The 110520-nt window shown below is 70.4% G+C and carries 114 protein-coding genes and 2 pseudogenes (1 of these 116 only partly in view); 53 read left to right on the top strand and 63 right to left on the bottom strand.

Features of this window, described 5'->3' with window-relative positions:
* A protein-coding gene (hemC, locus tag ACH4TV_RS39080) for a hydroxymethylbilane synthase (RefSeq protein WP_398406087.1) crosses the window boundary here: on the top strand, positions 1-709 show its 3' portion. 233 nt of this gene lie to the left of the window's left edge; the window shows 709 of its 942 coding nt (coding positions 234-942); its start codon lies off the left edge, out of view; it ends in the stop codon at positions 707-709.
* Here hemC and ACH4TV_RS39075 read toward each other — a convergent pair.
* Positions 699-1673 carry a hypothetical protein gene (locus ACH4TV_RS39075; protein ID WP_398406086.1) on the bottom strand — a complete coding sequence of 325 codons (975 nt, stop codon included), beginning with the start codon at positions 1671-1673 and terminating at the stop codon, positions 699-701. The two genes, hemC and ACH4TV_RS39075, sit on opposite strands and share 11 nt — an antisense overlap.
* A gap of 100 nt (positions 1674-1773) precedes the next feature.
* Positions 1774-2496: an ATP-binding protein gene (locus ACH4TV_RS39070; RefSeq protein ID WP_398406085.1), complete on the bottom strand. Its 723-nt coding sequence runs from the start codon at positions 2494-2496 to the stop codon at positions 1774-1776.
* Positions 2497-2858: 362 nt separating this feature from the next.
* Here ACH4TV_RS39070 and ACH4TV_RS39065 point away from each other — a divergent pair, with 362 nt between their 5' ends.
* Genes ACH4TV_RS39065 through ACH4TV_RS39050 form a run of 4 tightly spaced genes read left to right on the top strand, consistent with a single transcriptional unit; the run spans position 2859 to position 4828 of the window.
* On the top strand, positions 2859-3278 hold the full coding sequence (locus tag ACH4TV_RS39065) for a hypothetical protein (RefSeq protein WP_398406084.1): 420 nt from the start codon (positions 2859-2861) through the stop codon (positions 3276-3278).
* Positions 3238-3762: a DUF6879 family protein gene (locus ACH4TV_RS39060; RefSeq protein WP_398406083.1), complete on the top strand. Its 525-nt coding sequence runs from the start codon at positions 3238-3240 to the stop codon at positions 3760-3762. The genes ACH4TV_RS39065 and ACH4TV_RS39060 overlap by 41 nt, the downstream gene beginning before the upstream one ends.
* A gap of 7 nt (positions 3763-3769) precedes the next feature.
* Positions 3770-4624: a Scr1 family TA system antitoxin-like transcriptional regulator gene (locus ACH4TV_RS39055; protein WP_398406082.1), complete on the top strand. Its 855-nt coding sequence runs from the start codon at positions 3770-3772 to the stop codon at positions 4622-4624.
* Positions 4625-4633: 9 nt separating this feature from the next.
* Positions 4634-4828, top strand: a complete 195-nt coding sequence (locus ACH4TV_RS39050) for a DUF397 domain-containing protein (RefSeq protein ID WP_398406081.1) — start codon at positions 4634-4636, stop codon at positions 4826-4828.
* A 75-nt stretch (positions 4829-4903) separates the two neighbouring features.
* Here the strand turns inward: ACH4TV_RS39050 and ACH4TV_RS39045 are convergent, their stop codons facing one another.
* Both ACH4TV_RS39045 and ACH4TV_RS39040 read right to left on the bottom strand, forming a co-directional pair.
* Positions 4904-5041, bottom strand: a complete 138-nt coding sequence (locus ACH4TV_RS39045; protein ID WP_398406080.1) for a hypothetical protein — start codon at positions 5039-5041, stop codon at positions 4904-4906.
* A gap of 36 nt (positions 5042-5077) precedes the next feature.
* Positions 5078-5332 carry a winged helix-turn-helix domain-containing protein gene (locus ACH4TV_RS39040; protein WP_398406079.1) on the bottom strand — a complete coding sequence of 85 codons (255 nt, stop codon included), beginning with the start codon at positions 5330-5332 and terminating at the stop codon, positions 5078-5080.
* A 174-nt stretch (positions 5333-5506) separates the two neighbouring features.
* On the opposite strand from ACH4TV_RS39040, the gene ACH4TV_RS39035 reads away from it, so the two are divergent.
* The 4 genes and pseudogenes from ACH4TV_RS39035 to ACH4TV_RS39020 form a co-directional block, all read left to right on the top strand.
* The gene (locus tag ACH4TV_RS39035; protein WP_398406078.1) at positions 5507-5941 is read left to right on the top strand and encodes a hypothetical protein; all 435 of its coding nucleotides are present in this window, start codon (positions 5507-5509) and stop codon (positions 5939-5941) included.
* A gap of 23 nt (positions 5942-5964) precedes the next feature.
* A complete protein-coding gene (locus ACH4TV_RS39030) occupies positions 5965-6132 on the top strand; it encodes a hypothetical protein (protein ID WP_398406077.1) in 168 nt (55 codons plus the stop codon).
* A complete protein-coding gene (locus tag ACH4TV_RS39025; RefSeq protein ID WP_398406076.1) occupies positions 6129-6326 on the top strand; it encodes a hypothetical protein in 198 nt (65 codons plus the stop codon). Before ACH4TV_RS39030 ends, ACH4TV_RS39025 begins: the two co-directional genes overlap by 4 nt.
* 616 nt (positions 6327-6942) lie before the next feature.
* A pseudogene (locus tag ACH4TV_RS39020) lies at positions 6943-7167 on the top strand (ATP-binding protein); the annotation flags it as partial.
* A gap of 169 nt (positions 7168-7336) precedes the next feature.
* Here the strand turns inward: ACH4TV_RS39020 and ACH4TV_RS39015 are convergent.
* The 4 genes from ACH4TV_RS39015 to ACH4TV_RS39000 all read right to left on the bottom strand — a co-directional run bounded on the left by ACH4TV_RS39015 (position 7337) and on the right by ACH4TV_RS39000 (position 12708).
* On the bottom strand, positions 7337-7633 hold the full coding sequence (locus tag ACH4TV_RS39015) for a DUF1330 domain-containing protein (RefSeq protein ID WP_086602292.1): 297 nt from the start codon (positions 7631-7633) through the stop codon (positions 7337-7339).
* 145 nt (positions 7634-7778) lie between these two features.
* On the bottom strand, positions 7779-8738 hold the full coding sequence (locus ACH4TV_RS39010; RefSeq protein ID WP_398406075.1) for an SDR family NAD(P)-dependent oxidoreductase: 960 nt from the start codon (positions 8736-8738) through the stop codon (positions 7779-7781).
* A gap of 659 nt (positions 8739-9397) precedes the next feature.
* Positions 9398-11779: a PQQ-binding-like beta-propeller repeat protein gene (locus ACH4TV_RS39005; RefSeq protein ID WP_398406074.1), complete on the bottom strand. Its 2382-nt coding sequence runs from the start codon at positions 11777-11779 to the stop codon at positions 9398-9400.
* A gap of 200 nt (positions 11780-11979) precedes the next feature.
* Positions 11980-12708 carry a VOC family protein gene (locus ACH4TV_RS39000; protein ID WP_398406073.1) on the bottom strand — a complete coding sequence of 243 codons (729 nt, stop codon included), beginning with the start codon at positions 12706-12708 and terminating at the stop codon, positions 11980-11982.
* 168 nt (positions 12709-12876) lie between these two features.
* On the opposite strand from ACH4TV_RS39000, the gene ACH4TV_RS38995 reads away from it, so the two are divergent.
* Positions 12877-13524, top strand: coding sequence for a TetR family transcriptional regulator (locus ACH4TV_RS38995; RefSeq protein ID WP_398406072.1), 648 nt, complete (start codon positions 12877-12879; stop codon positions 13522-13524).
* A 133-nt stretch (positions 13525-13657) separates the two neighbouring features.
* Here ACH4TV_RS38995 and ACH4TV_RS38990 read toward each other — a convergent pair whose 3' ends face one another.
* On the bottom strand, positions 13658-14140 hold the full coding sequence (locus ACH4TV_RS38990; RefSeq protein ID WP_398406071.1) for a nitroreductase family deazaflavin-dependent oxidoreductase: 483 nt from the start codon (positions 14138-14140) through the stop codon (positions 13658-13660).
* Positions 14140-15330 carry an acyl-CoA dehydrogenase family protein gene (locus tag ACH4TV_RS38985; protein WP_398406070.1) on the bottom strand — a complete coding sequence of 397 codons (1191 nt, stop codon included), beginning with the start codon at positions 15328-15330 and terminating at the stop codon, positions 14140-14142. The genes ACH4TV_RS38990 and ACH4TV_RS38985 overlap by 1 nt, the downstream gene beginning before the upstream one ends.
* Positions 15331-15428: 98 nt before the next feature.
* Here ACH4TV_RS38985 and ACH4TV_RS38980 point away from each other — a divergent pair, with 98 nt between their 5' ends.
* Positions 15429-16607 carry a thiolase C-terminal domain-containing protein gene (locus ACH4TV_RS38980; protein WP_398406069.1) on the top strand — a complete coding sequence of 393 codons (1179 nt, stop codon included), beginning with the start codon at positions 15429-15431 and terminating at the stop codon, positions 16605-16607.
* Between the two features lie 23 nt (positions 16608-16630).
* Here the strand turns inward: ACH4TV_RS38980 and ACH4TV_RS38975 are convergent, their stop codons facing one another.
* Positions 16631-17158 carry an isochorismatase family protein gene (locus ACH4TV_RS38975; RefSeq protein ID WP_398406068.1) on the bottom strand — a complete coding sequence of 176 codons (528 nt, stop codon included), beginning with the start codon at positions 17156-17158 and terminating at the stop codon, positions 16631-16633.
* 156 nt (positions 17159-17314) lie between these two features.
* Here ACH4TV_RS38975 and ACH4TV_RS38970 point away from each other — a divergent pair, with 156 nt between their 5' ends.
* Positions 17315-17887: a TetR/AcrR family transcriptional regulator gene (locus ACH4TV_RS38970; protein ID WP_398406067.1), complete on the top strand. Its 573-nt coding sequence runs from the start codon at positions 17315-17317 to the stop codon at positions 17885-17887.
* A gap of 62 nt (positions 17888-17949) precedes the next feature.
* On the opposite strand, the gene ACH4TV_RS38965 is transcribed toward ACH4TV_RS38970, so the two are convergent.
* Entirely contained in the window at positions 17950-18360 is a 411-nt protein-coding gene (locus tag ACH4TV_RS38965; protein ID WP_398406066.1) for a Fur family transcriptional regulator, read from the bottom strand.
* A 335-nt stretch (positions 18361-18695) separates the two neighbouring features.
* Between ACH4TV_RS38965 and katG the strand changes: the two genes are divergently transcribed.
* The 5 genes from katG to ACH4TV_RS38940 all read left to right on the top strand — a co-directional run bounded on the left by katG (position 18696) and on the right by ACH4TV_RS38940 (position 26683).
* A complete protein-coding gene (gene katG / locus ACH4TV_RS38960; protein WP_398406065.1) occupies positions 18696-20927 on the top strand; it encodes a catalase/peroxidase HPI in 2232 nt (743 codons plus the stop codon).
* Positions 20928-21126: 199 nt separating this feature from the next.
* Positions 21127-24273 (top strand): AfsR/SARP family transcriptional regulator, encoded by a 3147-nt coding sequence (locus tag ACH4TV_RS38955; protein ID WP_398406064.1) that lies wholly within the window; start codon positions 21127-21129, stop codon positions 24271-24273.
* A gap of 149 nt (positions 24274-24422) precedes the next feature.
* The gene (locus ACH4TV_RS38950) at positions 24423-25145 is read left to right on the top strand and encodes a CHAP domain-containing protein (protein WP_398406063.1); all 723 of its coding nucleotides are present in this window, start codon (positions 24423-24425) and stop codon (positions 25143-25145) included.
* 135 nt (positions 25146-25280) lie between these two features.
* Positions 25281-25940 carry a M15 family metallopeptidase gene (locus ACH4TV_RS38945; RefSeq protein WP_398406062.1) on the top strand — a complete coding sequence of 220 codons (660 nt, stop codon included), beginning with the start codon at positions 25281-25283 and terminating at the stop codon, positions 25938-25940.
* A gap of 59 nt (positions 25941-25999) precedes the next feature.
* Positions 26000-26683 carry a pyridoxal 5'-phosphate synthase gene (locus ACH4TV_RS38940; RefSeq protein ID WP_398406061.1) on the top strand — a complete coding sequence of 228 codons (684 nt, stop codon included), beginning with the start codon at positions 26000-26002 and terminating at the stop codon, positions 26681-26683.
* On the opposite strand, the gene ACH4TV_RS38935 is transcribed toward ACH4TV_RS38940, so the two are convergent.
* The 4 genes from ACH4TV_RS38935 to ACH4TV_RS38920 form a co-directional block, all read right to left on the bottom strand.
* Positions 26661-27569, bottom strand: a complete 909-nt coding sequence (locus tag ACH4TV_RS38935) for a GNAT family N-acetyltransferase (protein ID WP_398406060.1) — start codon at positions 27567-27569, stop codon at positions 26661-26663. The genes ACH4TV_RS38940 and ACH4TV_RS38935 overlap by 23 nt on opposite strands.
* Positions 27570-27573: 4 nt before the next feature.
* Positions 27574-28200: a GNAT family N-acetyltransferase gene (locus ACH4TV_RS38930; RefSeq protein WP_398406059.1), complete on the bottom strand. Its 627-nt coding sequence runs from the start codon at positions 28198-28200 to the stop codon at positions 27574-27576.
* A complete protein-coding gene (locus ACH4TV_RS38925) occupies positions 28200-28658 on the bottom strand; it encodes a Zn-ribbon domain-containing OB-fold protein (RefSeq protein WP_398406058.1) in 459 nt (152 codons plus the stop codon). Before ACH4TV_RS38925 ends, ACH4TV_RS38930 begins: the two co-directional genes overlap by 1 nt.
* Positions 28659-28752: 94 nt before the next feature.
* A complete protein-coding gene (locus tag ACH4TV_RS38920; RefSeq protein WP_398406057.1) occupies positions 28753-30300 on the bottom strand; it encodes an ATP-binding protein in 1548 nt (515 codons plus the stop codon).
* A 210-nt stretch (positions 30301-30510) separates the two neighbouring features.
* Here ACH4TV_RS38920 and ACH4TV_RS38915 point away from each other — a divergent pair, with 210 nt between their 5' ends.
* The 5 genes from ACH4TV_RS38915 to ACH4TV_RS38895 all read left to right on the top strand — a co-directional run bounded on the left by ACH4TV_RS38915 (position 30511) and on the right by ACH4TV_RS38895 (position 36866).
* Positions 30511-31686 carry a flavin-containing monooxygenase gene (locus ACH4TV_RS38915; RefSeq protein WP_398406056.1) on the top strand — a complete coding sequence of 392 codons (1176 nt, stop codon included), beginning with the start codon at positions 30511-30513 and terminating at the stop codon, positions 31684-31686.
* A 189-nt stretch (positions 31687-31875) separates the two neighbouring features.
* Positions 31876-34137: an acetate--CoA ligase family protein gene (locus ACH4TV_RS38910; RefSeq protein ID WP_398406055.1), complete on the top strand. Its 2262-nt coding sequence runs from the start codon at positions 31876-31878 to the stop codon at positions 34135-34137.
* Between the two features lie 31 nt (positions 34138-34168).
* Complete coding sequence (locus ACH4TV_RS38905) at positions 34169-35026, top strand: enoyl-CoA hydratase/isomerase family protein (protein ID WP_398406054.1); 858 nt, start codon at positions 34169-34171, stop codon at positions 35024-35026.
* 87 nt (positions 35027-35113) lie between these two features.
* The gene (locus ACH4TV_RS38900) at positions 35114-36151 is read left to right on the top strand and encodes a hypothetical protein (RefSeq protein WP_398406053.1); all 1038 of its coding nucleotides are present in this window, start codon (positions 35114-35116) and stop codon (positions 36149-36151) included.
* 94 nt (positions 36152-36245) lie between these two features.
* On the top strand, positions 36246-36866 hold the full coding sequence (locus tag ACH4TV_RS38895; RefSeq protein ID WP_398406052.1) for a flavin reductase family protein: 621 nt from the start codon (positions 36246-36248) through the stop codon (positions 36864-36866).
* A gap of 188 nt (positions 36867-37054) precedes the next feature.
* On the opposite strand, the gene ACH4TV_RS38890 is transcribed toward ACH4TV_RS38895, so the two are convergent.
* On the bottom strand, positions 37055-37417 hold the full coding sequence (locus ACH4TV_RS38890; protein WP_398406051.1) for a hypothetical protein: 363 nt from the start codon (positions 37415-37417) through the stop codon (positions 37055-37057).
* A gap of 216 nt (positions 37418-37633) precedes the next feature.
* On the opposite strand from ACH4TV_RS38890, the gene ACH4TV_RS38885 reads away from it, so the two are divergent.
* Together ACH4TV_RS38885 and ACH4TV_RS38880 are read left to right on the top strand one after the other, a co-directional pair.
* On the top strand, positions 37634-38407 hold the full coding sequence (locus ACH4TV_RS38885; protein WP_398406050.1) for a GntR family transcriptional regulator: 774 nt from the start codon (positions 37634-37636) through the stop codon (positions 38405-38407).
* A 25-nt stretch (positions 38408-38432) separates the two neighbouring features.
* Positions 38433-38981 (top strand): GNAT family N-acetyltransferase, encoded by a 549-nt coding sequence (locus ACH4TV_RS38880; protein ID WP_398406049.1) that lies wholly within the window; start codon positions 38433-38435, stop codon positions 38979-38981.
* Between the two features lie 21 nt (positions 38982-39002).
* On the opposite strand, the gene ACH4TV_RS38875 is transcribed toward ACH4TV_RS38880, so the two are convergent.
* On the bottom strand, positions 39003-39359 hold the full coding sequence (locus ACH4TV_RS38875; protein ID WP_398406048.1) for a hypothetical protein: 357 nt from the start codon (positions 39357-39359) through the stop codon (positions 39003-39005).
* Between the two features lie 207 nt (positions 39360-39566).
* On the opposite strand from ACH4TV_RS38875, the pseudogene ACH4TV_RS38870 reads away from it, so the two are divergent.
* Positions 39567-40545: pseudogene (locus tag ACH4TV_RS38870) on the top strand (tyrosine-type recombinase/integrase).
* Positions 40546-40686: 141 nt separating this feature from the next.
* Here ACH4TV_RS38870 and ACH4TV_RS38865 read toward each other — a convergent pair.
* Entirely contained in the window at positions 40687-41610 is a 924-nt protein-coding gene (locus tag ACH4TV_RS38865) for an SDR family NAD(P)-dependent oxidoreductase (protein ID WP_398406047.1), read from the bottom strand.
* 84 nt (positions 41611-41694) lie between these two features.
* Between ACH4TV_RS38865 and ACH4TV_RS38860 the strand changes: the two genes are divergently transcribed.
* A complete protein-coding gene (locus ACH4TV_RS38860; RefSeq protein ID WP_327691411.1) occupies positions 41695-42264 on the top strand; it encodes a helix-turn-helix domain-containing protein in 570 nt (189 codons plus the stop codon).
* A gap of 325 nt (positions 42265-42589) precedes the next feature.
* Here the strand turns inward: ACH4TV_RS38860 and ACH4TV_RS38855 are convergent, their stop codons facing one another.
* Entirely contained in the window at positions 42590-43909 is a 1320-nt protein-coding gene (locus tag ACH4TV_RS38855; protein WP_398406046.1) for an MFS transporter, read from the bottom strand.
* A 71-nt stretch (positions 43910-43980) separates the two neighbouring features.
* On the opposite strand from ACH4TV_RS38855, the gene ACH4TV_RS38850 reads away from it, so the two are divergent.
* Positions 43981-45069 (top strand): GlxA family transcriptional regulator, encoded by a 1089-nt coding sequence (locus ACH4TV_RS38850; protein ID WP_398406045.1) that lies wholly within the window; start codon positions 43981-43983, stop codon positions 45067-45069.
* A gap of 18 nt (positions 45070-45087) precedes the next feature.
* On the opposite strand, the gene ACH4TV_RS38845 is transcribed toward ACH4TV_RS38850, so the two are convergent.
* The 3 genes from ACH4TV_RS38845 to ACH4TV_RS38835 all read right to left on the bottom strand — a co-directional run bounded on the left by ACH4TV_RS38845 (position 45088) and on the right by ACH4TV_RS38835 (position 48321).
* On the bottom strand, positions 45088-46137 hold the full coding sequence (locus tag ACH4TV_RS38845) for an alcohol dehydrogenase catalytic domain-containing protein (RefSeq protein WP_398406044.1): 1050 nt from the start codon (positions 46135-46137) through the stop codon (positions 45088-45090).
* Positions 46137-47330, bottom strand: coding sequence for an acyl-CoA dehydrogenase family protein (locus ACH4TV_RS38840; RefSeq protein WP_398406043.1), 1194 nt, complete (start codon positions 47328-47330; stop codon positions 46137-46139). Before ACH4TV_RS38840 ends, ACH4TV_RS38845 begins: the two co-directional genes overlap by 1 nt.
* A 106-nt stretch (positions 47331-47436) precedes the next feature.
* Entirely contained in the window at positions 47437-48321 is an 885-nt protein-coding gene (locus tag ACH4TV_RS38835) for an SDR family NAD(P)-dependent oxidoreductase (protein WP_398406042.1), read from the bottom strand.
* Positions 48322-48409: 88 nt separating this feature from the next.
* Between ACH4TV_RS38835 and ACH4TV_RS38830 the strand changes: the two genes are divergently transcribed.
* Complete coding sequence (locus ACH4TV_RS38830) at positions 48410-49345, top strand: cyclase family protein (RefSeq protein ID WP_398406041.1); 936 nt, start codon at positions 48410-48412, stop codon at positions 49343-49345.
* A gap of 423 nt (positions 49346-49768) precedes the next feature.
* On the opposite strand, the gene ACH4TV_RS38825 is transcribed toward ACH4TV_RS38830, so the two are convergent.
* From ACH4TV_RS38825 to ACH4TV_RS38810, 4 genes are all read right to left on the bottom strand, one after another.
* Entirely contained in the window at positions 49769-50323 is a 555-nt protein-coding gene (locus tag ACH4TV_RS38825; RefSeq protein ID WP_398406040.1) for an ATP-binding protein, read from the bottom strand.
* Positions 50324-50848: 525 nt separating this feature from the next.
* Positions 50849-51805: an acyl-CoA dehydrogenase family protein gene (locus ACH4TV_RS38820; RefSeq protein ID WP_398406156.1), complete on the bottom strand. Its 957-nt coding sequence runs from the start codon at positions 51803-51805 to the stop codon at positions 50849-50851.
* An 8-nt stretch (positions 51806-51813) separates the two neighbouring features.
* A complete protein-coding gene (locus tag ACH4TV_RS38815; RefSeq protein ID WP_398406039.1) occupies positions 51814-52938 on the bottom strand; it encodes an acyl-CoA dehydrogenase family protein in 1125 nt (374 codons plus the stop codon).
* On the bottom strand, positions 52938-54131 hold the full coding sequence (locus ACH4TV_RS38810; protein WP_398406038.1) for an amidohydrolase family protein: 1194 nt from the start codon (positions 54129-54131) through the stop codon (positions 52938-52940). Before ACH4TV_RS38810 ends, ACH4TV_RS38815 begins: the two co-directional genes overlap by 1 nt.
* Positions 54132-54327: 196 nt before the next feature.
* Here ACH4TV_RS38810 and ACH4TV_RS38805 point away from each other — a divergent pair, with 196 nt between their 5' ends.
* A complete protein-coding gene (locus tag ACH4TV_RS38805) occupies positions 54328-55902 on the top strand; it encodes a class I adenylate-forming enzyme family protein (protein ID WP_398406037.1) in 1575 nt (524 codons plus the stop codon).
* Here the strand turns inward: ACH4TV_RS38805 and ACH4TV_RS38800 are convergent.
* Both ACH4TV_RS38800 and ACH4TV_RS38795 read right to left on the bottom strand, forming a co-directional pair.
* Positions 55845-56393, bottom strand: a complete 549-nt coding sequence (locus ACH4TV_RS38800; RefSeq protein ID WP_398406036.1) for an EF-hand domain-containing protein — start codon at positions 56391-56393, stop codon at positions 55845-55847. The two genes, ACH4TV_RS38805 and ACH4TV_RS38800, sit on opposite strands and share 58 nt — an antisense overlap.
* Before the next feature lie 172 nt (positions 56394-56565).
* Positions 56566-56967, bottom strand: a complete 402-nt coding sequence (locus ACH4TV_RS38795; RefSeq protein ID WP_398406035.1) for an STAS domain-containing protein — start codon at positions 56965-56967, stop codon at positions 56566-56568.
* A 357-nt stretch (positions 56968-57324) separates the two neighbouring features.
* On the opposite strand from ACH4TV_RS38795, the gene ACH4TV_RS38790 reads away from it, so the two are divergent.
* Entirely contained in the window at positions 57325-57957 is a 633-nt protein-coding gene (locus ACH4TV_RS38790; protein WP_398406034.1) for a sigma-70 family RNA polymerase sigma factor, read from the top strand.
* On the top strand, positions 57954-59354 hold the full coding sequence (locus ACH4TV_RS38785) for an MDMPI N domain containing protein (protein ID WP_398406033.1): 1401 nt from the start codon (positions 57954-57956) through the stop codon (positions 59352-59354). The genes ACH4TV_RS38790 and ACH4TV_RS38785 overlap by 4 nt, the downstream gene beginning before the upstream one ends.
* Positions 59355-59384: 30 nt before the next feature.
* Here the strand turns inward: ACH4TV_RS38785 and ACH4TV_RS38780 are convergent, their stop codons facing one another.
* The 4 genes from ACH4TV_RS38780 to ACH4TV_RS38765 all read right to left on the bottom strand — a co-directional run bounded on the left by ACH4TV_RS38780 (position 59385) and on the right by ACH4TV_RS38765 (position 61357).
* A complete protein-coding gene (locus ACH4TV_RS38780) occupies positions 59385-59525 on the bottom strand; it encodes a hypothetical protein (RefSeq protein ID WP_398406032.1) in 141 nt (46 codons plus the stop codon).
* Between the two features lie 53 nt (positions 59526-59578).
* On the bottom strand, positions 59579-60316 hold the full coding sequence (locus tag ACH4TV_RS38775; protein ID WP_398406031.1) for a VOC family protein: 738 nt from the start codon (positions 60314-60316) through the stop codon (positions 59579-59581).
* 370 nt (positions 60317-60686) lie between these two features.
* Positions 60687-60884: a hypothetical protein gene (locus ACH4TV_RS38770; protein ID WP_398406030.1), complete on the bottom strand. Its 198-nt coding sequence runs from the start codon at positions 60882-60884 to the stop codon at positions 60687-60689.
* Positions 60881-61357 (bottom strand): hypothetical protein, encoded by a 477-nt coding sequence (locus tag ACH4TV_RS38765; protein ID WP_398406029.1) that lies wholly within the window; start codon positions 61355-61357, stop codon positions 60881-60883. Before ACH4TV_RS38765 ends, ACH4TV_RS38770 begins: the two co-directional genes overlap by 4 nt.
* A gap of 135 nt (positions 61358-61492) precedes the next feature.
* Here ACH4TV_RS38765 and ACH4TV_RS38760 point away from each other — a divergent pair, with 135 nt between their 5' ends.
* The gene (locus tag ACH4TV_RS38760) at positions 61493-61771 is read left to right on the top strand and encodes a GntR family transcriptional regulator (protein ID WP_398406028.1); all 279 of its coding nucleotides are present in this window, start codon (positions 61493-61495) and stop codon (positions 61769-61771) included.
* Between the two features lie 282 nt (positions 61772-62053).
* On the opposite strand, the gene ACH4TV_RS38755 is transcribed toward ACH4TV_RS38760, so the two are convergent.
* The gene (locus ACH4TV_RS38755; protein ID WP_398406027.1) at positions 62054-62632 is read right to left on the bottom strand and encodes a TetR/AcrR family transcriptional regulator; all 579 of its coding nucleotides are present in this window, start codon (positions 62630-62632) and stop codon (positions 62054-62056) included.
* Positions 62633-62722: 90 nt separating this feature from the next.
* On the opposite strand from ACH4TV_RS38755, the gene ACH4TV_RS38750 reads away from it, so the two are divergent.
* The 5 genes from ACH4TV_RS38750 (at position 62723) to ACH4TV_RS38730 (ending at position 66392) form a co-directional block, all read left to right on the top strand.
* On the top strand, positions 62723-63169 hold the full coding sequence (locus tag ACH4TV_RS38750) for an anthrone oxygenase family protein (protein ID WP_398406026.1): 447 nt from the start codon (positions 62723-62725) through the stop codon (positions 63167-63169).
* 117 nt (positions 63170-63286) lie between these two features.
* Positions 63287-63793, top strand: coding sequence for a DUF2617 family protein (locus tag ACH4TV_RS38745; protein ID WP_398406025.1), 507 nt, complete (start codon positions 63287-63289; stop codon positions 63791-63793).
* Positions 63790-64194, top strand: coding sequence for a DUF4247 domain-containing protein (locus ACH4TV_RS38740; RefSeq protein ID WP_398406024.1), 405 nt, complete (start codon positions 63790-63792; stop codon positions 64192-64194). Before ACH4TV_RS38745 ends, ACH4TV_RS38740 begins: the two co-directional genes overlap by 4 nt.
* Before the next feature lie 143 nt (positions 64195-64337).
* Positions 64338-64775, top strand: a complete 438-nt coding sequence (locus ACH4TV_RS38735; RefSeq protein ID WP_398406023.1) for a DUF350 domain-containing protein — start codon at positions 64338-64340, stop codon at positions 64773-64775.
* Between the two features lie 12 nt (positions 64776-64787).
* Positions 64788-66392: a polyamine aminopropyltransferase gene (locus ACH4TV_RS38730; RefSeq protein WP_398406022.1), complete on the top strand. Its 1605-nt coding sequence runs from the start codon at positions 64788-64790 to the stop codon at positions 66390-66392.
* A gap of 52 nt (positions 66393-66444) precedes the next feature.
* Here the strand turns inward: ACH4TV_RS38730 and purU are convergent, their stop codons facing one another.
* Both purU and ACH4TV_RS38720 read right to left on the bottom strand, forming a co-directional pair.
* Positions 66445-67338 (bottom strand): formyltetrahydrofolate deformylase, encoded by an 894-nt coding sequence (purU, locus tag ACH4TV_RS38725; protein WP_398406021.1) that lies wholly within the window; start codon positions 67336-67338, stop codon positions 66445-66447.
* 80 nt (positions 67339-67418) lie between these two features.
* On the bottom strand, positions 67419-67919 hold the full coding sequence (locus ACH4TV_RS38720; protein ID WP_398406020.1) for a hypothetical protein: 501 nt from the start codon (positions 67917-67919) through the stop codon (positions 67419-67421).
* Between the two features lie 117 nt (positions 67920-68036).
* Between ACH4TV_RS38720 and ACH4TV_RS38715 the strand changes: the two genes are divergently transcribed.
* Positions 68037-69422 (top strand): ABC transporter substrate-binding protein, encoded by a 1386-nt coding sequence (locus tag ACH4TV_RS38715; RefSeq protein ID WP_398406019.1) that lies wholly within the window; start codon positions 68037-68039, stop codon positions 69420-69422.
* 30 nt (positions 69423-69452) lie between these two features.
* On the opposite strand, the gene ACH4TV_RS38710 is transcribed toward ACH4TV_RS38715, so the two are convergent.
* A complete protein-coding gene (locus ACH4TV_RS38710) occupies positions 69453-71426 on the bottom strand; it encodes a hypothetical protein (RefSeq protein ID WP_398406018.1) in 1974 nt (657 codons plus the stop codon).
* 168 nt (positions 71427-71594) lie between these two features.
* Positions 71595-72980: a transcriptional regulator gene (locus tag ACH4TV_RS38705; protein WP_398406017.1), complete on the bottom strand. Its 1386-nt coding sequence runs from the start codon at positions 72978-72980 to the stop codon at positions 71595-71597.
* Between the two features lie 349 nt (positions 72981-73329).
* On the opposite strand from ACH4TV_RS38705, the gene ACH4TV_RS38700 reads away from it, so the two are divergent.
* The 4 genes from ACH4TV_RS38700 to ACH4TV_RS38685 all read left to right on the top strand — a co-directional run bounded on the left by ACH4TV_RS38700 (position 73330) and on the right by ACH4TV_RS38685 (position 77377).
* Positions 73330-73983: a bifunctional DNA primase/polymerase gene (locus ACH4TV_RS38700; RefSeq protein WP_398406016.1), complete on the top strand. Its 654-nt coding sequence runs from the start codon at positions 73330-73332 to the stop codon at positions 73981-73983.
* Positions 73984-74084: 101 nt separating this feature from the next.
* The gene (locus ACH4TV_RS38695) at positions 74085-74861 is read left to right on the top strand and encodes an ABC transporter ATP-binding protein (protein WP_398406015.1); all 777 of its coding nucleotides are present in this window, start codon (positions 74085-74087) and stop codon (positions 74859-74861) included.
* Positions 74858-76465 carry a transporter gene (locus ACH4TV_RS38690; protein ID WP_398406014.1) on the top strand — a complete coding sequence of 536 codons (1608 nt, stop codon included), beginning with the start codon at positions 74858-74860 and terminating at the stop codon, positions 76463-76465. The genes ACH4TV_RS38695 and ACH4TV_RS38690 overlap by 4 nt, the downstream gene beginning before the upstream one ends.
* A 99-nt stretch (positions 76466-76564) precedes the next feature.
* Positions 76565-77377, top strand: coding sequence for a hypothetical protein (locus ACH4TV_RS38685; RefSeq protein ID WP_398406013.1), 813 nt, complete (start codon positions 76565-76567; stop codon positions 77375-77377).
* A gap of 77 nt (positions 77378-77454) precedes the next feature.
* Here the strand turns inward: ACH4TV_RS38685 and ACH4TV_RS38680 are convergent, their stop codons facing one another.
* Entirely contained in the window at positions 77455-78315 is an 861-nt protein-coding gene (locus tag ACH4TV_RS38680) for an alpha/beta fold hydrolase (protein ID WP_398406012.1), read from the bottom strand.
* Positions 78316-78941: 626 nt separating this feature from the next.
* On the bottom strand, positions 78942-79634 hold the full coding sequence (locus ACH4TV_RS38675) for a metal-dependent transcriptional regulator (protein ID WP_327696697.1): 693 nt from the start codon (positions 79632-79634) through the stop codon (positions 78942-78944).
* Between the two features lie 281 nt (positions 79635-79915).
* Between ACH4TV_RS38675 and ACH4TV_RS38670 the strand changes: the two genes are divergently transcribed.
* Positions 79916-80674 carry an SIS domain-containing protein gene (locus ACH4TV_RS38670; RefSeq protein WP_398406011.1) on the top strand — a complete coding sequence of 253 codons (759 nt, stop codon included), beginning with the start codon at positions 79916-79918 and terminating at the stop codon, positions 80672-80674.
* Between the two features lie 24 nt (positions 80675-80698).
* Here the strand turns inward: ACH4TV_RS38670 and ACH4TV_RS38665 are convergent, their stop codons facing one another.
* From ACH4TV_RS38665 to ACH4TV_RS38655, 3 genes are all read right to left on the bottom strand, one after another.
* The gene (locus tag ACH4TV_RS38665) at positions 80699-82120 is read right to left on the bottom strand and encodes a PAS domain-containing protein (RefSeq protein WP_398406010.1); all 1422 of its coding nucleotides are present in this window, start codon (positions 82118-82120) and stop codon (positions 80699-80701) included.
* Between the two features lie 232 nt (positions 82121-82352).
* Positions 82353-82811 (bottom strand): GNAT family N-acetyltransferase, encoded by a 459-nt coding sequence (locus tag ACH4TV_RS38660; RefSeq protein ID WP_398406009.1) that lies wholly within the window; start codon positions 82809-82811, stop codon positions 82353-82355.
* Between the two features lie 59 nt (positions 82812-82870).
* A complete protein-coding gene (locus tag ACH4TV_RS38655) occupies positions 82871-83260 on the bottom strand; it encodes a RidA family protein (protein WP_398406008.1) in 390 nt (129 codons plus the stop codon).
* A gap of 58 nt (positions 83261-83318) precedes the next feature.
* On the opposite strand from ACH4TV_RS38655, the gene ACH4TV_RS38650 reads away from it, so the two are divergent.
* Entirely contained in the window at positions 83319-83762 is a 444-nt protein-coding gene (locus tag ACH4TV_RS38650; protein ID WP_398406007.1) for a GNAT family N-acetyltransferase, read from the top strand.
* Positions 83759-84352: a YrhB domain-containing protein gene (locus ACH4TV_RS38645; RefSeq protein WP_398406006.1), complete on the top strand. Its 594-nt coding sequence runs from the start codon at positions 83759-83761 to the stop codon at positions 84350-84352. Before ACH4TV_RS38650 ends, ACH4TV_RS38645 begins: the two co-directional genes overlap by 4 nt.
* Here ACH4TV_RS38645 and ACH4TV_RS38640 read toward each other — a convergent pair.
* Positions 84342-84749 carry a RidA family protein gene (locus tag ACH4TV_RS38640; RefSeq protein WP_398406005.1) on the bottom strand — a complete coding sequence of 136 codons (408 nt, stop codon included), beginning with the start codon at positions 84747-84749 and terminating at the stop codon, positions 84342-84344. The two genes, ACH4TV_RS38645 and ACH4TV_RS38640, sit on opposite strands and share 11 nt — an antisense overlap.
* Positions 84750-84859: 110 nt before the next feature.
* Here ACH4TV_RS38640 and ACH4TV_RS38635 point away from each other — a divergent pair, with 110 nt between their 5' ends.
* Both ACH4TV_RS38635 and iscB read left to right on the top strand, forming a co-directional pair.
* The gene (locus tag ACH4TV_RS38635; protein WP_398406004.1) at positions 84860-85240 is read left to right on the top strand and encodes a winged helix-turn-helix transcriptional regulator; all 381 of its coding nucleotides are present in this window, start codon (positions 84860-84862) and stop codon (positions 85238-85240) included.
* On the top strand, positions 85177-86049 hold the full coding sequence (gene iscB / locus ACH4TV_RS38630) for an RNA-guided endonuclease IscB (protein WP_398406003.1): 873 nt from the start codon (positions 85177-85179) through the stop codon (positions 86047-86049). The genes ACH4TV_RS38635 and iscB overlap by 64 nt, the downstream gene beginning before the upstream one ends.
* Before the next feature lie 213 nt (positions 86050-86262).
* Here iscB and ACH4TV_RS38625 read toward each other — a convergent pair whose 3' ends face one another.
* On the bottom strand, positions 86263-86952 hold the full coding sequence (locus ACH4TV_RS38625) for a lipoprotein (protein WP_398406002.1): 690 nt from the start codon (positions 86950-86952) through the stop codon (positions 86263-86265).
* 120 nt (positions 86953-87072) lie between these two features.
* Entirely contained in the window at positions 87073-88173 is a 1101-nt protein-coding gene (locus tag ACH4TV_RS38620) for a citrate synthase 2 (RefSeq protein WP_398406001.1), read from the bottom strand.
* 347 nt (positions 88174-88520) lie between these two features.
* Between ACH4TV_RS38620 and pdxH the strand changes: the two genes are divergently transcribed.
* A complete protein-coding gene (gene pdxH / locus ACH4TV_RS38615) occupies positions 88521-89201 on the top strand; it encodes a pyridoxamine 5'-phosphate oxidase (protein WP_398406000.1) in 681 nt (226 codons plus the stop codon).
* Positions 89202-89255: 54 nt separating this feature from the next.
* On the opposite strand, the gene ACH4TV_RS38610 is transcribed toward pdxH, so the two are convergent.
* From ACH4TV_RS38610 to ACH4TV_RS38575, 8 genes are all read right to left on the bottom strand, one after another.
* Positions 89256-89879, bottom strand: coding sequence for a TetR/AcrR family transcriptional regulator (locus ACH4TV_RS38610; RefSeq protein WP_398405999.1), 624 nt, complete (start codon positions 89877-89879; stop codon positions 89256-89258).
* Positions 89867-90610, bottom strand: coding sequence for an enoyl-CoA hydratase family protein (locus tag ACH4TV_RS38605; protein WP_398405998.1), 744 nt, complete (start codon positions 90608-90610; stop codon positions 89867-89869). The genes ACH4TV_RS38610 and ACH4TV_RS38605 overlap by 13 nt, the downstream gene beginning before the upstream one ends.
* Positions 90607-92178, bottom strand: coding sequence for a 4-coumarate--CoA ligase family protein (locus ACH4TV_RS38600; protein WP_398405997.1), 1572 nt, complete (start codon positions 92176-92178; stop codon positions 90607-90609). Before ACH4TV_RS38600 ends, ACH4TV_RS38605 begins: the two co-directional genes overlap by 4 nt.
* A 44-nt stretch (positions 92179-92222) precedes the next feature.
* A complete protein-coding gene (locus ACH4TV_RS38595) occupies positions 92223-93389 on the bottom strand; it encodes an acyl-CoA dehydrogenase family protein (RefSeq protein ID WP_398405996.1) in 1167 nt (388 codons plus the stop codon).
* Between the two features lie 111 nt (positions 93390-93500).
* Positions 93501-95354, bottom strand: coding sequence for an acetyl/propionyl/methylcrotonyl-CoA carboxylase subunit alpha (locus ACH4TV_RS38590; RefSeq protein ID WP_398406155.1), 1854 nt, complete (start codon positions 95352-95354; stop codon positions 93501-93503).
* 42 nt (positions 95355-95396) lie between these two features.
* Entirely contained in the window at positions 95397-97001 is a 1605-nt protein-coding gene (locus tag ACH4TV_RS38585) for an acyl-CoA carboxylase subunit beta (protein WP_398405995.1), read from the bottom strand.
* Entirely contained in the window at positions 96998-98722 is a 1725-nt protein-coding gene (locus ACH4TV_RS38580; protein WP_398405994.1) for an acyclic terpene utilization AtuA family protein, read from the bottom strand. Before ACH4TV_RS38580 ends, ACH4TV_RS38585 begins: the two co-directional genes overlap by 4 nt.
* The gene (locus tag ACH4TV_RS38575) at positions 98719-99525 is read right to left on the bottom strand and encodes a TIGR03084 family metal-binding protein (RefSeq protein WP_398405993.1); all 807 of its coding nucleotides are present in this window, start codon (positions 99523-99525) and stop codon (positions 98719-98721) included. Before ACH4TV_RS38575 ends, ACH4TV_RS38580 begins: the two co-directional genes overlap by 4 nt.
* Positions 99526-100000: 475 nt before the next feature.
* On the opposite strand from ACH4TV_RS38575, the gene ACH4TV_RS38570 reads away from it, so the two are divergent.
* The 3 genes from ACH4TV_RS38570 (at position 100001) to ACH4TV_RS38560 (ending at position 102311) form a co-directional block, all read left to right on the top strand.
* Positions 100001-100189, top strand: coding sequence for a hypothetical protein (locus tag ACH4TV_RS38570; RefSeq protein WP_398405992.1), 189 nt, complete (start codon positions 100001-100003; stop codon positions 100187-100189).
* A 118-nt stretch (positions 100190-100307) separates the two neighbouring features.
* Positions 100308-101360: a radical SAM protein gene (locus ACH4TV_RS38565; protein WP_398405991.1), complete on the top strand. Its 1053-nt coding sequence runs from the start codon at positions 100308-100310 to the stop codon at positions 101358-101360.
* 264 nt (positions 101361-101624) lie between these two features.
* Complete coding sequence (locus ACH4TV_RS38560; protein ID WP_398406154.1) at positions 101625-102311, top strand: class I SAM-dependent methyltransferase; 687 nt, start codon at positions 101625-101627, stop codon at positions 102309-102311.
* A gap of 40 nt (positions 102312-102351) precedes the next feature.
* On the opposite strand, the gene ACH4TV_RS38555 is transcribed toward ACH4TV_RS38560, so the two are convergent.
* The 6 genes from ACH4TV_RS38555 to ACH4TV_RS38530 form a co-directional block, all read right to left on the bottom strand.
* Positions 102352-102828 carry a hypothetical protein gene (locus ACH4TV_RS38555; RefSeq protein WP_398405990.1) on the bottom strand — a complete coding sequence of 159 codons (477 nt, stop codon included), beginning with the start codon at positions 102826-102828 and terminating at the stop codon, positions 102352-102354.
* 122 nt (positions 102829-102950) lie between these two features.
* Complete coding sequence (locus ACH4TV_RS38550; protein ID WP_398405989.1) at positions 102951-103502, bottom strand: hypothetical protein; 552 nt, start codon at positions 103500-103502, stop codon at positions 102951-102953.
* Positions 103499-104029, bottom strand: a complete 531-nt coding sequence (locus ACH4TV_RS38545; RefSeq protein WP_398405988.1) for an anthrone oxygenase family protein — start codon at positions 104027-104029, stop codon at positions 103499-103501. Before ACH4TV_RS38545 ends, ACH4TV_RS38550 begins: the two co-directional genes overlap by 4 nt.
* A 42-nt stretch (positions 104030-104071) precedes the next feature.
* A complete protein-coding gene (locus tag ACH4TV_RS38540; protein WP_398405987.1) occupies positions 104072-104740 on the bottom strand; it encodes an NAD(P)-dependent oxidoreductase in 669 nt (222 codons plus the stop codon).
* 95 nt (positions 104741-104835) lie between these two features.
* A complete protein-coding gene (locus ACH4TV_RS38535) occupies positions 104836-106050 on the bottom strand; it encodes an NAD(P)/FAD-dependent oxidoreductase (RefSeq protein ID WP_398405986.1) in 1215 nt (404 codons plus the stop codon).
* A 97-nt stretch (positions 106051-106147) separates the two neighbouring features.
* Positions 106148-106600 (bottom strand): nuclear transport factor 2 family protein, encoded by a 453-nt coding sequence (locus ACH4TV_RS38530; RefSeq protein ID WP_398405985.1) that lies wholly within the window; start codon positions 106598-106600, stop codon positions 106148-106150.
* Positions 106601-106748: 148 nt separating this feature from the next.
* Between ACH4TV_RS38530 and ACH4TV_RS38525 the strand changes: the two genes are divergently transcribed.
* Positions 106749-107639, top strand: a complete 891-nt coding sequence (locus ACH4TV_RS38525; protein WP_398405984.1) for a LysR family transcriptional regulator — start codon at positions 106749-106751, stop codon at positions 107637-107639.
* 63 nt (positions 107640-107702) lie between these two features.
* Here ACH4TV_RS38525 and ACH4TV_RS38520 read toward each other — a convergent pair whose 3' ends face one another.
* From ACH4TV_RS38520 to ACH4TV_RS38510, 3 genes are all read right to left on the bottom strand, one after another.
* A complete protein-coding gene (locus ACH4TV_RS38520) occupies positions 107703-108713 on the bottom strand; it encodes an EamA family transporter (RefSeq protein WP_398405983.1) in 1011 nt (336 codons plus the stop codon).
* A gap of 279 nt (positions 108714-108992) precedes the next feature.
* On the bottom strand, positions 108993-109610 hold the full coding sequence (locus tag ACH4TV_RS38515; protein ID WP_398405982.1) for a nucleotidyltransferase family protein: 618 nt from the start codon (positions 109608-109610) through the stop codon (positions 108993-108995).
* A 27-nt stretch (positions 109611-109637) separates the two neighbouring features.
* Positions 109638-109874: a winged helix-turn-helix domain-containing protein gene (locus ACH4TV_RS38510; protein WP_330289005.1), complete on the bottom strand. Its 237-nt coding sequence runs from the start codon at positions 109872-109874 to the stop codon at positions 109638-109640.
* A gap of 155 nt (positions 109875-110029) precedes the next feature.
* Between ACH4TV_RS38510 and ACH4TV_RS38505 the strand changes: the two genes are divergently transcribed.
* Complete coding sequence (locus tag ACH4TV_RS38505) at positions 110030-110347, top strand: hypothetical protein (RefSeq protein ID WP_398405981.1); 318 nt, start codon at positions 110030-110032, stop codon at positions 110345-110347.
* Positions 110348-110520 lie beyond the last annotated feature (173 nt).

Genomic DNA, 110520 nt, shown 5'->3' with positions numbered 1-110520 from the left:
TGTCATTCACTCCCTGAAGGACCTGCCCACGTCGAACCCGCCTGGGCTCATGCTCTTGGCGCCTCCCGGCCGGGAGGACGTACGGGATGCCCTGTGCGGCTCTACGTTGTCCGGTCTGCGGACTGGGGCGCGGGTCGGAACCGGCGCCCCGCGGCGGGTTGCTCAACTCCTGGCAGTCCGCCCTGACCTTGAGATAATTCCGATTCGGGGGAATGTGCCACCGCGGCTCAAGAAGATCGAGACCATGGGCCTCGATGCCGTGGTCCTCGCTGCCGCAGGTCTTCGCCGTCTCGGCCTGGACGGCGCAATTGGCGAACTACTCCCGCTGGAACTGTTCCCGCCGTCCCCTGGGCAGGGGGCTTTGGGAATTCAAGTGCGCGAGGACAATGCGGAGATCAAAGAGATTCTTTCCAGCGTAGGAGACGCCTCCGTAGACGCACAGGTGCGAGCGGAACGCGCCCTTCTCGCCGAGTTGCACGGCGGGTGCAGCGTGCCCGTGGGTGCGTTCGCGGAGACCAAGCCGGACGGCTCCCTGTCGCTCTTCGCTCAGGTCACGTCGCTCGACGGGACCCGGAGGGTAACGGGTGCTCTCTCGGGATCGGTGGATGAGCCGGAGAAGCTCGGCGCGACCCTGGCCGAGGAGCTGATCGACCAAGGCGCGCACTCCATCCTCGACGAGATTCGAGCGCGAACTGCGGTCAGTCGCTGAGGTACCGGGCGATGTCCAGCGCCGCGTACGTGATGCTGGCTTCCGCCCCGGCCCGCTTCAGCATGGTGAAGAGTTCCACCAGCCGCCGCACGTCACGCTTGCCCGTCTTGGAGTCCACGGTGGAGAGGGTGGTGTATTCGCCCGAGACCGAGAACGGGAAGAGGGGCGCCAAGGTCCGCTTCTTCAACTCGGCGAGCACGTCGGCGCTGAACATCGCGGGCTCCAGAAGGAGCATGTCGGCGCCGTCCCCGACGAGTTGAAGCGACGTGTCGATGAACTGCTCAGGCTTGCCGGGGCTGATCTGGAACTCGCGGTCGACGCCTGCCTTGGGGGTGGCGCCCATGGTGAGCCTGAAGCCGTCGTAGAGGCAACTCCAGAAGATGACGTGCGGCATGATCGAGACGCTCTCGTGTCCCGCGTCGTTGAGAGCCTTGCGGGTGCCCTTCGTCGTGCCGAGCACCATGGAGGCGGGGCCCACGATGTCGGCTCCGGACGCAGCGTGCGTCACGGCCTGCCGGGAGGTCACGTCGATCGTGGCGTCGATGTCCGGGCGCCCGTTCCGGTCCGTCACGTAGCAGTGCCCGGTGTCGGTGTACGAGCACAGGCAGGTCTCCGTCATGACGGCGATCCCTGGTTCCGCGTCCTTCGCCGCCCGCACGGCGCGCGCCATGAGCGCATCCGGAGTGACCGAGAACTCGCCCGACGCATCGCGCTCGGTTGACTCGGCGAAGACCTTGACGGATCGGATGCCGAGGGCGCGGGCCTCGCGCATCACGGCAGGGAGTTCTCTGACTGTGACGGTCGGCATGGGCCGGTCCGCCTGCTCCTCGGTGACGAGTAACACCATGGACAGGTCGGCCGGGGTGAGCGCCTGGCCTTCAAGGAAGTTGCGAACGGCTTGACGGCTGCGGAGCGGGCTTGTGGCCCCATGGCTCCGGGCCGGCCGGGCGGTGGTGACGCTCATCTGTCCCTCGTTTCGTCGGGTCGGGTGGCGCACTGGGCCCGCAGGCAGGCACGGGGAGATCTGCGGATTGGTGCCTGCCTACGGGGGTCTGTGTGGGGCCTCAGTCCCATTCCGGCTCCACCTCCGCGAGGTGAGGCAGAGGGATTCCCCCGACCACGGGCACGAAGCGCACCGGACGGGCGTGCCAGATGAACGTGTACGGCCCGGCTGTCAGGGGGAGCGTGAACTCCTCGCCGTTCTTCAGTGCCTCGGTGGGCTCGCGCCATCCGTCAGAGAGCCAGTCCCAGACGTAGCCAACCAACGATGCTTCGATGGCCGAGGCGATGACGCGCATCTGGATGCGGGCCCAGCGGATCGCGCGGTCCGGCGTAGGCATGGCGGCAACCCCAAGTCTCGTGCCGTCTGCCTCCCGCCATTCGCACCAGAATCCCGACTCGGGGACCACCGGCTCCGGTACGGCGATCGTGCACCACGTGCGGGTGCCGTCCGGGCTCGTACCCCAATCCTCGGAGAGGGCCTCGACGATCAGCATGCCCCGGCCGCTTTCCTCGTCGACCTCTGGTCTTTTCACCTCGGGGCGGTCGGGGCTCCCGTCGCTGACCTCGATACGAACCTCGCCCTTCCAGTACGAGACGGAGATGCTGATGTTCTCCGTGCCGTATCGGACGGCGTTGGTGACCAGCTCACTGATCAACAAGTTGGCCGTGTCCACACAGCAGTTGAGGCCCCAGAGCCGGAGATGGGCGGCACCGATCCGGCGAAGTTGCCTCACTCGCTGAGGGGTGCGAGTGCAGGACACGACGAAGCGAAGAGGTCGTTCCATGTCTCTCCCCAGGCCGCGTGCTTGCGGCGCTCTCCCCTGCGATGGCTCCGCCCTCGCTGTGCAGCCGGGGACGCTCTGTACCGTCTCGCGCTGCGCTTCGCTGGCGGTCGCACTCTGCAAAGCAAGAGTCATCGCGCTGTCCTCCGCAGTTCGGGGCTGGGAAGAGGGTTTCCGGTGCCGCACCGCAGCGCGTTGCTCCGAGGCCCCTTGGCCACTCGGGGTGACACGACCGTAGGGCAGGTGTCACCCAACTCCCAAGGAGATTGCGCGAGTTTGCAGCAAGTCGATTGACGGGCCCGAACAGGCCCTCGACCATCGAGGTGTCGCGCAAACAAGCGCAAGGCAGCAGACAGGAGAGCGCCATGAAGCTACGGTTCCTTGGTAAGAACTCCACCGTGGGCGACTGCCCAACGCTCTACGCCACGGATCGGGAGACGTACCTCGTCCAGGGCTGGAAGATCTTCGCGAACGACCTGCTGATGCAGCTCGACGTTCCCGAGGGGCAGACGGCTGTAGAAGTACCGACGGAGCTGTTCGAGTTCCTGAAGGAGGACGGACTTGCGGCCGGCGAGATCAGGCGGATCGAGGACCCGATCATGGTCCTGACACCTGGCGGCACGTACGTTGTTCAGGGCTTGGAGGTCACCGACCCCGAGGCCCTGTCCCAGATGGAGATTCCGGACTACGAGACCGTGGTCGAGGTCCCCAAGGCCGCGATCACCGCCCTACTGGAGGAACCGCGTGGAGTTGATCTCCAGCGCCAAGCGCAACCGGCTCTTTGAGACCTTCACGGAGGACGCCTTCCATCTGGAGCTGAGGGACGACTACTCCGTTCCCGATGAGGACGGCCCGTTCGAGAGCTGGCTCCGCGGAGAGGCCGTCGACTACTCCTACATGGAGCCGTGGACCCAGCTGATCCAGCGCGTCACTGGCGAGGGCAAGACTGTTCGTCGCGTGCGTGTCGTCACCGAACCACACTCGCCCTACATTCAGTGGGAGCACGCCGCCACCCCGCACAACGAGGAGGCGGGCGAGGAGATCAGGTGGGTGCCTCGGCAACTCGTTCCGGCCGAGCTGGCTTTCCCCGCAGGCGGCAACGACTGGTGGTTGTTCGACGGTCGGCTCCTGGCCGTGGGGCACTTCGACGGCGACGGCCGAGTGCTCGGCTCGGAGTTGGTTGAGACTCCGGACGTCGTCGCCGAGTGTGTCCGCGTCCGGGACCTGCTGTGGACCCTGGCGACTCCGCACCGCGAATACAAGCCCTGAACCATCCGTGGGCAACCAAGCACAAGAAACGCGCGAAGCGCTGGGCGCCCGGCTGCGCGGCTTCCGGAAGGATGCCGGATTCACTAGCGGCCGGGCCTTGGCGCGTGCCCTCGGCTGGCAAGAATCGAAGGTCTCCCGCCTTGAGCACGGCAAGCAGAACGCGAGCGAGCAGGACATCAGGGCCTGGTGTACAGCGACCCGGCAAGAGGAGTACATCTCTGATCTTGTCGCCACGGTTCGCCACATCGACGAACTGTGGTTGGAGTGGCGTCGGCAAGTCCAGACAGGGGCCGAGACCCGGCAGAAGAAGTCCCTGCCTGTCTACGCCAAGACCAAGGTCTTTCGGATCTGGCACCCCAACATGGTCTGGGGAACCTTCCAGACGGCGGACTACGCCGCCGAGATTTTTCAACAAGCCGTCCGCTTCCTGGAGTTCCCCAACGACACCGAGGCCGCGGTTGGCAAGCGCCTCGAACGGCAGCGGTACCTCTACGAGGGCAACCGGATTTACCACGTGCTCCTCGGCGAGCAGTCTCTGTACTCCAACGTGGGCGGGCCAGAGGTTATGAAGGCCCAACTCGACCGTCTGCTAGCCCTATTGGGACTGCCTCGCGTCAGCCTGGGCATCGTCCCGCGCGCCGCTTCCACGGAGATTTGGCTCGGTCACGGCTTCTCGATGTTCGACGACAAGTTGGTCCTGGTGGAGACCTACTCGGCGGAGTTCTCCGTCACGCAGCCACGAGAGATTGACCTGTACGCCAAGGCTTTCGCTCTCTTGAAACAGTCCGCGGTCTACGGCACCGCCGTGCGCGACCTCATCCTCACAGCCATCCAGCACTTCGATCAGATGCCAAGCGACTAGGAGAGCACCATGCAGCCCGTGACCCCGAACTGGCGTACAAGCTTCTACACGCAGACGGAGAACTGCGTCGAAGTGGCCGACAACGACCCGGCGAAGGTCATGGTCCGCGACACGAAGGACCGCGACGGCGGAACCCTGGCCTTCCCGCCGTCGTCGTGGATGCCGTTCGTGGACTTCGCGGCGCAGGTCAAGCTGCTGGGCTGAGCGCGACGAGGAGCGGGCCCGCAGCGCCCGTCCAGCCCGGGGCTTCGGCGTAGTCGGCGGGTGTCCGTTTCGTGATTACTTGAGGTCGAGCAGGGCGAGCGGGAGGCCCCGGGAACGGTCGCGGTGGTCGGCGAGCCAGCGGCCGACCGCCAGGTCCATGCGTCGCCGTCGATCCGGGCCAGCAGTCGTCGGCCCGTCGTCTCCTCCGATCACCCGCCGTACGGAGCCCGTGAACCATGCCTACGCTCCTTACTCCCCGCCCTGGTCTGTGCTGTCGGGCTCAGTGCGAATGACGTATGTCCCCTTGATCGGCAGCGTGGCCACCAAGCCGCGATCACGGAGTTCAGCAAGGGCGCGGCGAACGGTGCCAATGCTCACGCTGTAGATCTCGGTCATCTCACGTTCTCCGGCCAGACGGCCGCCTACCGATGGCTTGCCGTTCTTGATCTCGGCGGCGATTCGGTCGGCCAGCTCCATGTAGAGGTACTGCGGCAACTCCGTCATTGTTCCACCGTGCAGCGTCCCCACGCATGTCGCATCGAGAGCACGCGTCCTTACGCATGGGGACGCATGGGGACGCATGGGGTAGTAGCGTGGTCAAGGCAAGGAAACGAAAGACCCCGGCGAGTCGGTCAGGACTCCCGGGGCTTGGTCCACCACTTCAAGGGAGTGACGAACATGGCTGAGCGTAGCGCGGCTGCGCTGCACTGGCTCCGGTCGGTCCTGGTCCTTCGGGTCCTGGTCCGCCTGTTCCCGCCGACCGGTACCCGCCGGAAGGTGTCGACGGCAAATCGGACCGTTGTGACCTGCGAGAACGTAGAGGGTCACGCGTGCCTGGTGGGGCGGGTACCTGTTCAGCGCCGGTCGCCGTACAGCGCCGACCGGGGAGCGTTGGACGGTTCCGCGTCCCGTCTGTCGCGGCCGTACCTGCCCGCTCTCGCCGACATGGCGCCCATGAGCCCGCGTACGGCACGTGTGCGGCCGTACTGGACCGCGCGGGAACGCGTGGCCCAGTACGGCAGGCGTACCGCCCTGGTACTGGCCGCGGACTTCGGGCTCGACCTGGACATCCGCGACATTCACGCCGTGCTGGACGGGGTGGGGTCCCGATGACCGGCGCGAGGGTCAGAGCAACCGTGAGGGTTGCCGAAGACGCCATGCTGCGCGCTTACCGGCTGTGGCACGAGCACACCCGCAAGTGCACCGACGGCTGCAAGGGCGCGGGCAAGGCGCTCGACGGCTGCGAGACCGGGCGCGAACTGTGGGCGACCTACCGCCGCGCCTACGCCGGGGGGTCCCGATGACGACACCGACGAACACGGACCGGTGCGGGAAGGCGCGCGCGTCCCTCTTCTACGGCGCCCCGATCCTCGGCGAGTTGGGCGCCTGTGTCCTCCCCCACGGGCACGACGGGGACCACAGCGACCCCTGGGGCCGCACGTGGAACGTGAACCCGCTCCACCCCAGGACCAGCACCGGAAAGGGGGCGGGCGAGTGATGAACTCCCCTTTGGATCAGTCGAGTTGGATGCCGGAGCGCTCGTACGTGTCCGGGCGTTGCACGATCGGCACCCATGACCGGTGCCGGGACGCGGAGCCCCGCGACAGCGGCACTCCCGGGGTGCGCTACCTGGTGTGCACGTGCTGCTGTCACCGGATGACTCCGGCCCTAGTGAAGGGAGCGAGCGCATGAACTCCCCTGACACCAGGGCGACTTGGTACCGCGTGTGCTGGGAGATCACCCGGGACGGGCGCGCCTGGGAACTCGGCACACTCACCAGGCGGGACGTACCGAGCATGCTCGTCAGTCTCCGTGACTGCCTTCCGATAGCCATCACGGACCCCGAAGCGGTACGGACTGCGGCCGACACCCCAAGGGGTGGTCGTACGAGTCGGACGCTATGGCTGTCCACACTCATCAGACCCCGTCCGAGGGTTCGTAGCTGCCCTGCTTCGGTGCCCGAACCGATGGCGCTCATGCTCTGCCTCATGATCTTGAACTTCATCTACTGATCGAGGTAACCGAGGCCCAGCACGAAAACGCGGTACCCCGGAGGGCCCTCCGGGGTACCGCTCGTACCCCCTACGGCCCCTTGGTTACGGCGGTGACTTCGGGAGTCGTTTTCCGGGTGGACGAAGACGTTCACGGATCCGCGGCTCTGCGCGGCCATCGTCGACCGGCTGACCTTCAACGGCGCGATCATCCAGACTGGCACCGAGTCCTACCGGCTCTCGCCCACACGAAGGCGGCGGCCGAGCGCGCCGAAGCCAGCTGACCGGCCGCCACGCGGGAGACCCTCCCGACAGCGGCCCGAACTCAGCCTTCTCGCTATGGGCTGACGAGTTGTGCGGGATCTCTCCGGAGACGGCCTGTCGGGCAGGCCCGGGTGGGTCTGCCCTACGGTGTGCAGTGTGTGACACCCTGGCCCGAGCTTTCGGGTGAGGGTGGTGCCTGTGGTGTGGCTAGGCGGCCGGCTTACGGATGCTCAGCGATGGCTGGGCCCGCCGGTCAGTCGATGCCTTCGATGATGCGGAAGTCGCGCTCGACGCCGTCGGGGAGGGCCACCAGCGCCTTCTGGTATGCCTCGCTCTCGTATGCCGCGACGGCCTGTTCAAAGCTGTCGAACTCGATCAGAACGACGCGTTGCGTGATTCCGGCCTCGTGGGCGACGACTCGACCGCCAAGGAGGGACAGGACGCGCCCGCCCCCGGCCTGGACAGCCGGACCGGCCAGCTCGTTGTAGGCAGTCAGCCTCTCAGGGTCGGAAATGGCGGGGTAGACACTGACCCAGTAACCCTTGGCCATGGAAACCTCCTGTGTTCAGCCGGACACGTCCGACTTCGAATTGACACTCAGATCGATCGATCCCGGCAGGGTGCAGTTCCTCTCGGGGACGCCTGAGCTGGGGTGACGCGGGTTTTTATCTCCGAAGTTCCGAAGTCCTCCTGCTCTAGGCTGCCGCCCTGAACGCGTCGACGCCCGTGAGCTCAGCCGACAGTGCCCACAGGCGCGCAGCCTGCTCGGGGTCGGTCGCATGTGCGTGCACGCCGCCTTCTGTTCCTTCGGCTGCCGGCTCGGCGATGTCGCAGTCCTCGCAGTACACGCCGCCCATGCCCGCCAGTTGAGGTGAGGTGGCAGCCCACAGCTGGGTGGCCGCGCCCTGGCCGGGCGTCTTGAAGGTGGGATCGGCCGGGTTGCCCTGCTCGTCGATCCAGCCCGCGTCGACCATCTCCGCCTTCGCGAGATGGCGCTGCAACGGGGTGAGGATGCTGCCCGGATGCACCGCGAACGCCCTGACCCCGGCGTCGCGGCCCAGCGCGTCGAGCTCGACGGCGAACAGTACGTTGGCCGCCTTCGCTTGCCCGTACGCCTCCCATCGGTCGTAGCCGCGCTCGAAGTGCGGGTCGTCCCAGTGCATGCCCATGCCGTGGGCGCCGGAGGACACGGCGACCACACGCGCGCCACCGCGGGCGATCGCCGGCCAGAGACGGTTGATCAGCGCGTAGTGACCTAGGTGGTTGGTGGCGAACTGCGCCTCCCAGCCCGGACCGACCCGCGTCTCGGGGCAGGCCATGACCCCAGCGTTGTTGATCACTATGTCGATCGTGCGGCCTGTGGCCAGGAAACGGTCGGCGAAGCCGTGGACGCTTTCGAGGTCGGACAGGTCGAGGTCGTCGGTCTCCACGCCGTCGATGCCCTTGACCGCCTTCTGCGCGACCGCCCGTCGCCGCGCGGGGACGATGACGCGGGCTCCGGCATCGGCCAGTGCGCGGGTCGTCTCCAGACCGAGTCCCGAGTAGCCACCGGTGACGATCGCGGTGCTGCCGGACAGGTCGATCCCGCTCAGAACGTCGTCAGCGGTGCTGCGGGCGCCGAAGCCCGATCCGATCTTGTGCTGGAGTGGCGTCATGACGGAGACGCTAGGTGCTGAACTGCGCTCTAAGGCAAGGCAATTGGGCGGAGATCCTTCGGGTGCGAATTCTCTCGGCGGATACCGCGCCTTCGCCGACGCCGAACCGGACAAGCACGGGTAACCGGCGGGAACACCCGCCGTCAACGGCGTCCATGACGTCGGCCAATGCTTAACGCCAACCACTGTTCCATTGCTCCCCGAGGCCGTGTTCGAGACGGGCGATCCGCGTGCTGAGTTCCGCGACATCGGCGGGTGCCGGTTCAAAGAAGGGTTCTCAGCGTGCTCTCGATGAGCAGGTGGGCTCGATCCATGCCGAGCAGGCTGCCCCGACGGAACCCGCCACTCGCACGCGCATGCGCCACCAAGAGACGCTGACATTGATCATGCGCAACTCGCCAAAACGACTCCGGGAGTCACCTTGAAACGGCACCCGAAGACACTGACACAGCCAGCCCCTGAACGGGTCTTGTCCTCAAATGCCGGACGGGCTGGAGATGCCGACCGGTGCTTGGAGGGTGAGGGCCGGTGCTTGACAGGTGTCGGCACGTGCCTGCGGGGTTGCGGCCTGGGCTGCGGAAGCGGCGGGGGCGGGTGGGCGGGAGAGAAGCTTGAGCAGCCCGGCCGGCCCGGTCTCAAGCTCCGGACGGACCGGGGAGTCAACTCGTCCGCGCCGTCCCCGTCCCCTTCTCCGCGTCCAGTGCGTACACGCACCGGTCCTTGCTGCACGCGTACACCACGCCGTCCTGGACCACCGGGGCGCCGGTGATCTCGCCGCCGGTCGCCAGCTTCCACCGCAGGCGGCCGTCGTCGGCCTTCAGGGTGTAGAGGAGGTGGTCGGTCGAGCCGAAGTGGATGCGGCCCTCGGCCACCGCCGGGGCGCCGACGATGTCGCCGCCCGCCTGGAAGCGCCACTTGGGGGTGCCGGTGACCGCGTCGAGCGTGTAGAGGCCCTTGCCACTGCCCACGTGGACGTGTCCCGCGGCGACCAGTACCGGTTCGATCGAGGCGCGCGACTCCGTCGCGATGCGCCAGCGGTCGCGCCCGTCCGCCGCGTCGAGGGCGTACACCGTGCCGAGGTAGTCGGCGAGGTACACGCCGCCGCCGGTGACCGCCGGGCCCGGCGCGAAGGTGGGCGGGGAGAGGAAGACCGCCGGCGCCTCGAAGTGCCAGCGGACGTGGCCGCCCATGGCGTCGATCGCCAGGACGCGGGTGCCCGCGGAGACGTACACCTGGCCGTCGGGGCCCGGGGTCAGCCGTACCGGGACTCCGCCGCAGGAGGCGGCGTCGCCGATCGGGTAGGACCAGCGCTCGTCACCCGTACGGGCGTCCAGGGCGCGCAGCCGTCCGTCCATCCAGATGTACACCGTGCCGTCGTGGACGTGGGGGCCGGCCTCCGGGGCCTCGAAGTCCGTCTGGACGCCGGTGTGCTCCCACAGCTTCCGGCCGGTCGCCGCGTCCCAGCCCTGGACGCCGCCGCCGCGCGTGCCGGTGACGACCGTGCCCCGGTCGGCCTTGAGGGAGTACACCCAGGCGTCCGTGGACAGGCGCCACAGGTCCATGCCCTCGCGGGCGTCCAGCGCGAAGAGGGTCGGGCCGTCGGAGGCGTGGATACGGCCGTCCGCGACCGCCATCGACCAGGCGACGTCTCTCGTCTTGAAGCGGCGGCGGCCCGTCATGACGTCCAGGGCGTGCACCTCGAAGGAGGTGACGTAGACCAGGTCGCCGGCGACGGCCGGGGTGCCCCAGACGTCGTTCGACATACGGAAACGCCAGGGGCGCCAGCCCGCCGGGGACTCCGGGGGCAGCGGCTGCGGGGCCGGTACGGCGGGGTCGGCGCCGTTGACGCCGGGGCGCGGGCGGGACCAGGAGGCGACCAGGCCGGCCTCCGGCGGGGGCGCTTTCACGGCGGCGGCACGGGCGTCGGCGACACGCGGGCCGGGGCCGATCGGGACGGGGGCGCCGGCGAGCCGTACGGGGCCGGTGTCGGGCGCCCCCACGGGTACGGAGGACGGCATGGGCGCCGGGCCGGGTACGAGGCTCGGTCCGCCGCCGAATCCCGGGGCGGGGTCGTGGGACGGCGGGGGCGGGATCGAGAGGCGTCCGCCGCTTCTGCCGCCGGACGCCTGCGGCTTCGCCGCCGGGCGCCCGCCGCGGCGCTGCTCGATGAGGCTCACCGCACGTTCGGGCAGCCACGCGGACGCCGTACCGCTGTCGTCGGAGCCGGGGCCGAAGAGGTGGGGGGCGAGCTGGGCCTGGAGGTCGGCGGGGTTGGGGCGGCCGGTCGCCTCCATCTGCATGCAGGACTCGATGAGGGGGCGGAGTTCGTCCGGGAGCCCTTCGAGGTCCGGGCCCTCCCGCAGCAGCATGAAGACCGTCTCGACCGGGTTCGCACCGTGGAAGGGGGCGTGGCCGGTGGCCGCGAAGACCAGCATCGAGCCGAGCGAGAACACGTCGCTCGCGCCGGTCACGCTCCGCGAGTCCTTCGCCTGCTCCGGGGACATGTAGGCGGGGGTTCCGACCGCCACGTTCGTCATCGTCAAACGTGTGTTCGATACACCGGAGGCGATACCGAAGTCGATGACCCGCGGCCCGTCCTCGACCACGAGTACGTTGGACGGCTTGAGGTCCCGGTGGACGAGGCCCGCGCCGTGGATGGACTGCAGCGCCTCCGCGACCCCCGCCGCGAGCCAGCGCACCGCCTGGGCCGGCATCGGCCCGCACTCGTTCACCAGCTCTTCGAGGGAGGGCGCGGGAACATACGCGGTGGCCAGCCACGGCACGGCGGCACGCGGGTCGGCGTCGACGACGGCGGCCGTGTAGAAGCCGGAGACGGCCCGCGCCGCCTCCACCTCACGGGTGAAGCGGACCCGGAACAGCTGGTCCTCGGCGAGTTCCGTCCTGACCGTCTTGATCGCCACCCGCCGGCCCGAGGCCGAGCGCGCGAGATAGACCAGCCCCATGCCGCCGGCACCCAGCCGTCCCAGCACCTCGAACGGCCCGATCCGCCGCGGATCGTGCTGTGTCAGCTGATCCACCACTTGCCTGCCACCTCCCCGTACGAGCCGCGTCACCTACATATGTACGCGACCCCGTGCAGCGTCTCACCACCGCCACCGCCTTGGCGGCACGCATCCCGATTCTTCCTGGCCCGGCCACAGGTTGCGAACTCGGGTCCGGAACGGGGTGTCTCCACACGACCCAGGGCAAAACCCCCTCCCGTGGGCCTCCTCACGCACGCTCACTTCTGGAGCAGCGCGAACGACGCCCCCTGATTGTCCGTGACGACCGCCACATTCCCGTACGAAGTGTCGAAGGGCGTCGCCTGGACGCGACCGCCGAGCCGGTTCACCGTCCCGAGCGCCTCCTCGATGTCCGTGACCGCGAAATGGACCAGGAAATGCGGCGGCATCACGGCCGGGAACACCTCCGACACATCGGCCCGGCCGAAGTCGGGGACCGCGTCCGGACCGAAGAGCGCCTCGTGGAAGAGGGCGCCGTAGAAGGCGTTGGCGACGGCCGTGTCCCGGGCGTACAGCTCGGCCCAGGCGAAGGTGCCGGGCTCGTGACGGCGGCCGAACCCGGAGTGCGTACCCGCCTGCCAGAGGCCGAAGACGGCCCCCTCGGGGTCGGTGGCCAGCGCCGCGGTGCCCAGGCCGCCCAGGGGAACCGGGGCGGTGATCACCTGGCCGCCGGCCGCGCGGATGCGGGCGACCAGGGCGTATGCGTCCGGGGTGGCGAAGTACACCGTCCAGACGGTGGGCATCCGGCCGTCCGTCTTGTGGGCCAGGGAGGCGACGGGTTCGCCGTCGCACAGGGCCCGCACGGAGCCCTCGCCCTTCAGGAAGTCGTCGAAGGACCACCCGAAAAGCTCACCGTAGAAGCGCTTGCCCGCCTCGACGTCGGGCAGCTGAGCGTCCACCCAGCAGGGGACGCCCTCTGTGCGGGCGGATGCCCTGTTTTCGGCCATACCGTCAAGTTAACGGTCCTTCACGCATCCCGCAGAGCAGCCGTAGACCATGCGCGAGGCCGGCCACCGGGCAGGCGCCGGACCGGCCACAGCCGCCTCCCACCACCCACGCACCCCATTTGCAGTCGGCCGAATCGCGCTCCGATCACCCCTCGGTAAGCTGACGGCATGACAGGACAAGTGCGTACCGTCGACGGCCGTGTGGCCGGTCGGCGTGGGCAGGCGACCCGGCAGAAGCTGCTCGACTGCCTCAGCGAGATGCTCAGCTCCTCCCCTTACCGGGACGTCAAAGTCATCGATGTCGCCCGGAAGGCGGGGACTTCGCCCGCCACCTTCTACCAGTACTTCCCGGACGTCGAAGGCGCCGTCCTGGAAATCGCCGAGCAAATGGCCGCCGAGGGCGCCGGTTTGACTCAGCTGCTCACGGGTCGCTCCTGGGTCGGCAAGGCCGGCTGGCAGACCGCCCAGGAACTCGTGGACGGTTTCCTGGAGTTCTGGCGCCGCAACGACGCGATCCTCAGGGTCGTCGATCTGGGCGCCGCCGAGGGCGACAAGCGGTTCTACAAGATCCGTATGAAGATCCTCAACTCCGTGAACAACTCCCTTACGGACACGGTCACCGAGCTCCAGGCCAAGGGCAGGGTCGACAAGGACGTCAACCCCGCCGCGATGGCCGGCTCCCTCGTCGCGATGCTCGCGGCGGTGGCCTCACACCAGAAGGGCTTCCAGAGCTGGGGTGTGAAACAGGCTGAACTGAAGCCCAACCTGGCCCTGTTGGTCCACCTGGGCGTGACCGGCAAGAAGCCGACGAAATAACCCACGCCCCCTTACTCCAGGTCCCGCAAGCCTCTCCAGGCCCAAGTCCTGTCACGCAGGCGGTGGTTCACCCAGGTGGACCACCGCCTGCCGCATGTCTGCATTGCACATCTCCGGCTTCAGCGGCGTGCGTTCACCGCCGTACGATCCGGAACACCCGTATCTGCCGGTCGATCCGCGCCTGATAGGTCGCGTACGGCGGCCAGAACGCGAGCAGTGCCTTCCAGGCGGCCGTCCGCTCCTCGCCCGTCAGCAGGTGGGCCGTGACCGGGATGTCCTCCCCCTTCCAGCTGATCTCGGCGTCCGGGTGGGCGAGGAGGTTGGCGGTCCAGGCGGGGTGACCGGTCCGCCCGAAGTTGGACCCGACGAGCAGCCAGCTCCCCTCCGGTTGCGGCATGCAGGCGAGCGGGGTACGCCGTGCCTGCCCGCTCTTCGCCCCGCGTGCGGTGAGCACGACCCCGGGCAGCAACTGGGCGCTGAGCAGCACCTTTCCCCGGGTCAGCCGGTGGACGGCACGGTCGAGCGCGGGGACGACGTGCGGGGCGATCCGCGCGAACGCCGGGGCCGAGGACACCTTCTGGACCATTTTCACGACTCTGGCCGCTGTCACGGGCATCAGACCGCCACCTCTCCGGTGCCGAAGAGCCGCGCGGCGTCGGCCGCGTACGCCCGGAGCCGGTGCACCGGCCCGAACAGCAGCTCGTCACCGGCGGCGCGCTTGAAGTACAACTGGGCCTCGTGCTCCCAGGTGAAGCCGATACCGCCGTGCAGCTGGATGCCTTCGGAGGCCGCGGTACGAAGGGATTCGAGGCCTTGGGCGAGGGCGAGCCCTCCGACTCGCTCCTCCTCGTGGGCGGTTGCCCAGGCCGCGTAGTAGGCGGCCGAGCCCGCCGCCTGGACCTGGACGTACACATCGGCGAGCCGGTGCTTGACAGCCTGGAAGGACCCGATCGCCCGGCCGAACTGCTCGCGCCTCAGGGCGTGTTCGACGGTCAGCTCCAGGATCCGGTCGGCGGCGCCGACGGCCTCGGCGGCGAGCACGGCGCCGACCACATCCCCGACCCGGGCGAGCGGTCCGAGGACGTCGGCCTCCTCGTCCCCGAGCAACTCGGCGGGTACGTCCCGTAGTTCGACGCGCCCCTGCGGCCGGGTGGCGTCCAGGGAGGTCTGCCGGACGCGGACGAGGCCGGGGGCGTCGCCGGCGACGAGGAAGAGCAGGGTGCGGGAACGGGCGTACCCGCCGGCGTGGGCGGCCACCAGGAGGAGTTGGGCGCTGTGTCCGTCGAGGACCTGCCCGACCTGCCCGTACAGCCGCCACCCGGGATCCCGTCGGGTCGCCTGCACGCCGCCCGCCCGGCCTCCCCCGGCCCAGTCGCGGCGGGGTTCGCCGGTGAGCGAGAGGACGGTGGCGAGGGCGGTGCCGGGGACGGCGAGGGCGGCGGTCAGGGCGCCGGAGGCGATGCGTGGGAGGAGGTCGGCGCGCTGGGCGTCGGTGCCGAGCGCGGTGACGAGGGGGGCGGCGAGTACGGCGGTCGCGAGGAGGGGGGAGGGCGCCAGGGCGCGGCCCAACTCCTCGGCAGCTAGGGCCAGTTCGGCGGCCGTACTCCCGTCGACGCCGCCGTGGGTCTCGGGGAGGGCGAGGCCGGGCAGGCCGAGGTCGCGGGCGAGCGCGACCCAGAGGGCGGGGTCGTAGCCGGCCGGGGTGTCTACGGCGGCCCGTACGTCACCGGGTGAGCAGCGTTTGCGGAGCAGCTCGCGGAGGGTGCGGCGGATGTGGTCCTGCTCGGGGGTGAAACGGGCGTCCATGACGTGATCCCCCCTCGTTGTCGAAGATCTGACGGTCCGTCATATTAGGCCTCCCGCCCCCTGACGCACAGAGTCCGAGCTGATGTACCGTCAGTTTTATGGTGAGTGGTGGTCGCAAGGTCGCGATCGTCGGAGTGGCCCTGTCGGACTGCGGCCGGGTCGACGACATGACCCCGTACGCACTGCACGCGCAGGCCGCCCGGCGGGCCCTGGCGGACGCGGGGCTCGGCCGGGAGGTGGTGGACGGTTTCGCGTCCGCCGGTCTCGGCACGCTGGCCCCCGCCGAAGTGGCCGAATACCTCGGCCTGCGCCCCACCTGGGTCGACTCCACCTCGGTCGGCGGCGCGACCTGGGAGGTCATGGCGGCCCACGCGGCGGACGCGATCGCCGCCGGCCACGCGAACGCCGTACTCCTCGTCTACGGCTCCACGGCCCGCGCCGACGTGAAGGCGGGCCGCCGGACGGGGAACCTCTCCTTCGGCGCGCGCGGCCCGATGCAGTTCGAGGTCCCCTACGGCCACACCCTCATCGCCAAGTACGCGATGGCGGCCCGCCGCCACATGCACCAGTACGGCACGACCATCGAGCAGTTGGCGTCGGTGGCGGTCCAGACGAGGGCGAACGCGGCCCTGAACCCGGAGGCGATGTTCCGCACCCCGATCACCGTCGACGAGGTGCTGTCGGGCCCGATGATCGCCGACCCCTTCACCAAGCTCCACTGCTGCCTGCGCTCCGACGGCGGCGCGGCGGTACTGCTGGCGGCCGAGGAGTACGTACAGGACTGCCGGACCCGGCCCGTATGGATCCTCGGCACCGGCGAACACGTCTCGCACGTGAGCATGTCGGAGTGGGAGGACTTCACGGTGTCCCCCGCCGCGGTGAGCGGGCGGATCGCCTTCGAACGGGCGGGAGTTCGGCCGGAGGAGATCGACTTCGCGGAGATCTACGACGCGTTCACCTATATGACGCTGGTGACGCTGGAGGATCTGGGGTTCTGCGGGAAGGGGGAGGGCGGGGAGTTCGTGGAAGTCGCGAAGGGGCGTTTGAAGGTGGCGGGCGGTGAGCTGCCGGTCAACACCGACGGGGGCGGCCTGTCGGCCCAACACCCGGGGATGCGAGGGCTGTTCCTGCTGGTGGAGGCGGTACGGCAGTTGCGCGGGGACGGGGATGCGCGGCAGGTCCGTACGGCTGCGGGAGGGCTGCCGGAGCTTGCGGTGGCCTCGGGGACGGGGGGCTGGTTCTGCTCGTCCGGGACGGTGGTGCTGGGGCGGGGGTGAGCGGGCGGCCCCCGTGGTTCACGTCACGGGCGCAGCTCGGGGATCCCGTCCCCCGGCAGCACGTCGGCGATACGCCACAGTCCGATCCAGCTCTTGGGGGCGACCGACTCGTCGAGCAGCACGGCGTTGACCTCGGCGTCGGGATCGTCGCAGGCGTCGGCGACGACGGTGACCTTGTACCCGATGTCGACCGCCCACCGCGTCGTGGACAGCACGGTCCCGGAGGTGGCGACGCCCGCGACGACGATCCGGCCGACGCCGGCGGTCTCCAGCAGCTCACGGAGATCGGTGGTGGCGAAGGCACTGAAGGACGTCTTGGTGAGCACCGGTTCACCTTCGAGGGGCACCAGGAGGGGGTGGATCTGCTCCTGCATGCCCTGCGGGACGACATGGAAGACGGGCAGTCCGGCCGTACGGGCGGCGCCGAGGGCCTGTGCGGCGCGCTCGGCGACGGAGGGGTCGTGGCTGAAGTTGTCGACGATGTACGTCACGAGGTCGAGGGCGAGAAACGCGGTGCGGGTACGGGTGGGGGCGGGAGTGGGCGTGGCCACGGCGGTTCTCCTCGGCACAGGAAAGGAAACGGGAGACGGGGCAAGGCGGGGCGCTAAAATCGGAGAGCGCGCCCCGGTTACTTACCTCACCGTACCGGAGACTGCGCCCCGTTTAAATGCCCGACGACGTGCCCGACGACGAGGAAGGCCCCGGAGATGGCGACAGAGAACCGGCCCCTGCGCGCCGACGCCCGCCGCAACCGGGACCGGCTGCTGGCGGTGGCCAGGGAAGCGTTCGCCGCCGAGGGACTCTCGGTCTCACTGGACGAGATCGCGCGCCGGGCAGGTGTGGGCCCGGGGACGCTGTACCGCCACTTCCCCACGAAGGAGGGCCTGTTCGAGGCCGTCGTCCACGAACGCCTCGACCCGCTCCTCACCGAGGCCCAGGCCCTGCACGACGCGGAAGACCCCGGCGCGGCCCTGTTCACGATCCTCGACCGACTGGTGACGGACGCGGTGACCAAGGCGGACCTGATCGACGCCATCGCCCACGCCGGCGCCGAGATCCAGGCAACGGTCGACGCGACCTCCGCCGACCTCCACCGCACCCTCGGCCACCTGCTCACCCGCGCCCAGTCCGCCGGCACGATCCGCCCCGACATCACCATCGCCGACCTGATGGCCCTCCTGTCGGGCATCCTCCTGTCCCTGCGCCACCGGGCGAACGCGGGCGCGAATCCCCGACTGGCCCTGGCTGTGCTGTGCGACGGGCTGCGGGCGGGGCGCTGACTTCGTACGGCGCCCAGGACCCGCCCGCCTCGCCCCGTCCGCGAGGTCCGCAAAGTCCGCTGCTAAGCGCAGGCCCCGCACAGGCCCCGGTACGTCACCTCGACGTTGGAGACCGTGAAGCCGAAGCGTTCGTCGGCGGGGAGGTCGGCCAGGGGGTCGCCGGTGGGGTGGACGTCCCTGATCGTGCCGCAATTGGAGCAGATCAGGTGGTGGTGGGGGTGGTGCGCGTTGGGGTCGTAGCGCTTGGCCCGCCCGTCCGTGGCGACCTCTATGACCTCCCCGAGGGAGACCAGCTCGCCCAGGGTGTTGTAGACGGTCGCCCGGGAGATCTCGGGCAGCCGCTGGGCCGCCCGGGCGTGCACTTCGTCGGCCGTGTAATGGACGTGCTCGCCGTCGAGGACCTCCGCAACGACACGCCGCTGGGAAGTCATCCGCCAGCCGCGTCCACGCAGTCGCTCCAGCAGGTCGCTCATATGTTCACCTATTCAGATTCGGTGGGATACGCGGATTTTACCAGTGGACGTCTGGGTTCCGATAGGATATGGATTTGTCACGCTTCTTGACTTGGACCTTGTCCATTGTAGGATCGGTTACGGCGATGGCCAAGGGACAGGAAGAGACTCCAGTACGGCAGGAGACAGAAGCGACGTGACGGCGTGTGTGGCATCCTCCACGCGCTCCCCGCGGCGGGGCTCCCCCGCCGCGTCGAACCGTGGACGAGGCTCCCTGCCCGACCGTCTCCTCACCCCCCAGTTCCTGAGCACGCAGTTCCTGAGCACCGAGATCTGCCCCGTCCGGAAGGATTCCCATGTCTGAGAACCATGATGCGATCGTCACCGACGCGAAAACCGAGGGCACGGGTGGTGGCTGCCCGGTCGCGCACACGCGCGCCCCGCACCCGACTCAGGGCGGCGGCAACCGCCAGTGGTGGCCCGAGCAGCTGAACCTGAAGATCCTGGCGAAGAACCCCGCCGTGTCGAACCCGCTCGGCGAGGAGTTCGACTACGCCGCCGCGTTCCAGACCCTCGACCTTCCTGTCGTCAAGCAGGACATCGCCGCGGTGCTGACGGACTCCAAGGACTGGTGGCCGGCCGACTTCGGGCACTACGGCCCGTTCATGATCCGTATGGCCTGGCACAGCGCCGGCACCTACCGCATCAGCGACGGCCGCGGTGGCGGCGGCGCCGGTCAGCAGCGCTTCGCCCCCCTGAACAGCTGGCCGGACAACGGCAACCTCGACAAGGCCCGCCGTCTGCTGTGGCCGGTCAAGAAGAAGTACGGCCAGAGCCTCTCCTGGGCCGACCTCATGATCCTCGCCGGCAACGTGGCCCTGGAGTCGATGGGCTTCGAGACCTTCGGCTTCGGCGGCGGACGCGCGGACGTGTGGGAGCCCGACGAGGACGTGTACTGGGGTCCCGAGAAGGTCTGGCTCGACGACGAGCGCTACACCGGCGACCGTGAGCTGGAGGAGCCCCTCGGCGCCGTCCAGATGGGTCTCATCTACGTCAACCCGGAGGGCCCCAACGGCAACCCGGACCCGCTCGCCGCGGCCCGCGACATCCGCGAGACGTTCCGCCGTATGGCGATGAACGACGAGGAGACCGTCGCCCTCATCGCCGGTGGCCACACCTTCGGCAAGACCCACGGCGCCGGCCCGGCCGACGCTGTCGGCGCCGACCCCGAGGCCGCCCCGATCGAGCAGCAGGGCTTCGGCTGGAAGAGCACGCACGGCACCGGCAAGGGCGGCGACGCGATCACCAGTGGCCTCGAGGTCACCTGGACGAGCACGCCGGCCCAGTGGAGCCACGGCTTCTTCAAGAACCTCTTCGAGTACGACTACGAGCTGACCACCAGCCCTGCCGGCGCCAACCAGTGGGTCGCCAAGGACGGCGCGGGTGCGGGCACCATCCCGGACGCCCACGACGCGTCGAAGTCCAAGCCCCCGATGATGCTGACGACCGACCTCTCGCTCCGGTTCGACCCGGCGTACGCGGAGATCTCCCGTCGCTTCTACGAGCACCCCGACCAGTTCGCGGACGCCTTCGCCCGCGCCTGGTTCAAGCTGACCCACCGTGACCTGGGCCCGGTCGTCCGCTACCTCGGCCCCGAGGTCCCGTCCGAGACGCTGCTGTGGCAGGACCCACTGCCCGCGGTGACGCACGAGCTCGTCGACGCCGCCGACGTCTCCGCCCTCAAGGCGCAGATTCTCGCCTCCGGCCTCACGGTGTCCCAGCTGGTCTCCACCACCTGGGCCGCCACGTCCTCCTTCCGCGGCAGCGACAAGCGCGGCGGCGCCAACGGTGCCCGCATCCGCCTGCAGCCGCAGGCCGCCTGGGAGGTCAACAGCCCGGACGAGCTCGCCACGGTGCTGCGCACCCTTGAGGGCGTCCAGTCGTCCTTCAACGCCGCGCAGTCCGGCGGCAAGCAGGTCTCGATCGCCGACGTGATCGTCCTCGCGGGCGCCGCGGGCGTCGAGAAGGCGGCCAAGGACGCCGGCTTCGACATCGAGGTCCCCTTCACCGCGGGCCGCGTGGACGCGACGCAGGACCAGACGGACGTCGAGTCCTTCGCCGCCCTGGAGCCGACCGCCGACGGGTTCCGCAACTACCTCGGCAAGGGCAACCGCCTCCCCGCCGAGTTCCTGCTGCTCGACAAGGCGAACCTGCTCAACCTGAGCGCCCCCGAGCTGACCGTCCTCGTCGGCGGCCTGCGCGTCCTCGGCGCGAACCACCAGGGCACCTCGCACGGCGTCTTCACCGACACCCCGGGCACGCTGACGAACGACTTCTTCGTCAACCTGCTCGAACTGGGTACGGAGTGGACGGCCACGTCCGAGGACCAGAACACCTTCGAGGGCCGCGACGCCTCGGGCCAGGTCAAGTGGACCGGTACCCGTGCCGACCTGGTCTTCGGCTCGAACTCCGAGCTGCGCGCGGTCGCCGAGGTCTACGCGAGCGACGACGCCAAGGAGAAGTTCGTCAAGGACTTCGTCGCGGCGTGGGCCAAGGTGTCGAACGCGGACCGGTTCGACCTCGTCTGATCCGCTGGTTCGTTGATCCGCTGGTTCGTTGAACGATGACGTCCAGGTCGGCCCGTACGGGCCGACCTGGACGTTTTTCGTCACCTTTACCAGCCGCGCCCTCGCGTGTTCTCCGTGACCTCCCGCGAACCCGATGCATACGATGCCAATTCTGCCCGGAATTGACATGTGCACGATGTGTGCAGAAATGGGGGGCTCGGTGAACCTGGAATACCGATTGCTAGGCCCGGTCGAGGCCCGCGACGACGGCCACCGCCTCCCGCTCGGCGGCCCCAAGCCACGCGCCCTGCTCGCCACGCTGCTGCTGCGCCCCGGGCGGGTCGTCTCCACCCGCGCACTGATCGACACCGTCTGGGGCGACGACCCACCGGACACGGCACGGGCACTGATCCAGACGTACATCTCCGGCCTGCGCCGCGCGCTGCCCCCAGGCCCCGGCTCGGGCGCCGATCCGATCGAGACCCGCCCGCCCGGATATCTGCTCCACACAGCCGGCGCCCGGACCGACCTCGCGGACTTCGAGCGGCTCACCGCGCTCGGACGGGACCACACGGCCTCCGGCGACCACCACGCCGCCTCCCAACTCCTTCGGGATGCACTGGAGTTGTGGCGCGGCCCGGCTCTCGGCGGGGTCGGCGAGGCGCTGCGTACGGAGGCCGGACGGCTGGAGGAGGCACGCCAGGCCGCCCTGGAGGACCGGATCTCCGCCGACCTCGCCGTGCCGGGCCACGAGCAGAACCTGGCCGCCGAACTGACCGCCCTGGTCGGCACCCACCCCACCCGCGAACGGTTGCGCGGCCAACTCATGCTCGCCCTCTACCGGTTGGACCGCCAGGCCGATGCGCTCGCGCTGTACGCAGAGGGCCGTGCCGTACTCGCCGACGAACTCGGCATCGATCCGGGCCCGAAGCTGCGGCAGTTGTACGAGGCGATCCTGCGGTCGGACGAGAAGCTGATGCCGGTCGTCGCCATGGTCGGGGGGACCGTCGGCCGGGGCGCCTCGGAGCAGCCGACGGAAACGAAGGTAGCGAAGGAAGCGAAGGAAGCAGCGGAACCGGCGGAACCGGCGGAAGTGGACGGCCGCAACAGCACCCCGCCTGACGCGGTACCGCCGCCCCGCGCCTCCCTCCTCCCGCCCGCCATAGGTGACTTCACGGGCCGGACTCGTCAACTCGCCGACGTGGAAGCCCTGTTGTCCGGCCACCCCCGCGAGGCGATGCCGGTCGCGGTCGTGTCCGGCCCCGGCGGGATCGGGAAGTCCGCGTTCGCCGTGCAGGTCGCACACCGGCTCGCCGCCGCCTATCCCGACGGCCAGCTCTACGCCGAGCTGCACGGCTTCAGCGATCCGGTGCCGCCCGCCGAGGTGCTGGGCCGGCTGCTGCGCGCGCTGGGCGCCGATCCGCCCGAGGGCCTCGCCGAACGCGGCGACCTGTTCCGCAGCCTGGTCGCCCGGCGCCGCATCCTGCTCGTCCTCGACGACGCGGGCAGCGAGGCGCAGGTACGGCCACTGCTGCCGGGCGGCGCGAGCTGCGGCGTGCTGATCACGTCCCGGGCCCGGCTGGCGGGCCTCGGCGGTGGAGGCCTCACCCAACTCCATGTTCTCGACGAGGAGTTGGGCATCGAACTGCTCGCCCGGATCGCCGGCGACGCGCACATCCGCAAGGAACCCGACGCGGCGCGGCGCATCGTCGCCCTGTGCGGCGGGCTGCCCCTGGCCCTGCGCATCGCCGGGGCCCGCCTCGCGACCCGCAGCCACTGGACGCCCGGCGTCCTCGCCGAGCGCCTCGCCGACGAACGCCGCCGCCTCGACGAACTCGCCGTCGGCGACCTGGAGGTACGCAGCGGACTCGGCCTGAGCTACGACGCCCTCGGCGCCCCCGCCCGTACCGCTCTGCGCCGGCTCGGCCTGCTCGGCGCGTCCGACGTGGCCCCCTGGGTACCGGCCGCGCTGCTCGACGTACCGGAGGCGGAGGGCGGCGAGGACATCGTGGAGCAGCTCATCGACGCCCAGTTGCTGCACTTCGCGGGGACCGACCCGGCGGGGCAGCCGCGCTTCGGGCTGCACGACCTCGTACGGGTGTACGCGGCCGAGCGCGCCGAGGCCGAGGACTCGCACGCCGAGCGGGCCGCCGCCCTCGGCCGGGCGCTCGGCGGCTGGCTGTGGCTCACCGGCCGGGCGACCGCCGCGGCACCCTCCGGCGAGGTGGTGCTCCAGGACCCGTGCACGCTGTGGCCGGTCGGCGAGCGGGCCGCCGGACCGGCACTGGCCGACCCGGCCCGGTGGTTCGAGGCGGAGTCCGGTGCGATCGCCGTCGCCGTCGAACGAGCCGCCGCCATGGACCTGCACGCCCTCGCCTGCGAGGCCGCCGCCACCCTGTGCTCGTCCGCGTACCTCGTCAGCAACCGTTTCGACGCGTGGTCGCGTACGCACGAGGCGGCGCTGGCCGCCGTACGCCGGGCCGAGGACCATGCCGGGGAGGCCCGGCTGCTCGTCGGTCTCGGCCATCTCCGGTACGAGCAGGACGACTTCACCACATCCGTGAGCAACTTCCGGCAGGCCGCCGTACTCTGCGCGGGGCTCGGCGACGTACGGGGACACGCAACGGCTCTCGCGGGCCTGGGCGGCGCCTACCGTGAGCAGGGCCGGCTGCGGGACTCGGTGCGGGAACTCACCGGCGCCATCGAGAACTTCAGGCAGCTCGACGACCCGGCGGGGCTCGGCGTCGCCTGCCGGCACGCCGCGCTGTCCCACCTCGAACTCGGCGAGTTCGACACCGTCGCCGCACTCCTCGACGAGGCCTTGACCTCCTACCGCCGCCTCGGCAGCCGGCGCGGTGAGGCGCTCGCCCTGCGGACATACGGGATGCTGCACCGGGCGCGCGGCGACTACGAGGCGGCCGACGAGCTGCTCTGCCGATCCCTGACGATGCTGCGGGAGTTCGGCGACGACCTGATGAGCGCGTACGCCGCACAGGCCCGGGCGAAGGCACGCCTGCGGCTGGGCCGGACCCGGGAAGCGGCGGCGGACCTCGCCGGCCTGCTCGACGTGTGCCGGCGGTACGGCGACCGGTACGGCGAGGCACTGGTACACCGCACCCTCGGCGAATGCGCCCTCGCCGCACACGAGTTGACCGACGCGGAGACCCACCTCTCGGCGTCCGTCGCCCTGTGGGGCGCCCTGGACCTGCCCCTTCCCCGGGCCCGCGCCCTGCGCTCCCTCGCGGCCCTGCGGGACGCCCTCGGCGACGAGCGGGAGGCGGCTGCCCTGCGGGCGGAGGCGGTCGGGGTGTTCGTCGCGCACGAGGCGCGGGAGGCGCGGGAATCGCGTGAACCGGTCGGCTCCTGAAGGGACTTGAAGGTGCCTGAAGAGGCTTGAAGGGGACTTACAGGGAAGTTGAAGCGGCCCCCGCGAAGCTTCGTGGTGTCGGAGGGGAACGGGAGAACAGCCCGAACTCCCCCGGCACCAACGGGGAATCAACGGGGAAGGGACCTCCAATGCCCAGCACAACCAGCACAGCCGGCACGACCAAGACGCCCGCCCGGCGCACCGCCGCCACCGTCCTGCTGATCTCGGCCCTCGCGGGCGGGACGCTGACAGCGCAGGCGGAGGCGCTGACTCCGCCGGCCGCACCCTCGGCCGCACCGTCGGCCGCAGCGGGGCTGACACAGCTCCAGACGGCCATCTCGAAGACGGCGAAGAAGCAGGTGACGATGTCACCGCGCAACCGCGAGAAGGCCGACAACTGCAACTACTACAGCGCCGTCGCCACCGACCCGAAGAGCGGCGAGATCCGCAACTGCAAGAAGGTCGGCGGGTTGCAGTGGCGCACCAACAACTGGTGCGCCGACTTCGTCCGCTACGTCTGGAAGAACTCCGGCGCCAAGACGAAGAACACCGACGCGTGGGCCGGCTCGTTCTACCGGGCCCGCAACTCCATCGGCACCTGGCACGCACGCGGTTCCTACGTCCCGAAGGTCGGCGACGCGGTCCTCTACGACTGGAACGGCACCTCGCCGAGCCTCGGGAACAACGGCTGGGACGTCGACCACATCGGCATCGTCGTCGGCTACGACAAGAACACCAAGAAGCTGACGACCATTGAGGGCAACACCACCAAGGACGGTTCCAGCGGCTCGGAAGGCGTCTACATCAAGAAGAAGCGGACCAACACCGCGTCCGGTCGCGTCGTCGGCTACGTGTCGCCCAAGAAGCGGTAACGAGCCGCGGGACAGCCCAACCGACGGGGGATCTCCGGGGACGGTCACCAGACCGTCCCCGGAGCCCGCTCGCCCGGCCCTCCCCTCTCATCCCACTCCCACTCCCACTCCCACTCCCGCTCCCACAGGACGGACATGCCCGAGATCATCCTCATGAACGACTCCCGTGTGGCCGACATCCCGGTCCGGGAATGCGGTGAACCGCTGGTGGATCTCAGGGAGTTGCCCTACCTGCGCGTCGACACCCGACTCGCCGACCCGGTCGGCGCCTACGCCCTGCTCCGCGAGGGCGCCGCCGCGCGTCTGACCCGGGCCGCCCAACTGCTGCCCGAGGGCCTGCGCCTGCTGGCCACCGAGGGCTACCGTCCGCTCGGCCTCCAGCAGCGGTACTTCGCCAGGTACGAGGCCGAGTTGCGCGCGGCGCACCCCGACTGGCCGGAGCCGTATGTGCGTACCCAGGCGAGCCGTTCGCTCTCCCCGCCGGAGATCGGCCCGCATGTCGCGGGTGCCGCCGTCGACCTGACCCTGTGCACCGACTCCGGTACGGAACTCGACCTGGGCACCCCGGTGAACGCGAGCCCGGAGGAGAGCGACGGCGCCTGCTACACGGCCGCCCCCGGCATCTCCCCCACCGCCCGCGCCAACCGCCGCACCCTGTCGGCCGCGCTCACCACGGCAGGCTTCGCCAACTACCCCACGGAGTGGTGGCACTGGTCGTACGGCGACCGCTACTGGGCCCTGACGACCGGCGCCCCGACGGCTCTGTACGGCCCGGCGGACGCGTACGCCAACTGATACGTACGCCGGGCCGTGCAGCACCGGGGCGGGACACCCGTACCGGCGATACTCGTCCCATGGAACTGGAACCGGAACCGGATCTTCACGAGCTGCTCAGGACCCTGCGGGTGTGGGCCCCCGAGGTCACCGCGCTGCCCGCCTTCGAGCCGGACGCGGCGCCCGCCGGACCGCTCGCCCTGTTCACCACCTGGTTCGCTCAGGCGGTGGCCGCCGGTCAGCCCGAGCCGCACACCATGTCCCTGGCCACGTCGGACGCCGAGGGGCGGCCTGACGTACGCACCGTGATGCTGCACGGCGCCGACGCCGACGGCTGGTCCTTCGCCTCGCACTCCGGGAGCCGCAAGGGCCGGCACCTGGCGGCGCGGCCGTATGCGGCACTCCATTTCTACTGGCCGGCGCTGGGCCGGCAGATCCGGCTGCGCGGGCCCGTCGAGTCCGCCCCCTCCCCCGAGGCACAGGCGGACCTGCACGCCCGCTCGACGGGAGCCCTGGCCGCCGCGCTGACCGGCCGCCAGAGTGAAGTACTGGGCTCCCTGGGCGAGTTGGCCGACGCCTCGCAGGCCGCCTGGGAACGGGCGCAGCGCGAGCCGGACGCCCCCGCCCCGACCTGGACGCTCTATCGCCTGCGCCCGGCAGAGGTCGAGTTCTTCCAGGGAGACGCCCAGCGCCGCCACGTACGGCTCAACTACCGCCGTACGGACGCGGGTTCGGGCTGGCTCAAGGAGTTGCTGTGGCCGTAAGGCCGGTTGCGGGTGCCTCGAAGCGGTACACCGTGAAATCCCGTACCGGCCGATAACCGAGGCGCTGGTACAGGGCGTTGCTGGTCGGGTTCGCGAGGTCGGTGAAGAGGAGTACCTCCGCCGCGCCCGCCGCCGACGCGGCCCGGCTCACCGCGGCGGTCACGGCTCCGGCGTATCCGCGACCGCGCAGACGGGCCGGGGTGTAGACGTCCGCGAGCCGGACCGTGCCGGCCAGTACCGGGGTGGCCGCGGCCATGGAAGCGGGGCCGTCGGGGCCCTCCCAGAGGGTGATGCCGCCGAACGCGATGCGGTCGTCGGCCCAGCCGAGGCCGCCGTCCGGGGCCGGCGGTGCGCCGACCTCCTCGCTGAACTCCCCGTACCAGCACGCCACTTGCTCCCGGTCGGCGGCGACCGCGACCCTGGCCCGGCCGGGCGGGGCGGGTTCGGGCGGGGTGAGGGTGCCGAGACGGTACAGACGCTGACGGCTGTACGGAGTGGTGGTCACCCCCGTACGGCGCTGCCAGGCCCCGGCGAAGGCGGCGGCCGTGTCGTGGACCCCGGAGACGCCGGGCAGCGGTTCGTCGAGGGCGGCGAGGAAGTCGGCCAGGGCCTCGGCCTCCGCGCCGGTCAGCGGGGTGAGTTGCAGCCGGTGGGGCGGCGTACGGAAGAAGGCGGCCGTCACCGCGCCCGCGCGCTCCAGCACACCGAAGACGGGCTCCCGGGGCCCGTACACATACGGCCCGCGCTTGCGCAGCTCGTCGGTCACTCTCAACGCGACGGTGTGCAGGACGGGTTGGGACAGCAGGAAGTCGCCGGCACGGCGCAGGAACTCGTCGAGCCCGCCCACCAGTTGCCACGCACCGGGATTCCCCTCATCGGAACGCATGGACTCATGCTCCCCCGTCCACCTCGGCCGCCGCCTCCGGGTCCCCCGCGATCCGGCCGTGCAGATGCACGTCCCGGAACACGTCGTGCCGCCCCGCCTCGAACATCGCGCCGCGCAGGGTCCCCTCGTACCGGAATCCGCAGTGTTCGGCGACGCGGCAGGAGGCGTCGTGGCCGAGGGCGTGGCCGAGTTCCAGGCGGTGCAGGCCGAGGCCGTCGAAGGCCCAGCGCGCGCCGAGGGCGAGGGCACGGGTGGCGACGCGTCTGCCGCGGGCCTCGGGGAGGACCCAGTAGCCGATGTGGGCGTTGCGCATGAAGGGGTCGATGTCGTTGACGCCGAGGTGGCCGAGTATCGCGCCGGTGGCGACGTCCGTGACGCAGAAGGAGACCCGGGTGCCGTCCTCGGCGGTCCCCGAGCGGGTGCCGAGCGAGTCCCGGGCGCTGTCGAGGTCGGTGACCGGCTTCATCGGGGTGTTCCAGCGCCGGAAGTCCGGATCGGTCAGCCCGCGCAGCCACGCGTCGACGTCGGCGTCGGAGTGCGCGCGCCATTGCCGCAACCGGAGTCCGTCACCGAACAGCTCGGGAAACTCGGGGAGAGGGTGAGCGAAGGACCGCTCATGGATGTGGGCCATCAGCCCATTGAAGCCCGTACGGGAGTACGACTCCCACCCCGGGGACGGAACACGGGCACACCCTCCCGGAAGGCGACCTCCAGCCCCATCCCGGCCCACAGCCGGTCGCCCGCAGCCTCCACCACCTCCGTCATCATCCGCGGCCCCTCGTCGAGGTCGACGACCGCGGCGACGTAGGGCGTGCGCTCCCCGAAGGGCGGCAGGTCGTTGCGGTGGACGACGGACCAGGTGTAGAGCGTGGCCAGCCCGCTCGCGGCCTCCCACTCCACGTCCTCGCTCCAGCAGTACGGGCAGAACTCCCGGGGATAGTGATGAGCCCGTCCACACCCCCCACAGCGCCGCACGAGCAACCGCCCCTCGGCCGCCGCATCCCAGTAGACCCGCGTGAAGGCATCGATCTCGGGCACGTCGAACCGCCCTGCGCCCCCACCTGTGCCGGTGCCCGTTTCTGTGCTCATGTGCGCGGACTCCCTTGCGGCTGCTATGAACTGACGGTACGTCAGTTCAGCGCACGGGCGGCGCACACGCAAGGTGCGCACGCTTGCCGGAATCTCACTCGAAGGCTCCGGCCGGCATGGACCGTCCGTACAACTCGTCGAGACCCACCAGCAGTACGCCTCCGATGCGCGCGGCCTCGGCGCGTAGGGCGTCGCTGAAGCCCGCGCCACTGAAGCAGGCCAGTACGCAGCGCGTGGTGTCCGTTCCCCGGCCGGCGAGGAGTTCTCTGGCCCGGCCGAGCCGCTCCAGGTGACCGACTCCCATGACGGTCCCCCACTTCGCCTCACCGAGCAGGGCGGCCGAGGGCGGATTCCCGCCGGACCCCGGTTCGAGCACGGCCACGTCGATCTGGATCTGGCGGCGCTCCTTCGGGTCGGTCACCACACCGCCGCCGACCTCACCCAGAGACGTGCCGAGCAGGGAGCGGCCGGGCCCGAGCACGTACTCACGGCACACCGCCTCGAAGTGCGGCCCGGCAACCTGGGCCGCGAAGCGCTCAGCAGACCGGGACCAGACCTCCTCGGCCTGGCCGCTCTCCAGCCGTGCCCACGCGGGGCGCATGACGGCCTCGTAGAAGTTGATCAGGGGTTCCGTGATCCGGTACTGGGACTTCCCGGCCCGGAAGACATCCAGTTCGCGGGTCAGGAGGTGGCTGTCCTCCAGGACATTGAGGGGATGCGAGATGTCGACCGACTTCCGGCCGATGTAGCCGGCGATACCGCCTCGCGTCGTGTTGCCCTGCGCCACGGCGGCGAGAACCGAGTGGTAGAGCGCAATATCCCGTATGTCGGCCTCTTCGGCGAGCAAGTATCTCGCCTCCCGGAAGAGGGGACTCAGCGGCGAGAGGACCGAGCGGCAGATCCAGTCGTCGAAGTCACCGAGACTCGCCGGAACATCGTTCGCGAGGAACTGGCGGCGGTACGCGGGCGTGCCACCCACGACGGCGTGCAGCCGCGCGGCGAGCGCGGGATCGTCGGCGACCTCCCAGAAGTCCGCCGCCGCCCGGTACCCGAAGGGCCGGACGACGAGTTCGAGCTGCGCCCGGCCGCGCAGGGGCGCGGTGCTGGCCAGCAGCCCGCCCATGACGGACATCGCGGAACCGCACAGGAGCAGCCGCATCCGGCTCTCCGTCGCCTGGAAACGGTCGATCTCCCGCTGGATGAGCGAGGGAAGTTCCGGCGCGGTCTTCGCCAGGTACGGGAACTCGTCGATGACGACGAGACAGGGCAGGTCCGACCCACCGCCCCCTCGTAGCCCCCCCTTGCCGGGTACGGCCATCACGAACAGGTAGGAGATCGCGTCGTCCCAGGTGGCGAACGAGAAGCCCACCGGCGAGCCCACGTGTTCCGCCAGGGCGGCGCCGAACTGGCGAAGGGACTCCGTCGCGGTTCCCGCCGTCGCCCCGAAGTAGAACCCGCCGTGCCGTTCGACGAGCGCCCGCAGCAGATAGGTCTTCCCCATGCGCCGCCTGCCGCTCACGATGCCGAGCATCGCGTGCGGCTGGGTCCGACCCACGAAGGCAGTGAGCCCGTCCCACTCGGTACCGCGGTCGAAGACGTGCGACGGCTTGCTGCGCCCCTCGCGCCCTGTAGGTGACTGCATGCCCACTCCTCACACCCGAGGGTGCAACTCTTAGGATTGCACCCCTAAGGACTGTACTCCTTACGGATTCCCCCCGGTCACCGTTCCGGCACAGTCCGAGCCCTCTACGTCACCAGCCCCACCCACTCCTCCCACACCCGTGATCAATCCGCAACCAATTCCGGGCTTGACCGAGACCCATCAAGTGGGCAAATGCATACGCTCAGGCACATGACCGACTCACCGACACCGCCCGCGTCACCACCAGCCCCCGTGTACGTCATCGGCGGCGGGCCCGGTGGTCTCGCCGTCGCGTACGCGTTGCGGGCCCAGGGTGTGCGGGCTGTCGTGCTGGAGCGGGCCGACCGGGTCGGGGCGTCCTGGCTGCGGCACTACGACCGGCTGCATCTGCACACCACCCGGCGGCTGTCCTCGCTGCCGGGGCTGCCGATGCCGCGCTCCTTCGGGCGCTGGGTGTCGCGGGACGACGTGGTGCGGTACCTCGACAAGTACGCCGAGCACCATGAGCTGGAGGTCGTCACCGGCGTCGAGGTGTCCCGGGTCGAGCGGACCGCCGACGGCACCGGCTGGCTCCTGCACGCCACCGGTGGGCGCGAGCTGACCGGCAGCGCGGTCGTCGTCGCCACCGGGCACAACCACACGCCCCGGATTCCGGACTGGCCGGGGCGCGACACATACAGCGGCGAACTGCTGCACGCCGCCGACTACCGCAACTCCGCGCCCTACGCCGGCCGTGACGTCCTCGTCGTCGGCGTCGGCAACACCGGCGCCGAGATCGCCGTCGACCTCGTCGAGGGCGGGGCCTCGCGGGTACGGCTGTCGGTCCGTACCGCTCCGCACATCGTGCGGCGGTCCACGGCCGGCTGGGCGGCCCAGTTCACGGGCATCGTCGTACGACGGCTGCCGGTGCGCCTCGTCGACCGGCTCGCGGGGCCGATGGCCAAGCTGAGCGTGCCCGACCTGTCCACCCACGGGCTGTCCCGCCCCGACACCGGGCTGTACTCGCGCGTCAACGACGGCTCGATCCCCGTCCAGGACGTCGGCCTCATCGACGCCGTACGGAAGGGGCGGGTCGAGATCGTGGCCGCCGTGGAGTCGTTCGAGGACGGGAAGGTCGTCCTCGCCGACGGCGAACGCCTCGGACCTGACGCCGTCATCGCGGCCACCGGCTATCTCCGGGGCCTGGACACCCTCGTCGGCCACCTCGACGTGCTCGACGCCCGCGGCCGACCGGTCGTCCACGGGCCCCACACCCCGAAGAACGCGCCCGGGCTCTATTTCACCGGCTACACCAACCCCATCAGCGGGATGCTCCGGGAACTGGCCATCGACGCGGTGCGCATCGCGAAGGCGGTTGCACGACAGCAGCCCGCCGCACGGAAGTAGGTAGCAGCAAGCAGGAAGTAGGAGGCAGGCCGCCGCACGGGAGTGGGGGCGGGTCGGGGCGAGTCGGGGCGGGTCCGCTCCAGGACCCCGCCGCAGGTTCTGCGTGCACGCCGGTTCCTGACACGGTGTCAGTTCAGTAATCTGACAGAGCGTCAGTTAATTGGCTGTCACACAGGATCGGGTGGACCGATGCTTGGATCAACCCACGGCACCCTCACCACCGACTCCCGCCGGGCCCGGGTCATCGCCTGCGGCGAGCAGCCCTCGCCGGTCGTGCACGGCAGGCCGGCCGACGTCGACGATCTCGACGTCAGCGGCCGGCCGCTGTACGCCGGCGTGCCCGATCTCGACCGCTTCTTCCGGCCCGAGTCCCTGGCGGTGGTCGGTGCCTCGGACGCCGAGGGGCGGCCGAACACCGGTATCACCCGGCAGTTGCTGGCGTGGGCCGAGCGGGTCGGCGCCCGGCTGCACCCGGTGCACCCGACCCGCGAGGCCGTCTTCGGCATCCCCTGCTTCCCTTCCGTCGCGGACCTGCCCGAACAGGTCGATCTCGCCGTACTCCTGGTCGCCGACCCCCTTCCCGTTGTCGAGCAACTCGCCGAGGCCAAGGTGAAGTTCGCCGTCGCCTTCGCCTCCGGGTTCGCGGAGACGGGCGAGGCGGGCGCGGAGGCACAGGCCCGGCTGACGGCCGCCGTCCGACGCGGCGGCCTGCGCCTCCTCGGCCCCAACACCAATCTCAACGCCTTCGAGAACTTCCGCGAAGACCTCGACGGCCCGGCGATCGCCCTGATCACCCAGTCCGGCCACCAGGGCCGCCCCGTCTTCGCCCTCCAGGAACTGGGCATCCGCCTCTCCCACTGGGCCCCCACCGGCAACGAGGCCGATCTGGAGACCGCCGACTTCATCTCGTACTTCTCCGAGCGGCCCGAAGTGGGCGCCATCGCCTGCTACGTCGAGGGCCTGAAGGACGGCCGTTCCTTTCTCCTCGCCGCCGACCGGGCCGCCCGGCGCGGTGTCCCGGTCGTCGCGGTCAAGGTGGGCCGCACCGAGACCGGCGCCCGCACCGCCGCCTCCCACACCGGCAAACTGACCGGCGCCGACACGGTGGTGGACGCGGCGATGCGGCAGTACGGCGTGATCCGCGTCGACGGACTCGACCAACTCCAGGACACCTCAGCCCTGTTGGCGCGCGCCCGCCCTCCGGTCGCCGACGGGGTCGCCGTCTATTCGATCTCGGGCGGCACGGGCGCGCACTTCGCGGACCTGGCGACGGAGGCCGGCCTGCGCCTGCCGTCCCTGTCCGCCGCCAGACAGACCGAGCTGCACCAGTGGATACCCGACTACCTGAACGTGGCCAACCCGGTCGACAGCGGCGGACACCCGGTCGGCGACTGGCGCGGCCGGAAGATCATCGATGCGATCCTCGCCGACCCGGAGGTGGGCGTACTGGTCTGCCCGATCACCGGCCCCTTCCCCCCGATGAGCGACAAGCTCGCGCAGGACCTCGTGGACGCGGCGGAACAGACGGACAAACTGGTGTGCGTGATCTGGGGATCGCCGGTCGGCACGGAGGCGGCGTACCGCGAGACCCTGCTCGGCTCCTCCCGTGTGGCCACCTTCCGCACCTTCGCGAACTGTGTGAGCGCCGTCCGCGCCCACCTCGACCACGCCCGGTTCACCGCCTCGTACCGCTCCCCCTTCGACGAGGCACCGCGCACCCCGTCGCCCAGTTTCCGCAAGGCGCGGGCGCTGATGCGCCCCGGCCAGGCACTGAGCGAGCACGCCGCCAAGCTGTTGCTGCGCGCATACGGAATCCGGGTGCCGCGCGAGCAGTTGGTGACCAGCGCGGCGGCGGCCGTCCGGGCGGCGGGGCTGGTGGGCTACCCGGTGGTGATGAAGGCGTCGGGCGGCGAGATCGCCCACAAGACGGAACTCGGGCTGGTGAAGATCGGGCTGACCTCGGCCAGCCAGGTCCGCGACGCCTATCGCGAGCTGACCGACATCGCCCGCTACGAGGGCGTGGACCTGGACGGCGTACTCGTGTGCCAGATGGTCGAGCGGGGCGTCGAGATGGTCGTCGGCGTCACCCACGACGACCTGTTCGGGCCGACGGTGACGGTGGGGCTCGGCGGCGTGCTCGTGGAGGTCCTGCGGGACACCGCCGTACGCGTGCCGCCCTTCGGTGAGGAGCAGGCGCGGGACATGCTGACCGAGCTGCGCGGCCGGGCCCTGCTCGACGGGGTCCGGGGGCGCCCCCCGGCCGACCTGGACGCGCTCGTCGAAGTCGTCATGCGGGTGCAGCGCATGGCGCTGGAACTCGGGGACGAGCTGGCGGAGCTCGACATCAACCCGCTGATGGTGCTGCCCAGGGGTCAGGGAGCGGTGGCGCTGGACGCGCTGGCGGTGTGCGGCCCGGGGCCGGACCCGGCCTCCGTCCAGCCACTGCCCTAGCCACCCCAGGAAACGGAGCGACAACATCCACATGACTTCCTCCCCCGAAGAATCCAGCACGCCGGAAAGTCCCGTAGAGCCGGAAAAATCCGCCGAGCCAGCTGATTCATTGGTACTGCACGCCACTGACAATCAGGTCTCGTGGATCACTCTCAACCGCCCCGAATCCCTCAACGCCATCACCCCTGACCAGCGAGAACGCCTCATCCAACTTTTCTCGGACGCCTCCGCCGACCCCGCCGTACGAGCCGTCGTCCTCACCGGCACGGGCCGCGGTTTCTGCACGGGCGCGGACCTGCGGGGCGGCGCGGCGGGCGGCGACCGAATCGCCGGTGACGTGGCCCGGGTCATCCGCCTCGGCGCCCAGCGCCTGATCTCGGCGGTCCTTGACTGCGAGAAGCCGGTCATCGCGGCGGTGAACGGCACGGCGGCCGGCCTCGGCGCCCACCTGGCGTTGGCCTGCGACCTGGTCCTGGCCGCCGAACAGGCCCGGTTCATCGAGGTGTTCGTACGCCGGGGCCTGGTCCCCGACGGCGGCGGCGCGTATCTGCTCCCCCGGCTGATCGGCCCGCAGCGCGCGAAGGAGCTGATGTTCTTCGGCGACGCGCTGACCGCCCCGGACGCCGAACGCCTGGGCCTGGTCAACCGGGTCGTACCGGCCGAGGACCTCCACAAGACGGCCCGCGAGTGGGCGGAACGCCTGGCCACCGGCCCGACCCGGGCCCTCGCCCTCACCAAGCAACTGGTCAACGCCTCCCTCGACTCCGACCGCGCCACCGCCTTCACCGCCGAGGCCACCGCCCAGGAGATCAACATGACGACGGCCGACGCGAGGGAAGGGGTGGCAAGCTTCGTGGAGCGGCGAAGCCCGCGCTACAACGGGAACTGACGGCTTCTGACCAAGCTGATATCAGGTCACGGCCACCAGAACCTGCGTACCACCATCATTGTCAGTGCCTCCTTCTACATTGACGTCATGGAGATCACCCAGCAGACGCTTGCGGAGGCATGGCAGCGGACGGCCGCGCGGCACGCCCTGCTCGACGAGGTCGGGCTGCCGCCCGTGGCGCTCTCGGCCGACGAGTTGAGAGAGTGGGCCCAGCGCGCCGAGGCGTCGGAGGACGACGGCCTGTTCCTGCTGCTGGACGAGAACGGCACCGTGCGCGGCCGTCGCGGTCCCTACCGGGAGGTCTTCGCCACCCGCGACCTCGACCAGGCGCTGTACCTGATCACCGAGGCCGCGGTGCAACGACGCTGCGGCAGCCTCGACGAGGTGGCCAACGCCCTGGACCGGATCGATTCGACGTGGGGCAGACGGTTCCGCGGTGGCGGTCTGGACGACACGGGGACGGTCGAGGCGTGCGGGCGCGACCCGCTGGAGGGGCTCGCCTGGATAGCCAGGTCCTGGCGTGAGCAGGACCCGTACACGGTCCTTTCCTTCTTCCGCGCGGCCCCCGGGCAGACCGTCGACGCCGAGCGGCTGGCTCTGCTGTACGGGGCCGATCCCGCGCATGTCGCAGCCGGTACGCGACTGAAGGACCTACAGGCGGTGGACAACGGCCGGGCCCACTGGGACCGCCAGTGGGAGAGCTGCTGTTTCGGGCAGGCGGGCGGTTGGACGTTCCTGCTGCACCACGACACACCGCCGGGGGCCTTCGACGACAAGGAGGCGTACGCGGCGCTCGGGATAAAGGAGAGCGTGTGGCTGACCGCCACCGCCGCGAAGGCCATCTACACCTTCGACTACATGCGGGACGGTCGCCGCGTCGACGACGACTGGGGCGCGCTGGAGCTGATCTGGTACGAACGCGGTCGCGCCCCCTATCTGCGGGGCGGCGAGCTGAACTTCCTCAACCGGGCCGTGCGCCGTGCCGAGCTGGACCACCCCGAACTGACCAACACGTTCCAGCTGTACTTCCACGCCTTGGAGGAGTCCCTCGGCCTGCGCCTGCCGCGCCGGGACTTCGCGGAGGGGAAGGTGCGGGCCGCGTACTGGGCCGGGGAACAGCGATGAGGGCGGCGAGAGGGCCCATGAACGCTCGTCACCACGGGAGCTGACTGCCTTGCGGGGCTTCACTTCTGACGCTCCGTCAGTTCCAATGGAACCTATGTTGGGTCAAGCGGGAATGGCGGCGGCTGCCGTCCGTTATCTGAGGTCGGTCGGGGCGCCGACAGTGGCGCCCCCGGTCGCGGGCCCCGTCGAGGCGCTGCCCCCGCCGTCCTTAAGGGCGGTCGGCGAGGACGAGCGGGCGCCGGTCGCCCCGGCCGAGTTCCGGCGCGTACTGGGCAACTTCGCGACCGGCGTCACCGTCATCACCGCACCACCCGCCGAAGGCGAGACCACCCCCGCCGGCTTCGCCTGCCAGTCCTTCGCCGCCCTCTCCCTCGACCCGCCCCTCGTCGTCTTCATGGTCGGCCGTACGTCGAGGACGTGGCCGCTCATCGCCCGCGCCGGCGTCTTCTGCGTCAACGTACTGGCCGCCGACCAGGCCGAGTTGTGCCGCGGCTTCGCGATGAGCGGCACCAACAAGTTCGCGGGCGTCACCTACAACCCGGCCCCGGCCTCCGGCTCCCCACGCCTCGCGGGCGCCCCCGCCTGGGTCGACTGCACGATCCAGGCGGTACACACGGGCGGCGACCACTTGATCGTCGTGGGGCGGGTGGACGCCTTGGGGACGAGCGAGAGGGACGGGCCGCCGCTACTGTTCCATCGGGGCCGGTTCGTCTGATCCCGAGCCACCCGGGTCGCCGGGCTGCTGCGGATGACACCAGCACCGGCAGCGCGGCACCAGCAGGATGCCCCTCCCGTGCGGCATCGGCACATCCTCAACCTGACGACACCGTGCGTGCATGTCCGCGTAGTCCGGCTCGCGCCCCACCGTGCACTCGACGGAAAGAGCAGGTGTGGTCGTTGTGCTCATGGGCGCCCACCACCCCAGTCCTCCTGACCGCCGGCCTCGAAGTCGCCCTCCGGCTCGGGCAGTCGGGCACCCCGGCTGTCGGCTACGCGGAGCACGTCACCGAGTACCTGCGTAACGGCCCGCAGAGCGCGACGCAGAGTGTCCTCGCCGGCCTTGAGGTCGTCCAGGACCGCCCTCGCACCCCCAAGAACATTTGCTCCGTCGCGGAGTTGGTCCGCTTCGATCTCGTCTGCGAGCCGGGACAACGGGCCTGGGGCGCCACCTGCGGCAAGGAAACAAGGCTTGCCGGTATCGCTCTCCCAGGGGAGCAGCCGCAGTCCGACGAGAGGCCCGGAGCAGGCGTTTCGGTCGTAGGTCACGGGCTCACCCGGGCGGGGTGGGCAGCCGTCGGCGTCACGTGCATCATGGAGGGTCCCTTCCGAGGGAACCGGGGCGGTGTGTCTGCTTGGCGGTAGGGCACCGCCCCGGCATCGTCGGTCCGGCCAGCCACGGCCGGTTACTGGCTCAAGCCAGTCTGGCTACGAGCGGTCGCCCGCGTCAAGCGACTGGCTCAAGCCAGTTGTTATGCTGCGGTCATGACGACGCCCGGCCACTCTCCGAACCCACCGCCGAGCAGGCGCATCGCGGAAGAGCTACGAGCCGCCATTAAGGCCGGACACCTCGCGCCCGGCGACAAACTGCCGTCCGAACGCACCCTTGCCCAGCAGTACGGAGCCGCCCGCAACACAGCCCGAGAGGCGATCCGACTCCTCGCCGAAGAAGGGCTGGTGACGGCCCGTCACGGAAGCGGTGTCTTCGTACGCGAGCCGCAACGGCTCCTTCGCTTCGGCAGCGACCGCTACTCCCGCGCCCACCGCGAAACGGGCCTCACACCTTTCCGACTCGAAGCCAGGCGCCAGGGCAAAGAGGCCCGTGTCGACGTCGTCGGCATCACCCGGGAGCGTCCGCCCCAGGACATCGCCGAACGCCTTGGCGTCCCGGCCGACGACGAAAGCGTCCTGCACCGGGAGAACCACTACTTCGCCGACGACGAGCCTGTCCAGATCGTGTCGACGTACCTCCACTGGGACGAAGCACAGAGCACACCCCTCACCCAGCCCAACACCGGTAAGGACGGGATCTACGGCCGGCTCGAAGAACTCGGCCACGTCATGACCCGCGTACGGGACGAGATCACCGCACGCATGCCGACACCGGCCGAAGCAGCCGTCCTCGCCCTGCCCTCCGGCGTCCCCGTCATCGAGGTCCTCCACACGAGCCTGGACCAGGACGGCGAGCCGTTCGAGGTGTCCCGGTACGTGCACCGCGCGGACCGCACCGGCCTGCTCTACGAACTGCCCGTCGAGTGAACGCCGAACCCAGCAGGAGCCCGGCATGGACAGCATCACCACCATCCGCCCTTACGACGACACGGACCTCCCCGGCGCGGCAGCGGCCCTGACGGACGTCCACGCCACCGACGGATACCCGGTCGAGGGCGTCGCCCACCCGGAAGCATGGCTGCGGTCGGACGACGTACTCGCCTCCTGGGTCGCCGAGGCCGGCGGGCGGATCGTCGGCCACGTAGCGGTGATGCGCCCGCGCGGCGAGGACGCCGTGACCCTGTGGGCCGAACAGAGCGGGGACGACGTACAGCACATCGCGGTCCTGGCCCGCCTGTTCGTCGTCCGGGACGCACGGAACCAGGCCCTCGGCGAACGACTCGTCCGAACCGCCATGCACCACGCACGGCACCACAACCGCCGCCTCGTCCTGGACGTCATGGCCAAGGACACCGCCGCCATCCGCCTCTACGAACGCCTCGGCTGGCTCAGAACCGGCCAGGCCACGCACCGCTACGGTGACGGGCAGCAGATCCAAGCCATCTGTTACGTGGCTCAGCGTCCAAACGCAGGTCGCACGCCTTGGCCGCCCAGAGACTGAGCTTGCCCGCCGAAGGTGATGTCAGCCCTGCTGTTGATCGTCACCGACCTCGAACTGCGCACCGATGTTGTTCCACATGAAGCCGTTGCGCCAGTCCGCCTTACCGGCAGCCCAGCCGAGCATGGCGTCCAGGACCTTCTCCTGGGAGACGGTCCGCGTCTGGTGGTGCTCGGCGGCGACGCCGTCCCGGTATTCGAGTTGGTACGTGTTGTCGTCACGCAGCCGTACCTGGACGTACCAGCTGCCCTCCAGGCCGTCCTCCACGCGCTCCAGAACCAGATGCGCGTTACCGCGACGGAGGTTGGCCAGCATCGTGCCCATCACCGGCTTCGACGGCTTCCTCACCACGCGCCCGGCCTCGTTCGTCGCGATCAGCATGGAGGTAATCCTCCAGCACGGGTCGGGGGTTGAGGAACATCGGAACGAAAACCGGCGCTAAGGATCTGTCGGCCCTGGTGGGCGGCTGACGGTGCGTCGGCAACGGGGAGGCTCCGAAGTCTTCCCGCAGATAACGCCCTATTATCTGCGGCGACGTTCTCGGGGCCGTGCGCGAAGCGGCCCCGTTATCTGTGGCAAGGGGAAGCGGTGCCCGCTGTCGTACGACTGCCCGCCGGGAAGGCGTTGACCGTCCGCGCGGCGGCCGACGTGTTCCTCGACTCGCTGGACAAACGCGAACACGCTCCGGTCGTACGGAATCGGCGTCGGCAAGACCGCCGAACACCTCGGCGAGGCCCGCCCGCTCGCCACCGTCGCGGACAACGAGATCGGCGGCGCCCTCGAACAGCTGTGGGGCGAGGCGGCGGCCAACACGTGGAACGCCCGCCGGGCGGCGGTGCTGTCCTGGCTGGGCTGGTGTGCCGAGCGCGGGTACGACGGCCCGAAGGTGCCAGCCTGGGTGAAGCGGATCCCCCCGCCGGACTCGGAGACTCCGGCCCGCTCGAAGATGGCGGTCGACCGGCTGATCGCCCGCCGCGACGTCCATCTCCGGGAGAAGACGCTGTGGCGGATGCTCTACGAAACCGTCGCGCGGTCGGAGGAGATCCTGGGCGTCAACATCGAGGAGCTGGACCTCGCCGGGCGCCGGGCTCCGGTGAAGGCCAAGGGCGCGAAGCCGCGCACCCGCCGCCGCGGCGTTACGCACGAGGACTACGTCCTGGAGCCCGTGTACTGGGACGCCGGTACCGCCCGCCTGCTGCCCCGGCTGATCAAGGGCCGTACGCGGGGGCCGGTGTTCGTCACCCACCGCAAGCCGGGTCCCGGCAAGGTCATCGCGCCGTGTGACGTGTGCCCGGACACCGGGCTGGTCCGGCTGTCTTACGGCCAGGCCCGCGCCCTGCTGGATGCGCACACGGCCATCGGCGGCGTACCGGGCACGGGCTGGGACCTGCACGAATACCGGCATTCCGGGCTCACCCACCTCGGCGAGGCCGGGGCCAGCCTGCCGATGCTGATGGCCAAGTCCCGGCACAAGAAGCCGGAGAACGTACGGCGCTACTTCCACCCGTCGGCGGAAGCGATCGCCGAGGTCACCAGCCTGCTCGCACCCGGCGACGCGCGCCGCTGACCCTGCTGTCACCGGTGTGCCCTACCGCCGTCCCGGCGCCCACGCCGCCAGGGGCATAGTCGGCCAAGGCCCTCCGGGGCCCGCGAGTAGCAGCGCAGGCCGACTCTCTCCTCCTGGTCGGCCGGATCGCGGGTGGAGGCCTCAGACGGAGAACCGGACGTCGGTGAGCTGCTCGGACACGGCCCACAGGCGCTGCTGGACGGCCGTGTCGTGGGACTTCTTGCTGGAGGCGACCACCTCGGGGTATCCGCGGGTTCCGCCCACGCCGTTGGGGCCGTAGAACTGGCCTCCGGTGACGGCGGGATCGGTGGCCGCCCTCAGGGTGGGCAGCGCTCCCATGGCGGCCGGCTGGGTCAGCAGAGGCTGGACCAGTTCGGACCCCTTGCGCACCAGGCCGCTCATGTTCTGAGTGAGTTCGGTATCCGACACGCCGGGATGCGCGGCGGCGGCGATGGTGGTGTGGTGCGGGGCGAGGCGGCGCTGGAGTTCGTAGGTGAACATCAGGTTGGCCAGCTTGGCCTGACCGTAGGCGACAACCCGGTTGTAGGAGCGGTCGAACTGCAGGTCGTCGAAGTGGATGTCGGCCCGGATGCGGTGGCCGAAGCTGCTGACGGTGACCACCCGGGAGCCGGGCACGGGCAGCATCAGGTCCAGCAGCAGGCCGGTGAGCGCGAAGTGCCCGAGGTGGTTGACCCCGAACTGCAGGTCGAACCCGTCCTCGGTCTTCTGCCGGGGTGTGAACATCACGCCCGCGTTGTTGATGAGCAGGTCGATCTTCGGATGCGCCGTGTGCAGCTCATCGGCGGCCGCGCGTACCGATTTGAGGGAGGCGAGGTCCAGGCGCTGGAGGCTGAGCTTGGCGCCCGGGGCACGCTCGCTGATGCGGGCGAGGGCCTCGCGGCCCTTGTCGAGGTTGCGCACGGCGAGGACGACGTGCGCGCCATGCTCGGCCAGGGCCCGCGCGGTCTGCATCCCGAGGCCGCTGTTGGCGCCGGTGACGACGGCGACCTTGCCGTCCTGGGCAGGGATGTCCTGTTCGGTCCACCGGTCGGTCGTGCTGGCCATGATCAACCTCCGTAAAGTGAATAATGCTTCATGTTGTAGAGTGAAGCATCATTCATCTTTCGTCAAATGGTCCCGGAGGGCTCCATGACCTCACCCCGACCGCTGCGTGCCGACGCGGCCCGCAACCGCGCCCGGATCATGACCGCGGCGCATGAGCAGATCACCGAGCACGGGCCCGAGGTGTCGATGGAGCAGATCGCCGCTGCTGCGGGCGTCGCGGTCGGAACCCTGTACAAGCACTTCCCGAACAAGAGCGACCTGGTCGCATCCGTGGTCGCCGCCTCGTTCGAAACACTCGCCGACGACGCCGAAGAGTGCCTGCAACGCGAGAGCCAGGGTTCACCCGCCATGGCGGAGCTCACCGGCTTCCTCAGCCGCGTGATGGACACCGTCGCCCACAACCGCGCCGTCAAAGCAGCCGCGTACGCGCTCGGCGCCGACCACGCAGCCCACCCCGCCATGCAGGAGGTGGAGACCCGCGTCACCCAGGCCCTCGGCCGGCTCATCCGCACCGCACAAGCCCAGGGCGGTCTGCGCGCCGACTTCACCGTCGACGACCTGTACCTGATGCTCTTCACCCTCCCCGCCGACCAGCCACCCACCGCCCGCGCCCGATGGCTCGCCCTCCTGCTCACCGGGCTCACCGCCCGCTGACCGACCGCGGGGGTACGCCGCCGTCGCGGCCACCGCCGGGACGCCCTCTACGACCGCCTCGCCTGCCGACAGAAGGCGTACCGGGCCCGCCGACGGGCCGCCGAGCGGGTCCGCGAAGCCGTAACGGCCCCGGCCGGTGTGACGACTCGCGGAACCAGCTCCGGGGCTCTGGCCAGCCCGGACGCCTAGGTCAGGATGGTGGCGACCTCCACGCGCCGCCGTACGACGTCACTCGTCGTCGGCAGCGTCCTTGTCGCGCAGCGGGCGCATACCGCCGGGCAGCAGCCCTCGGCACGCGCGCCCAGTTCACCACGGCAGGGCAGGCTCAGGCCGCAACCACCCCGCCCACCGGCCGCCGCCGTATCACCAGCGCCATCAGCGCCGCAGCCGCGCACAGCGCCCCCGACGCGTACCAGACCACGTCGTACGAGCCGAAGACGTCGCGTGCCATGCCGCCCAGGAAGGCGACGAGGGCCGCGCCGACCTGGTGGGAGGCGAGGACCCAGCCGAAGACGATCGCGCTGTCGTCGCCGTAGTGCTCGCGGCACAGGGCGACGGTGGGTGGGACCGTGGCGACCCAGTCGAGGCCGTAGAAGACGATGAAGAAGATCATCGGAGGGTGGACGGTCGGGGCGAGCAGGAGGGGGAGGAACAGGAGGGAGACGCCGCGCAGCGCGTAGTACACCGCCAGGAGGCGGCGCGGGTCGTAGCGGTCGGTGAACCAGCCGGAGGCGATCGTGCCGACGACGTCGAAGACGCCGATGACCGCGAGCAGCGAGGCGGCGGCCGTGATGGGCATGTTGTGGTCGTGGGCGGCGGGCACGAAGTGGGTCTGGATCAGGCCGTTCGTCGAGGCTCCGCAGATCGCGAAGGTGCCTGCCAGGAGCCAGAACGGGCCCGTGCGCATCGCCGAGAACAGGACCTTCACCGTGCGGCGCGCCGCGCCCTGCACCGGGGCCGGCTTCGGCACGAACTCCTTTGCCCCGTACGGCTTCAGGCCCACGTCCGCCGGGTGGTCGCGCAGCAGCAGCCAGACGAAGGGGATGACCGTCAGGGCCGCCAGGGACACCGTCACCGCGGCCGGGCGCCAGTCGTACGTCTCGATGATCCACGACAGCAGCGGCAGGAAGATCAGCTGGCCGGAGGCCGAGGCGGCGGTCAGGATGCCCGTCACCAGGCCCCGGCGTTCGGTGAACCAGCGGTTGGTGACCGTCGCCGCGAAGGCGAGTGCCATCGAACCGGTGCCGAGGCCGACCAACAGGCCCCAGTACAGCATCAGTTGCCAGGCGGCCGTCATCCACACGGTCAGACCGGAGCCGAGTGCGATGACCGCGAGGGCCACCGCGACGACCCGCCGGATGCCGAAGCGGTCCATCAGCGCGGCGGCGAAGGGTGCCGTCAGCCCGTACAGCGCGAGGTTGACGGAGACGGCCGCGCTGATCGTGCCGCGTGACCAGTCGAATTCATCGTGGAGAGGGTTGATGAGCAGGCCGGGCAGGGAGCGGAAGGCCGCGGCGCCGATGATCGTCACGAAGGCGACGGCGGCGACGAACCAGGCCCGGTGCACACGCCGGCGCGGGGCCCGGCCCGGCTTCCGGAGTTCGCTGGCGGCAGCTACGGCGTCGGTTGTCTCAGGCGTCGTCACGTCGTCAAGCTTCCGACCTGCGAACTCCCTGAACGAGTGGCCGGGAGGACAGTATTCGCTAGGATCGGGCCATGCCCCACCAGCGATCGAAAGCCGAAGCAGACACGAGCAAGAACACGAGCACGGGCACGGACACGGACACGGACTTCCGTCCCCACCGCGTCGTCGTTCTCGCCCTCGACGGCCTGCTCCCCTTCGAGCTGGGCATCCCGCACCGCATCTTCGGCCGCCCCAAGGACGCCCGTCGCCGGCGCCTCTACGAAGTCGTGACCTGCTCGATCCGCCCGCCGGGCCCGGTCGAGACGGACGCCGACTTCGCCATCCACGTCGCCCACGGCCCGGAGGCCCTGGCCACCGCCGACACGGTGATCGTCCCGGCGTCGTACGAACTCGGCCCGGTCTTCGAGGAGGGCGTGCTGACCGACGAGCTGGCCGCCGCCCTCACCCACATCCGGCCGGGCACCCGGCTCGCCTCCATCTGCACCGGCGTGTACGTGCTCGCCGCCGCCGGCCACCTCGACGGCCGCCCGGCCACCACACACTGGGCCGACGCCGAGCACTTCCAGCGGATCTTCCCGAAGATCCGGGTCGACGCGGACGTCCTGTTCATCGACGACGGAGACGTGCTGACCTCGGCCGGCGTCGCGGCCGGGATCGACCTGTGCCTGCACATGGTGCGCCGCGACCACGGCGCCGCCGTCGCCAACGAGGTGGCCCGCCGTACGGTCGTACCGCCGCACCGCGACGGCGGGCAGGCGCAGTACATCCAACGCCCGGTACCGGAACCCCAGTTGGCGACCACGACCGCCGCCCGCGCCTGGGCGCTGACCCGCCTGAACGAGCCGATCCAGCTGCGGGACCTGGCCGAGCAGGAGGCCATGTCGGTACGTACGTTCACGCGCCGTTTCCGCGAGGAGGTCGGCGTCAGCCCCGGCCACTGGCTCACCCGGCAGCGGGTGGAACGGGCCCGCCAGCTCCTGGAGTCCACCGACCTCTCCGTCGACCAGGTGGCCCGGGACGCGGGCTTCGGCACGGCCCAGTCGATGCGGCAGCACCTGCAGTCGTCCCTCGGCGTCACCCCCACCGCGTATCGCCGCACCTTCCGGGCGGGGGGTGCCGGGGGTGCCGGGGTGGACGGGAGCGACTCCCCCAGGGCATAGCCGCCCGGCCGCCCGGCGTCAGAACGTCAGCACCCCCCGAGCCACCCGCCCCGCCTCCGCGTCCGCCACCGCCTTCTCGAAGTCCTCGACCGGGTACGTCTCCGTCACCAGTTCGTCGAGCAGCAGCCGCCTCTCGCGGTACAGCTCGGCGTACAGGGCGATGTCCCGCTGGGGCCGCGACGACCCGTAACGGCAGCCGAGGATCGACTTGTCCAGGTACATCGACGAGACGAGGAAGGACGCCTCGGCGGTCGCGGGCGGTACGCCGAGAAGGACCGCCTGGCCGTGCCGGTCGAGCAGGTCGATGGCCTGCCGGACGAGTTCGACGCGTCCGACGCACTCGAAGACATGGTCCGCGCCGGTCGGCAGCACGTCCCGTACGCCCTCCGTGGACATCAGGAAGTGGGTCGCGCCGAACCGCCGCGCCACCGTCTCCTTCGCCGGGTTGGCGTCCACGGCGACGATCCGCAGCGCGCCCGCGATCCGCGCGCCCTGGAGGACGTTCAGCCCGACCCCGCCCGTACCGATCACCACGACGGTGTCCCCGCGGTCCACCCGGGCCCGGTTGAGCACGGCGCCCACCCCGGTCAGCACCCCGCACCCGATGAGCGCGGCGGAGGGCAGAGGGATGTCCTTCGGTATCCGCACCGCCTGCACGGCCTTCACCACCGTCCGTTCGGCGAACGCCGAGTTGGACGCGAACTGGAACACCGGCCGCCCGCCCCGCGTGAACGGCCGCCCCGGCCGCCCGATCGCGTGCCGGCACATCGTCGGCCGCCCCCGGTCGCACTCCGCGCACGCCCCGCAGTTCGCGAGCGTCGACAGAGCCACGTGATCCCCGGGCACCACATGCGCGACCCCGGCCCCGACGGCCTCCACCACCCCCGCACCCTCATGCCCGAGAACGACAGGGACAGGGAAGGGGATCGTCCCGTCCACCACGGACAGATCGCTGTGGCACAGCCCCGCCGCCGAGATCGCGACCAGCACCTCCCCCGGCCCCGGATCCCGCACCTCCAGATCGTCCACGACCTCGATCCGCGCCCCGTCGAACACCACACCGCGCATCAGCCGACCCCCTCGGGTCCTTGTCGTTCCTTGGGCTCGTTGGCCCTGGGTTCCCTGGGCAGGCCGAGCACCCGCTCGGCGATGACCGTGCGCTGGATCTGGTCGGAGCCGCCGTAGATCGTGTCGGCCCGGGAGAACAGGAACAGCTGCTGTGCGGCGTCGAGTTCGTACGGTGACGAGGGCGTCCAGTCCGACGGTCCGACCCCCGCCTCCGCGCCCCGCACCAGCATCGCCAGTTCCCCGAGCCGCTGATGCCACCCGCCCCACAGCAGCTTGGCCACGCTCGGCGCCCCCGCATCCCCTGAACTCCCCAGGGTGCGCAGCGCGTTCCAGCGCATCACCCGCAACTCGGCCCACTGCCGCACCAGTCGCTCCCGTACGAGGGGATCCCGCACCGCGCCGCTGTCGACGGCCGCCCGCAGGACCCGCCCCAACTCCTCGGCGAAGCCGATCTGTTGGGCCAGGGTGGAGACACCGCGCTCGAACCCGAGCAGGCTCATGGCGACCCGCCAGCCGCCGCCCTCACCCCCGACGACGTGCTCCACGCGCGCGTGCGCCCCGTCGAAGAAGACCTCGTTGAAGTCGCTGGTCCCGGTCATCTGCCGGATGGGCCGCACCTCGATACGCCCCGGCTGGTCCATGGGCACGAGCAGAAAACTGAGCCCGTGATGCCGGACCGAACCAACTCCCGTACGGGCGAGCACAAAGCACCAGTCGGCCTCGTGGGCGAGCGAGGTCCAGATCTTCTGCCCGGTGACGCGATAGACGTCGCCGTCGTCGCCGTCGCGCACGGCGGCCGTACGTATCCCCGCGAGGTCGGACCCGGCGTCCGGTTCGCTGTACCCCTGGCACCACATCTCGTCGCCCGCTGCGATGGGCGGCAGGAACCGGGCCTTCTGGGCCGGGGTCCCGTGTGCGAGGAGAGTGGGCCCGAGCAGGTTCTCCCCGATGTGCCCGGACCGGGTGGGGGCGCCCGACCGGGCGTACTCCTCGGCCCAGGCGACCTGTTGGGTGAGCGTGGCGGTGCGATTTCCGTACCCCGCCTCCCCCCACCCCAGCCCGACCCAGCCCGCCTTACCGAGCGTGCGCTCCCACATACGCCGATCGTGCGCCCCCTCAACCACATGCGCGCCAAGCCACTCCCTGACCTCCGTCCGGAACACCTCATCGTCGAAGCCGAATCCAAAATCCACGGGCCTCTCCTCTCAACACCGGACGCCGACACCCACCTAGGGGCGCGGGGAACTGCGCGACCAGCCACAACGCACCCGCACCCGCCCCACAACACGCACCCCCGAGCTACTGGGCGTTCGGCGCAACAACCCGTTCCAGCAACGGCATCGGATCCACCCCCACCGACCCCGGCAGAAACTCCGCAATCCGCTCCGGCGTCCAGGAACCCTCCGCATACGCCGCCCGCAACTCCCGTGGCTGCGCCCACACCGCGATCTTCGGCCCCGCGATCGTGTACACCTGCCCGGTGATCCGCGCCTCGCGCGCCCGCTCCGACAGCAGGTACGCCACCAACGCGGCGACATCCTCCGGCTCCCCGATCTCCGTCAGCTCCGTCGGCACGTTCGCCGACATCCGCGTACGCGCGATCGGCGCCACCGCGTTCGCAGTCACCCCGTACTTGTGCAGCCCCAGCGCGGCGCTCCGTACGAGCGAGATGATCCCGCCCTTCGCCGCGCTGTAGTTGGCCTGCGACACCGATCCCTGGTGAGCGCCGCTCGTGAAGCCGATCAGCGTCCCGGAGCGCTGCGCCCGCATCACCGCCGACGCCGCCCGGAACACCGTGAACGTGCCCTTCAGATGGGTGGCGATCACCGGATCCCACTCCTCCTCGGACATGTTGAACAGCATCCGCTCGCGCAGGATCCCCGCCACACAGACCACACCGTCCAGTCGGCCGTACGACGTCAGCGCGGCGTCCACCACCCGCTGCCCGCCCGCCATCGTGGAGATGTCGTCGGCGACGGCGACCGCGTCCCCGCCCGCCGCCAGGATCTCCTTGACCACCGCCTCGGCGACGGAGCTCGTCGGCTCGTCGCCCGCCATCGAGACCCCGTAGTCGTTGACGACGACCCGCGCGCCCTCGGCCGCCGCGGCCAGTGCCACCGCCCGCCCGATCCCCCGGCCCGCGCCGGTCACGGCGACCACTTTGCCTGCCAAGAAGTTCCCCATGCCGGCCCCTTCCCGCGGTTTCTGACGGACCGTTAGATTTTACGACCCGTCAGATATCCCGACGCAAGCCCCGGGAGGGACCGGACCCATGTCATTGCCTGCGGAGTTCCACGCCATCGCCAAACGCGTGAACAACTGGGGGCGTTGGGGGACGTCCGACGAGATCGGCACCCTCAACCTGATCACCGACCAGGTCGTACGGGACGCCGCCGCCACCGTCCGCACCGGTCACCGCGTCCCCCTCGCCCTGCCCCTCCAGCAGGACGGCGTCCAGACCGGGGCGATTCCGGGCCGGCTGAACCCCGTACACGCCATGATCCAGATCAACCAGGAGCTGTTCGGACCGCCGGGCGGCGGAACCGTCGCGACCAGCGACGACATCGCGACCCTGGGGCTCCAGGCCGGCACGCACTGGGACGCCCTCGCCCACGCCTCCCACTCCGGGAAGCTCTACAACGGGCGCCCGGCGGACACGATCACCGCACACGCGGGCGCCGGGTTCGGAGGCATCGACAAGGTGCGGCACGTCGTCTCGCGCGGGGTGCTGCTGGACGTGGCCCGCGCCCGGGGTGTCGACCGGCTCGACGGCGGACACGCGGTCACCCCGGAGGACCTGGACGCGGCGGAGGAACTGGCGGGCACGCGCGTGCGTGCCGGTGACATCGTGCTCGTACGGACGGGGCAGATCCAGGCGTACCTGGCCGGCGACAAGCACGGATACACGTATCCCTCGCCCGGGCTGTCGATCCGTACGCCGGAGTGGTTCCACGCGCGGGATGTCGCGGCCGTCGCGAACGACACGCTCACCTTTGAGATTTTTCCGCCGGAGTCGGAGGATCTCTGGATGCCCGTACACGCGCTCGACCTGGTGGAGATGGGGATGCCACAGGGCCAGAACTGGAATCTCGAAAAGTTGTCCACAGCCTGTGGACAAGAAAACCGGTACGCGTTCCTGCTGTCGGCGACACCCGAGCCGTTCACGGGAGCCACGGGCGGCCCGGTGGCCCCGGTGGCCATCCTCTGAAGGACGAGAAGGCCACCGAAATCCCTAAAACTCCCAAGACCCCGAAGGGCCCTGCCGGCCGGCGGCGCGCCAGGCCCACCCCAAGTTCGGCATCGCGCGCCGCCACCCGTCTTCGGCCTTCCCGCCCCCACCCCCCTGCCCCTGAAGGAGCCGGCGCCGAATAGCGATCCGCACTCGCCGAGAGCCCCCGTCGCCGAAGCCCTCGCCGTCCCCTCGCAGCGGATCGCTGAACACAAGCGTGTTCATACGGTCACGTCACGTCAACAGCCGTTCGGGGATTTACCACTTACGTCCTTATTTGCGACAACCGCGCACAGGGGCACACCCCGGCGCACCGCACCACACCCGGCCCGGAAACCCCGGCTTTCTGCACGCATGCCCCGCCGAGCGCCGTACCGACCGGGCGCCACCTCGCCCCGGGCGTCACACCACCTCGTACGCCGCCATCCCCCCGTACGCGGAAACGGTGGCAGTGGCCGTGACGGCGGCGACACTTCCACCCCCGCCACCGCCCCCAGCACTCCCACCACCACCGCCGCCGCCGCACGCGGTGACAGCCCCCGGCGCCGGAGCCGCGCAGCGGTCCAGCTCGCACCAGATGCTCTTGCCGGTACCTTCGGGCTTCCACCCCCAGCGGTCGGCGAGCCCGTCGACCAGCTCGAGCCCGCGCCCGTTGGTCTCGTCACCGTCGGCATGCCGGGGTGCGGGCGGACAGGAACTCAGATCGGCGACCTCCAGCCGCACGAGCCCGCCGAACGCACCGGACACACCCTGGAACGACAGCCGCAGCACCGCCGGACACCCGGTGTGCACCACGGCGTTGGTGACCAGCTCGGAGACGAGGAGGATCACCGTCTCGGCCAGCGGCTCGTCGTCGGCCACCCCGGACACGGCGAGCCGCGACCGCACCCACCTCCTGGCTCTCCCCACCTCAGCAGGGTCGGGCCGGATCTCCAGCTGCACTTGAAAGACCTGCACCGCTCACACCATCCGAACCGGCGGACACATCGCCCCGCGCCGCACGAGGGCCACGATCGTAGCCATTTTCCGCATGCCCAGAACAACAGGCGGGCCAACGGCCAGATCAGGGATCACGGAACGTGATTCCCTTACGAGAAAGCATGGTTGACGTACAGTCACGCCAACAAGCGCTTCAGGCATATTCCAACGCGAAGGAGTACGCCTGAGGCATACTGTGCGACGCTCGCCACGGGGAGTCGAACAGGCGGTCGCAGAACCGGGTACGGACCTCCGACCCGCCCCGCGAGCGGCGCGCACTGCCGGATCCGGGGCCGCCTCAGAGGCAACACCGGGATGGCTCGGGCTCGGAAGCACTCGCATCCCACAGAAGGTACCGGAGCACACACACGACTCCAGGCCGTGACGAGTCACTCCCAGGACACAACCCGGTATCGACGCTCAGTGATTCCGCTACCCGCGCGATCGCGCCACGATCCGCGACATCGATCCGGCCACCCCGGTCGGCCCCTGCCCCGGCCCTCGTCACCTCAGCTCGGCCAGCAACTCGGCGGCGAGCAGCTCCTCACACTCCGTCAGCGATCCGGGGCGCCGGGCACGTACCCACGCCCGCTTCAGATACAGATGGACGTCCGACTCCCAGGTGAAGCCCATACCGCCGTACACCTGAACGCAGTCGCGGGCGCCGCGTACGGCGGCCTCGTCGGCGAGCAGCCGGGCCGCCGCGATGTCCGCCGGATCCGCGGTGACGGCCGCCGCGTACACCGCCGCCCGGGCCACCTCGGTCCGCACGAGCATCCCGGCACACAGGTGCTGCACGGCCTGAAAGGCCCCGATCGGCCGCCCGAACTGCTCGCGCGTCCGGGCGTGTTGCACGGCCAGCTCACACACCCGGGCGGCGGTGCCGAGCTGCTCGGCGGCGGTGAGGAGAGAGGCCAGGAGTACGTCCGTACAGTCCGAGTCGTCGGAGTCCGGATCGGAGGGCACCCGGTCGCCCACCCCGTCCCCCACCCCGTCCCCCACTCGGTGCAACGGCGTCAGCGGATCCACCGACCGCATCGACACCGCGGCCCCCGCCACCTCCCCCGTCTCATCCCCCCGTACGACATCGGCCGCCTCCAGCCACTCCACCACCCCACCACTGTCTACGAGGGTGACCACCGTCTCTCCCGTCGCCGCGCCCGGCACCGCGCCCGCCGCGAGATGCGTGGCGATCAGCGGCCCCGGCAGCAGGACGCGTCCCGCCTCCTCGAACGCCAACACCGCCTCGGGCAGGCCCAGTCCGACCCCGCCCGCCGCCTCGGGCAGTCGCAGGGAGAAGAACCCGGCGGCCCCCAACTCCCGCCACAGGCCCCGGTCCAGCCCGGCCGCCCCGGCCGTCTCCACGGCGTCCCGAAGCCGCTCGCGCCCGAACCGCGCCGCCAGCAGCCCTCGTACGCCGTCCCGCAACGCCCGCTGATCCTCGGTGAGTTGGAACCGCATGTGCGCTGTCACCGCCCCTTCGGCAGCCCGAGAATGCGCTCGGCCACGATGCTGTGCTGGATCTGGGAGGTGCCGGCCGCGATGGTGTACGAGAGGGAGGACAGCCGGTCGAGCATCCAGGGGTGATCGAGGTCCAGCGCCGCCCCGCCCTCCGCCAACACCTCGGCGGCGGCCTCGTACAGCTCCTGCCGTGCCTGCGAGTACCGCAGCTTGAAGACGGACCCGCCGACCCCGGGCACCGCCTCGCTCACGTTCCACTGCGTGAGTCGCCACAGCGCGCGGAACTCGGCGTTCAGCCGCCCGAGCCGCCGCCGCAGTACCGGGTCGTCCCAGCGCCCGTTCTCCCGTGCCGTGCGGGCGAGTTCACCCAGCACGCGGCGGCACGCCACCACCTCTCCGACGAACGCGGTGCCGCGTTCGAAGGACAGCGTCACCATGGTCACGCGCCAGCCGTCGTTCTCGTCGCCGACCCGGTTGGCGACGGGCACCCGGACCTCGTCGAGGAAGACCTCGGCGAACTCGTTCGACCCCGCGAGCGTGCGCAGCGGCCGTACGGTGATGCCGGGCGCGTCCATGGGCATGGCCAGCCAGGTGATGCCACGATGCTTGGGCGCCTCCGAGTCGGTCCGCACCAACAGCTCGCACCAGTCGGCGACTTCGGCGTGCGAGGTCCAGATCTTGGCGCCGCTGACCACGTAGTGGTCGCCGTCCCGCCGCGCGCGCGTGCGCAGCGCCGCGAGGTCGGAACCGGCGTCCGGCTCACTGAACCCCTGGCACCAGACCTCCTCGCCGCGCAGCACGGGCGGCAGCCAACGCGCCTTCTGGTCCTCGTTCCCCTCGGCGGCGATCGTCGGCCCGGCGTGCAGCAGCCCGACGAAGTTGGCGCCCACGTAAGGCGCGCCGGCTCTCTCCGTCTCCTCCAGGAAGATCATCCGTACGGCGGGGGCGGCGCCCCAGTGGACATCGCCGTACCCGGCGTCGTACAGCGTCCGCTGCCAGCCGAGGTCGTACGCGCGCCGCCCGGGCCAGTCATCGGGCGAGGGCTTGGCAGGAAGCGAAGGGAGAACCTTGCCCAACCACTCCCTCAACCGCGCCCGGAATTCCGCCTCTTCGGGGATGTCGGCGAGGTCCACTACTTGTCCAGGTCGAGGCCGAGCATGCGGATGGCGTTGCCGCGCATCAGCTTGTAGACGGTCTCGTCGTCGAGGCCCTTCACATGGTCGAGGGCGACCTCCTTGGTGTGCGGGAAGGTCGAGTCGACGTGCGGGTAGTCGGTCTCGAAGGTGGCGTTGTCGCGCCCGACGATGTCGATCGAGGCGACGCCGTGCTTGTCGCGGAAGAAGCAGCAGAAGATCTGCCGGTAGTAGTACGTGGACGGGGGTTCGGGGATGAGATCCCTGACCCCGCCCCACGCGCGGTGCTCCTCCCACACGTCGTCGGCGCGTTCCAGGGCGTACGGGATCCAGCCCATCTGCCCTTCGCTGTAGGCGAGTTTGAGCGCCGGGAACTTCACCAGCACCCCGCTGAACAGGAAGTCCATCATCGACGCCATCGCGTTGTTGAAGCTCAGCGAGGCCTGTACGGCGGGCGGCGCGTCCGGGGAGGCGGCGGGCATCTGACTGCTGCTGCCGATGTGCATGTTGACGACCGTCCCGGTCTCCTCGCACACCGCGAAGAAGGGGTCCCAGTAGCCGGAGTGGATCGACGGCAGCCCGAGGTAGGTCGGGATCTCCGAGAACGTCACCGCCCGCACCCCGCGGGCCGCGTTGCGCCGGATCTCCGCGACCGCCAACTCGACGTCCCACAAGGGGATCAGGCACAGCGGGATGAGCCGGCCGCCGCTGTCGCCGCACCACTCCTCCACCATCCAGTCGTTGTAGGCGCGTACGCACGCCAGCGCGACCTCCTTGTCCTTGGCCTCGGCGAAGGTCTGCCCGCAGAACCGCGGGAAGGTGGGGAAGCAGAGCGAGCCCTCGACATGGTTGAGGTCCATGTCCGCGAGCCGGGCCTTCGGGTCCCAGCAGCCGCGCCGCATCTCCTCGCGCGTGATGCCGTCGAGGGTCATCTCGTCCCGGGAGAACCCGACGGCCGCGATGATCCGCTTGTACGGGAACTGCAGGTCCTCGTACTGCCACCAGTCGGTGATCTGGCCCTCGGGGTCGGTCGTGATCCGGTATTTGCCGCCCACGTAGGCGAGTTCACCGATGCCGGCGGTGAAGGGCTTCGGCCCCCTGTCCCGGTACTTGGCCGGCAGCCAGGTCTCGAAGAGGTGCGCGGGTTCGATCACGTGGTCGTCGACGCTGATGATGCGGGGCAGTTCGGTCATGGTCCCCTCCGCCTGCTGACGTGTCTTCGGTCCAGCCATCCGTCCAGCCGTCCAGCCGTTCATCCATCTGGCCTATCTGACGGGCCGTCAGATTTCCTGACCCCTAGAAGGCTAGTCGCGCGCCTATGGACCGACAAGGCATCAAGGCCTACGCTCCCCGCACAATCTGACTGTCCGTCAGCCACAGGGGGCACCCGTGAACGCCGACACCGCCACCGCCACCGCGCACGCCCTGGGTTCGGCCCGTACCCTCTGGGAGCTGGTCGCCCGCCGCGCCGAGCTCACCCCCGACCGGCCCGTCCTCCTCCAGGACGACCGCGCCCTCACCTTCGGCGAACTCCGCGCCCGCTCCGAGCGGGTGGCGGCGGGCCTGTACGGCATGGGCGTACGCCCCGGCACCGTCGTCGCCTGGCAGCTGCCCACCCGTATCGAGACCGCTCTGCTCTCTTTCGCGCTGGCCCGCCTGGGCGCCGTGCAGTCACCGGTCATCCCCTTCTACCGGGACCGCGAAGTCGGTTTCGCGCTACGGGAGTCGAAGGCGGAGTTCTTCGCGGTACCGGGCGTGTGGCGCGGCTTCGACTACCTGGAGATGGCGCGGCGGCTCGGCGCGAAGGGCGTCTTCCAGGCCTACGGGGACGATGAACTCCCGGACGGGGACCCGTCGTTGCTGCCGCCCCCGCCCGCCGACGGCACCGCCGTCCGCTGGATCTACTGGACGTCGGGCACGACCTCCGACCCCAAGGGCGTGCTCCACACGGACCGTTCGCTCATCGCGGGCGGCTCGTGTCTCGCGCACGCGCTGCGGCTCACGGCGTCCGACGTGGGGTCGATGGCGTTCCCGTACGCCCATATCGCCGGGCCCGACTACACGGTGATGCTGCTGCTGTACGGCTTCCCGGCGGTGATGTTCGAGCAGTTCGCGCTGCCGGACGCGCTGGAGGGGTACCGCAGGCACGGGGTGACGGTGGCCGGCGGGTCCACGGCCTTCTACTCGATGTTCCTCGCCGAGCAGCGCAAGCAGCCCGGCGTTCCGGTGATCCCGTCCCTGCGGCTCCTCGCGGGCGGCGGGGCGCCGAAGCCGCCGGACGTCTACCACTGTGTCGTACGCGAGATGAAGGTGCAGCTCACCCACGGGTACGGCATGACCGAGGTGCCGATGATCACCATGGGGGCGCCGGACGACACGGTCGAGAACCTCGCGACGACGGAGGGGCGTCCGCCGGAGGGGATGGAGATACGGGTGGTGGGCGGCGAGGTGCGCTTGCGGGGGGAGGCCGTGTGCCAGGGATATCTGGATCCGGCGCAGACCGCCGAGGCCTTCGACGCGGACGGCTTTCTGCGCACCGGTGACCTGGGATTCCTCACCGAGAGCGGGCACTTGGTACTCACCGGGCGGCTCAAGGACGTCATCATCCGCAAGGGCGAGAACATCTCGGCGAAGGAGATCGAGGACCTGCTGCACACGCATCCGGGCGTCCAGGATGTCGCCGTGGTCGGGCTGCCGGACGCGGAGCGGGGGGAGTTGGTGTGCGCGGTGGTGGAGGCGGCACAACAGCCGGAGGGGGCCGGGGAGTTGACCCTGGCCGCCCTCACGGCCTACCTGCGCTCGGAAGGGCTGTCCGTCCACAAGCTGCCGGAGCGGCTGGAGGTGGTGGACGCCCTTCCTCGCAACGAGACCCTGCGGAAGGTGCTCAAGTACAAGCTGCGTGAGCGCTACTCCGAGCCGGCGTCCAGGTCGGCGTTCAGGTCGGAGTCGGCGACGGTGAAGTAGCGGGCGAACGCGTCGACGATCTCCGTCTCGGCGACCCGGCCGTCCTCGTCCGTGTCGAGGGTCGCGGCGGCCGTGGCGGCGATGTCCTCGGGCACGCCGAGTGCCTTGAGCACGCGCTCGGTGTCCCCGACCGTCGCCGCGCCGTCGCCGTCCAGGTCCGCGACGGCCAGGGCCGCGTGCAGGAACGGGCGGGCGATCTCGGCGAACCGGGCGGGGTTGTCCCGCAGCCGCTTCACGGCGCCGTGCACGAACTCGTCGCGGGTGATGCGCTGGTCGCCGTCCCGGTCCGCTATGCCGGCCATGCCCTGCCAGAAGGCCTCGGCACCGCCGTAGAGGGCCTGGCCCTTCTCGGACCGGGCGGGGGTGCCGAACTCGGCGAGCAGCGCCTTGGCGGCCACGTTGAAGTCCACGCGGTCGATGTAGCCGTTGCCGTCCTGGTCGAAGGTGGCGAACCGGGCGGCGATCTTCCGCCCGTACTCGGAGCTGACCATGTCTGTCGGGCCCGCCTTACCTGTGCGTCTCGCGTCTCGCGTCCCGCCTCTGCGTAGACGTCGACGTCCTGTCGAGGTGTCTTTCTGGCACGGAGCGTACGACGCCCCGGCGGCGACGGGGGCAAAAAAGCGACGCCTGTGCCAAGACTGGGGAAAACCCGCTACAAGGGCGTCACGCGCGCGTGAACGCCGGCAGCGGTGCCGCTGTCTCGTCGGCGGCCGTGGTCTGGTCCGCGTAGACGTCGAAGAGCCGCCGGACGCCCAGCGCGCCGAGGACCCGGTTGACGTGGTGGGCGTGGGCGCTGTCCGCGGCTCCCTGCGCGGGCAGGATCAGCCGCAGGCGGCCCTGGCAGGAGCGCATCAGGCGACGGGTGGCGATGAGCACGCCCACCCCGCTGGAGTCGCAGAAGACGACCTCGGAGAGGTCGAGAACGATGCGGTGACGGCCCTCGGCCACCGCGTTGTGCACTCGCTGGCGCAGCTCCGGCGAGGTGACCAGGTCCATCTCTCCGGACACCTGAAGCACGATCCAGCCGCCGCGCTCGCCGTCGGTCACCTTGAACGCCACCATCACGCCTCTCGTCCGACGGAAACGGAAGCCTGTCCTACGCTTCCTGTCGACGCGGCTGCCCAGCAGTCGCGCCATGAAACACCGCACATCGGCACGGCCTCGACCGCAAGAGGTTTGCAAGCGGTTTACGGAGGGCTTGTTTCGGTCACCCGCGATCCCGTTCGATCAAAATGGGTCGGAATCAGCTCACCCCGAGTGTGTTCTCTACCATCCGTGGACCTTCGGAGGGCCCACATTGCCGCAAAGCGGAGTGGCTTGTCAGAGCTGCCGACTACATTCGAAGAAGCGGTGAACAGCCGCCGGACCTGGACAGGAACACGGCAAGGGCACAACTGGGACGTACGGGGGTGAGGGGGCCGCATGGCGAAGAAGGACACATCGCCCCGCTGGGACCGCAAGATGCAGCAGCGGCTCGCACGCGGGGAGGCAGCCGCGCTCGGTGAGCTGTACGACCGGTTCGCCTCGCTGGTGCACGGCCTCGCCCACCGTGTCCTGGGCAACGAGCAGGCCGCCGACCGCGTCACCCGCGAGGTCTTCGCCCACGTCTGGCAGCATCCCGACGCGTACGACCCCAAACAGGGCCCGCTGCGTTCCTGGGTCGCCACCCTGACCCACCGCCTCGCCGTACAGCGCCTGCGCCAGACGGAGACAGCCGCGCTCGCCGGCACGGTCGAGGACACCAACTCCCCAGCCGCCACGGGCTCCCCCGGCTCTACGGACTCCACGGGCTCCCTGGAGGAACTGGAGCGCAGGGTGCGCCGCGCCTCGGTCGCCGCCCGCGCCGACTACATCGTCACGTCCATGCCCGCCCCGCTGCGCGCCGCGCTGGAACTGGCGTACTTCCAACGCCGCGACTACCGCCAGACCGCCGTAGATCTCGGCGTCACGGAAGCCGAGGCCCGCCGCCGCCTCCGCCTCGGCCTCCAACTCCTGTCCACGGCCCACGACACCGGCACACCCGGGGGACCCCCCGAATACGGCGGTGCGGTGTGACCGGCGCGGGCGGATCGGGCGCGTACGACGGCGACCACGAGGACCACGAGGACCACAAGGACGAGGACTGGGAGAAGCCCAAGGGGTACGACCCTCAAGGCGCCACCGGTTCCCAGGGTCCTCAGGGTCCCGAGAACGGTGACGGCAAGGAGCCCAGCGCCGGTGACGGCCCGCCGCGCATACCGATGCCCCGTTCCTCGGTCGAGGACACCGGCCGACTGCTGCCGGAGGCGCGCAAAGTTCCCGGCGCACCCGCCACACCGCTCCCCCTCCCCCTCGTCCTCGAACACGACGTGCTGAGGTCGCTGCTCGGTGCGTGGGCGCTGGCCGCCTGTGCGCCGGAGGAGACGCTGGCCGTCGAGGAGCACCTCGGGGACTGCGGTGCCTGCGCCGACGAGGCGAGGCGGCTGCGCGAGGCGGTCGAGCTCCTCCAGCGCCCGGAGCCCCTCGACCTGGACCCGACCCTGCGCACCCGCGTCCTGGAGGGCTGCCTCGACCGCCGCCCACCGCGCATCCCGGTACCGGAGTGGGCGACCGCGTACGACGCCGAGACCGCCCGCCTCGACGCCCTCCTCCAGGACTTCGGCGACGCCGAGTGGCACGCGCCCGTGCGGCTGCGCTGGTTCAAGGACGACGAGCAGACGACCCGCCGTACGACGGTCGCCGGTGTCATCGCCCACCTCCTCAGCGTGGACGGCCTGGTCGCGGTCGCCCTGGGCCTGGACGACCCGCTCACCGTCAAGCCGGAGACGCCGGTCGCGCCCACCCCTGCAGGCCGTACGGAGGCGTACTGGCGTGCCTCGCACTTCCCGCACACCCGTTCCGTACGGGTCCCTTGGCGGGAGCAGAGCCACGGCATCGTACGGACGGCGTCCTTCGCGGGCGGCGGCTCGGGGCAACTGCCCGTCCCGTACGGCGACTTCGAACTACCCCTGCGCGACGCGATGCTGGACCGCGCCTTCGAGTGCTGGGTGCACGCGGGCGACATCGCGGACGCGGTCGACTACCCCTACCAGCCGCCCGCCCCACGCCACCTCCACCGCATGATCGACCTCGCGGCCCGCATGCTCCCGGACGCCCTCGCCGCCCGCCGCCGGGCCGGCCTGGCCTCCCCGAACCGCACCGCCCGCCACCTGGTCCCGGCCGGCGAGCCCGGCCGCAGCCTCCGCCTGGAGATCGAGGGCTCCGGCGGCGGCGAATGGCTGATCCCCCTGGACTCCCCCGCCGCCCTCCCCTCAGCCGCCCACGAGGTCGCCCACGTCGCCCTGGACGGCGTCGAGTTCTGCCAACTGGCCGCGGGCCACGTCCCCCCGGAGGACGCGGCAGCAGGCCAGGACGGAGACCGGGCAGCCATCAGAGACGTGCTGTTCGCGGCGGCTTCGCTCAGCCGGATGTAGGTACGCCCACGTCCCAAAGCAGATGCGCCATCAGGCGCGGGCCCGGACGATGAGCGTGCCGACGGTGCGCGGGCCGGGCGGCGCGGGCAGTACCTGCGTCCGCACATCCACGTAGCCGTACCGACCGAGCAGTGCCTCCCACACGTCCGGTTCGTAGTCCCAGCGCCTCACGACGAGCGGATCCTCGTCGGGGCCGGCCCGAAATCAGCCGGAGCCGCTCAAGGTCAGCGAGGCGTGAGGAGGCAGAACTCGTTGCCCTCCGGATCGGCCAGAACCGTCCAGGAGATTGCGGACTGGTCGATACCAGGGTCGGTGGCGCCCAGGGCGCGCAGCCGGGCTGCCTCTGCGGCCAGGTCGTCACCGGGGTAGGGGCAGACGTCGAGGTGCACGCGGTTCCACACACTCTTGGCGTCGGGGGTGCGGACGAACTCCAGGTAGGGACCGACGCCTTTGGCGGATCGCATGGTCGCCTGGTCGTCGGTGACCTCGTGCAGCGTCCAGTCCATCGCCTGGTCCCAGAACCGGGCCATTGCTCGTGGGTCGGTGCAGTCGACCACCACCGCGGCGATCGGCCCGGTGTCCTGATAGATCGGACGGGGCTCCAGGACGCAGAACTCGTTGCCCTCCGGGTCGGCCATGACCGTCCAGGGGACGTCGCCCTGCCCCACGTCGGCGAGCCTCGCACCGAGATCCTTCAAGCGCGCGACCAACTCCGCCTGATGGGCGGTCGAGGTGGTGGCCAGATCAAGGTGCACCCGGTTCTTCACGGTTTTGGGTTCCGGGCGGGTGATGATGTCGATGCAGACGGCCACGGGGTCGGGGTAGGCGAAACCCACGGGTTCGAGGTTGGTCACGCCGGGTCCCTCGCTGTCGACACCCCAACCGAGTGCCTCCGCCCAGAACCGGCCGAGCACGGAGTCGTCCTGGGCCTTCATGTTGATCTGCACGAGTCGTGTCGCCATGCCGCAGATCCTAGAAGCTGCCGCCGGTCGCCCTCGCCGAGACTGTAGGAGTCCTGGTGAACGAAGGTGACCGAACAGGCCACGAGCGGGCGGAGATGTGTGTCGGTCCTCCGTCTTCATCCAACTCGCCGGCGAGCGCGACTGTCCCAAGGTGGTCCGCCCCTACCTGCGCCTCCCTTGTCCTGTAGAGGCATTGACGTTCATACGCACACTCTCGTCGCCAGAATCGGTGGCGGACGGTGACACGGACAGGCGCACACGAGATAGCGCAGCCCGGGGACACCACTCTCACGGGGTTCGGCGTCCCGGCACCGGTCGTGGGTGCCGATGGTGCAGCGCCCGGATACGTACGGGGGTTCCTGGTCGTCACTCATTTGGCCGCCCCCTTCTCGGTGTTCGAGTCGAATCCGAGGGGGCGTACGTCCCACATGCCGCCCCGCGTGTCCCGGTGGTACCCCCTGTGCCCCGCCTCCCGTACGCACGCCTCAGCCTCGCTGAAGACCGGGGCCCGGTAGAACATGGAGGCGCGGATCGTCCCGCACCTGGCAATGATCGCGACGCCGGTCATCGGGACCTCACCCCGTCCAGTACGGAGTGAATGTCACGGATGTCGAAGCTGACGCGGAAGTCGGCGGCCAGCACCGTGACGGCGCGACGCCGCAAGCGCACGGCTCGTTCACGTGCGGTCCAGTAGGGCCGTACACGTGCAGTCCGAGGCGCTACGGCCGTTTCGGAAGGCGAGACGTCGAGGCGGTCGGGCAGATACGGCCGCGACAGGGCCGACGACGCTCCGTCGAGGATGGCCCGGTCGGTGCTGTACGGGGAACGCGGGGTGGCCAGACGCGCCACCGGGCGGCCAGGATCCGTCACGTTGCCACGGGTCACGATGGTTCGACCTGGTTCACGCGTCGCCTTGCGCCGCGTCCCCGTGGCAGGCAGTGCCAGACAGAGGATCAGCAGCACTACAGGACACAGGGCCCGGTGCAGCGTGGCCGCGATACGGTTGCGCACGTCGTCAACCTCCAGAGGGTTGGCGGCCATGCCCCGGGGTGTTAGCGCACCGCCGGGGTTTCTCTTGCGTTGCGCTTCCACCGCAGTGCGTGATGTACCTAGATGTATCACGATGTAGCTAGAGCTAGTAATGTGGACACATGTACGACTGCCTAATGTCGAGCCATGAGTCTTGATCCGGAATCCGGACGCCCCCTCTACGCCCAGCTCGCAGACGTCCTCGAAGCGAGGATCGCGAGCGGGGAGTACGCGCCCGACCGCATGATCCCCACGCCCGCATCGCTGGCCGACGAGTACGGCATCGCCCAGATGACCGCACGCCGCACGATGCGCGAGCTCCGGGAACGCGGACTGATCTACACGGTCCCCGGCAAGGGCTCGTACGTACTGCCTGCCGGTCCCGAAAACGCCGAGGCCGAAGGGAACAACCCGGGCGAGAAGTAAGGGCATCCGCGAAGCCACCACGCTCACCGAGACCGGGGACGGCCCCGCGGACATGGCCAGTCCAGCCCCACTCCGGCGTTGCGTTGAAAACAGTGGTGCAGCCGATGAGCCGGCCGCCGACGAAGAGCTCCCAGACGGGGAAGTTCGGGTCAGCCGCCCCGTCGGGGGTACGGGGCCGGCGATCTGCGGCTGTGCCGTGTGGGCGCGAGTGACCGGAAGCGAGGCCGCAGGCAGGCAGCGGGGCCCGAGGACCCCGGCCGTGTGCCGTCCGGGACGGGGCCGTCAGAGCGTGGCGAGCCGGTCCACCAGCAGCTCGGTCCTGCGCTCGGTGTCCTCCGGCGGGAGCCGTCCCGCTCGGGTCAGGGTGGCCAGTCCGTGCAGGGACGCCCAGAACGTCTCGGTGAACAGCTCCGGGCGCACGCCGTCCCCGGCGACCTCACTGAGGCACTCCAGCAGCGCGGCGAAGGCGTCCTTCAACGGTTCGGGGGTGTCCTCCTGCGCGTACGCCAGGCCGCCGTCGAGCTGGAACAGGGCGTCATAGACCGCCGGATGGCGTTCGGCGAAGACGAGGTAGGCACGGGCCAGCGCGGTGACCCGGGCGCGGGGACCGTCGGCGGCGGCGGTCGCGGCCCGCATCGCCACAGCCATCTCGGAAGCGCCCTGCAGAGCGACGGCGCCGATGATCTCGCGCTTGCCGCGGAAGTGGCTGTAGAGGACAGGCTGGCTGTATTCGATGCGTTCGGCGAGCCGCCGGGTGGTGACCGCGTCCCAGCCCTGCTGCTCGGCGAGTTCGCGGGCCGTGGCCACGATGAGGCGCTCGCGGCTGGCCCGTTCGCGCTGCTTGCGTTCCTGTACCGACATGATTCGATCCTAGCAATGCTAGACAACCGAGCGACAGCAGTTATAGCGTTGCATCATTATCTAGCAGCGCTAGATCCCGGAGGGGTCATCATGCTCAATGCACTTGAGGTCGTCACCATCGTGGTCGTCGGCGTGCTGGTGGGGGTGGAGTTCTCCGTCCCCTTCTTCAGCAACCCGATCCTCAACGCGCTCCCCGGCGACAACGGCCTGCGCGCCCGCGTCCACGGGGCCCGACTGGGCGGCGCCGTGATGCCGTTCTGGTACATCGGCTCGCTCGCCCTCGTCGGGGTCTGGGCCGTCGCCGGACGGGACGACGACGGCACCGGCCTCGTCGTGACCGCCGCCGCGCTGCTGATCGTCAGTGTGCTCATGTCGATCCTGGTGCTCGTCCCGATCAACAACCGGGTCAAGACGTGGACCGCCGGCAGCCGTCCGGCCGACTGGAAGGAGCAGATGAAGCGCTGGGACCGCTGGCACTACGTCCGCGTCGCCGTCATCATCGCCGCCTTCGCCTGCCTGGCGGCCGCTCTCACCTGAGCCCGTGGGCCGGCGCGGCGCCGGTGGCGCCACCCATCTCTCCGTACCCCTCAAGCCCCGCGAACACATGTGTCATAATCGGGCGCTGATCATGGCAAGAAACGACCGGGGGGCCGTGTGTACGCCGTTTCTCTGGACGCCCCCTACCTGGACACGGATGCGGATCAACTCTGCTTCTCGCTGGACTTGACGGAGCGTCCGGCACTGGCGGAGCGTGTGGTGTCGCTCGGCGGGCTGGATGTGCGGCTGCGGCTGCTCGGGGCCTCGCACCAGGTGTTCGCCGGTCCCGTGAGGGAGACCGTGGCCTGTCTGCAGGGCGCGGTGAGGGGTCTGCCCGAGACCCGCACCCGTCAACTGCCGGGCTGGGACTACGACTTCGGCGCCACCACTCGCCGACTGCCTCCGGAGGAGTTCAGTGCCGAGGTGGCGCAGGTCCTCGACCAGGCCACCGACGCCGAGCACAGCCTGTGCGGAGTCTTCCCCGGTTCGCCGGAGGCGGTCACCGCGGTGGTCGTCGAGACGGTCGAGGGACCGCACGGCGCCGGGCTCGTCTGGCGCACCTGGCACACGTACCCGCAGAACGGCCAGATCGTATCGACGTACAGCCGGCTGGAGGCCCGATGAACAGCGCCCGACTCGTCCGCGCGGCGGTGGCGGCCGTGCTGGCCGCGACCCTGCTCACCGCCTGCTCCAGCGGCGGGGACAGTGACGCGGTCCCGCGCGACTGGATCAGGAAGACGTACACCGCGACCGGAAGCGACTGGCTCGATCCGGACAGCACCCCGAGCCAGGTCGCCCAGGCGATCCACAGCAAGCGGAAGGGACTGGACCGTGCCTCCGGCGACCGCAAGGAGTTCCTGCGGTACGGCGACGACATGGTCACCGTCTCGCCGTACCGGAGCGGCAGCCTGATCGAGATCGAGGACTACCGCAACGGCTACCACCGCCACCAGCGGTACCTCAGCTACTGGCCGAACCCGGACAGCTCGAGCTTCCGCGGCGGCGGCCCCGGCGAGGGCAAGTAACACCCGGTGACGAGCCAAAACGCCCGCTGGAGCACCACCCGGAGCACCAACGGGATCGCCACCCGCCGCATCCCACGCTCCTCCCGCTCCTCCCGCACAGCACCTGATCCCGCCCCGACCCCGCCCCCAAGAAAGGCAACGCAGTGACCGAGATCTTCGAGTCGACCGGCCAGGCCCTGCTCTACGGAATCGCGGGCCTCGTCGTGATGGCCGTCGGCTTCATCGCGCTCGACCTCGTCACGCCGGGCAAGCTGTACCACGTGGTATGGACCGACCGGAACCGCGGCGCGGCCGTCCTGCTGGGCAGCCAGTCCGTCGCCGTGGGCGTGGTCATCATGAAGGCCATCGAGGCGAGCGAGTCCGAACAGGGCCTCGGCTACGGCCTGGCCAGCACGCTGCTGTACGGCCTGGCCGGGGTGCTGGTGATGACCGTCGTCGGCGTCGTGATCGGCGTGGTCACGCCGGGCCAGATGGGCGCGGTCGTCCTCGACGACGAGGGCAGCCGTCCGCACCCCGCCGCCTGGGTCCAGGCCGGCATGTACCTGGGCACCGGGCTCATGGTCGGCGCGGCGATCTCGTAACGCAGCCCCACGATGAGCGCCACCACCGTGCAAGGCCGCGACACCACCGCGGCACCCGCAGGCCCCCCGGCCGTCAAGCACACCCGGGGGGCTCGCTTCCTGCTGCTCTTCGCCGTCTTCCTCTGCGCGGCCTGCGGCCTCGTGTACGAGCTGGCCCTGACCGCGCTGGGCAGCTACCTCATCGGCAACTCGGTGCTGCAGACCTCCGTGGTGATCTCCGTGATGGTGTGCGCCATGGGGCTGGGCTCCCTCGCCGCCAAACCCCTGCGCCACCGCGCGGTGGGCGCGTTCGCGCTCGTGGAGGGCGTGCTGGCGCTGGTCGGCGGGCTGTCGGTGCTGGTGCTGTACTCGGCGTTCGCCTGGCTCCAGCTGTACACCCCGGCGATGATCGTGGTCGCGGTGGCCGTCGGCATGCTGATCGGCGCGGAGATCCCGCTGCTGATGACCCTGCTCCAGCGGATCCGGAAGCAGGAGGCGGGCAGCGCGGTCGCCGACATGTTCGCCGTCGACTACATCGGCGCGCTGGTCGGCGGCCTGGGCTTCCCGCTGTGGCTCCTGCCGACGTTCGGCCAGCTGAAGGGCACGCTGGTGGTCGGCGCGGTCAACGCGGTGGCCGGGGTCATCGTCGTGGTGTTCATCTTCCGCCGGCAGATGCGGCGCTGGGTGCGCAACGGCCTGCTGGCCGGGGTCACGGCGGTCCTGGCGGTGCTCGGTACGACGTACGCCTTCGCGGAGGACCTGGAGGTGACCGCGCGTCAGCAGATGTACCGGGACCCGATCGTCCACTCGGAGACGACGCCGTACCAGGAGATCGTCGTCACCCGCTCCACCGCCTTCACCGGCGAACCGGACATCCGCCTCTTCCTCAACGGCGATCTCCAGTTCAGCTCCGTCGACGAGTACCGCTACCACGAGTCCCTCGTCCACCCCGCGCTCGCGGGCTCCCGCGCCAACGTGCTGATCATGGGCGGCGGCGACGGACTCGCCCTGCGCGAGGTGCTGCGCTACGACGACGTCCAGCACGTCACTCTCGTGGAGCTGGACCCGGCGATGACCCGGCTCGCGCGCGACTTCCCGCCCCTGCGCGACCTCAACGACAAGGCGTTGGACGACCCGAGGGTCAAGGTGGTCAACGCCGACGCCTTCAACTGGCTGCGCGACGCCCGGCAGCGGTACGACGCGGTCGTCCTCGACTTCCCCGACCCGGACACGGCGGCCCTGGCCAAGCTGTACTCGGTGGAGTTCTACCACCTGCTCGGCCAGGTCCTGACGCCGCAGAGCAGGGTGATGGTGCAGAGCGGGTCGCCGTTCTTCGCACCGAAGACGTTCTGGTCGATCGCGAAGACGATCGAGACGGCGGGCTACGCGACCACCGAGTTCCAGGTCGACGTCCCGAGCTTCGGCAACTGGGGCTACGTCCTGGCCACCCCCGGCGGCGGCACGCCCCCACCCCTGCGGCTGGCATCGGACGCCCCGCGACTGCGCTACCTGGACGAGGCGGTCCTGAAGGCCGCCGCGGTGTTCCCCGTCGACCGCCGCCGCCAGGACGTACGACCGAGCACCCTCATGGACCCGGCCGTGCTGGAGTACGTACTGGACGAGTGGGAGAACTACTGACCGCCCGAGCAGAGGCGGCAGATACGCGAGCGAGGCCGGCCCGCGTCACCGCCTACGCGAACACCACCGTCCGCCGCCCGTTCAGCAGAATCCGCCGCTCCGCATGCCACTTCACGGCCCGGGCCAGGGCCTGGCACTCCACGTCGCGGCCGATGGCGACCAGCTGGTCCGGCGTGACGTCGTGGCCGACGCGCTCGACCTCCTGCTCGATGATCGGACCCTCGTCGAGGTCGGCCGTCACATAGTGCGCCGTCGCGCCGATCAGCTTCACGCCTCGCGCATGGGCCTGGTGGTAGGGCTTCGCGCCCTTGAAGCTCGGGAGGAAGGAGTGGTGGATGTTGATGATCCGGCCGCTCAGCTGCTTGCACAGGTTGTCGGAGAGGACCTGCATGTAGCGGGCCAGGACGACCAGTTCCACGTTCTCCTCGCGCACCAGCTCCAGCAGCCGGGCCTCGGCCTCCTCCTTCGTGTCCTTCGTCACCGGGATGTGGACGAAGGGGACGTTGTACGAGGCGACCAGCTCGGCGAAGTCGGTGTGGTTGGACACGACCGCCGCGATGTCGACCGGCAGCGCGCCGATGCGGCCCCGGAAGAGGAGGTCGTTGAGGCAGTGGCCGAACTTGCTGACCATGAGGACGACGCGCATGCGGTCCTCGGCCCGATGGATCTGCCACTCCATGTGGAAGGCGTCACCGATCGCCGCGAAGCTCGCGCGCAGCTTCTCCACCGTCACCGGCGCCTCCGCCGAGAAGTGGACGCGCATGAAGAACAGTCCCGTGTCGTGGTCGCCGAACTGCTGGCTGTCCTCGATGTTGCAGCCGGTCATGAAGAGGTAGCTCGACACGGCGTGCACGATGCCCTGCTTGTCTGGGCAGGAGAGGGTGAGGACGTACTGCTCGGCAGGCTGCCCGGTGGGGGCCGCGGCTCGGCTGGACTGCTCGTTCATGCCGGACAGGGTCCCATAGCCGCCGGGAGCGTCCGAATTCCGTCCGCCACCCGGAACCCCGGGCGCAACCCCGGCACCTCCTACGCCGACCGCGTCAGTATCCGCAGCGTCTCCAGCGTGCGCGGCTGTACGTCCGGTTCCTCGCCGTCGCTCGCCGCGAGGCGTACGTGGGCGTCCCGGGCCGCCCGGACCGCCTCCGGCCAGCCTGCGTGGTCGAGGTAGGCCGAGACGGGCGCGTCCGGGCCGACCTGGTGCATGATCCGCAGGACGCGGAGCACGGCGGTGTCGACGAGGGCGGCCTCCTGGGAGTCCCGGAAGATCGTGCCGACGTATTTCTCGGCGGACCAGCTGTCCAGCCAGGTGTCCTCGACCAGGCGGTACACGGCGTCGGTGACGTCACCGTATCCGTCGACGCCGGCCAGCCAGACGTCTCGCTGGAACACCGGATCGGAGAGCATGTGCAGCGCGGAGCGCACATTGCTGCGCCAGCGCCACCACGGCATGTCGTTGAGTGGCATGCCGCCCATGGTGGATGAGCGACGCCCGCGACGGGAAGAGTCTTCCGAACCTTGCACGGTCATCGATCGTACGTTCCCTTCAAAAATGAGATCCACACCCCCTGTAATTCACCTCCGCGTCACCGAACCTTGACCAAGGGTCACCCCCGGGTTGGCCGTGTGACGGAATCGTGCATGCCCATGACCGGCAGGCGACGCACCCGCAGCACCTTCCGCACCTCCCACACCCTCCATACTCTCGGCACCTCCAGCACTTCTCGCACCTCCCGTACTTCCCGTACCACCCGTACGTTCCGCACCGTCCGTAGCTTCAGTGCCCTCGCCGTGTGTGCGGCACTGGCCGTCGGGTGCGGGGTCGTCCCCGGTACCTCGGACGGCTCGGGGAGCGGTGACATCACCGTCATGACCTGGGCGCCGGAGGACACCAACGCGACCAACAAGCCTGGCATGCCCGCCATGGCCCAGGCGTACGCCCGCTGGATCAACGCCAAGGGCGGCCTGGGCGGGCGCAAGCTCAAGGTCCTGACCTGCAACGAGCACAACGACCGGGTGATCGCCGCGAAGTGCGCCCGGCGGGCCGCCGAGGAGGACGTCGTCGCCGTCGTCGGCTCCTACAGCCAGTTCGGCGACTCCTTCCTGGGCCCGCTGGGCTCCGCCGGAATCCCGTACATCGGCGGTTTCGGCGTCACCAACGACGAGTTCACCAGCCCGATGTCGTACCCCGTCAACGGCGGCTCGCCCACCCTCCTCGCCGGCCTCGGCCAGGAACTGGCCGCCGTCTGCGGCCCCGTCGCCCTGATACGCCCCGACTCCATCGCCGGCGACCAGCTGCCCCCGTACCTCGACTCCGGACTGAAGGCGGGCGGGCATTCCCCGGCGGCCGACCAGCTGGCCCCCGAGAACGCCACCGAGTACGCGACGCACACGAAGCTCGCCCTGGAACAGACGACGGCCCCGGACACGCAGACGGGCACGGGGACCGAGGCGGACCGGAAGGGCTGTGTCGTGCCGGCCCTCGGGGACCGCACCAACACCTTCATGGACTCCTTCCGGCGCGACCGCGAGGACTACCCGGCCGTGCGCACCGCCACCGTGCTCGGCAGCGTCGACCAGACGGTGATCAACGCGACCGGCGGCAAGTCGGGCCCGTACGAGGACTCGTACATCACCGGCTGGTACCCGGTGGCCAGTGATCCCCGCTGGGACCAGATGAAGCAGGCCATCAACGAAGAGGCCTTCGGCGACAACCGCATCGACCCGCAGGACGCGGGAGTGCAGACCACCTGGATCGCCTACACCGTCCTGAAGGCGGTCGTCGAGTCGCTGGACGGGGGCGAGGTGTCCTCGACCACGATCCGGCGGACCCTCGACGACGGCCTTCAGGTCACCACCGGCGGCCTCACCCCGCCGCTTCGCTGGCGGCTCCTGGACGTGCTGGCGGTCATCGGCTTCCCCCGGCTGGTCAACCCGCAGGTGACCCTCCAGGTCGTCCGCGACGGCCGGCTCGTCGCCGCCCGCAAGGGCTTCGTCAACACGAGGAAGCTGCTGGAGAGCGCGGACGACTGAGCAGGCCGGCGCCCGGCGCCCGGCGCCCGGTCAGAGCTGGGTGGACTGGCGCTCCGTCAGGCCGTACGTCTTCGCGATGGCGTTCCACAGCTCGGCCGCCCTGGCCTTCTGCTCGGTGGCGATGCCGCTCTGCGCGTTGCCGCTGCGGGTCTGGCCCGTCGTCCGGGCCTGGCCCTTGTTGCAGCCCTTCTTGCCCGCCGTCTGGTCGGCCCAGGCCGCGTAGTGGTTGTCGGCCGACTGGGACGCCTGCCAGGCCTTGGTGAGGGCGGCGGTCAGCTCCGCGTTGTCGGGGAGCTTGTCGACGGGCAGCGTGGAGAGCCGGGTGACCAGCTCGCCGCGCTGCTGGGCCGCACCGCGCAGGTCGGTGGCCGCCTGGCCGAGGTTCTGGCAGGACTTGACGTCCGCCACGGCCTTGATCACCGCGTCGCGGCTGTTGTTGCTGTCGGCCAGCAGCTTGTCCAGTCCGACGGCCTGCGCCTGGGCCGGATCGGCGGCCGGCGACCCGGACTCCTCCGGCGCGGCCGACGTCGCCGCGACGGTCTTGTTGCCCGCGTCGGCGTCACTGTCCCCGCCCCCGCTGCTCAGCAGGGCACCGGCCCCGATCCCGAGCACGGCGATCCCGATACCGACGGCCGCGATGACAGGCACCCGCGAACGTCTGCCGCCGCCCCGGCCACCGTCGTACCCGTCCATGTCCTGGGGCGCCGCCTGGAAGCCGTGGGGCCCCTGGTGGCCGTACGGGGCCTGCTGGGCGGCGTACGGGGCCTGCGGGGCGTAGGGGGCGGGGCCGGGCTGCTGGTGCTGCTGCGGCTGCTGTGGCTGGATGCGGGGCAGTTGCTGGGTGGCCCCGGCCGGCGCCGCGGCGCCCGGACCACCGGGGCCGCTGCGGAAGAGGTTGTCGAAGTCGGAGGGCGGCTGCCGGTCGTCGGGCCCGCCCGGGCGTACGCCGTACGACCCGCCGGGCACCGGGGGGATGTACTGGGTGGCGTCGGCGTCGGAACCCCCGGGAGCGGGGGCAGGAGCGGCCTGCGGTACGCGGCCCAGGTACCGGGTCGACTCGGCGGGCGTCTCGGGCGGCAGCGCGCCGGGACCCACGGGCGGCAGGTACTGCGTCGCCGCCTCGTTGACGGGAGCGGCGGCGGGCGCGGGGGCCTGTGCCCGCACCGGCGGGAGGTACTGGGTGGCCTGGTCGACAACCGGCCCGGGGCCGCTCGGAACGGGCGGGAGGTACTGCGTCGCGCCCTCGTAGGCGGGCGGCAGCGGAGCACCGGGCGCGGCGGCGTACGGCACGGCCGCACCGCCCTCGGGCGGCAGCGGGGCCGCCGGGGCGCCGTACTGCCCGTACGCGTCAGGGTGCTGGGACTGATGCTGCTGGGGCTGCTGGTGCTGTCCGTACGGCTGGTGGGCCTGCTGCTGGTGCTGGGGCTGCGGTATGGACGCGCCTCCGGTGGCCGCAGGCGGCAGCGGCGCGGACTCGGCGGCATGGGCGCCATGCGCGGCACGCGGTACGGGCAGGGGGGCGCCCGGGGTCGGCTGGGCGCCGTAGCCGTCGTGCTGACTCCATCCGCCGGACGGCCCGGGGTCGTTGTTCCACTCCGATGCCGGCGGCGCCTGCTGAGGCTGCGGCTCGGGCTGCCGGCGGGGCTGGGGCTGGAACTGGCCCTGGTCGCCCCACTGCTGCTGGTGCTGGTGCTGCTGGGCGTCGGGCTGTGCCGGCCAGCCCTCGGCCGCCGTCCCCTGCGGCTGCGGCTGCGCCTGCTGCTGGGCCTGCGGCTGGTTCATGTCCGGGCCCCACGGCTGGCCCCAGGTCTGGCCACCCGTCGGGGTCGGCGCCGGCTCCGGGGCGGGGGCCTGCTGACCGCCGTACGAGCCGCCGCCCGGACCCTGTCCGCCGCTTCCCCCCGTCATTCCCGGCAGCAGCGGTTCGCCACCGTCGGAGGGCAGCACGATGCCTTCGCGCGCTACACGCGGCGAGGGCTCCTCGCCCTGTCCACTCTGCGTCACCGGGACTCCTACTGATGGGGGACCTTCGGAATCGTCGGTTAACGCTACCGGGTCCCCGGAATCCGATGCCACGCAGCACAGGACCAGACCACTGCCCCACCGGCCTCAGGGCGAAATACCTGCCTCCGCGCCTCCGTACGCGCTGCTCAGCCGCTTATGTGTCTCCCGTCACGCCGCCACCCGGACGTCCAGTCGCGCCCCGAACTCCCGGACCACCGGTTCGTCGCGGTACGGCTCCAGACGCAGGTGGAGGTCCTCCAGGTACTCGGCGCCCCGGTTGGAGCGCAGGGTGCCGAGGAGTTCCACCGCGCGCAGACCCGTGTGGCAGGCCTCCTCCACTTCACGCTGCTGGACCTGCGCCGACGCCAGCAGCACCAGCCCGATGGCCCGGCGCCGCGCCCGTGTCTCGGGGTGGCCGTCCAGCGACTCCTGCGCGCACCGCGCCGCCGCCTCGGCCTGGCCGAGGTCCCGGTGGCAGTGCGCCAACTCGTCGGCCAGATACGCCCCGTCGAAGTGCGCGATCCACGCCGGGTCGTCCCCGGACTCGGGGTCGGCCGCCTCCAGCGCGTTGACCGCGCGCCCGGACGCCAGCTGGGCCGACCGCGCGTCGCCCATCAACGCGTGCCCGCGGGCCTCGGCGGCGTAGAACATCGACTCCGCGCGCGGGGTGACCCTTCCGCGCGCCCCCTCCTGAGCCGCGCGCGCCAACTGCGCGATCTCCCGCGGGTTTCCGAGCTGCGCGGCGAGATGGCTCATGGAGGCGGCGAGTACGTACCCTCCGTACCCCCGGTCCCCGGCCGCCTGGGCGAGCCGGAGCGCCTGGATGTAGTAGCGCTGGGCGAGACCGGGCTGGCCGGTGTCGATGGCCATGTAGCCGGCGAGTTCGGTCAACCGTGCGACGGCGGCGAAGAGATCACGCCCGACCGCCTCCCGGTACGAGCCCGCCAGCAGCCCGGAGACGACACTGTTGAGGTAGTGCACGACGACCGGACGCACATGCCCGCTGCCGTACTGATGGTCGAGGTCCGTCAGCGCCTGCGTCATCGCGCGCACCGCCGCCACGTCCGACGGCCCCACGCGGGGGCCCGCCTGGCGCGCCACCTGGGAGTCGGGGGACGAGATCAGCCAGTCGCGGCTGGGCTCCACGAGCGCGGAAGCGGCGACGGACGAACCGGAGAGGAAGTCCCGCCGGCCCACGTCACTGCGCCACAGCTCACACACCTGCTCTATGGCGCCGAGGACGGTCGGGGAGAACTGGAGCCCGACGCCCGAGGCGAGGTTCTTGCCGTTGGCCATGCCGATCTCGTCGATCGTGACCGTACGGTTCAGTTTGCGGCCGAGGGCTTCGGCGATGATCGCGGGCGCCCGGCCCCGCGGCTGCTGTCCGCGCAGCCAACGGGCCACGGACGTCTTGTCGTAGCGCAGGTCGAGGCCGTGCTCTGCGCCGCACATGTTGACCCGGCGGGCCAGCCCGGCGTTCGAGCAGCCCGCTTCCTGGATGAGCGCCTGCAGCCGTTCGTTCGGCTGCCGCGCGACGAGAGGCCTTGCGGCCATGGCGTACCCCCTGAGGCTGCGGTGCCGTGCCCACGCACCGAGTTGACGTGTCTTCCGTGCCCGGATCCGTCCGCTGCCCAGTCCAAGTACTCAGTTACTCGGTCCTGCCACAGCGAAAAGATCCGGCCTCGAAGATCAATGCCCCGCAGACATGCCGAAGATGCGAAGCATGTGAGGATTGCCGGGGTAAAGGCGGATGCCCAGCCCTTCACCTGCCTACCCAGCCCCGCCCCGGATCCTCCTGCGCGCCCCCACACATGCATCCATGCGCCCCAGATGCGGAATCGATGCACCTCCCCCGCGCATGTGACAGGCGTAACCCATGATTCCCACTAGAGTTGAGTTCATCGTGGAAGAGACCATCGCGGGCCCGAATGCTGCCCAAATCCCGAAGCAACGCGGCGAATCCCTCTTGGAAACCGCCGTCCGTTACGCCGAAGAGCGCCACTGGGACGTGTTTCCCGGTACGTGGCTGGAAGCAGTCGACGGGGTGCAGCGCTGCTCCTGCGGCGACACCGCGTGCGCCGTCCCCGGCGCACACCCGACCGGTCCGGACTGGGCGACGCAAGCCACGGGCAGCGCGACTGTCGCGCGCCGGCTGTGGACCGAGCAGCCGACGGCGTCGATCCTGCTGCCTACCGGCCACACGTTCGATGCGATTGATGTGCCCGAGACGGCCGGGTTCCTCGCGCTGGCGCGGATGGAGCGGATGGAACTGACGCTCGGGCCGGTGACGTTGACGCCGGACCGTCGGATGCGGTTCTTTGTGCTGCCGGGTGCGTCGGTGAAGGTGCCGGACCTGGTGCGCAAGTTGGGGTGGTCGCCTTCCTCGCTGGATCTGGTCGCCATGGGCGAGGGGGCGTACGTGGCTGCGCCGCCGACCCGGTACGGGTCTCGGGGGGCTGTGCAGTGGGCCTGCCGGCCTACGCCGGCCAATCGATGGCTGCCGGATGCGGAGGAGTTGATCTCGCCGCTTGCTTATGCGTGCGGGCGGGATCGATAGTTCGCCGTTCGGGGTGTCTGGTTCGGTTTGAGTGGCGGCTACCGGTCAGTTGTGGCTGATCGCGCAGTTCCCCGCGCCCCTAAAGACCTTAGGCTCCTCGCATGGTTGAAGGTGCTGCCGTGCGCGTGCAGGGGCTCTGGAAGCGGTTTGGGCAGCAGGTTGCTGTTGCCGGGATCGATCTGGAGTTGCCTGCGGGGAAGTTCGTCGGGCTGGTCGGGCCCAATGGGGCCGGGAAGACGACGACGCTCTCGATGGTGACCGGGCTGCTGCGGCCCGACCAGGGCACCGTGGAGGTCGTCGGGCACGATGTGTGGCGCGACCCGGTGGAGGTCAAGGCGCGGATCGGGGTGCTGCCCGAAGGGCTTCGGCTCTTCGAGCGGCTGTCCGGGCGTGAACTCCTCGCCTACTCGGGGCGGTTGCGCGGGCTGCCCGGCGTCGAGGTCGACAAGCGGGCCGCCCAGCTTCTCGACGTCCTCGATCTGGCCGGCGCCCAGCACAAGCTCGTCGTCGACTACTCGACCGGCATGCGCAAGAAGATCGGCCTCGCTGCCGCGCTCCTCCACAATCCCGAAGTCCTGTTCCTCGACGAGCCGTTCGAGGGCGTGGACCCGGTGTCGGCACAGATCATCCGGGGTGTGCTGGAGCGGTACACGGCGTCCGGTGCCACCGTCGTCTTCTCCTCCCATGTCATGGAGCTGGTCGAGTCGCTGTGCGACTGGGTCGCGGTGATGGCGGCGGGGCGAATCCGGGCGCACGGCACGCTGGCCGAGGTCCGGGGCGACGCCCCCTCGCTCCAGCAGGCGTTCCTCGAACTCGTCGGCGCGGGCGGCCGCGACCACGGCTCCCACCTCGACTGGCTGGGCGGCGGCGCCCGGTGAACACAGCGGCCGACACAGGGTCGATCACACCCGTCCTCGTACGGCTGAAGCTGTCGTTGCTGCGCAACGGGCTGCGGCAGTCCGCCGGGCGGCGGGCCGCGTACATCGCGTCGGTGGTCGTCGTGCTGCTGATCGCGGGGCTCCAGTTCCTCGGGCTGGTCACCCTGCGGGGCAACGCGCACGCCGCGTCCGTCACCGTTCCGCTCCTCACGCTCATGGCGTTGGGCTGGGCCGTCATGCCGCTGTTCTTTCCCACCGGCGACGAGACCCTCGACCCGACCCGGCTGGTGATGCTGCCGCTGCGGCCCGGGCCGCTCGTACGGGCGCTGCTCGTGACCTCGCTCGTCGGTATCGGGCCGCTGTTCACGCTGTCCCTGCTCGTCGGGTCGGTGATCGCGGTGGCGCACGGCGGGGCGGCGTACGTCGTGTCGGTCGTCGCCGTTCCGGTCGCGCTGCTCGTCTGTGTGGCGCTCGCGCGGGCCGTCGCCGCCGCCAACATCCGGCTGCTGAGCAGTCGCAAGGGGCGCGATCTCGCCGTACTCAGCGGGCTGGTCATCGCCGTCGGGGCGCAGCTCGTCAACTTCGGTGCGCAGCAACTCGGTTCGTCCGGGCTCGGTCAACTCGACCCGGTCGCGGACGTGTTGGCGTGGGTGCCGCCGAGTTCGGCGATCGGGGCGGTGGACTCGGCGAGCGAGGGGTCGTACGGGATCGCTCTCGCCCAACTCGCGCTCAGTGCGGGTGCCTTGGTGCTCCTGCTGGGGGCCTGGTCGCGGACGCTCACCCGGTTGATGACCTCTCCCGACGGGTCCACGCTCCAGGCCGCCGAGCCCTCCGGTGCGCGGGAGCGGCGGTCCGGCGGGCTGGGGCGGCTGCTGCCCGGCGGGCGTACCGGGACGGTGATGGAGCGGAGTCTGCGCTATGCGTGGCGCGACCCCAAGACCAAGGCCGCGTGGGTGACCTCGCTCGCGATCGGGGTGATCGTGCCGGTGTTCAACGCGCTGCAGGGCCTCGGTTCCGTCTACCTCGCCTGCTTCGCCGCCGGGATGCTCGGCATCCAGATGTACAACCAGTTCGGGCAGGACACCTCCGCCTTCTGGATGGTCGCGATGACGATCTCGTCCACCCGGGACGCGTACGTCGAACTGCGCGGCCGGGCACTGGCGTTGCTGCTGATCACCCTGCCGTACTCCGTCCTCGTGGTCGTCGCCACCACCGCGCTGCTCGACGACTGGGCCGCGCTGCCGGAGGCGCTCGGACTGTCGCTCGCGCTGCTCGGCGCGATGCTGGCGGCCGGGGCCTGGTCGTCGGCCCGGTTCCCGTACTCCATACCGCAGGAGGGCTACAAGAACGTCGCCCCCGGGCAGTCCGGACTCGCGACGGTCGCCATCTTGGGCGGCATGATCGGGGCCGCCCTGCTGTGCGCCCCCGTCATCGCCCTCACCATCTGGCTGAACGCCACGTCGGGCGGCGACCGCCTGCTCTGGCTGCTGCTGCCGGTCGGGGCCGTGTACGGCGCCCTGACCACCCTGCTCGGCCTGCGGCTCGCCGCCCCGCGCACGGCACGCCGGCTGCCGGAGATCCTGACGGCCGTCAGCAAGGGCTGAACCCGCGAACCCGGTTGAACTTGCCTACGGCATAAGGGGTTTGGGCCATCGATCGCGGGGACAGAGGGGGTGACGGAAGCTGTGAGGGAGAGCGCGAAAATGCCCAGATGGTTCGGCAGGTCCAGGTCCAGGAGCGGTGACACGAGCGGGACTTCAGCGGAGTCCGAGATCCTGGAGCCTCTCGGCGTCTCCGACGACCTGCGGCTGGCGTACGGCCGTACCGGCGACTTGAAGCTGCTGCGCGGCGCGCTCCAGGCCGCCGAGCTGGGCGTGGAGGTCTACCCGGTCGACGACGCCCGCCACGCCTCCGCCCTCTCCTCGCTGTGCATGCTGCACCGGCTGAGCTGGGAACGCGACCGCGGTTCCGCCGATCTGATCAAGGCCGTCGACTACGGGCGCCGGGCCGTCGACAAGTCCCCGCCCAACGACCGGGAACTGCCCCGGCACATGTCCTCCCTGGCCACCGCCCTCCAGGAGGTCTACGACAGCACCGAGGACGAGGAGTCCATCGACGAGGCCATCGCCCTGTACCGCGGCTGCCTGGACCTCATGCCGGCCGGGCGGGGCAAACAGGGCGAGGAACGCGTCGGGCAGGAGTCCAACCTCGCCAACTCCCTTCTCCGCAAAGGGCGCAGCAGCGGCGACGGCGACATCCTGAACGAGGCCGCCGAACACGCCCGCGCCGCCCTGCGCGACACCCCGGACGACCATCCGATGCACCCGGTGCGCCTCGTCAACCTCGGCGGCGTGCTCCTCGGACTCGTCCAGACCGGCCATCCGGAACACCTCGGCGCGGCGGAGGACATGTACACGCGCGCCCTGCGGGAGTTCCCGGCCGACCACCCGGTACGCCCCGGCGTGGAGGAGTCGCTCATCACGATCAAGGGCCTGCGCGAGCAGTTCGGGATCTGACACCGTGCCGGATCAGACCGTAGTGGCTTCGTAGGCCGGATCCGGATGTCCGTACGGCGCTGGACGGCCGTACGGCGCTACTGGGGCAGTACGCCGTCCAGGAACGGTTCGATGGCCGCGCGCCAGGCGTCCGGCTGGTCGTAGTGCACGAGGTGGCCGGCGTCGGCCACCTCCGCGTACTCACCCCTCGGCAGGACGCGGACCATCTCCTGGGCCTCCGCCCGGCCCAGTTCGCCGTCCAGGCCGCGCACGACGAGGGCGGGGCACCGGACCTGTGTCAGCTCCTCCCAGTGCGCGTCGAACACCCATGTCTCGCGGGACTTGAGCATCTGCTCCGGTTCGAAGACGGGCCGCCAGCCGTCGGGGGACTCCTGCATCACCTCGGCGTAGAACTCGCCGCGCGACGGGCTGGGCCGCTCCACCCAGGGGTCGTCCTCGCCGAACCACTTGCGTACGTCGGCGAGGGTCGCGAAGGGGGCCGGCCAGGCCTTGAACCAGTCCTCCCACTCGCGCTGGGAGGCCGCGCCCAGCGCCGAGGCCCGCATGTCGCAGATGATCAGGCCGCGCACCAGGTCGGGGCGTTTCGCGGCGAGCTGCCAGGCGGTCAGGGCGCCCATGGCGTGGCCGATGAGGACGACCGGGCCGAGGTCGAGCTGCTCGATCGCCGCCTCGGCGTCCTCGACGTACACCTCGCGGGTGTAGTTGTCGCCGGGCGGGCGGTCGCTCTGGCCGTGGCCGCGCTGGTCGAGGGCGACGGCCCGGTGCCGCTCGCCCAGCCAGCGGGCGGCGGACGCCCAGTGCGAGGCACGGCCCATGAGCCCGTGCAGTAACAGCACGCCGGGTGCCCGGTCGGGCTCTGCGGTCTTGGGAGGGTCGGCGAACTCCCAGGCGGCAAGGCGTACACCGCCTGCTCCGGTCACGTCGATACGCCGCGCCATAGGTCCTGGCACCCCCCTAAGTTCCAGGTTGTTCTGTCTGCGTGGTTCTCTCTGCGTTGTTCCGTCCGCGTTGTTCTCTCTGCCGATCACTGGATCTGGATCGATGGATCGGGATCACTGGTTCGTACAGCGTGCGTCCGGCGCCCGCTGTCACCCACAGATTATCGAATGGCTATTCGAAAATGCGGTTTCCGGCCGCAACACCCCTCGTTCGAGTGACCACGCCCAAGGAATGATCCGCGTGGCCGGGGGGAGACCTTCTGCGGGAGGCGGACCGCTCGGGGAAAACGGTCCGAAGGGGATGACCCTGGGAGCTCGGGGCTCCGGGTCAGCACAGGGGAGGACAGGCCCCGGCGCCAGTTGGCGCCGGGGCCCTCTCCGTCTCCGCGGCACATCCTCACGCTCCCCCTCCCCCGCCGGGCGGCACCGCTGCTCCACCCGGCCAAGAGCCCTCAAGTCATATGCCTCTCGCGACAGCCTGGCACGCGAAGCGGCCGAGCGCTGCGATTCCGCACACTGAATCTTGGATTGGCGCCCCGGAACGGCACGGACCCCGGGACGCGGCAAGTTCCTCCCCGGTCACAGGAGTTGACGGCGTGACGGGGAGGGGGACGCGACGGGGCGGGTCAGCGCTTCGCCACGAACACGTGCGAGGCGACCTCCGCCTCCAGCTCGGCCGCCTCGCCGCCGCTGCCGACGAGCACCCCGCCGGCCGCCTCCGTCACGCTCACCACCGAACCGGGCTGCACACCCGCCCGGCGCAGCGTGTACATGAGCTGCGCGTCCGTCTGGATGGGCTCGCCGATCCGCCGTACGACGACCGTCTTGCCGTCCACACCCGGGTCGAGGTCGGCCAGCGAGACCATGCCCTCGTCCAGGAAGGGATCCGCGCCGTCCTTCTCGCCCAGCTCCTCCAGGCCCGGGATCGGGTTGCCGTACGGCGACTCGGTGGGGTGGCGCAGGAGTTCGAGCACTCGGCGTTCGACGGCCTCGCTCATCACGTGCTCCCAGCGGCACGCCTCCGCGTGGACCTGCTCCCACTCCAGGCCGATCACGTCGACGAGCAGACACTCCGCGAGGCGGTGCTTGCGCATGACGCGGATGGCGAGGCGGCGGCCCTCGTCGGTGAGCTCCAGGTGCCGGTCGCTGGCGACCGCGACCAGACCGTCACGCTCCATCCGGGCCACGGTCTGGCTGACTGTCGGGCCGCTCTGGTCCAGCCGCTCGGCGATCCGGGCGCGCATGGGGACCACACCTTCCTCCTCCAGCTCGAGGATGGTGCGGAGATACATCTCCGTCGTATCGATCAGTCCGGACATACGTGCCCCTTGATGAGATGTGCCGGAGGCTCGACGGCTCCGGCGCGTGCGCTGGCCCTGGCTTCAATTCTGACGCATACCACTGACAACCGTGCCGCCGCGTTGAGACCACACGGTTACGGATCCGCGCGGCCGGGTAGACAGCACGTTTCACCGAGGGTACGGGGACGGCGGCCCCAGCGGCTCGTAAGCGTATTGACAGGGCAATTGACAGGGCACTGGTCCAGACCTCACCGTGATCGGCGACCGACCGATACGCCGACCTCCCGAAGGGCTTACCGATGAGCGACAGCGAGTTGGCCGGGCAGTTCCTCGACGCCGCGATCGGGCTGTTGCAGCGGGTCCGCGACGAGGAGGCGACGACCGTCACGGCCGCCGGCACGCTCATCGCCGACACGGTGGAGGCCGGGGGGCGCCTGTTCGCCTTCGGCGCCGGGCACTCCTCGCTCGCCGCGCAGGACATCGTCTACCGCGCGGGCGGCCTCGCCCTGATGAACCTCCTGGCCGTGCCCGGCGTCGTCGGCGTCGACGTCATGCCGGCCACCCTGGGCTCCGCCCTGGAGCGCGTCGACGGCCTGGCCACGGCCGTCCTGGACACGTCACCGCTGCGCGCGGGGGACGTCCTCGTGATCATCTCCCTCTCCGGCCGCAACGCCCTCCCGGTGGAAATGGCGCTGCACGCGCGTGCCCTCGGCGTGAAGGTCATCGGCGTGACCTCGGTGGCCTACGCGACCGAGACGACGCCCCGCAACGCCTCGGGCACGTTCCTCAAGGACCACTGTGACGTCGTACTGGACTCGAAGATCGCCCCCGGCGACGCGGTCCTCACCCTCGACTCCGTCCCGGCGCCCTTCGCCCCCGCGTCCACCGTCGTCACGTCAGCCCTGCTCCAGTCGGTCATGGCCACGGCGGCGGGCATCCTCGCGGACCGGGGCATCGAGCCCCCGCTGCTGCGCTCCGGCAACGTGGACGGCGGCCACGACTGGAACGCCGGCATCCTGAAGCAGTACGGCGACCGGATCTTCTACGAACGGCGCTGAGCAGCAACACCGACCGCTCGGCGGCTACTTGCCGAGGGCGGCCAGATCCAGGGCCGTCGCGATCCGTACGGCCACGTCCTCCGCGTACATCGCGTCCGTACGCTCGAACTGGCTCCGCCCGGCCCCGCGCAGGAACGTCACGACGCCCAGGGTCCGCCCCCGGCTGCGCAGCACCGCGCACAGGGCGTGGACCGAGTCCGGCGGCCACTGGCGCTGTACGGCCCAGGCGCGGGCCTGCTCGGCGGCGTACGACCCGGCGCTCGCCCGGACGGACCCGGCCCGCTCCACACACTGCACGGCGGGGTGCGTGTCGCCGTACCGCACCGGCAGTCCGGCGTGGCCGGCGAGGACGCTGGGCCCCGGCGCCCCGGAGGGCGTGGCGGCGGCGCGGACCAGCCGTACCGGCCCCTGGCCCCCGCCTGCCGAACCGTCCGCCGCCACACCGCCGATGACGGCGATCCGGTCGATGAGCGCGTGATCGGCGAAGCCGGCGAGGGCGAAGTCGAGATGGACGGTCGCCGCCTCCGCCGGGTCCTCGCACTCGGCGGCGGCCCGCGCCGCCCGGTGCAGCTGATTGAGGCGGAACCGCAGCTGCGCGGCCTCCTGTTCGGCCTGCTTGGCCTCGGTGATGTCCTGGAACAGCCACCCCACACCGAGCGGAACCGGTTCTTCCGTCAGCGGCGAGGCCAGCCGCAGGAACCCGCTCCGCCAGCAGCGCCGCTTCTCACCGTCGGGCGTCCGCACGCTCACCCACATCTCGGCGGGCGCGGGCGGCGCGCCCTCGGCGAGTACGTGCGTCAGCGCGCTCTCCAGCTCCTCGACGCCCTGCGCGAGCAACTCTCCGAGGGGCCGCCCGAGCACGGCGGTCCGCCCGATGCCCAGGGAACGCGCGGCATGCGCGTTGACGACGGCGGGCCGCAGATCCGCGTCGACAAGCACGACACCCCAGCTGGCGTCCTCGAACAGCGCCTCGCTCAGCGCGATGGACCGCTCAAGATCTATCTGCGCGTGCACCTCGCTGAAGGCGCAGTACAGCCCGGCGGGCTTCCCGTCGGGCCCGCGTACGGCGGCGGACTGCGTCCGTACGAGGACGCGCCCGCCGTCCTTGGTCAGCAGCGCGAACTCGTGCACCTGGCGTCCCGGGGCGTGCATCGCGGACAGCAGCCGCCCCTCGACCTCCTCGGCGTCGGCCCTGCGCACGGCCCACCCGGCGAACCCGTGCCGCCCGACGGCCTCGGCGGCGGTCCACCCGAGAATCCGCTCGGCCTCCCGGTTCCAGTGGGTCACGACGCCGTCGGCGTCGAAGGCGCACAGGGCGGCGTCCATGCCGTCGAGAAGCGCGGCAAGCAGGTCGGAGCCACCGCCGTCCGAACCCTCCGGACCGTCCCTCTCGGGCTCGTCCGGCCCCAGCTCGTCGGTGGTCCCACTACGCCTGGAAGCACTCACCTGGACCCCCTGCAGGCTGCGTCCGCACGTACTGCGCGACGATTCACTCACTCATCATCATTCAACTCGAACGTGACGCAGCACACATCAAGTTCCCTCAAGTTTGAAGGAAATCGTTGTACGGCGGAAATTCGCCGTAGTCCGGGAACAAGCCCCTCTTGCCCCTCCCACCGCCCAACCAAACCGACCGTCCGGAATGTCCAGACCCAGTCAGGGACCAGTCAGGGACCAGTCAGGGACCTACACCCGCCAGCACCAGGTCGACCCAGACATCGCTCTCCCCGTCCAGCACATAGCGCTCGACCTCGACAAACCCGTGCTTCAGCGCGAAAGCGAGCCCGTCCTCGTTGGCGGCGAGTACGACGGTCTCGATCCGGCCGCCCCCCAGCTCCCGCGCGAGCGCCAGCCCCCGCACGTACATCTCCGCCCCGAACCCACGCCGCCGAAAACCGGGCAGCACGCGCGCGATGACGGTGGCCGCGGCCGTGTCCCCCTCGGGCGGGCGGACTGTGGAACACCCCACCAGGGTGTCGCCGAGATACGCGACCTCCAGCCGGAACCGCCCACTACGCGCGCGTACGTCATCGAGGGACATGGCGGCGGGCGGAACGATCAGGTTGTGGACGTGCCGCCAGTCCTCAAGGGCAACCTCATCGACATCACTCACGGGCACGATACGAAGATCAGACACGGCGCCAGAAAACCGCATACCGCGGGCACCGGTCAACGGCCGACTCAGTGCGACTACGACTACGGCTGGGGCACGCGCGCGTACGCCTCGATCTCGATCCTCATACGAGGGTCCGCGAGCCCGCACACCATCATGGTCGCCGCCGGCCGCACGTCCCCGAAGCAGCGCCGCAGCACGGGCCAGCAGGGCTCGAAGTCCTCCCGTACGGGCAGCAGATACCGCACTCGTACGACATCCTCGAACCCGCACCCGGCCTCGGCGAGCGCGGCCCCGATGTTCCGCAGACACTGCTCGGCCTGCTCGACGACGTCGTCGGAGATGGTCATCGTGGTGTAGTCGAACCCGGTGGTCCCGGACACGTGCACCCACCCGCCGTCGACCACGGCACGCGCGTACCCGATCCGCTCCTCGAACACCGACCCGCTGAGAATCGCCCGCCGTTCCGTCATGGGCCGCACGCTATCGGGGCCTCCGGACGGCCCGCCCGGCGCGGGTACCGTAGCGATCATGGCGGACTGGGACATACGACCGGCCTCGGCGTCGGACGTCGAAACGGTGGCCGAGCTGCGCGCCGTGGTGATGCGGCCGGATCTGGAACGGCTCGGGCGGTACGACGAGCACCGCGTCCGGCAACGCTTCCGGGACGGGTTCGACGCGGCCCACACCTGGGTGATCGAGGTGGACGGCGAGTTCGCGGGCTGCGTGGCGCTACGCCCGGCCGAGGACGCGGTGTGGCTGGAGCACTTCTATCTGGCGCGGCGACTTCAGGGCGGCGGCATCGGGTCGGGGGTCCTGCGTCAGCTGCTGAAGCGGTGCGACGGCGAGGGTGTGCGCGTCGTGCGGTTGAACGTGTTGCAGGGCAGCCCGGCGCGACGGCTGTACGAGCGGCACGGGTTCGTGGTGGAGAGCGAGGACGCGGTGGACGTCTTCATGGTGCGCGAGCTGACGTGACGAGCGGCGAGGACGGGCCTCGCGTTGTCGACCGCGAGGCCGCGGTGCGCGTCGTCGAGGAGGAGCTGGAGCGCGAGCGTCAGAAGTGGTCGGCGCTGGGCGTGGACCCGGTACGCGTGGTGGTGGCGCATGTCAGGGAACACGAGCTGGTGTGGCTCGTCTCGTGCCAGTCCGAGGAGTTCGTGCGTACGGGGGATTCCAGCTCGATGCTGATCGGCAGCGGCCCGTACCTCGTCGACCGGGTCGACGGAGGACTGCACGTGATCGGGGCGGTCTCCGCGGCGGGCGGGGAGTGGGAGGCCGACTACCGCGTGCGCATCCGTGGCCTGGCCGTCCGTACCGCCGTGGACGATCTGCACGACGAGATACGCGAACTCGCCGCCGAACGCGGGCGCGTGCACGCTGTACGCGCGCTGCGGCAGAGGCTGCCGGTGCTGTCTCCGGCGGGGGCCCTCCAGTACGTGAACGGCTTGCTGGACGGCGACGCGCCGGCCCACCTCGTGGCCGTCGCCGTCGAGCAACTCGTCGGGCCCGTCGACCCGGTGGTTGCCGTGAAGACGATCCGCCCGGGAAGGCCCGTCAGTCGATGACCGCGGTGGCTTCGATCTCGACCAGGTGGTCGGGGACGTCCAGTGCCGCGACGCCGATCAGGGTGACCGGCGGGACCGGGGTGACGCCCAGCGCCTTGGCCGCCCGGGAGATGCCCTCCAGGAGCGTGGGCATCTTGTCGGGGGTCCAGTCGACGACATAGACGTTCAGTTTCGCCACGTCGTCGAACGAGGCGCCGGCCTCTGCCAGGGCGGTGCCGACGTTGAGGTAGCACCGCTCGACCTGCGCGGCGAGGTCGCCCGCGCCGACCGTGACGCCGTCGGCGTCCCAGGAGACCTGCCCGGAGACGAAGACCAGCTTCGATCCGGTCGCGACCGACACCTGCCGGTAGACGTCGATCTTGGGCAGTCCGTCGGGGTTCAGCAGGGTGATGGCCATGTGTCTGTCCGCCCTCCGTTGCTCTCTGTGCTCTCTTGTGGTTACTCAGGAACCGTAGGAGAGTGAGCGCTGACATGGAAGAACGCACTTTTCGGTGACTGGGGAACCAGATGGTGACCAAGCAGTTCAGCGGCTCACCCGAGGACGCGGACCTGATGCGCGCGGACTCGTTGGCACGCGAGATCTTCTCCGACGTCGCCAACAAGTGGGCGCTGCTGATCATCGAGACCCTCGGCGAACGCACCCTGCGCTTCAGCGAGTTGCGGAACGAGGTCGAGGGCGTCAGCCACAAGATGCTCACCCAGAACCTGCGCATGCTGGAACGCAACGGCCTGGCCGAGCGACGCGTGTACCCCACCGTGCCGCCCCGGGTCGAGTACACGCTCACCGAGGCGGGCCAGGGCCTGCGGGCCACGGTCGACGGGATGTGCGACTGGACCCACCGGTATCTGGGACACATCGAGACGGCTCGCGGGCGCTTCGACGCGTGAGTCGAGGGCCCCGCTCCAGCGACCGTACCCGCCCGGCAGGATGGCTGGCCCCGTCCGTGCGTCACCGTGTCGACACCGTGCGCTCCCACACACAGCGCCTGTGCCGATACGCACCAGTTACCGAGATCCACGGGGAACGCGCCGCGTTCGACACCCATTCCATGAGCGCGGGCAGACCTCTGAACGGGGCCGAGTACGAACAAGGAACCCTCGCCGGGACCAACGCCCGCTCCTACCTGCACACCAAGTGGAACAGCTCTTGCGCCTACTGCGACGCCACCGGCCTTCCCTTGAACATCGATCACCTCAGGCCCCGCAGCCGTGGAGGCTCAAGCCGCATCTCCAACCTGGTCCTCGCTTGCGCCCCCTGCAACCAAGCCAAGAGCAGCAAACCCGTTGAGGTCTTCCTCGCCCACCGGCCCGACCGACTCGCGAAGATCCTCCAGCAAGCCAGAACTCCGCTTCAGGGCGCCGCCGTCATGAACGCGATCCGCCAGCAACTGACGGAAGCGCTGGACACCCTCGACAGACCCGTGCACGCCTGGTCCGGCGAAGAAACCAAAGCGACTCGCAGCGTCATGGGGTTGGCCAAGACCGGAGCGTGTCTCCGTCCGCGCTGTGGGACAGCACAGCCTCACGACGCCAGCGGGTCGGTTCAACGTCTCCTGTCGACGTCTACGGCTCCTGCAACGGGGCGACGGGTACGGCTACATCCTCCAGCCGGAGGCCGTGCCGCCAACTTCTCGAAAAATCAGTTGATGGGCGGTCCACAGCTTCCTAGGGTGTGGCTTACACATGAATGGAGGTGATCGGGTAAATGAGTGAATCCCGGACGCGTGAGGTGGCTGCGGGCTAGCGGCCTGCCACCACACCCTGTGCGGTGCCGGGCCGGCGTGGGCGAGTGACACGCAGCCGGCCCAAACCAACGCAGTCACCCGACCCGCGAGCTCGCCGGTACGTCCGGCCGGCCTCTCCTCACGGAGGGACCCGAGTTCGCGGGTCGCCTGCGTTCAGGCCCAGCTCTAGGACTTCAGGGTGCGCTGGGCCAGTTCGTATGCCGGGAGCATCGCCTTGTGTTCCTCGGTGTCCAGGCCTCCGAGGTGTACGACGACGGGTCCTCGTGGGGTCGTCACGGCGAGGGCGCGTTCCGTCTTCGGTTCGTCCAGGAACTCGCTCGTGTAGACGTACTCCACCTCGACGCCCATAAGGCCGCCCGCCTTGAAGGTGCTGTACTGCGGCTTGCTCGCCGCCTTGTCGTCGGCCACGAAGGCCTCCAGTACGGTGCGCGCGTCGGCGTCGCCCGGAGCGCCGGTCCAGATGCGCAGGTAGCCGATGTGCCCGGCGGGCTTGGCGTCCACCTCGCAGGCGAGCGTGACCGGGCCCTGGCGCAGAACGGCGTCCGCGAGATCCGCGAGCTCGTCGGCCGGTTCACCGTCCGTGCCGCCGGACGGGTCCCCGCCCGACCCGGTGTCGACGGCTTCCGCCGTCCACTTCTCGGCGATGTCGAAGGTGACGGGGAGTTCGCAGGCCGAGCCGTCGGCGCCGATGGTGCCGCCGCTCTCGGCGGCGTTCCCCTCCGCCGACGCCGGGGCGCTCTCCGCCGGCTTCACCTTCGCGGCGTCGTCCGTCGCCTCCGAACAGCCCGCGAGCACCGTCACCAGCAGCACCGCCTGGACCAGTCTGTGCCGTGTGTTCCCCGCCCCGACCAGCATGCGCTGTCCCCTCCCTCGCTCGGGCGGGTCACATTATCGGAGCGGGCGGCGGTCCCTCGTACCGGCCGTCGTACCCGGTCAGGGCGGCCCGCCGGGGGTCGTCCTGACCGGGTGACGACCTCAGCGGGCGATGCCCTCGTAGCCCTCGATGTCGTGCGGGTCGCGGGTGCCGGGGCCGATGTAGCGGGCCGACGGGCGTACGAGCCTGCCGGTGCGCTTCTGCTCCAGGATGTGGGCGGACCAGCCGGCCGTGCGGGCGCACGTGAACATGGACGTGAACATGTGGGCCGGGACCTCGGCGAAGTCCAGGACGATCGCCGCCCAGAACTCGACGTTCGTCGCCAGGACCCGGTCCGGGCGGCGGGCGTGGAGTTCCGCCAGCGCCGCCTTCTCCAGGGCCTCGGCGATCTCGAAGCGCGGGGCGCCCAGTTCGCGGGCCGTACGGCGGAGCACGCGCGCGCGTGGGTCCTCGGCGCGGTAGACGCGGTGGCCGAAGCCCATCAGGCGTTCGCCCTTGTCCAGGGCCTGCTTCACGTAGGCGTCGGCATCGCCTGTGCGTTCGATCTCCTCGATCATGCCGAGGACTCGGGAGGGGGCGCCTCCGTGCAGAGGGCCGGACATCGCCCCCACCGCGCCCGACAGGGCTGCCGCCACGTCCGCGCCCGTCGACGCGATCACCCTCGCCGTGAACGTGGACGCGTTCATGCCGTGCTCGGCCGCGCTCGTCCAGTAGGCGTCCACCGCGGCGACGTGTTTCGGGTCCGGCTCGCCGCGCCAGCGGATCATGAAGCGCTCGACGACGGACTGGGCCTTGTCGATCTCGCGCTGCGGGACCATGGCGTTGCCCTGGCCGCGCGCCGACTGGGCGACGTAGGAGAGAGCCATCACGGCGGCGCGGGCCAGGTCGTCGCGGGCCGTCTGCTCGTCGATGTCGAGGAGGGGACGCAGGCCCCAGACGGGGGCGAGCATCGCCAGCGCCGACTGGACGTCCACGCGGATGTCGCCGGAGTGGACCGGGATCGGGAACGGTTCGGCGGGCGGCAGGCCGGGGTTGAAGGCGCCGTCGACGAGCAGGCCCCAGACGTTTCCGAAGGAGACGTGACCGACCAGATCCTCGATGTCGACGCCCCGGTACCGGAGTGCGCCGCCCTCCTTGTCCGGTTCGGCGATCTCCGTCTCGAACGCGACGACTCCCTCAAGTCCGGGTACGAAGTCGGACATCAGGCGGCTCCTCTTGATGTGTACGACAGGTGTCGGGGTGACGGGCGGGTGTACGGGCTGGTGTACGGACGGGTGTACGCCCCCCGCCCCGTGTGGCTCGGTGCGCGATTTTTGCGTCCAGTTTCGTGTCCGGTTCAGGTGTCCGGTTCGGTTCCGCGGCCATTTCCGTACAGCTCGCGGTCCGAAACGGTCACCCGGGTGATGCCCCGTTCGGCCGGTCGTTCAACCGGGACGACATCTGCACGATATCTCCGAGTGCCACCTTTGGGGAGCCCTTGCGGCACTCAGTGCCACTCGGTGCCGCTCGGTGCCTCACAGTGATGTCGCTGATACGGCAAGATGAAGGTGTGACCGATCGCCGCGACGCCATCCCCCTCGATCCCGTCGATCCCGCCGTCATGCGCAAGCAGTACCGTGCCGACGGCCTCGCCGAGGGCGACCTGGCCGACGGTCCCATGGAGCAGTTCGCACGCTGGTTCCTCCAGGCCGCCACCGACGCCGGGCTCCTCGAACCCAACGCCATGGTCCTCTCCACGGCCGATGCCGACGGGCGGCCCAGCTCTCGCACCGTGCTGCTGAAGCAGTACGACGAGCAGGGCTTCGTCTTCTACACGAACTACGGCTCCCGCAAGGGGCGCGACCTGGCCGCGAATCCGTACGTCTCGCTGCTGTTCCCCTGGCTGCCGCTGGCCCGCCAGGTCGTCGTCACGGGTGTCGCGCGCCGCACCGGCCGCGACGAGACGGCCGCCTACTTCCGCACCAGGCCGCACGGCTCCCAGCTCGGCGCCTGGGCCAGCGAGCAGTCCTCGGTGATCCCCACCCGGGCCGAACTCGACGCCGCGTACGCCGAGTTGGCCGCCCGTTACCCGGAGGGCGAGCAGGTGCCGGTACCGCCGAACTGGGGCGGGTTCCGGGTGGCACCGGAGAGCGTGGAGTTCTGGCAGGGGCGCGAGAACCGGCTCCACGACCGGCTGCGGTACGTGGCGCAGCCGGACGGGGGCTGGCGCGTGGAGCGGCTCAGTCCCTGAGCCCCTGAGCCCCTGAGCCCCTGAGCCCCTCAACACTCCGGGTTATTCGAGGGGTCAGTCGAGCGCCTTGTCCAGCAGGGCCGCCCACTGCGTCACCACCCGGTCCCGCCGGCCCCCGTCGTCGGTGAGCAGGTTCGCCAGGCCCAGGCCGCGGGACATGTCGAGCAGGCCCTGGACCGTCTCCCGTACGCCCGGACTCGTCTCGTCCGCGCCCAGCAGGTCCACCGCGATGCGGTGTGTCTCGCGGCCCACCCGAGCCTCCAACTCCGTTACGCGCGGGCGTAGTTGCTCCTCGTTCGAGGCGGCCACCCAGAGGTGGAGGGCGGCGCGGAAGAGGGGGCCGGTGTAGAGGTCGACCAGGGCGGCGACCACCGCGCGGCGGTCGGCGGCGCCCTCGGGGAAGAGGGCGCGCAGGGCGGTGGAGCGTTCCTCGGCGACGTACTCGACGGCGGCCGTGAACAGGTCCTCGCGGGTACGGAAGTGGTGCTGGGCGGCGCCCCGGGAGACACCGGCGCGTTCGGCGACGACGGAGACCGTGGAGCCCGCCCAGCCGTGCTCGGCGAGGCAGGCCACGGCGGCTTCCAAGAGGCGTTGGCGGGTGGCGCGGCTGCGGTCCTGCTTGGGGGCGCGGTCGCCCGGGACACGAGCGACCGCGTTCACAGCACTCACAGCACCCATGGGGGATCCCGTCGTTCGAGGAAGGCCGTCATGCCCTCGCGGGCGTCGTCGGAGGCGAACATGCGGGCGGAGAGCCTGGCCATCTCGCCCCAGTCCAGGTCGAAGACCTCCAGCACCTTAGCCGTGAGCAGCCGTTTCGTCTCGGCGAGGGCGCGTGGGGCCGCCCGGCGCAGTCCGTCGAGGACGGGGGCAAGGACCTCGTCGACGTCGGTGTGCTCGCCGGCCGCCGAAAGAAGGCCGATGCGGGCGGCCTCGGCCGCGCCGAAGGTCTCGCCGGTGAGGTAGTAGCGGGCGAGGGCACGGGGGTCGACGCGGTGCAGGAGCGGGATGGAGATCAACGCGGGGGCCACGCCGATGCGGACCTCCGTGAAGGCGAACGTGGCCGTGGCGGAGGCAGCGGCGATGTCGCAGGCGCCGAGCAGGCCGAGGCCGCCGGCCCGTACGTGGCCGGTGACCCGGGCCACGACGGGCTTGCGCAGCTTGATGATCTGCTTGAACAGGGAGACGACGGCCTTGGGCTGCGGCGGGTCGCGCAGGTCGGCGCCCGCGCTGAAGGTGGTGCCGGTGTGGGTGAGGACGACGGCGCGTACGTCGTCGTCCTTGCCGGATCCTTTCAGGGCGTCCGCGAGTTCCTGCACGAGTGCCGCGGACAGGGCGTTGCGGTTGTGCGGCGAGTCCAGGGTGAGGGTGGTGATGCCACGTTCGTGCGTGGCGTGGACCAGGGTGTTCACGTGCGCTCCCGGAGTTGGCGGCGCAGGATCTTGCCCGAGGCCGCCCTCGGCACCCCGCCGACGAAGGTGACGTGCCGGACGCGCTTGTACGGGGCGACGCGCTCGGCGACGTACATCATGACCTCTCCTTCGGAGAGGTCGCTCGCGTGCGGCTGGCGGACCACGTACGCGTGCGGGACCTCGTTGTTGTCCTTGGTATAGACGCCGACGACGGCGGCGTCCGCGATGCCCGGGTGGGTCAGGAGGAGGGCTTCGAGTTCGGCGGGGGCCACCTGGAAGCCCTTGTACTTGATGAGTTCCTTCACCCGGTCGACGACGAACAGCCAGCCGTCGGCGTCCACATGGCCGACGTCCCCGGTGTGCAGCCAGCCGTCGGTGTCGATCATCTCGGCCGTCGCGCCGGGGTTGCCCAGGTAGCCCTTCATCACCTGAGGGCCGCGGACGACGATCTCGCCGGCCTCGCCCTCGTCGGCGTCCCGGTCGGGGTCGTCGAGGGAGACGATCCGCATCTCGGTGTTCGCGAGGAGCTTGCCGACCGTCCCCGGCGGAGCGTCGCGAATCGCGTCCAGGGGGACGATGTGCGTGCCCGGCGACAGCTCCGTCATGCCGTACGCCTGCCCGACCGGTGGCAGCCCGAGCCGTCGCGAGCAGGCGGCGGCGAGTGCCGCGTCCAGGGGGGCGGCGGAGCTGACGATGTACTCCAGGGACGACAGGTCGTGGTCGGCGACCGCCGGATGCTTGGCGAGGGCCAGGACGATCGGCGGGGCCACGAACAGGCCGGTGATGCGGTGCCTCTCGATGGCCGTCAGGAACGTGTCGAGGTCGAAGCGCGGCAGGACGACGACGGCGGCGCCGCGCCCCAGGGGCATGTTCATGAGGGCGGTCAGCCCGTAGATGTGGAAGAACGGCAGCACGGCCAGGATGCGGTCGCCGGGGCCGGTACGCAGGGTCGGCGCGAGCTGGGCGAGGTTCGTGGCGATCGACCGGTGGGTGAGCATCACGCCCTTGGGGAGGCCGGTCGTCCCGGAGGAGTACGGGAGCACCGCGACGTCCTGCGCCGGGTCGAAGTCGATCTCCGGTTCGGGCGCGGTCGAGCCGATCATGTCGACGAGCGAGCGGTGTCCTGGGGGCGCGGTGTCGCAGACGAAGATCTCCCGTACCCCGCCCGCCCGTTCGGCGGCCTCCCGGGCTGTTGGGAGGAGCGGTGAGACGGTGACGATCCAGGCGGCGCCCGAGTCGCGCAGCTGTTTCGCGAACTCCTCGGCGGTGGCGAGGGGATGCACGGTCGTGACGGTGGCACCCGCGCGCGTGGCGGCGTAGAACGCGGTCGGGTAGGCGATCGTGTTCGGGCTGTGCAGGGCGAGGACATCGCCCTTACGGAGGCCCGCCTCGGCGAGTCCGGCGGCCATCTGCCGGTGGAAACGGTCCAGTTGGCCGTACGTGAGGGTGGTGCCGTCGATGCCGTCGACGAGGGCGGGCGCGTCGCCGAACTCGGCGGCCCTGCTCAACACGGCCTCGTGGATGGGGAGTTCGACGGGATCGACGTCTGCGTACTCGCTGCGGAACATGGTCGGTTCCTCCTCGCACAACGGTGTGCGCCGGGCCTTGCGGGTCAGTACGACTTGGGCAGGCCCAGGGTCTGGTGGGAGACGTAGTTGAGAATCATCTCCCGGCTCACCGGTGCAATACGTGCCACGCGGGAGACGGTTATCAACGAGGCGAGCCCGAATTCCCGGGTGAGGCCGTTGCCGCCGAGGGTGTGCACGGCCTGGTCGACGGCCTTCACACAGGCCTCCCCGGCCGCGTACTTGGCCATGTTCGCCGCCTCGCCGGCCGGCACGTCCTCGCCGGCGTCGTAGAGGGCGGCGGCCTTCTGCATCATCAGGCGGGCCAGTTCGAGGTCGATGTGCGCCTGGGCGAGGGGGTGCGCGACGGCCTGGTGGGCGCCGATGGGCTCCTTCCAGACGGTGCGTTCACTGGCGTACCGGACGGCTGTGCCGAGCGCGTACCGCCCGATGCCGATGGCGAACGCGGCCGTCATGATGCGCTCCGGGTTGAGGCCGGCGAAGAGCTGGAGGAGGCCTGCGTCCTCGTCGCCGACGAGCGCGTCGGCGGGCAGCCGTACGTCGTCGAGGGTCAGCTCGAACTGCTTCTCCGGGGACTCCAGTTCCATGTCGATTTGGCGCCGCGAGAAGCCTTCGGCGTCGCGGGGGACGATGAAGAGGCAGGGCTTGAGGCGGCCGGTACGGGAGTCTTCTGTGCGGCCGACTATCAGGACGGCGTCGGCGATGTCCACGCCCGAGATGAAGACTTTCCGACCGGTCAGGAGCCAGTCGCCGGTGTCCGGGTCACGGCGGGCTGTGGTGGTGATGCGGTGGCTGTTGGAGCCGGCGTCGGGTTCGGTGATGCCGAAGGCCATGGTGCGGGTGCCGTCGGCGATTCCGGGGAGCCATTGCTGTTTCTGGGTGTCCGTGCCGAAGCGGGCTATGACGGTGCCGCATATGGCCGGGGAGACGATGAGCATGAGGAGGGGGCAGCCTGCGGCGCCCAACTCTTCGAGGACGATGGAGAGTTCGGCGATGCCGCCGCCTCCACCGCCGTATGCCTCCGGCAGGTTGGCGCCGAGGTAGCCGAGTTTGGCGGCGTCTGACCAGAGCTCGTCTGTGTGGCGGCCGTCGGATACGACTTTGGTCATGTACTCGCGGCCGTAGCGGTTTCCGAGGGCGGCTACTGCGGTTCGTAGGGCCTGGTGTTCCTCGGATTCGATTACGGGGGACATATTGAGGCTCCTAAGGGGGAGGGGGGTTCTGTTGTGTGGTGGGTGCGGGTTCGTTGTGGCTTGTCGCGCAGTTCCCCGCGCCCCTATGGGGCGCGTCCTGGGCGGCGTCCGCTAAATCACCACCGCTAGCAAAGTGCCTACCTCCACCTGCTGGCCCGTTGTGGCGTGGAGGGCTGTGAGCGTGCCTGTCGCGGGCGCTGCGATCTTGTGTTCCATCTTCATCGCCTCCAGCCACAGGAGGGGCTCTCCGGCCTGCACAGGGGTTCCTACGGTCAGGCCCTCCGCCACCCTGACCACCGTGCCGGGCATGGGGGCCAGGAGGGAGCCCGGGGCGTGTTGGGTCGTCGGAGCGGGGAGGCGGGGCAGGGGGGTGAGGGTGGTGGTGTTGACGTACGTGCGGTCGTCGTACCTCGTCACCTCGAACTTCCGTCGTACGCCGTCCACTTCGAGTACGACGAGACGCGCGTCGGCGTGTACGACCCGTACCCCGTCCGCGTCCGCTGTCAGGCCCTCGCGGGTGTGGTGGTAGGTCGCCTCGTGTTCCTCGCCGTCCGCCGTCGCGTACCGCTTGACCTGCGGTTGTGCGGGCAGGTTGCGCCAGCCGCCGAAGCGGGAGCGGCCGTGGGCGTCGGCCAGGGCGGCGGCCAGGGGAGCGTGGGGGTCGGGGGCCGGCTTCGTGAGGTCGGTGAGGTGACGGTCGTAGAAGCCCGTGTCCATGCGGGCCGCCGTGAACTCCCCGTGGCGCAGGGAGCGGACCAGGAGGTCACGGTTGGTGATCGGGCCGTGGATCGTCGTCCGCTCCAGGGCGCCCGCCAGTCTGCGGATCGCCTCCGCGCGCGTGGGGGCGTGTACGACGGCCTTGGCGAGCATCGGGTCGTAGTGGACGGGGATCAGGTCGCCGTCGCCGTAGCCGGTGTCCAGGCGGATGTTCTCCGCTTCCGGGACGGCGAGGCGGTGCAGGGTGCCGGTCTGGGGGGTCCAGTCCGCCGCCGGGTTCTCGGCGTAGAGGCGGGCCTCAATTGCGTGGCCACGCGCGCGTGGGGGGTCGTTTTCGAGGGGGTGGCCCTCCGCGACGCGTATCTGGAGAGCCACCAGGTCGATGCCGAAGACCGCCTCCGTGACCGGGTGTTCGACCTGGAGGCGGGTGTTCATCTCCAGGAAGTGGGCCCTGCCGTCCGCCCCCACCAGGAACTCGACGGTGCCGGCGCCCGTGTAGTCGACGGCGCGGGCGGCCCGTACGGCCTGTTCGTGGAGTTCGCGGGTGAGCGCCTCCGGGATTCCGGGCGCCGGGGACTCCTCGATCACCTTCTGGTGGCGGCGCTGGAGGGAGCAGTCGCGGGTGCCGAGCGCCCACACCGTGCCGTGGGTGTCGGCCAGGATCTGGACCTCGACGTGCCGGCCGCCCTCCACGTACGGCTCGACGAAGACCTCGCCGTCCCCGAAGGCGCTGTGGGCCTCGGCGCGGGCGGCCGCCAACTCCCCCTTCAGGTCAGCGAGTTCGCGTACGACGCGCATGCCGCGCCCGCCCCCGCCCGCCGCCGCTTTCACCAGTACTGGCAGATCGGCCTCGGTGACCTCGCCCAAAGGCGCCAGGCCCATGAGTTCCTTCGCGCGCGTCTTGGACGCCATCGCCTCGATCGCGGCCGGCGGGGGGCCGATCCACACGAGCCCCGCGTCGAGTACGGCACGGGCGAAGCCGGCGTTCTCCGACAGGAAGCCGTACCCCGGGTGCACGGCGTCCGCGCCCGCCGCCAGCGCCGCCTGCACGACCAGATCTCCGCGCAGATACGTGTCCGCGGGAGCCGCTCCCGGCAGCCGTACCGCCGCGTCGGCCACGCGCGCGTGGAGGGCGTTCTCGTCGGCGTCCGAGTGCACGGCGACGGTTCGGATGCCCAGCTCACGGCACGTGCGGAAGATCCGGCAGGCGATCTCCCCGCGGTTGGCGACGAGTACAGAGGTGATGATCGCTGTTGACTCTGTTGATTCCTCGGGCACTGTGTTGATTCCTTACATCCGGAAGACGCCGAAGCCGCCGCGGGCGCCCTCGTAAGGGGCCGTGTGAATCGCGGAGAGGCACAGGCCGAGGACGGTGCGGGTGTCGCGCGGGTCGATGACGCCGTCGTCGTACAGCCGCCCGGAGAGGAACATGGGGAGCGATTCGGACTCGATCTGCTGCTCCACCATCGCGCGGAGGGCGGCGTCCGCGTCCTCGTCGTACGGCTGCCCCTTCGCGACGGCCGACTGGCGGGCGACGATCGACAGCACACCGGCGAGTTGCTGCGGACCCATCACCGCCGACTTGGCGCTGGGCCAGGCGAAGAGGAAGCGGGGGTCGTAGGCGCGCCCGCACATGCCGTAGTGACCGGCTCCGTACGAGGCCCCCATGAGGACGGAGAGGTGGGGGACGCGGGAGTTGGAGACCGCGTTGATCATCATCGCGCCGTGCTTGATGATGCCTCCCTGCTCGTACTCCTTGCCGACCATGTAGCCGGTGGTGTTGTGGAGGAAGAGGAGCGGGATGTCACGCTGGTTGGCGAGCTGGATGAACTGGGCGGCCTTCTGGGACTCCGCGCTGAACAGGACCCCCTGGGCGTTGGCGAGGATGCCGACCGGATAGCCGTGGAGGGCCGCCCAGCCGGTCACGAGACTGGTCCCGTAGAGGGGCTTGAACTCGTCGAAGTCGGAAGCGTCGACGATGCGGGCGACGACCTCGCGAGGGTCGAAAGGCACCTTCAGATCGCCCGGGACGATCCCCAGCAGCTCCTCCGCGTCGTACTTGGGGGGCTGGACGTCGGCGGGGCTCGGATCGGCGTACGCCTTGCGGTGGTTGAGTCTGGCGACGACCCGGCGGGCCTGGCGCAGGGCGTCGTGCTCGTCGAGGGCGAAGTAGTCCGCGAGGCCCGACACGCGCGCGTGCATCTCGGCGCCGCCCAGCGACTCGTCGTCGCTCTCCTCCCCGGTGGCCATCTTCACGAGGGGCGGCCCGCCGAGGAACACCTTGGCGCGCTCCTTGACCATGATCACGTGATCGGACATCCCGGGGATGTACGCCCCTCCGGCCGTCGAGTTCCCGAACACCACCGCCACCGTGGGAATCCCGGCGGCGGAGAGGCGGGTGAGGTCGCGGAAGACGGCCCCGCCGGGGATGAAGATCTCCTTCTGCGACGGGAGATCCGCACCGCCCGACTCGACGAGGCTGATGCAGGGCAGCCGGTTGGCGAGCGCGATGTCGTTGGCGCGCAGGGCCTTCTTCAGGCTCCAGGGATTGCTGGCGCCGCCGCGCACGGTCGGGTCGTTGGCCGTGATGAGGCATTCCACACCCTCGACGACCCCGATACCGGTGACGAGGGAGGCGCCGACCGCGTACTCGCTCCCCCAGGCAGCGAGCGGCGACAGTTCCAGGAAGGGCGTGTCGGGGTCGAGGAGCAGTTCGATGCGTTCGCGGGCGAGGAGTTTGCCGCGGGCGTGGTGCCGGGCGATGTACTTGTCCCCGCCGCCCGCGAGTGCCTTGGCGTGCTCGGCATCGAGGGCCGTGAGTCTGGCCAGCATGGACTCTCGGTTGGTGCGGTGGTCGGGGCCGTTGATGTCCAGCGCCGACGACAGGACGGTCACAGCAGGGCCTCCGGGATGTCCAAGTGACGGGAGCGCAGCCATTCGCCGAGCGCCTTGGCCTGCGGATCGAAGCGGTGCTGCGCGGCGACGCCCTCGCCGAGGATGCCCTCGACGGTGAAGTTGAGGGCACGGAGGTGCGGCAGGCTGTGCCGTACGACGGTCAAGTCGGCGGTCTCCGGCAGCAGTTCGCGGAACCGGGCGGTCGTGAGGGTGTGGACCAGCCAGCGCCAAGCCTCGTCCGTGCGCACCCACACACCGACGTTGGCGTTACCGCCCTTGTCGCCGCTGCGGGCGCCGGCGAGGAGCCCGAGAGGGGCGCGGCGGGTCGGGCCGGGCGGCAGCAGCTCGGGTGCAGGGGGTTCCGGCAGGTTCTCCAGTACGAGGGTGTCGTGCGGCGGGGGTACGGGGATCCGGCGGCCGTCGTCGAGGACGGCCACGTGGTCCACGGTGTCCTGGGGGACGTACTCCGCCTCGAAGATCCCGTAGGGGGCGCCCTTTCCCGGGGGCGCCAGGACGTGGAACCCGGGGTAACTGGCGAGGGCGAGTTCGACGGCGGCGCCGCTGAGGGTGCGGCCCACGGTGTCCTGGTCGGGGTCGCGTACGACGAGCCGGAGCAGGGCGCTGGCGGTCTCCTCGGTGGGGGCGTCGGGGCGGTCGGTGCGGGCGAGGGTCCAACTGACGTCGGCGGGACGGGACTTGGCCGCGTAGAGGACGGTTTCCAGCTGGTCCCGGACGAGCGCGGCCTTGCGTTCGATGTCGAGCCCGGTGAGGACGAACGTGACCTCGTTGCGGAAGCCGCCGAGCCGGTTGAGGCCCAACTTGAGTGTGGGCGGGGGCGCTTCCCCTCGTACGCCGTGGATACGTACCCGGTCGGGGCCCTCCTGGGTGAGCCGGACGGTGTCGAGGCGGGCGGTGACGTCGGGGCCGGCGTACCGGGCGCCCTCTGTCTCGTACAGGAGTTGGGCGGTGACGGTGCCGACGTCGACGATGCCGCCGGTGCCGGGGTGCTTGGTGATGACGCTCGTGCCGTCGGAGTGGATCTCGGCGAGGGGGAAGCCCGGGTGACGGAGAATGCCGCGATCGTGGAGTACGTGCTCGGCGAAGAAGGCGTAGTTGCCGCCGGTGGCCTGGGTGCCGCATTCCAGCACATGTCCGGCGACGACCGCACCCGCGAGCCGGTCGTGGTCCTGCGGTCCCCAGCCGAAGTGGGCGGCGGCGGGCCCGGCGACGAGGGCGGCGTCGGTGACGCGGCCGGTGACGACGATGTCCGCGCCCTCGCGCAGACAGGCGGCTATGCCGAAGGCGCCCAAGTAGGCGTGTGCGGCAAGGCTGTTGGGGTGGCCGGGGGTGAGGTCGTCGCCCTCGACGTGGGCCACGCGGACGGGGATGCCGAGCCGGTCGGCGAGCTTCCTGACGTCCGCCGCGAGGCCCGCCGGGTTGAGGCCGCCCGCGTTGGCGACGATCCGTACCCCGCGCTCATGGGCGAGACCGAGGCACTCCTCCAGTTGCCGCAGGAAGGTACGGGCGTACCCGGCCGAGGGGTCCGCCGGGTTCTTGATGCGGTCGCGGCCCAGGATGAGCATGGTCAGTTCGGCGAGGTAGTCGCCGGTGAGGACGTCGAGTTCGCCGCCGGTGAGCATCTCGCGCATGGCGTCGAAACGGTCGCCGTAGAAGCCGGAGGCGTTGCCTATGCGGAGGGGTTCGGTCGGCGGGCCGTTCACTGCGAAGTCCCCTTCGGTGCGCGTCCGTTGCCCGGCGGTCCCGCGAAGGCCTGGGCGATGTCGAGCCACTGGTCGGCGTCGGGGCCTTCGGCGCGTACGGCGAGGTCGGTGCGGTGGGCGCGCTGCGTGACGAGGAGGCAGAAGTCTAGGGCGGGGCCGGTGACGCGCTGGGGTGCGTCGGACGGGCCGTACCTCCACAACTGGCCTGTCGGGCTCACGAGTTCGACGCGGAACTCGTCGGCCGGCGGGTTCAGGCCCCGTACGGCGAACGCGAAGTCCCGGGTGCGTACGCCGATCCGTACGACGTGCCGGATCCGGTCGGTGGGCGCGTGCTCGGCGCCCAGCGCGTCGGCGATGTCCTGGCCGTGGGCCCACGTCTCCATCAGGCGGCCGGTGGCCATGGACGCGACGGACATGGGCGGGCCGTACCAGGGGAAGCGGGTCCCGGCGGGGGCCGCGCGCAGGGCCGCCTCCAGCGCGGCCCGGCCCGCACGCCACCCGGCGAGCAGCCTGGCGGGCGGTTGTACGGCGCCCTGCTCGGCACCCTCGTCGACGAACCCCTCGGGCGACGCGACCGCCTTCTCGACCTCGCCCGCGAAGGCCCCGGCATCCGTGAGGGCGAGCAGCGCGGCACGGTCGGTCCAGGCGAGGTGCGCGATCTGGTGGGCGACGGTCCAGGCGGGGGCGGGGGTGTCGAGGGCCCACTGCCTGTCATCCAACTCGGCTACCAGCTCGTCGAGTTGGGCGCTCTCCTGGCACAGGTCGTCGATCACGGCAGCTGTAGCGGCCGACGGGTCGGACACGGGGCGCTTCCCTTCGGGCACGACGGTGTGCCGGACGTTGGGGGTGGTGCGGCGTGATGCGGCGTGGAGCGGTCCGTTCTCGAAGGATGGCAGCGACACCAGAAACAAGCAAGCGTGCTTGCATTGAGCGGGGTCCATGTCCCGGGCCAGTGGCGGAGGGGCTGTTGCCCTCGTTCCAGGGAGCGGTGACGCCGCCGGAGCCCGGCACAGGAGCGGTTTTCGTGCGACGCCCAGAGAGATCGTGGCGGCACTGCGGAACCTACGGCGTCGACCTGGACGGGACGCGCCGCACACCGCCCGCGAGCCGACGGAGGAGCGAGGCCGGACCTGTCACCACGCACAGGGTCGATTCCGTACCGCCACAGCCTGTCACCGGTCCCTCGTCTGGCTGCCACAGGTAGCGAGGGGAGGAGATCTGCCCAACGGTTGACCGTGAAGGCGGGGCGCCGCCTTCCTTCTACGAGAGGAGGCCGTTGTGGATTCCCAAAACGGTACGAGCAAGCCCTCGGTCGACGTCCAGGTGGACGAAGACGGCCGCATCATCGTCAACGCTCCGGAGATCGCTGCGCAACTGCGGGAAGCGAACTCTTCCGCCTTGGTCAGAGGCCAAACCGTGGTCAACAATCAGTGCAATATGGTCGTCGGGTGCGGGGTCCAGATGTAGTTCTCCGCCCCGAGCCAACGGACGTTTCGCCCGTCGGCCGACCGACTGGCCGACGGGCGATTCTTTCTTCGGTTTCTCGATTGTCATCTCTCTTCGACAACGCACCAGGACGTGACTCGTGAGCGATACCGCCGGCTCTCCCGTTCGCCCACAGGAAGCCTTTCAGGAAAAACTCCGTGAGGCTTTCACTGATGAGATGCTCCATTTGATCATCCTCCCCACGGAGCAATGCAATTTCCGTTGCACGTATTGCTACGAGGACTTTACGATCGGCCAGATGGATCCGTCCACGATTCAGGGCGTCAAGCGACTCCTCGACAAGCGGCTGACCGGGCTGCGGAGTCTGGCCATCTCATGGTTCGGCGGTGAACCCCTCCTGGGTCGAGGTGTCGTGGAAGACATTTCTTCTCATATCGCCGAAGCAGTGGTGGACGAACCAGGGCTGCAGTACGAGGCCGACATGACCACCAACGGCTACCTCCTGGACCTGCCGAAGGCGGAGAGGTTCGCGGAGCTCGGAATCCGCGCCTACCAGATTTCCCTGGACGGTCCGCAAGCCGTCCACGACAGCACGCGTGTCAGAGTCAACGGCAGCGGCTCGTTTCAACGAATCTGGAACAATCTACTGGCGATCCGAGCCAGTACTCTGCCGGTTCAGGTGCTCCTCCGGATCCATCTCACTCCCGCCACCCTGCCATGCATGCCAGAATTCCTGGCCCAGGTTCGGGACACGTTTCTCGACGATGACCGATTCTCCGTCAAGCTCAGGCCTGTCGAGAGGATGGGCGGCCCCAACGACGAGTCCATCGAAGTTCTTCCGTGGGCGGAGCGCGCCAAGATCGTGGAGAAGCTCGAAAAGGTGCTCCGTACCGGGCCGGCCGTGTCCGAGGGACCCGGGCACATGGACGTCTGCTATGCCGCACGGCCGAATTCGTTCGTCATTCGGGCCAACGGCAGCATTGCGAAATGCACGGTGGCGCTCAACGATCCGGCGAATACCATTGGACAACTACTGCCGGACGGCGCCCTCCGGCTCGACAACGAACAACTGAGTCCATGGCTACGCGGTTGGGCGATTCGCGACCAGGACTCCGTACGCTGCCCTTACGTCGGTATGCCGCGTTCGGCACCGCAGTTGCTGCAGATCGATCCTGTCGCGAGAGTCCGCTGAAGCGCTTCTCCCTCTGCTGTCGCCCGGGGTGCGCCCACGCACAGCCCTCACAGTTCGGCCACGTCCCGCTCGGACGCGGTGGGGTGATGCCCACAGTCAAATTCGGATGCATCGCCGCCTCCCCCGCAGTACGGTCCCCCGGTGACAGCCTCAGGCTCCGGAACAGACCAAAGTCGAACCGCAGATGTCGTTACCGATGACGATGACGATGACGGCTACTTCGGAGAACCCGTGGCCGCGACGTACGACGACCCCTCCTCCGACATGTTCACGCCCGCCGCCGTGGAGCCGGCAGCCGATTTCCTGGCCGAGTTGGCAGGTGACGGGCGAGCCCTCGAACTCGGGATCGGTACCGGGCGTATCGCGCTGCCGTTGGCGCGGCGCGGGGTCGAGGTGCACGGGATCGACATGTCCCGGGCGATGGTGGCCCGGATGCGGGCCAAGCAGGGCGAGGACGCGATCGGGGTGACGATCGGGGACTTCTCGGCGACGCGGGCCGGTACGACGGACGGGGACTTCTCCGTCGCCTACCTCGTCTTCAACACGATCATGAACCTGACCTCGCAGGAGGCGCAGGTGGCGTGCTTCCGCAACGTCGCGGCGCAGCTGGCGCCCGGCGGGACCTTCGTCGTCGAGGTCATGGTGCCCGAGTTGCGCAGGCTGCCGCCCGGCCAGCACGTCGTGCCGTACCACACGAGCCCGACGCACTGGGCCTTCGACGTGTACGACGTCGCCACGCAGGCGACCAGCTCGAACTACGTCGAGGTGGTGGACGGGCGTGGGTCCTACCGATCCATTCCGTTCCGGTACGTCTGGCCGTCCGAGCTCGATCTGATGGCCCAGCTGGCCGGGATGCGGCTGCGCGAGCGGTGGGACGGATGGACCCGGGAGCCGTTCACGAGCGAGAGCACGAAGCACGTGTCGGTGTGGGAGAAGCCGGCCGGCGGCTGAGGCACCGGGTGCGGCCGGTCCCTTCCGTCGGATCCCCGGGTCAGTCGCCGGAGTAGCCGAAGATGCCCAGGTGGGTCGGCTCGTCGCCGGTGTGCAGGATGACGTACAGGCCCGTCCATCGCATCTGGCACTCCTCGATCAGGTCCCCCTTGGAGTCCGTACGGCCGCTCTTCGCCTCGTACGCCTCGTCGAGCCGTGCCTGGAACTGCTCGGGGGTCGGGCGGGCGGTGCCGAATTGGTGGACGATGCGGTCGGGGGCGAGGGGGCGCAGGGTGCCGTAGTCCGCAGCCCTGCGTTCGGAAGGGGCTTTGGTCGTGTGCACCACTCGCCTGATGTCGAGAATCGAGTGAGTGCCCTCCTCCTCCATGAACTCCTCGTCGGCGTACAGCTCTTCGAGCGTCTCGTACGTGTCGTCGTCGCCGTACTCCTTCTGGAACACCTGCGCGTGCAGGTTCTCCAGGGCCCGTTCGACGCTGCCGTCGAACGGGGTGACGTACTCCCAGCCGCTCGCACCCATCGCGCGCCCCCTCTTCTCCGTGCCCTCACTGTGAGGACGGCGTCAACCTAGAGGACGGGACTGACATCGGGGCTGGCGGCGAGGCTTGCATCGGGGCCGACCTCGGCTGCCGGAGCCGCTCCTCACCGGCGGTGCCACCAGCTCGGGCGGCGACGCGGAGCGTCGGTGAGTGCGGCCTCTGGGATCCCCAACTCCCGTAGCCTGCGTTGCAGTTGCGCCTCCTGCTCCCGGGTGACCGCCAGCCACAGCGAGGTCCCCGAGTCGTTCGCGCTGAAGACCGGGCGGTCCCCTTGCGCTGCCTCGGCGCCGATCGTGTAGGGGGCCAGGGTCACCAGCAGCTCGAACTGCTCGTCGTCGCGGACGTCGATGTCGATCGCCATCCCGGGGTCGCGGCGGCGGGAGGGGCTGCCGTCCGTCGGTGCCGCCTCCCTGTCCAGGGTCAGCAACCGCTCGTACGACGGGAGCGCCTCCGGCGGCCAGGCGTCGTCGCTGTACGCGTCCAGGTGAGCCGTGTCGATGCCGGGGCGCAGCACGCGTAGGGCCTCGCGGTGGACGAGGGTGATGTCCGCGTGGTTCAGGCCTTCCATGGGCACGAGCGCGAGCTCGCGCACCGGTTCCGGCGCGAGCTCGCCGTCCTGGCCGTCTTCTGAGGTTCCCTCCGGGGTGATTCTCACCCCCTCATGATCCGCCCTGTCATCCGTTGCCCGCCCGTGAGGGTGCGGGTCCCTCTCGCCCTGCTCTGTGTACTGGGCAACGGCGTTGCAAGGGCGAGGACCACGAAGGCGAGGACCGCGGCCGTCGTCCGGACGGCGTGGGCGATCTGCCAACGGTCCCGTACGTCGGTCCAGTTGGCGGGCGGGGCCTGAGCGTTCCAGTGGAGCTGGTCGGAGTTGATGGGCAGGTTGACGATGAGCGTGAGGCCTAGAACGAGGACCAGCAGGGCGAGTGCGGCCACGGTCAACCAGCGGGTGTCTGTTCGGTAGGTCTGGCGGAGCAGTACCGCTGTGGCGATCAGCGCCGGCAGGAGTGTGGCAACGGCGAGTTTGTCGAGGGAGTCGAGTTCGACCAGGCGGACCTGGGTGTAGACGGTGCCGTCGAAGCCGCGCAGCGAGAGTTCCAGAACCAGGACCGACGTAAGGAATCCGGCTAACAGCCCCGCGCATACGAGGCTGGCGAAACGGGCGTACTTCGTCGTGATCACGTTCCTTCGGGACAGGTGACCCGGGCGGCGAAGGGGCGGGCGTCAGTTCGCGATTCCGACGACCTGCTCGATGGTGTCCGGCTGGGTCACCATGGCGAGCATGTGGTGGGCGACGTCGGCGCGTGACACGGAGAACCCGCCCCGGATGTTGCGGTTCCACGCGGTCCGGTACGTGCCGGTCAGGGGCTTGTCGGTGAGCTTGGGCGGGCGCGACACCGTCCATTCCAGTCCGCTGTCACGCAGGGTCTGCTCGGTCACGGCGAGGTCGGCGTAGTGCCGGCCGAAAATCGCCCGGGTCAACCGGACTCCCAGGTGGCGCATGAAGAAGCCGTCGCCGGGATCGTGCCTGGGTGGCGTCGGCCGGCCAGGCACCGGCACCGGTCCGACGGGTGCGGCACTGACGATGATGATCCGCCGTACGTCCTCGGCCCGCATCGCCGTGACGATCGCGCGGGTGCCGAGTGAGGTGATGCCCGCGTCCGCGCGCGGGTTTCGCGGGCCGAGCGCGGACAGTACGGCGTCGGCGCCGCGTACCGCCGCGGTGAGCGTCGGCATGTCGGGGCGGGTGAGGTCGACGGCGACCGTCCGGACGCCGTCCGGCAGGTCACGTGGGCGGCGGGCCACGGCGGTGACGTCATGCCCACCGGCTACCGCCTGCTCGACCAGGTGCCGTCCGATACCGCCGGTGGCGGCGACGATCGTGAGCTTCATCGGGGTCCTCCTGAGGTGAAGGGGGCGCGGTGGTCCTGCTCCCAGGTGGCGTACGTTCGGTATGCGGCCGCATGTCGGCTGCCGGCGTGCGTCGTTCAGGCGGACTGTTCGGCGGTGGCCGCCGTCTCGCGGCGCTGGGCCCGGAGCAGTCGGCGGCCCTGCTCGCCCTTGGCCCAGGTGTGGGAGCCGGGCTTGCGTGCCTCGTCCACCAGCTGCTTGACGGTGAGCTTGCACACGAGTTCCTTCACCTTCGCGCCTGTTCGGCCGCCGACGTGGAGCCGCTTGGCGGTGTCGTCCTTGTGGGCGAACTGGAACATGCCCACGCGGCGCCCCAGGCTGAGGCACTGCCCGGCGAACCCCAGGTCGATCGGTGTGGGCCGCTTGCTCGCGATGCGGCTGAGCACCGTGTCGGCAGCGTGTGCGCCCAGCGGGCCCGCGGCCTGGCAGCTCATCCGGAACGGCATGTCCGACGGCGCCGCCGAGTCCCCCGCGGCGACGATCCGCTCGTCGTCGACGCTCGTCAGGGTCTCGTCGGTGAGCAGGCGGCCCAGGGTGTCGGTGCCGAGCCCGCTGCGGGCGGCCAGGTCCGGCACGCCGAACCCGGCGGTCCAGATGGTGACCCCGCTCGACAGCTCACGGCCGTCGCCGAGCCGCACGGTGTCGCCGGTCACCTCCGTGACCTTCGTACCGGGGCCCTGCAGCACGGTCACCCCGAGGCCGGCCAGCCGCTTGGCGAGCGAGCGGCGGCCGTTCGGGTGCAGGTAGGGGCCGAGCAGCCCGCCGCAGACCAGGGTCACGGTGCGGCCCGCCTCCGCCAGTTCGGCAGCGGTCTCGATGCCGGTCGGACCGGCTCCGACCACCGACACCGGGGCCGTGGCGGGAGCGGCGTCGAGGACCGACCGCAGCCGCTGCGCCTCCTCGAACGTGGCGATCGGGTGGGCGAACTCGGCGGCTCCGGGCACGCCCGGGTCGGCGCTGCCACTGCCCACCGCGTAGATCAAGTAGTCGTAGCCGACCGTGCCGCCGCTCGCCAGCTCCACCCCGCGCCCCGTCGCGTCGATCCGGGTCACGGTGTCGACCACCAGCCGGACGCGCTCGCCCAGGATCTTCCGGTAGTCGTTGACGGCCTCGTGCGTCCCGCCCGCCAGCTGGTGCAGCCGGATCCGCTCGACGAAGTCCGGGCGGGCGTTGATCAGCGTCACGGTCACGTCGTCGCGCTGCGTCAGCCGGTTGGCCGCCATGACCCCGGCGTAACCGCCACCGATCACGACGACCTCAACGACCTCGACGACCTCGATGTTCTCAGCCATGGTTTCTCTCCTCCGCTGTCAGGGATTCGGGCACGCAAGACGTCGACTTGGTGCGCAGGATGTCGACTTGGCACGCCGTGACGGCGTGCAGGACGGATCAGGCGAGGCGCTGTGGCGCCGAGCCGCGGAGCGGGGTGGAGTCCAGGTACCGGACCTCGTAGATGCGTTCGCCGAACTTCCAGCCGTCGGCGGTGCGCTCGTAACGGTCGTGGTACACGGCGTGGTTCAGGTGCGAGCTGCCGTCGCGCAGCCGTCCGAACTCCTGGACGTACGCCCGGCCGGCCGCGGTGTCGCCCTCGCCGTCCAGCCGGATGACGCCCGGGTGGACGTTCTGTACGAAGAACTCCCAGAGCGACTGACCCCACTCGATCCCCGCGCGGATCTCCTCGCGACCGACGAACTCCTTGTCGATGTGCGGCCAGCGCATGGCACCGTCGGGCGTGAACAGCGAGGCGGCGCGGTCGAATTCACGCATCATCACCGCGTCCGTGAGCTCGGCTCGCAGCGCCTCTATCTCGACGCGATCGGCGATGGCCCGTATGTCGCCCATCGGTTTCCCTCCCCGTCCATGTGTGCGTCATGCGTGTGCTGCCTGTCCGGTGGTGATGGATCCAGCATCGATGGGGTGGGCAGACGGAACAATGTAAGGTTTCTTGGGCTATTCATAATGTGACGGTTATGCATGGACGGGGGTGTTCATGGAACTGCGTGACATCGAGATCTTCCTGACCCTGGCCGAGGAACTGCACTTCGGCCGCACCGCGGAGCGGCTCCAGGTGTCCCAGGCCCGCGTCAGCCAGGCCATCGCCAAGCAGGAACGGCGCCTCGGCGTCGTCCTGTTCGACCGCACCAGTCGGCGCGTCGCCCTGACCCCGGTCGGCCGGCGCCTCCGCGAGGACCTCCAGCAAGCTGTCGACCTCCTGCGGGAGGGGCTCGCCCGCGCCGAAGCGGCCGGCGCGGGGACGCGGCAGACCCTGCGCCTGGGTGTGTTCGGCCACGCCGGCCACGAACTGCGCCCCCTCGTCGAGGCCTTCCGCTCCCGTCACCCCGGCAGCGATGTCCAGTTCGGCGAGATCAACGGCAGCGACCCGTTCACCGCGCTGCGCGCCGGAGAGCACGACGCGCACGTGCTGTGGCTTCCGGTGGCCGAACCGGACCTCACGGTCGGCCCGACCGTGCTGACCGGAGGCCGCGTGCTCGCCGTGGCGGCAGACCATCCGCTGGCCGAGCGTGGCACCGCGTCACTGGAGGACCTCGGCGACAACCATGTCGTCGACCTCGGCCCCGACGCCCCCGAGTACTGGGTCACGACCATGGTCCCCACGCGTACGCCGCTCGGTCGCCGAATCCCGCGCGGGCCCGCCGCACGGACTTTCCACGAGGTTCTGTCGCTGGTGGCCTCCGGACGGTGTGTCCACCCCCTGGGCGAACTCGCCGCCCGCTACAACCGTCCCCCCGGCATCGCCTTCGTCCCCGTTCCTGACGCCCCCACCGTCCACTACGCCCTCACGTGGCGATCCACCGACGACAACCCCACCCTCCGCGCACTGGCCCAGACCGCCGCCGACCTCGGCCCCCTCTCCATGTGACAGCGGACGAGGGGCAGTTGAAGCGGACGACGGCAGTTGCCCGGCAGCCTCCCAAGCCTCCTACTAGCTTTCCAACTCCAGCGGCTTCCTGGGCACTTGGGCCGATCCGGCAAGCTCCTCGCCAACGGCGGCCGGGGTCTTCCGCCGGCCCACCTGGGTCCGTACCGCCCCCATGCTCGCCACGATGACCAGGGAGATCGCGAGGGCCTCGGGGACGGACAGGGCCTGGTGCAGGATCAGGAATCCGGCCGCCGCGGCGGTGGCCGGTTCCAGGCTCATCAGGATCGCGAAGGTGGAGGAGGGCAGGCGGCGCAGCGCGAGGAACTCAAGGGTGTACGGCAGGACGGAGGAGAGCACGCCGACGGCCGCCCCCAGCGCCACGGTCGTCGGGTCGAACAGGCGGTCGCCCGACTCGACGACCCCCAGCGGCAGGAACACCACCGCCGCGACCACCATGGCGAGCGCCAGCCCGTCGGCCTGCGGAAAGCGCCGTCCCGTACGGGCACTGAGCAGGATGTACGCCGCCCACATGGCACCGGCACCGAGGGCGAAGGCGGCCCCTACGGGATCGAGGGTGTCGAAGCCGCCCCCGCCGAGAAGGAACACACCGGCGAGGGCGAGGCCGGCCCAGGCGAGGTTGAGGGCGCGGCGGGAGGCGACGACGGAGAGGACGAGCGGACCGAGCACTTCGAGCGTCACGGCGGGACCGAGCGGAATCCGTGCGATGGCCTGGTAGAACAGCCCGTTCATGGCGGCCATGGTCACCCCGAACAGGAGGATCACGCCCCAGTCGCCCCGCGAGTACCCGCGCACCTTGGGCCGGCACACCAGCAGCATGATCACGGCGGCGGCCACGAGCCGCAGCGTCACGATCCCGAAGGCCCCGGCCCTCGGCAGCAGCGTCACGGCGAGCGCACCGCCGAACTGCACGGATATCCCCCCGGCCAGCACCAGCCCGACGGCCCCGAGGGTCCCCCACCCCTTACGCGCCCCCCGATGCCGCCCCCGGGACCCACCCGGAGCGGGTTCGACAACAGCGGGCAGGGCGGCCACCACCCCTGTCACCCCTGCCATCCCCGCCGCCCCTGTCACAGCCGTCCCGACCGAGGCAGGCACGACCGGTCCGACCACGGCGGCCCACGAGGGCAGACGCTCAGCGCTGGGCATCTTTACAGGGCCTTCCCAGGATCTACGCGCGATCTCCGTGCAACGCGATGCACTTCACCGTCCAGAGTAGTGGACTAGAAAGCGCATGCGAAACCATGTACACCCGACGCGCCCGGGCCTGCGCTCCGGCGCCTTCGACCCTGTCAGCGCCGGGACATGTACAGGTCCAACGCCTGTGCAGCAGACCTAGCCACCCCGTGGCGCACTCGGCCGAGGCCAGTCCAGCACCGTCAACTCGGGCCACTGCTCCCGCCACCGGGCCGTCTTCGCCTCGTAGACGGCCTGCGGGGCAAGGACCGGGTTCGGCCGGACAACGAGGTTGAACACGTCCGAGAGCCCGTGCGGCGCGTACACACGCCACTGGCCGTCCCGTTCCAGGCGTACGCCCAGACAGCACGTCGTCGCCGCGAAGCTGTCGATTGCCGCCTCGGTGGACCGGTACGGCGGGCACGGGACGCCGAACTTCTTCTCATACCAGAGGTGGACCCGGGCCTCGTTGCGGATCTCGACCTCGGCGGGCAGGTCGGCGAAGGCCTCCCGCCCGGCCTGGATCGCCCTGCCCTCCGCCTCCCACGACAGGTCACCGTCGTCGAAGTAGAAGACGTCGTAGTCCTTGATGCCGTCGGTGGGCGGCCTGTCCGTGACCACGTTCCACACGGTCTGGAACAGGCACCCGGCCGTCAGGTACCACCCGGGCAGATCCAGCGTCGCGGTGCGGGCCAGCACCTCCACCAACACGTCGTTGCGGGACAACACCTCGCGCAGGGCACCGAGTTGTTCATCGAGGGGAAGCCGACCGATCACCGGTCCTGCCTACCACAGGGCAACGCGTTACGCCTCGGGGCGCTCGGCCACGAAGGAGCCCAGGCCCGGTTCGGTGTAGATGAGCCCCTCCGCGCGCAGGCCCTTGTGAACCTTCTGCGCGGTCACGGCGGCGATACCGAACTCCGCGGTGATCTCCACAACGGACGGGATGCGAGTCCGTGGCGGGTACGTGCCGTCCTCGATACGGCGGCGGATCACCTCAGCCACCTGGCGCCAGCGGGGGATATCGGCAGCGAATTCCATCACCGCACCACCATGCGCAGACGGCCGTATTCTGCGCGATTCACAGTCCACCGCTCATACAGCAGTAGACCGCAGTAGGGTGTAGCTTGAAAAGACCCCGGCAACGGATTCCGGCCGTTCCGGGGCATGGCCACCAGTCAACTTGAACGGAGCTGATGACAGTGAAGGACCCTATCGGCCGTCTCATCGTCTGGGTGAGCACTCTGCTCACCCCACGCGGCGCGCACCGCCGCACCCGCCCGCTCATCCTTCTCGCAACCACCGCTCCTCCTCCGGCCCGACCCACACTCCCCGCCCACCGCAGCCCGTACGGCTTGGACGCCGACGCCCCTCTCGACGGCGCCGCCACCAGGTCCGTACGCCCGTACCTCGCCGCCCATGAACAACGGCTACGGCACCGGGAGTTGGCGATGGCCACCCTGGGCCTGGACATGCCCGGCCCGTACTGGATCCACGGGACGGAGGTCGCCTGATGCGAGCGGAACCGGAGTCGACGGACGCGCCTGAACTGCCGTACGGGCCCCGCCTGTTGCCCTGGACCGGCCAGGAGGGGTCGAGTAGCCGAGGGGAATCGCACCCCTCGGCTCTCACGGAACCGTGCGTAACAGTCTCCCGTTACACGGCTCTTGTCGTTCTGATCGTCAGG

The organism is Streptomyces sp. NPDC020898 (assembly GCF_044333925.1).
GTDB lineage: Bacteria > Actinomycetota > Actinomycetes > Streptomycetales > Streptomycetaceae > Streptomyces.
The sequence above is the reverse complement of the archived record's forward strand: the minus strand, read 5'-3'. Positions and strand labels throughout refer to the sequence as shown.

Excerpts from the sequence above, each read along its gene's own strand:
- ACH4TV_RS39075 (WP_398406086.1), bottom strand. The coding sequence starts at position 1,673 with ATGAGCGTCACCACCGCCCGGCCGGCCCGGAGCCATGGGGCCACAAGC.
- ACH4TV_RS38750 (WP_398406026.1), top strand. The coding sequence starts at position 62,723 with ATGCTCAATGCACTTGAGGTCGTCACCATCGTGGTCGTCGGCGTGCTG.
- ACH4TV_RS38655 (WP_398406008.1), bottom strand. The coding sequence starts at position 83,260 with ATGACGGAACGGCGGGCGATTCTCAGCGGGTCGGTGTTCGAGGAGCGG.
- ACH4TV_RS39050 (WP_398406081.1), top strand. The coding sequence starts at position 4,634 with ATGCAGCCCGTGACCCCGAACTGGCGTACAAGCTTCTACACGCAGACG.
- ACH4TV_RS38730 (WP_398406022.1), top strand. The coding sequence starts at position 64,788 with ATGAGCGCCACCACCGTGCAAGGCCGCGACACCACCGCGGCACCCGCA.
- ACH4TV_RS38535 (WP_398405986.1), bottom strand. The coding sequence starts at position 106,050 with ATGGCTGAGAACATCGAGGTCGTCGAGGTCGTTGAGGTCGTCGTGATC.
- ACH4TV_RS38845 (WP_398406044.1), bottom strand. The coding sequence starts at position 46,137 with ATGCGCGGTGTGGTGTTCGACGGGGCGCGGATCGAGGTCGTGGACGAT.
- ACH4TV_RS39000 (WP_398406073.1), bottom strand. The coding sequence starts at position 12,708 with ATGGCCGAAAACAGGGCATCCGCCCGCACAGAGGGCGTCCCCTGCTGG.
- ACH4TV_RS38925 (WP_398406058.1), bottom strand. The coding sequence starts at position 28,658 with ATGAGCACAGAAACGGGCACCGGCACAGGTGGGGGCGCAGGGCGGTTC.
- ACH4TV_RS38520 (WP_398405983.1), bottom strand. The coding sequence starts at position 108,713 with ATGGCAGGGGTGACAGGGGTGGTGGCCGCCCTGCCCGCTGTTGTCGAA.
- ACH4TV_RS38885 (WP_398406050.1), top strand. The coding sequence starts at position 37,634 with ATGACGACGCCCGGCCACTCTCCGAACCCACCGCCGAGCAGGCGCATC.
- ACH4TV_RS38540 (WP_398405987.1), bottom strand. The coding sequence starts at position 104,740 with ATGAAGCTCACGATCGTCGCCGCCACCGGCGGTATCGGACGGCACCTG.
- ACH4TV_RS38625 (WP_398406002.1), bottom strand. The coding sequence starts at position 86,952 with ATGCTGGTCGGGGCGGGGAACACACGGCACAGACTGGTCCAGGCGGTG.
- ACH4TV_RS38820 (WP_398406156.1), bottom strand. The coding sequence starts at position 51,805 with ATGCGGTTCCAACTCACCGAGGATCAGCGGGCGTTGCGGGACGGCGTA.
- ACH4TV_RS38685 (WP_398406013.1), top strand. The coding sequence starts at position 76,565 with ATGCCCAGATGGTTCGGCAGGTCCAGGTCCAGGAGCGGTGACACGAGC.
- ACH4TV_RS38940 (WP_398406061.1), top strand. The coding sequence starts at position 26,000 with ATGGAACTGGAACCGGAACCGGATCTTCACGAGCTGCTCAGGACCCTG.
- ACH4TV_RS38835 (WP_398406042.1), bottom strand. The coding sequence starts at position 48,321 with ATGGGGAACTTCTTGGCAGGCAAAGTGGTCGCCGTGACCGGCGCGGGC.
- ACH4TV_RS38995 (WP_398406072.1), top strand. The coding sequence starts at position 12,877 with ATGACAGGACAAGTGCGTACCGTCGACGGCCGTGTGGCCGGTCGGCGT.
- ACH4TV_RS38850 (WP_398406045.1), top strand. The coding sequence starts at position 43,981 with ATGCCCCACCAGCGATCGAAAGCCGAAGCAGACACGAGCAAGAACACG.
- ACH4TV_RS38770 (WP_398406030.1), bottom strand. The coding sequence starts at position 60,884 with ATGACCGGCGTCGCGATCATTGCCAGGTGCGGGACGATCCGCGCCTCC.
- ACH4TV_RS38555 (WP_398405990.1), bottom strand. The coding sequence starts at position 102,828 with ATGGGTGCGAGCGGCTGGGAGTACGTCACCCCGTTCGACGGCAGCGTC.
- ACH4TV_RS38510 (WP_330289005.1), bottom strand. The coding sequence starts at position 109,874 with ATGGAATTCGCTGCCGATATCCCCCGCTGGCGCCAGGTGGCTGAGGTG.
- ACH4TV_RS38965 (WP_398406066.1), bottom strand. The coding sequence starts at position 18,360 with ATGAGCGACCTGCTGGAGCGACTGCGTGGACGCGGCTGGCGGATGACT.
- ACH4TV_RS38775 (WP_398406031.1), bottom strand. The coding sequence starts at position 60,316 with ATGGCGACACGACTCGTGCAGATCAACATGAAGGCCCAGGACGACTCC.
- ACH4TV_RS39040 (WP_398406079.1), bottom strand. The coding sequence starts at position 5,332 with ATGACGGAGTTGCCGCAGTACCTCTACATGGAGCTGGCCGACCGAATC.
- ACH4TV_RS38945 (WP_398406062.1), top strand. The coding sequence starts at position 25,281 with ATGCCCGAGATCATCCTCATGAACGACTCCCGTGTGGCCGACATCCCG.
- ACH4TV_RS38530 (WP_398405985.1), bottom strand. The coding sequence starts at position 106,600 with ATGGGCGACATACGGGCCATCGCCGATCGCGTCGAGATAGAGGCGCTG.
- ACH4TV_RS38635 (WP_398406004.1), top strand. The coding sequence starts at position 84,860 with ATGGTGACCAAGCAGTTCAGCGGCTCACCCGAGGACGCGGACCTGATG.
- ACH4TV_RS38935 (WP_398406060.1), bottom strand. The coding sequence starts at position 27,569 with ATGCGTTCCGATGAGGGGAATCCCGGTGCGTGGCAACTGGTGGGCGGG.
- ACH4TV_RS38760 (WP_398406028.1), top strand. The coding sequence starts at position 61,493 with ATGAGTCTTGATCCGGAATCCGGACGCCCCCTCTACGCCCAGCTCGCA.
- ACH4TV_RS38980 (WP_398406069.1), top strand. The coding sequence starts at position 15,429 with ATGGTGAGTGGTGGTCGCAAGGTCGCGATCGTCGGAGTGGCCCTGTCG.
- ACH4TV_RS38810 (WP_398406038.1), bottom strand. The coding sequence starts at position 54,131 with ATGACCGAACTGCCCCGCATCATCAGCGTCGACGACCACGTGATCGAA.
- ACH4TV_RS38755 (WP_398406027.1), bottom strand. The coding sequence starts at position 62,632 with ATGTCGGTACAGGAACGCAAGCAGCGCGAACGGGCCAGCCGCGAGCGC.
- katG (WP_398406065.1), top strand. The coding sequence starts at position 18,696 with ATGTCTGAGAACCATGATGCGATCGTCACCGACGCGAAAACCGAGGGC.
- ACH4TV_RS39070 (WP_398406085.1), bottom strand. The coding sequence starts at position 2,496 with ATGGAACGACCTCTTCGCTTCGTCGTGTCCTGCACTCGCACCCCTCAG.
- ACH4TV_RS38900 (WP_398406053.1), top strand. The coding sequence starts at position 35,114 with ATGGAGATCACCCAGCAGACGCTTGCGGAGGCATGGCAGCGGACGGCC.
- ACH4TV_RS38720 (WP_398406020.1), bottom strand. The coding sequence starts at position 67,919 with ATGACCGTGCAAGGTTCGGAAGACTCTTCCCGTCGCGGGCGTCGCTCA.
- ACH4TV_RS38600 (WP_398405997.1), bottom strand. The coding sequence starts at position 92,178 with ATGTTCCGCAGCGAGTACGCAGACGTCGATCCCGTCGAACTCCCCATC.
- ACH4TV_RS38985 (WP_398406070.1), bottom strand. The coding sequence starts at position 15,330 with ATGGACGCCCGTTTCACCCCCGAGCAGGACCACATCCGCCGCACCCTC.
- ACH4TV_RS38620 (WP_398406001.1), bottom strand. The coding sequence starts at position 88,173 with ATGTCCGACTTCGTACCCGGACTTGAGGGAGTCGTCGCGTTCGAGACG.
- ACH4TV_RS38675 (WP_327696697.1), bottom strand. The coding sequence starts at position 79,634 with ATGTCCGGACTGATCGATACGACGGAGATGTATCTCCGCACCATCCTC.
- ACH4TV_RS38695 (WP_398406015.1), top strand. The coding sequence starts at position 74,085 with ATGGTTGAAGGTGCTGCCGTGCGCGTGCAGGGGCTCTGGAAGCGGTTT.
- ACH4TV_RS38705 (WP_398406017.1), bottom strand. The coding sequence starts at position 72,980 with ATGGCCGCAAGGCCTCTCGTCGCGCGGCAGCCGAACGAACGGCTGCAG.
- ACH4TV_RS38970 (WP_398406067.1), top strand. The coding sequence starts at position 17,315 with ATGGCGACAGAGAACCGGCCCCTGCGCGCCGACGCCCGCCGCAACCGG.
- ACH4TV_RS38505 (WP_398405981.1), top strand. The coding sequence starts at position 110,030 with ATGACAGTGAAGGACCCTATCGGCCGTCTCATCGTCTGGGTGAGCACT.
- ACH4TV_RS38950 (WP_398406063.1), top strand. The coding sequence starts at position 24,423 with ATGCCCAGCACAACCAGCACAGCCGGCACGACCAAGACGCCCGCCCGG.
- ACH4TV_RS38930 (WP_398406059.1), bottom strand. The coding sequence starts at position 28,200 with ATGGCCCACATCCATGAGCGGTCCTTCGCTCACCCTCTCCCCGAGTTT.
- ACH4TV_RS38740 (WP_398406024.1), top strand. The coding sequence starts at position 63,790 with ATGAACAGCGCCCGACTCGTCCGCGCGGCGGTGGCGGCCGTGCTGGCC.
- ACH4TV_RS38790 (WP_398406034.1), top strand. The coding sequence starts at position 57,325 with ATGGCGAAGAAGGACACATCGCCCCGCTGGGACCGCAAGATGCAGCAG.
- purU (WP_398406021.1), bottom strand. The coding sequence starts at position 67,338 with ATGAACGAGCAGTCCAGCCGAGCCGCGGCCCCCACCGGGCAGCCTGCC.
- ACH4TV_RS38715 (WP_398406019.1), top strand. The coding sequence starts at position 68,037 with ATGACCGGCAGGCGACGCACCCGCAGCACCTTCCGCACCTCCCACACC.
- ACH4TV_RS38670 (WP_398406011.1), top strand. The coding sequence starts at position 79,916 with ATGAGCGACAGCGAGTTGGCCGGGCAGTTCCTCGACGCCGCGATCGGG.
- ACH4TV_RS38920 (WP_398406057.1), bottom strand. The coding sequence starts at position 30,300 with ATGCAGTCACCTACAGGGCGCGAGGGGCGCAGCAAGCCGTCGCACGTC.
- ACH4TV_RS39035 (WP_398406078.1), top strand. The coding sequence starts at position 5,507 with ATGGCTGAGCGTAGCGCGGCTGCGCTGCACTGGCTCCGGTCGGTCCTG.
- ACH4TV_RS39065 (WP_398406084.1), top strand. The coding sequence starts at position 2,859 with ATGAAGCTACGGTTCCTTGGTAAGAACTCCACCGTGGGCGACTGCCCA.
- ACH4TV_RS39025 (WP_398406076.1), top strand. The coding sequence starts at position 6,129 with ATGACGACACCGACGAACACGGACCGGTGCGGGAAGGCGCGCGCGTCC.
- ACH4TV_RS38765 (WP_398406029.1), bottom strand. The coding sequence starts at position 61,357 with ATGGCCGCCAACCCTCTGGAGGTTGACGACGTGCGCAACCGTATCGCG.
- ACH4TV_RS38640 (WP_398406005.1), bottom strand. The coding sequence starts at position 84,749 with ATGGCCATCACCCTGCTGAACCCCGACGGACTGCCCAAGATCGACGTC.
- ACH4TV_RS39015 (WP_086602292.1), bottom strand. The coding sequence starts at position 7,633 with ATGGCCAAGGGTTACTGGGTCAGTGTCTACCCCGCCATTTCCGACCCT.
- ACH4TV_RS38680 (WP_398406012.1), bottom strand. The coding sequence starts at position 78,315 with ATGGCGCGGCGTATCGACGTGACCGGAGCAGGCGGTGTACGCCTTGCC.
- ACH4TV_RS38905 (WP_398406054.1), top strand. The coding sequence starts at position 34,169 with ATGACTTCCTCCCCCGAAGAATCCAGCACGCCGGAAAGTCCCGTAGAG.
- ACH4TV_RS38560 (WP_398406154.1), top strand. The coding sequence starts at position 101,625 with ATGTTCACGCCCGCCGCCGTGGAGCCGGCAGCCGATTTCCTGGCCGAG.
- ACH4TV_RS38525 (WP_398405984.1), top strand. The coding sequence starts at position 106,749 with ATGGAACTGCGTGACATCGAGATCTTCCTGACCCTGGCCGAGGAACTG.
- ACH4TV_RS38990 (WP_398406071.1), bottom strand. The coding sequence starts at position 14,140 with ATGCCCGTGACAGCGGCCAGAGTCGTGAAAATGGTCCAGAAGGTGTCC.
- ACH4TV_RS38860 (WP_327691411.1), top strand. The coding sequence starts at position 41,695 with ATGACCTCACCCCGACCGCTGCGTGCCGACGCGGCCCGCAACCGCGCC.
- ACH4TV_RS38650 (WP_398406007.1), top strand. The coding sequence starts at position 83,319 with ATGGCGGACTGGGACATACGACCGGCCTCGGCGTCGGACGTCGAAACG.
- ACH4TV_RS38915 (WP_398406056.1), top strand. The coding sequence starts at position 30,511 with ATGACCGACTCACCGACACCGCCCGCGTCACCACCAGCCCCCGTGTAC.
- ACH4TV_RS38800 (WP_398406036.1), bottom strand. The coding sequence starts at position 56,393 with ATGGTCAGCTCCGAGTACGGGCGGAAGATCGCCGCCCGGTTCGCCACC.
- ACH4TV_RS38830 (WP_398406041.1), top strand. The coding sequence starts at position 48,410 with ATGTCATTGCCTGCGGAGTTCCACGCCATCGCCAAACGCGTGAACAAC.
- ACH4TV_RS38875 (WP_398406048.1), bottom strand. The coding sequence starts at position 39,359 with ATGCTGATCGCGACGAACGAGGCCGGGCGCGTGGTGAGGAAGCCGTCG.
- ACH4TV_RS38865 (WP_398406047.1), bottom strand. The coding sequence starts at position 41,610 with ATGGCCAGCACGACCGACCGGTGGACCGAACAGGACATCCCTGCCCAG.
- ACH4TV_RS39010 (WP_398406075.1), bottom strand. The coding sequence starts at position 8,738 with ATGACGCCACTCCAGCACAAGATCGGATCGGGCTTCGGCGCCCGCAGC.
- ACH4TV_RS38595 (WP_398405996.1), bottom strand. The coding sequence starts at position 93,389 with ATGTCCCCCGTAATCGAATCCGAGGAACACCAGGCCCTACGAACCGCA.
- ACH4TV_RS38895 (WP_398406052.1), top strand. The coding sequence starts at position 36,246 with ATGTTGGGTCAAGCGGGAATGGCGGCGGCTGCCGTCCGTTATCTGAGG.
- ACH4TV_RS38880 (WP_398406049.1), top strand. The coding sequence starts at position 38,433 with ATGGACAGCATCACCACCATCCGCCCTTACGACGACACGGACCTCCCC.
- ACH4TV_RS38910 (WP_398406055.1), top strand. The coding sequence starts at position 31,876 with ATGCTTGGATCAACCCACGGCACCCTCACCACCGACTCCCGCCGGGCC.
- ACH4TV_RS38610 (WP_398405999.1), bottom strand. The coding sequence starts at position 89,879 with ATGGGTGCTGTGAGTGCTGTGAACGCGGTCGCTCGTGTCCCGGGCGAC.